105 protein-coding genes and 5 tRNA genes (1 of these 110 running past the window's edge) are annotated in these 115,343 nt (G+C 53.9%); 32 read left to right on the top strand and 78 right to left on the bottom strand.

Translation table 11 applies throughout. The features are described 5' to 3' along the window. The 9 genes from SFC07_RS03580 to gabT all read right to left on the bottom strand — a co-directional run. On the bottom strand, positions 1–3,843 hold the 5' portion of the coding sequence (locus tag SFC07_RS03580) for a DNA-directed RNA polymerase subunit beta' (protein WP_411206862.1). 159 nt of this gene lie to the left of the window's left edge; the window shows 3,843 of its 4,002 coding nt (coding positions 1–3,843); the start codon lies at positions 3,841–3,843; the stop codon falls past the left edge of the window. 85 nt (positions 3,844–3,928) lie between these two features. Then, on the bottom strand, positions 3,929–7,426 hold the full coding sequence (locus SFC07_RS03575) for a DNA-directed RNA polymerase subunit beta (protein WP_411207030.1): 3,498 nt from the start codon (positions 7,424–7,426) through the stop codon (positions 3,929–3,931). A 413-nt stretch (positions 7,427–7,839) separates the two neighbouring features. Next, complete coding sequence (locus SFC07_RS03570; RefSeq protein WP_411206861.1) at positions 7,840–8,841, bottom strand: DUF3068 domain-containing protein; 1,002 nt, start codon at positions 8,839–8,841, stop codon at positions 7,840–7,842. Between the two features lie 80 nt (positions 8,842–8,921). Beyond that, positions 8,922–9,305, bottom strand: a complete 384-nt coding sequence (gene rplL, locus SFC07_RS03565) for a 50S ribosomal protein L7/L12 (protein ID WP_411206860.1) — start codon at positions 9,303–9,305, stop codon at positions 8,922–8,924. A 76-nt stretch (positions 9,306–9,381) separates the two neighbouring features. Then, positions 9,382–9,897 carry a 50S ribosomal protein L10 gene (gene rplJ, locus SFC07_RS03560; RefSeq protein WP_411206859.1) on the bottom strand — a complete coding sequence of 172 codons (516 nt, stop codon included), beginning with the start codon at positions 9,895–9,897 and terminating at the stop codon, positions 9,382–9,384. Between the two features lie 321 nt (positions 9,898–10,218). Next, complete coding sequence (locus tag SFC07_RS03555) at positions 10,219–11,655, bottom strand: phytoene desaturase family protein (protein WP_411206858.1); 1,437 nt, start codon at positions 11,653–11,655, stop codon at positions 10,219–10,221. 51 nt (positions 11,656–11,706) lie between these two features. Further along, the gene (locus tag SFC07_RS03550; protein ID WP_411206857.1) at positions 11,707–12,993 is read right to left on the bottom strand and encodes an aromatic amino acid transport family protein; all 1,287 of its coding nucleotides are present in this window, start codon (positions 12,991–12,993) and stop codon (positions 11,707–11,709) included. 56 nt (positions 12,994–13,049) lie between these two features. Then, positions 13,050–14,423, bottom strand: coding sequence for an NAD-dependent succinate-semialdehyde dehydrogenase (locus SFC07_RS03545; RefSeq protein ID WP_411206856.1), 1,374 nt, complete (start codon positions 14,421–14,423; stop codon positions 13,050–13,052). Between the two features lie 2 nt (positions 14,424–14,425). Continuing rightward, entirely contained in the window at positions 14,426–15,772 is a 1,347-nt protein-coding gene (gene gabT, locus SFC07_RS03540) for a 4-aminobutyrate--2-oxoglutarate transaminase (RefSeq protein WP_411206855.1), read from the bottom strand. Between the two features lie 142 nt (positions 15,773–15,914). Between gabT and SFC07_RS03535 the strand changes: the two genes are divergently transcribed. The 5 genes from SFC07_RS03535 to SFC07_RS03515 all read left to right on the top strand — a co-directional run bounded on the left by SFC07_RS03535 (position 15,915) and on the right by SFC07_RS03515 (position 19,325). Then, positions 15,915–17,423, top strand: coding sequence for a PucR family transcriptional regulator (locus SFC07_RS03535; protein WP_411206854.1), 1,509 nt, complete (start codon positions 15,915–15,917; stop codon positions 17,421–17,423). A 289-nt stretch (positions 17,424–17,712) separates the two neighbouring features. Further along, positions 17,713–17,916: a hypothetical protein gene (locus SFC07_RS03530; protein WP_411206853.1), complete on the top strand. Its 204-nt coding sequence runs from the start codon at positions 17,713–17,715 to the stop codon at positions 17,914–17,916. After that, positions 17,913–18,737 (top strand): DUF418 domain-containing protein, encoded by an 825-nt coding sequence (locus SFC07_RS03525; protein ID WP_411206852.1) that lies wholly within the window; start codon positions 17,913–17,915, stop codon positions 18,735–18,737. Before SFC07_RS03530 ends, SFC07_RS03525 begins: the two co-directional genes overlap by 4 nt. Continuing rightward, positions 18,724–19,041 carry a trypsin-like serine protease gene (locus tag SFC07_RS03520; RefSeq protein ID WP_411206851.1) on the top strand — a complete coding sequence of 106 codons (318 nt, stop codon included), beginning with the start codon at positions 18,724–18,726 and terminating at the stop codon, positions 19,039–19,041. The genes SFC07_RS03525 and SFC07_RS03520 overlap by 14 nt, the downstream gene beginning before the upstream one ends. Further along, a complete protein-coding gene (locus tag SFC07_RS03515) occupies positions 19,005–19,325 on the top strand; it encodes a trypsin-like serine protease (RefSeq protein ID WP_411206850.1) in 321 nt (106 codons plus the stop codon). Before SFC07_RS03520 ends, SFC07_RS03515 begins: the two co-directional genes overlap by 37 nt. Before the next feature lie 381 nt (positions 19,326–19,706). Here SFC07_RS03515 and rplA read toward each other — a convergent pair whose 3' ends face one another. The 10 genes from rplA to SFC07_RS03465 form a co-directional block, all read right to left on the bottom strand. Continuing rightward, positions 19,707–20,417, bottom strand: coding sequence for a 50S ribosomal protein L1 (gene rplA / locus SFC07_RS03510; RefSeq protein WP_411206849.1), 711 nt, complete (start codon positions 20,415–20,417; stop codon positions 19,707–19,709). Between the two features lie 87 nt (positions 20,418–20,504). After that, positions 20,505–20,942, bottom strand: a complete 438-nt coding sequence (gene rplK / locus SFC07_RS03505) for a 50S ribosomal protein L11 (protein ID WP_411206848.1) — start codon at positions 20,940–20,942, stop codon at positions 20,505–20,507. A gap of 271 nt (positions 20,943–21,213) precedes the next feature. Continuing rightward, entirely contained in the window at positions 21,214–22,083 is an 870-nt protein-coding gene (nusG, locus tag SFC07_RS03500) for a transcription termination/antitermination protein NusG (protein WP_411206847.1), read from the bottom strand. Positions 22,084–22,307: 224 nt separating this feature from the next. Next, positions 22,308–22,646 (bottom strand): preprotein translocase subunit SecE, encoded by a 339-nt coding sequence (secE, locus tag SFC07_RS03495; protein WP_411206846.1) that lies wholly within the window; start codon positions 22,644–22,646, stop codon positions 22,308–22,310. 203 nt (positions 22,647–22,849) lie between these two features. Further along, positions 22,850–22,922 (bottom strand) — tRNA-Trp (locus tag SFC07_RS03490). 114 nt (positions 22,923–23,036) lie between these two features. Beyond that, positions 23,037–23,108 (bottom strand) — tRNA-Met (locus SFC07_RS03485). Positions 23,109–23,145: 37 nt separating this feature from the next. Beyond that, positions 23,146–23,218: transfer RNA gene (locus SFC07_RS03480), tRNA-Thr, on the bottom strand. Positions 23,219–23,468: 250 nt separating this feature from the next. Then, a tRNA-Thr gene (locus SFC07_RS03475) sits at positions 23,469–23,541 on the bottom strand. A 248-nt stretch (positions 23,542–23,789) separates the two neighbouring features. Next, positions 23,790–23,872, bottom strand: a tRNA-Tyr gene (locus SFC07_RS03470). An 86-nt stretch (positions 23,873–23,958) separates the two neighbouring features. Then, positions 23,959–25,011: a polyprenyl synthetase family protein gene (locus SFC07_RS03465; RefSeq protein WP_411206845.1), complete on the bottom strand. Its 1,053-nt coding sequence runs from the start codon at positions 25,009–25,011 to the stop codon at positions 23,959–23,961. Between the two features lie 171 nt (positions 25,012–25,182). Between SFC07_RS03465 and SFC07_RS03460 the strand changes: the two genes are divergently transcribed. Next, complete coding sequence (locus tag SFC07_RS03460) at positions 25,183–26,475, top strand: geranylgeranyl reductase family protein (RefSeq protein ID WP_411206844.1); 1,293 nt, start codon at positions 25,183–25,185, stop codon at positions 26,473–26,475. Positions 26,476–26,514: 39 nt separating this feature from the next. On the opposite strand, the gene SFC07_RS03455 is transcribed toward SFC07_RS03460, so the two are convergent. From SFC07_RS03455 to SFC07_RS03425, 7 genes are all read right to left on the bottom strand, one after another. Next, complete coding sequence (locus tag SFC07_RS03455) at positions 26,515–27,207, bottom strand: demethylmenaquinone methyltransferase (protein WP_411206843.1); 693 nt, start codon at positions 27,205–27,207, stop codon at positions 26,515–26,517. A gap of 20 nt (positions 27,208–27,227) precedes the next feature. Beyond that, on the bottom strand, positions 27,228–28,604 hold the full coding sequence (locus SFC07_RS03450) for an amino acid permease (protein ID WP_411207029.1): 1,377 nt from the start codon (positions 28,602–28,604) through the stop codon (positions 27,228–27,230). 182 nt (positions 28,605–28,786) lie between these two features. Next, positions 28,787–30,010: a glycosyltransferase family 4 protein gene (locus SFC07_RS03445; protein WP_411206842.1), complete on the bottom strand. Its 1,224-nt coding sequence runs from the start codon at positions 30,008–30,010 to the stop codon at positions 28,787–28,789. A gap of 108 nt (positions 30,011–30,118) precedes the next feature. Next, positions 30,119–30,562, bottom strand: a complete 444-nt coding sequence (locus SFC07_RS03440) for a DUF3592 domain-containing protein (RefSeq protein WP_411206841.1) — start codon at positions 30,560–30,562, stop codon at positions 30,119–30,121. Then, positions 30,563–32,191, bottom strand: coding sequence for a 2-succinyl-5-enolpyruvyl-6-hydroxy-3-cyclohexene-1-carboxylic-acid synthase (gene menD, locus SFC07_RS03435; RefSeq protein ID WP_411206840.1), 1,629 nt, complete (start codon positions 32,189–32,191; stop codon positions 30,563–30,565). 10 nt (positions 32,192–32,201) lie between these two features. Then, positions 32,202–33,218, bottom strand: coding sequence for an o-succinylbenzoate synthase (locus SFC07_RS03430; RefSeq protein WP_411206839.1), 1,017 nt, complete (start codon positions 33,216–33,218; stop codon positions 32,202–32,204). A 39-nt stretch (positions 33,219–33,257) separates the two neighbouring features. Beyond that, positions 33,258–33,863, bottom strand: a complete 606-nt coding sequence (locus tag SFC07_RS03425; protein ID WP_411206838.1) for a Type 1 glutamine amidotransferase-like domain-containing protein — start codon at positions 33,861–33,863, stop codon at positions 33,258–33,260. A 31-nt stretch (positions 33,864–33,894) separates the two neighbouring features. On the opposite strand from SFC07_RS03425, the gene SFC07_RS03420 reads away from it, so the two are divergent. From SFC07_RS03420 to menE, 7 genes are all read left to right on the top strand, one after another. Continuing rightward, positions 33,895–34,203, top strand: a complete 309-nt coding sequence (locus SFC07_RS03420) for a 4a-hydroxytetrahydrobiopterin dehydratase (RefSeq protein WP_411206837.1) — start codon at positions 33,895–33,897, stop codon at positions 34,201–34,203. An 11-nt stretch (positions 34,204–34,214) separates the two neighbouring features. Then, positions 34,215–35,174 carry a 1,4-dihydroxy-2-naphthoyl-CoA synthase gene (locus tag SFC07_RS03415; protein WP_411206836.1) on the top strand — a complete coding sequence of 320 codons (960 nt, stop codon included), beginning with the start codon at positions 34,215–34,217 and terminating at the stop codon, positions 35,172–35,174. Between the two features lie 329 nt (positions 35,175–35,503). Then, positions 35,504–36,790, top strand: a complete 1,287-nt coding sequence (locus SFC07_RS03410; RefSeq protein WP_411206835.1) for an anion permease — start codon at positions 35,504–35,506, stop codon at positions 36,788–36,790. Beyond that, positions 36,790–37,074 (top strand): hypothetical protein, encoded by a 285-nt coding sequence (locus SFC07_RS03405; RefSeq protein ID WP_411206834.1) that lies wholly within the window; start codon positions 36,790–36,792, stop codon positions 37,072–37,074. The genes SFC07_RS03410 and SFC07_RS03405 overlap by 1 nt, the downstream gene beginning before the upstream one ends. Positions 37,075–37,185: 111 nt before the next feature. Then, positions 37,186–37,503 carry a DUF3349 domain-containing protein gene (locus tag SFC07_RS03400; protein WP_411206833.1) on the top strand — a complete coding sequence of 106 codons (318 nt, stop codon included), beginning with the start codon at positions 37,186–37,188 and terminating at the stop codon, positions 37,501–37,503. A 133-nt stretch (positions 37,504–37,636) separates the two neighbouring features. Beyond that, positions 37,637–38,044 (top strand): DoxX family protein, encoded by a 408-nt coding sequence (locus SFC07_RS03395; protein ID WP_411206832.1) that lies wholly within the window; start codon positions 37,637–37,639, stop codon positions 38,042–38,044. A gap of 88 nt (positions 38,045–38,132) precedes the next feature. After that, positions 38,133–39,263 carry an o-succinylbenzoate--CoA ligase gene (menE, locus tag SFC07_RS03390; RefSeq protein ID WP_411206831.1) on the top strand — a complete coding sequence of 377 codons (1,131 nt, stop codon included), beginning with the start codon at positions 38,133–38,135 and terminating at the stop codon, positions 39,261–39,263. Here the strand turns inward: menE and SFC07_RS03385 are convergent. Then, positions 39,260–40,126 (bottom strand): glycosyltransferase, encoded by an 867-nt coding sequence (locus SFC07_RS03385; RefSeq protein WP_411206830.1) that lies wholly within the window; start codon positions 40,124–40,126, stop codon positions 39,260–39,262. The two genes, menE and SFC07_RS03385, sit on opposite strands and share 4 nt — an antisense overlap. Before the next feature lie 196 nt (positions 40,127–40,322). Between SFC07_RS03385 and SFC07_RS03380 the strand changes: the two genes are divergently transcribed. Next, on the top strand, positions 40,323–41,219 hold the full coding sequence (locus SFC07_RS03380) for a 1,4-dihydroxy-2-naphthoate polyprenyltransferase (protein ID WP_411206829.1): 897 nt from the start codon (positions 40,323–40,325) through the stop codon (positions 41,217–41,219). A gap of 15 nt (positions 41,220–41,234) precedes the next feature. Here SFC07_RS03380 and SFC07_RS03375 read toward each other — a convergent pair whose 3' ends face one another. Next, the gene (locus SFC07_RS03375) at positions 41,235–41,555 is read right to left on the bottom strand and encodes a DUF4229 domain-containing protein (protein WP_411206828.1); all 321 of its coding nucleotides are present in this window, start codon (positions 41,553–41,555) and stop codon (positions 41,235–41,237) included. A 100-nt stretch (positions 41,556–41,655) separates the two neighbouring features. Between SFC07_RS03375 and SFC07_RS03370 the strand changes: the two genes are divergently transcribed. Further along, on the top strand, positions 41,656–41,994 hold the full coding sequence (locus SFC07_RS03370; protein ID WP_411206827.1) for a hypothetical protein: 339 nt from the start codon (positions 41,656–41,658) through the stop codon (positions 41,992–41,994). Positions 41,995–42,155: 161 nt separating this feature from the next. Further along, positions 42,156–42,467, top strand: a complete 312-nt coding sequence (locus SFC07_RS03365) for an ArsR/SmtB family transcription factor (protein ID WP_411206826.1) — start codon at positions 42,156–42,158, stop codon at positions 42,465–42,467. Between the two features lie 93 nt (positions 42,468–42,560). On the opposite strand, the gene ccsB is transcribed toward SFC07_RS03365, so the two are convergent. The 14 genes from ccsB to SFC07_RS03295 form a co-directional block, all read right to left on the bottom strand. Beyond that, the gene (ccsB, locus tag SFC07_RS03360) at positions 42,561–43,571 is read right to left on the bottom strand and encodes a c-type cytochrome biogenesis protein CcsB (RefSeq protein WP_411207028.1); all 1,011 of its coding nucleotides are present in this window, start codon (positions 43,569–43,571) and stop codon (positions 42,561–42,563) included. 134 nt (positions 43,572–43,705) lie between these two features. Next, complete coding sequence (locus SFC07_RS03355) at positions 43,706–45,331, bottom strand: cytochrome c biogenesis protein ResB (protein WP_411206825.1); 1,626 nt, start codon at positions 45,329–45,331, stop codon at positions 43,706–43,708. Between the two features lie 55 nt (positions 45,332–45,386). Further along, positions 45,387–46,193: a cytochrome c biogenesis CcdA family protein gene (locus tag SFC07_RS03350; RefSeq protein ID WP_411206824.1), complete on the bottom strand. Its 807-nt coding sequence runs from the start codon at positions 46,191–46,193 to the stop codon at positions 45,387–45,389. After that, positions 46,194–46,817: a TlpA family protein disulfide reductase gene (locus SFC07_RS03345; RefSeq protein WP_411206823.1), complete on the bottom strand. Its 624-nt coding sequence runs from the start codon at positions 46,815–46,817 to the stop codon at positions 46,194–46,196. A 6-nt stretch (positions 46,818–46,823) separates the two neighbouring features. Then, complete coding sequence (locus SFC07_RS03340; RefSeq protein WP_411206822.1) at positions 46,824–47,432, bottom strand: histidine phosphatase family protein; 609 nt, start codon at positions 47,430–47,432, stop codon at positions 46,824–46,826. Between the two features lie 12 nt (positions 47,433–47,444). Beyond that, positions 47,445–48,776: a glutamate-1-semialdehyde 2,1-aminomutase gene (hemL, locus tag SFC07_RS03335; protein ID WP_411206821.1), complete on the bottom strand. Its 1,332-nt coding sequence runs from the start codon at positions 48,774–48,776 to the stop codon at positions 47,445–47,447. A gap of 165 nt (positions 48,777–48,941) precedes the next feature. Next, a complete protein-coding gene (locus tag SFC07_RS03330) occupies positions 48,942–50,297 on the bottom strand; it encodes a protoporphyrinogen oxidase (RefSeq protein ID WP_411206820.1) in 1,356 nt (451 codons plus the stop codon). Positions 50,298–50,325: 28 nt separating this feature from the next. Next, positions 50,326–51,402: a uroporphyrinogen decarboxylase gene (gene hemE / locus SFC07_RS03325; RefSeq protein WP_411206819.1), complete on the bottom strand. Its 1,077-nt coding sequence runs from the start codon at positions 51,400–51,402 to the stop codon at positions 50,326–50,328. A 151-nt stretch (positions 51,403–51,553) separates the two neighbouring features. Then, the gene (locus SFC07_RS03320; protein ID WP_411206818.1) at positions 51,554–54,187 is read right to left on the bottom strand and encodes a heavy metal translocating P-type ATPase; all 2,634 of its coding nucleotides are present in this window, start codon (positions 54,185–54,187) and stop codon (positions 51,554–51,556) included. Between the two features lie 71 nt (positions 54,188–54,258). Continuing rightward, positions 54,259–54,771: a hypothetical protein gene (locus SFC07_RS03315; protein ID WP_411206817.1), complete on the bottom strand. Its 513-nt coding sequence runs from the start codon at positions 54,769–54,771 to the stop codon at positions 54,259–54,261. A 27-nt stretch (positions 54,772–54,798) separates the two neighbouring features. Then, entirely contained in the window at positions 54,799–55,386 is a 588-nt protein-coding gene (locus SFC07_RS03310; protein ID WP_411206816.1) for a hypothetical protein, read from the bottom strand. A 40-nt stretch (positions 55,387–55,426) separates the two neighbouring features. Continuing rightward, positions 55,427–56,440: a porphobilinogen synthase gene (gene hemB, locus SFC07_RS03305; protein WP_411206815.1), complete on the bottom strand. Its 1,014-nt coding sequence runs from the start codon at positions 56,438–56,440 to the stop codon at positions 55,427–55,429. An 81-nt stretch (positions 56,441–56,521) separates the two neighbouring features. Then, the gene (locus SFC07_RS03300; protein WP_411206814.1) at positions 56,522–56,947 is read right to left on the bottom strand and encodes a DUF3806 domain-containing protein; all 426 of its coding nucleotides are present in this window, start codon (positions 56,945–56,947) and stop codon (positions 56,522–56,524) included. A 27-nt stretch (positions 56,948–56,974) separates the two neighbouring features. Beyond that, positions 56,975–58,759 carry a uroporphyrinogen-III synthase gene (locus SFC07_RS03295; RefSeq protein ID WP_411206813.1) on the bottom strand — a complete coding sequence of 595 codons (1,785 nt, stop codon included), beginning with the start codon at positions 58,757–58,759 and terminating at the stop codon, positions 56,975–56,977. A 483-nt stretch (positions 58,760–59,242) separates the two neighbouring features. Between SFC07_RS03295 and SFC07_RS03290 the strand changes: the two genes are divergently transcribed. Then, positions 59,243–59,545, top strand: a complete 303-nt coding sequence (locus SFC07_RS03290) for a hypothetical protein (protein WP_411206812.1) — start codon at positions 59,243–59,245, stop codon at positions 59,543–59,545. On the opposite strand, the gene SFC07_RS03285 is transcribed toward SFC07_RS03290, so the two are convergent. The 4 genes from SFC07_RS03285 to SFC07_RS03270 are packed head-to-tail and all read right to left on the bottom strand — an operon-like array spanning position 59,542 to position 64,146. After that, positions 59,542–60,396 (bottom strand): quinate/shikimate dehydrogenase (NAD+), encoded by an 855-nt coding sequence (locus tag SFC07_RS03285; protein ID WP_411206811.1) that lies wholly within the window; start codon positions 60,394–60,396, stop codon positions 59,542–59,544. The two genes, SFC07_RS03290 and SFC07_RS03285, sit on opposite strands and share 4 nt — an antisense overlap. Before the next feature lie 19 nt (positions 60,397–60,415). Beyond that, positions 60,416–60,853, bottom strand: coding sequence for a type II 3-dehydroquinate dehydratase (gene aroQ / locus SFC07_RS03280; RefSeq protein WP_411206810.1), 438 nt, complete (start codon positions 60,851–60,853; stop codon positions 60,416–60,418). 54 nt (positions 60,854–60,907) lie between these two features. Then, positions 60,908–62,770: a bifunctional sugar phosphate isomerase/epimerase/4-hydroxyphenylpyruvate dioxygenase family protein gene (locus SFC07_RS03275; RefSeq protein WP_411206809.1), complete on the bottom strand. Its 1,863-nt coding sequence runs from the start codon at positions 62,768–62,770 to the stop codon at positions 60,908–60,910. Then, on the bottom strand, positions 62,770–64,146 hold the full coding sequence (locus tag SFC07_RS03270) for an MFS transporter (RefSeq protein ID WP_411206808.1): 1,377 nt from the start codon (positions 64,144–64,146) through the stop codon (positions 62,770–62,772). Before SFC07_RS03270 ends, SFC07_RS03275 begins: the two co-directional genes overlap by 1 nt. Positions 64,147–64,302: 156 nt before the next feature. On the opposite strand from SFC07_RS03270, the gene SFC07_RS03265 reads away from it, so the two are divergent. Beyond that, positions 64,303–65,202 (top strand): LysR family transcriptional regulator, encoded by a 900-nt coding sequence (locus tag SFC07_RS03265; RefSeq protein WP_411206807.1) that lies wholly within the window; start codon positions 64,303–64,305, stop codon positions 65,200–65,202. Here SFC07_RS03265 and SFC07_RS03260 read toward each other — a convergent pair. The 5 genes from SFC07_RS03260 to SFC07_RS03240 all read right to left on the bottom strand — a co-directional run bounded on the left by SFC07_RS03260 (position 65,199) and on the right by SFC07_RS03240 (position 69,450). Further along, positions 65,199–65,732 carry a DJ-1/PfpI/YhbO family deglycase/protease gene (locus tag SFC07_RS03260; RefSeq protein WP_411206806.1) on the bottom strand — a complete coding sequence of 178 codons (534 nt, stop codon included), beginning with the start codon at positions 65,730–65,732 and terminating at the stop codon, positions 65,199–65,201. The genes SFC07_RS03265 and SFC07_RS03260 overlap by 4 nt on opposite strands. A gap of 110 nt (positions 65,733–65,842) precedes the next feature. Then, positions 65,843–66,220 (bottom strand): hypothetical protein, encoded by a 378-nt coding sequence (locus SFC07_RS03255; protein WP_411206805.1) that lies wholly within the window; start codon positions 66,218–66,220, stop codon positions 65,843–65,845. Between the two features lie 599 nt (positions 66,221–66,819). Next, positions 66,820–67,716, bottom strand: a complete 897-nt coding sequence (gene hemC, locus SFC07_RS03250) for a hydroxymethylbilane synthase (protein ID WP_411206804.1) — start codon at positions 67,714–67,716, stop codon at positions 66,820–66,822. Positions 67,717–67,724: 8 nt separating this feature from the next. Further along, a complete protein-coding gene (locus tag SFC07_RS03245; RefSeq protein WP_411206803.1) occupies positions 67,725–69,113 on the bottom strand; it encodes a glutamyl-tRNA reductase in 1,389 nt (462 codons plus the stop codon). A gap of 85 nt (positions 69,114–69,198) precedes the next feature. Then, positions 69,199–69,450 carry a glutaredoxin family protein gene (locus SFC07_RS03240; RefSeq protein ID WP_411206802.1) on the bottom strand — a complete coding sequence of 84 codons (252 nt, stop codon included), beginning with the start codon at positions 69,448–69,450 and terminating at the stop codon, positions 69,199–69,201. Between the two features lie 196 nt (positions 69,451–69,646). On the opposite strand from SFC07_RS03240, the gene SFC07_RS03235 reads away from it, so the two are divergent. Next, on the top strand, positions 69,647–70,708 hold the full coding sequence (locus tag SFC07_RS03235; RefSeq protein ID WP_411206801.1) for an HAD-IB family hydrolase: 1,062 nt from the start codon (positions 69,647–69,649) through the stop codon (positions 70,706–70,708). Between the two features lie 53 nt (positions 70,709–70,761). Here the strand turns inward: SFC07_RS03235 and SFC07_RS03230 are convergent, their stop codons facing one another. From SFC07_RS03230 to SFC07_RS03210, 5 genes are all read right to left on the bottom strand, one after another. After that, positions 70,762–70,863, bottom strand: a complete 102-nt coding sequence (locus SFC07_RS03230; RefSeq protein ID WP_003855542.1) for a 30S ribosomal protein bS22 — start codon at positions 70,861–70,863, stop codon at positions 70,762–70,764. 272 nt (positions 70,864–71,135) lie between these two features. Then, a complete protein-coding gene (locus tag SFC07_RS03225) occupies positions 71,136–71,327 on the bottom strand; it encodes a helix-turn-helix domain-containing protein (RefSeq protein ID WP_003855509.1) in 192 nt (63 codons plus the stop codon). A 245-nt stretch (positions 71,328–71,572) separates the two neighbouring features. Continuing rightward, positions 71,573–72,385: a pyrroline-5-carboxylate reductase gene (gene proC, locus SFC07_RS03220; RefSeq protein ID WP_411206800.1), complete on the bottom strand. Its 813-nt coding sequence runs from the start codon at positions 72,383–72,385 to the stop codon at positions 71,573–71,575. Positions 72,386–72,436: 51 nt separating this feature from the next. Further along, positions 72,437–73,264, bottom strand: coding sequence for a hypothetical protein (locus SFC07_RS03215; protein WP_411206799.1), 828 nt, complete (start codon positions 73,262–73,264; stop codon positions 72,437–72,439). A 25-nt stretch (positions 73,265–73,289) separates the two neighbouring features. Then, positions 73,290–74,219: a hypothetical protein gene (locus tag SFC07_RS03210; RefSeq protein ID WP_411206798.1), complete on the bottom strand. Its 930-nt coding sequence runs from the start codon at positions 74,217–74,219 to the stop codon at positions 73,290–73,292. A gap of 33 nt (positions 74,220–74,252) precedes the next feature. Between SFC07_RS03210 and SFC07_RS03205 the strand changes: the two genes are divergently transcribed. Both SFC07_RS03205 and SFC07_RS03200 read left to right on the top strand, forming a co-directional pair. Then, positions 74,253–75,161: a hypothetical protein gene (locus SFC07_RS03205; protein WP_411206797.1), complete on the top strand. Its 909-nt coding sequence runs from the start codon at positions 74,253–74,255 to the stop codon at positions 75,159–75,161. A gap of 183 nt (positions 75,162–75,344) precedes the next feature. After that, positions 75,345–77,915, top strand: coding sequence for an ABC transporter permease (locus tag SFC07_RS03200; RefSeq protein WP_411206796.1), 2,571 nt, complete (start codon positions 75,345–75,347; stop codon positions 77,913–77,915). Here the strand turns inward: SFC07_RS03200 and SFC07_RS03195 are convergent. The 5 genes from SFC07_RS03195 to mshA form a co-directional block, all read right to left on the bottom strand. Next, the gene (locus SFC07_RS03195) at positions 77,912–78,826 is read right to left on the bottom strand and encodes a hypothetical protein (protein WP_411206795.1); all 915 of its coding nucleotides are present in this window, start codon (positions 78,824–78,826) and stop codon (positions 77,912–77,914) included. The two genes, SFC07_RS03200 and SFC07_RS03195, sit on opposite strands and share 4 nt — an antisense overlap. Positions 78,827–79,101: 275 nt before the next feature. Continuing rightward, positions 79,102–79,800: a winged helix-turn-helix domain-containing protein gene (locus tag SFC07_RS03190; protein ID WP_411206794.1), complete on the bottom strand. Its 699-nt coding sequence runs from the start codon at positions 79,798–79,800 to the stop codon at positions 79,102–79,104. Beyond that, positions 79,797–81,038, bottom strand: coding sequence for a sensor histidine kinase (locus SFC07_RS03185; RefSeq protein ID WP_411206793.1), 1,242 nt, complete (start codon positions 81,036–81,038; stop codon positions 79,797–79,799). Before SFC07_RS03185 ends, SFC07_RS03190 begins: the two co-directional genes overlap by 4 nt. A gap of 10 nt (positions 81,039–81,048) precedes the next feature. Next, positions 81,049–81,795 (bottom strand): phosphoglyceromutase, encoded by a 747-nt coding sequence (locus tag SFC07_RS03180; RefSeq protein ID WP_411206792.1) that lies wholly within the window; start codon positions 81,793–81,795, stop codon positions 81,049–81,051. A 60-nt stretch (positions 81,796–81,855) separates the two neighbouring features. Then, the gene (gene mshA / locus SFC07_RS03175; RefSeq protein WP_411206791.1) at positions 81,856–83,127 is read right to left on the bottom strand and encodes a D-inositol-3-phosphate glycosyltransferase; all 1,272 of its coding nucleotides are present in this window, start codon (positions 83,125–83,127) and stop codon (positions 81,856–81,858) included. A gap of 97 nt (positions 83,128–83,224) precedes the next feature. On the opposite strand from mshA, the gene SFC07_RS03170 reads away from it, so the two are divergent. Continuing rightward, positions 83,225–84,931, top strand: a complete 1,707-nt coding sequence (locus tag SFC07_RS03170) for a long-chain-fatty-acid--CoA ligase (protein ID WP_411206790.1) — start codon at positions 83,225–83,227, stop codon at positions 84,929–84,931. A 42-nt stretch (positions 84,932–84,973) separates the two neighbouring features. Here SFC07_RS03170 and SFC07_RS03165 read toward each other — a convergent pair whose 3' ends face one another. After that, positions 84,974–85,603 (bottom strand): DUF1801 domain-containing protein, encoded by a 630-nt coding sequence (locus SFC07_RS03165; protein ID WP_411206789.1) that lies wholly within the window; start codon positions 85,601–85,603, stop codon positions 84,974–84,976. Beyond that, positions 85,596–86,699 carry a UDP-N-acetylmuramate dehydrogenase gene (locus SFC07_RS03160; protein ID WP_411206788.1) on the bottom strand — a complete coding sequence of 368 codons (1,104 nt, stop codon included), beginning with the start codon at positions 86,697–86,699 and terminating at the stop codon, positions 85,596–85,598. Before SFC07_RS03160 ends, SFC07_RS03165 begins: the two co-directional genes overlap by 8 nt. A gap of 24 nt (positions 86,700–86,723) precedes the next feature. On the opposite strand from SFC07_RS03160, the gene SFC07_RS03155 reads away from it, so the two are divergent. The 5 genes from SFC07_RS03155 to SFC07_RS03135 all read left to right on the top strand — a co-directional run bounded on the left by SFC07_RS03155 (position 86,724) and on the right by SFC07_RS03135 (position 92,005). Further along, positions 86,724–87,227, top strand: coding sequence for a DUF2505 domain-containing protein (locus SFC07_RS03155; protein ID WP_411206787.1), 504 nt, complete (start codon positions 86,724–86,726; stop codon positions 87,225–87,227). A gap of 12 nt (positions 87,228–87,239) precedes the next feature. After that, positions 87,240–88,058 carry a class I SAM-dependent methyltransferase gene (locus SFC07_RS03150; RefSeq protein WP_411206786.1) on the top strand — a complete coding sequence of 273 codons (819 nt, stop codon included), beginning with the start codon at positions 87,240–87,242 and terminating at the stop codon, positions 88,056–88,058. Positions 88,059–88,495: 437 nt separating this feature from the next. After that, on the top strand, positions 88,496–89,311 hold the full coding sequence (locus tag SFC07_RS03145; RefSeq protein ID WP_411206785.1) for a DUF2993 domain-containing protein: 816 nt from the start codon (positions 88,496–88,498) through the stop codon (positions 89,309–89,311). Positions 89,312–89,441: 130 nt separating this feature from the next. Then, positions 89,442–91,694: a heavy metal translocating P-type ATPase gene (locus SFC07_RS03140; RefSeq protein ID WP_411206784.1), complete on the top strand. Its 2,253-nt coding sequence runs from the start codon at positions 89,442–89,444 to the stop codon at positions 91,692–91,694. Continuing rightward, complete coding sequence (locus tag SFC07_RS03135) at positions 91,691–92,005, top strand: metal-sensitive transcriptional regulator (protein WP_411206783.1); 315 nt, start codon at positions 91,691–91,693, stop codon at positions 92,003–92,005. The genes SFC07_RS03140 and SFC07_RS03135 overlap by 4 nt, the downstream gene beginning before the upstream one ends. Here the strand turns inward: SFC07_RS03135 and SFC07_RS03130 are convergent. Beyond that, positions 92,002–92,916, bottom strand: coding sequence for an endonuclease domain-containing protein (locus SFC07_RS03130; RefSeq protein WP_411206782.1), 915 nt, complete (start codon positions 92,914–92,916; stop codon positions 92,002–92,004). The two genes, SFC07_RS03135 and SFC07_RS03130, sit on opposite strands and share 4 nt — an antisense overlap. A gap of 178 nt (positions 92,917–93,094) precedes the next feature. Continuing rightward, entirely contained in the window at positions 93,095–93,754 is a 660-nt protein-coding gene (gene deoC, locus SFC07_RS03125) for a deoxyribose-phosphate aldolase (protein WP_411206781.1), read from the bottom strand. A gap of 50 nt (positions 93,755–93,804) precedes the next feature. On the opposite strand from deoC, the gene purU reads away from it, so the two are divergent. Next, entirely contained in the window at positions 93,805–94,719 is a 915-nt protein-coding gene (gene purU / locus SFC07_RS03120) for a formyltetrahydrofolate deformylase (protein WP_411206780.1), read from the top strand. Between the two features lie 49 nt (positions 94,720–94,768). On the opposite strand, the gene SFC07_RS03115 is transcribed toward purU, so the two are convergent. The 6 genes from SFC07_RS03115 to SFC07_RS03090 form a co-directional block, all read right to left on the bottom strand. Next, the gene (locus tag SFC07_RS03115) at positions 94,769–96,415 is read right to left on the bottom strand and encodes an MDR family MFS transporter (protein ID WP_411206779.1); all 1,647 of its coding nucleotides are present in this window, start codon (positions 96,413–96,415) and stop codon (positions 94,769–94,771) included. Further along, positions 96,415–98,058, bottom strand: a complete 1,644-nt coding sequence (locus tag SFC07_RS03110; protein WP_411207027.1) for a DHA2 family efflux MFS transporter permease subunit — start codon at positions 98,056–98,058, stop codon at positions 96,415–96,417. The genes SFC07_RS03115 and SFC07_RS03110 overlap by 1 nt, the downstream gene beginning before the upstream one ends. 14 nt (positions 98,059–98,072) lie before the next feature. Continuing rightward, entirely contained in the window at positions 98,073–98,714 is a 642-nt protein-coding gene (locus SFC07_RS03105) for a TetR family transcriptional regulator (protein ID WP_411206778.1), read from the bottom strand. 141 nt (positions 98,715–98,855) lie between these two features. Next, the gene (locus SFC07_RS03100) at positions 98,856–99,161 is read right to left on the bottom strand and encodes a DUF2516 family protein (protein ID WP_411206777.1); all 306 of its coding nucleotides are present in this window, start codon (positions 99,159–99,161) and stop codon (positions 98,856–98,858) included. 18 nt (positions 99,162–99,179) lie between these two features. Next, the gene (locus SFC07_RS03095; protein ID WP_411206776.1) at positions 99,180–99,578 is read right to left on the bottom strand and encodes a CGLAU_01105 family protein; all 399 of its coding nucleotides are present in this window, start codon (positions 99,576–99,578) and stop codon (positions 99,180–99,182) included. 12 nt (positions 99,579–99,590) lie between these two features. Further along, complete coding sequence (locus SFC07_RS03090) at positions 99,591–100,898, bottom strand: DUF445 domain-containing protein (protein ID WP_411206775.1); 1,308 nt, start codon at positions 100,896–100,898, stop codon at positions 99,591–99,593. 71 nt (positions 100,899–100,969) lie between these two features. Between SFC07_RS03090 and SFC07_RS03085 the strand changes: the two genes are divergently transcribed. Continuing rightward, on the top strand, positions 100,970–101,956 hold the full coding sequence (locus SFC07_RS03085; RefSeq protein WP_411206774.1) for a winged helix DNA-binding domain-containing protein: 987 nt from the start codon (positions 100,970–100,972) through the stop codon (positions 101,954–101,956). 432 nt (positions 101,957–102,388) lie between these two features. Here SFC07_RS03085 and SFC07_RS03080 read toward each other — a convergent pair whose 3' ends face one another. The 4 genes from SFC07_RS03080 to SFC07_RS03065 form a co-directional block, all read right to left on the bottom strand. Beyond that, the gene (locus tag SFC07_RS03080; protein WP_411207026.1) at positions 102,389–102,718 is read right to left on the bottom strand and encodes a hypothetical protein; all 330 of its coding nucleotides are present in this window, start codon (positions 102,716–102,718) and stop codon (positions 102,389–102,391) included. Between the two features lie 86 nt (positions 102,719–102,804). Beyond that, positions 102,805–103,554: a succinate dehydrogenase/fumarate reductase iron-sulfur subunit gene (locus tag SFC07_RS03075; protein ID WP_411206773.1), complete on the bottom strand. Its 750-nt coding sequence runs from the start codon at positions 103,552–103,554 to the stop codon at positions 102,805–102,807. Then, positions 103,554–105,566, bottom strand: coding sequence for a fumarate reductase/succinate dehydrogenase flavoprotein subunit (locus SFC07_RS03070; RefSeq protein ID WP_411206772.1), 2,013 nt, complete (start codon positions 105,564–105,566; stop codon positions 103,554–103,556). The genes SFC07_RS03075 and SFC07_RS03070 overlap by 1 nt, the downstream gene beginning before the upstream one ends. A gap of 19 nt (positions 105,567–105,585) precedes the next feature. Further along, on the bottom strand, positions 105,586–106,359 hold the full coding sequence (locus tag SFC07_RS03065; RefSeq protein WP_411206771.1) for a succinate dehydrogenase cytochrome b subunit: 774 nt from the start codon (positions 106,357–106,359) through the stop codon (positions 105,586–105,588). A gap of 423 nt (positions 106,360–106,782) precedes the next feature. Between SFC07_RS03065 and ramB the strand changes: the two genes are divergently transcribed. Further along, positions 106,783–108,207 carry an acetate metabolism transcriptional regulator RamB gene (gene ramB, locus SFC07_RS03060; RefSeq protein ID WP_411206770.1) on the top strand — a complete coding sequence of 475 codons (1,425 nt, stop codon included), beginning with the start codon at positions 106,783–106,785 and terminating at the stop codon, positions 108,205–108,207. Positions 108,208–108,238: 31 nt separating this feature from the next. Here the strand turns inward: ramB and ybaK are convergent, their stop codons facing one another. The 3 genes from ybaK to lpdA form a co-directional block, all read right to left on the bottom strand. Then, positions 108,239–108,736 (bottom strand): Cys-tRNA(Pro) deacylase, encoded by a 498-nt coding sequence (ybaK, locus tag SFC07_RS03055; protein ID WP_411206769.1) that lies wholly within the window; start codon positions 108,734–108,736, stop codon positions 108,239–108,241. A 60-nt stretch (positions 108,737–108,796) separates the two neighbouring features. Then, positions 108,797–109,723, bottom strand: coding sequence for a UTP--glucose-1-phosphate uridylyltransferase (locus SFC07_RS03050; RefSeq protein WP_411206768.1), 927 nt, complete (start codon positions 109,721–109,723; stop codon positions 108,797–108,799). A 136-nt stretch (positions 109,724–109,859) separates the two neighbouring features. Further along, positions 109,860–111,269: a dihydrolipoyl dehydrogenase gene (gene lpdA / locus SFC07_RS03045; RefSeq protein WP_411206767.1), complete on the bottom strand. Its 1,410-nt coding sequence runs from the start codon at positions 111,267–111,269 to the stop codon at positions 109,860–109,862. 604 nt (positions 111,270–111,873) lie between these two features. Here lpdA and SFC07_RS03040 point away from each other — a divergent pair. Next, positions 111,874–113,040, top strand: a complete 1,167-nt coding sequence (locus SFC07_RS03040) for a nucleotide sugar dehydrogenase (RefSeq protein WP_411206766.1) — start codon at positions 111,874–111,876, stop codon at positions 113,038–113,040. A 346-nt stretch (positions 113,041–113,386) separates the two neighbouring features. Next, complete coding sequence (locus tag SFC07_RS03035) at positions 113,387–114,502, top strand: glycosyltransferase (RefSeq protein WP_411206765.1); 1,116 nt, start codon at positions 113,387–113,389, stop codon at positions 114,500–114,502. Positions 114,503–115,343: the final 841 nt, after the last annotated feature.

The raw sequence follows: 115,343 nt of genomic DNA, 5'->3' as shown, positions 1-115,343 counted from the left end.
AGCTGGGATCAGCTTACCGATAATCACGTTCTCCTTGAGGCCAATGAGCTTATCGGAACGCTTGTTGATAGCAGCGTCGGTAAGCACACGGGTGGTCTCCTGGAAGGAAGCCGCAGACAACCAAGACTCGGTTGCCAGGGAGGCCTTGGTGATACCCATGATCTCGGAGCGCAACTCTGCTGGCTGACCGCCAGCATTGATGGCCTCAGAGTTAGCCAGCTTTGCCTCGGAAAGGTCAACCAAAGAACCTGGGAGGAACTCGGTAGAACCGGACTCGATGACAGTTCCGCGACGCAGCATCTGACGAACGATAATTTCGATGTGCTTGTCGTGGATGGCCACACCCTGTGCACGGTACACAGCCTGGACCTCGTCGATGAGGTGCTGTTCCACACCACGGCGACCCTGGATTTCCAGAACGTCGTGAGGATCAGCAGCACCACGGAGCAGACGCTGACCAACGACAACACGGTCGCCTTCGGTCAAGGTGCGCTCGATGAAAGCACCAGCGTTGGATTCCATTGCCACGCGAGTGGACGCAAGACCCTGACGCTTGGAGAGCTTCTCATAGACAACATTGTCCGAACCATCATCAGGAATGATGGTCAAGGTGTAGAAGTTGCCTTCATCCTCGAGGTGAATGGTTCCTTCAACGGAAGCAATTGGAGCACAGTTCTTAGGAACACGTGCTTCGAAAAGCTCCTGCACACGAGGCAGACCGCCGGTGATGTCGCCACCGACACCACCCTGGTGGAAGGTACGCATGGTCAGCTGGGTACCAGGCTCACCGATGGACTGTGCAGCAACGATGCCAACAGCCTCTCCGATGTCGACCTGGTGGCCGGAAGCCATGGACTTGCCGTAACACTTTGCGCAGACACCGGTTGGGGTCTGGCAGGTAAGTACGGAGCGAACCTTAACTTCCTCAATGCCCTTTTCAACCAAGAGGTCGATGTTGAGCTCAGTCAGGTCGGTACCTGCAGGAAGCACAACTTCGCCGTTCTTGTCAGTAGCGTCGCCAGCCAAAACACGACCAGAGACCGAGGTCTCGATCAAGTCATGGCGGGTGTAGCCGGTGACTGCACCGGTTGCATCCAAAACCTCAGCTGCAACAGGAACGCGGATGCCCTGACGGGTTCCACAATCCTCAACGCGGACGATGACATCCTGGGCGACGTCAACAAGACGACGGGTCAGGTAGCCAGAGTCAGCGGTACGCAGTGCGGTATCGGCCAGGCCCTTACGGGAACCGTGGGAGTTATTGAAGTACTCAAGCACTGTCAAGCCTTCACGGAAGGAAGTCTTGATAGGACGGGTGATGTAGTCACCCTTTGAGTTCACAACCATTCCCTTCATACCTGCAAGGGTCCAGATCTGACGCATGTTACCGGCAGCACCGGACTTCACGATCATTGGAATTGGGTTGTCATCTGGGTACAGATTCTCAACAGCCTGACCAACCTCGTCGGTTGCGTCCTTCCACAGCTCTACGAGGCGATCATAACGCTCGCGGGAAGTAAGCTTGCCGCGACCGTACTTGATTTCGATCTGACGAGCAGACTCCTCGTAGCGGTCCAGGATTTCTTCCTTGTTTGGAAGAACCAAAACATCAGACATTGCAATGGTAACACCGGAGCGAGTAGCCCAGTAGAAACCAGCGTCCTTCATCTTGTCCATGGTCTGCGCAACAGTGATCATTGGGTACTTAGCTGCGAGGTCATTGACCACGTCGCCAAGCATGATCTTGTCACTACCGCCACCCTTACGGACCATAACGCCCTCAAGGTATGGGTAGTTCCAAGGCAGGATCTCGTTGAAGAGCACACGACCCAAGGTGGTGGAAGCCAACCAGGTTTCGCCCTGGTTCCAACCATCTGGGAACTGCTCTGCTTCAACATCTGCTGGTGGGCGGAGGTGATCCAGGCGGATACGCACTGGTGCCTGCAGGCCTAGAACTCCACGGTCATAAGCCATGATGGCTTCGGCCAAGGAAGAGTAGACACCCTTTTCTGGACCATTCTCATCTGCTGGTGCATAAGCACCCTGACCGCCGAATTCATCAGCGTTCTTGAGCAGAGTCAAGTAGTACAGACCAGTAACCATGTCCAGACGAGGCATTGCCAAAGGCTTGCCTGATGCTGGGGACAAAATGTTGTTGGAAGCAAGCATCAAGATGCGAGCTTCAGCCTGAGCCTCAGCGGACAGGGGCAGGTGAACTGCCATCTGGTCACCGTCGAAGTCAGCGTTGAACGCTTCACAAGCCAGTGGGTGCAGCTGAATAGCCTTACCCTCAACAAGGACAGGCTCGAAAGCCTGAATACCCAAACGGTGCAGGGTTGGTGCACGGTTCAGCATCACTGGGTGCTCAGAGATGGCCTCTTCAAGAACGTCCCACACCTCAGGGCGCTGACGCTCAACCATGCGCTTTGCAGACTTGATGTTCTGTGCGTACTCGTTCTCCACCAGGCGCTTCATAACGAAAGGCTTGAAGAGCTCGAGAGCCATCAGCTTAGGCAGACCACACTCGTGTAGACGCAGCTGAGGACCAACGATAATTACGGAACGACCAGAGTAGTCAACACGCTTACCCAGCAGGTTCTGACGGAAACGTCCCTGCTTGCCCTTCAGCAAATCAGACAGTGACTTCAGTGGACGGTTGCCCGGTCCAGTCACTGGACGACCACGACGACCATTGTCGAAGAGGGCGTCTACAGATTCCTGCAGCATGCGCTTCTCATTGTTCACGATGATCTCGGGAGCACCGAGTTCGATCATGCGCTTGAGGCGGTTGTTGCGGTTGATAACACGACGATAGAGGTCGTTAAGGTCGGAGGTCGCAAAGCGGCCACCGTCCAGCTGCACCATTGGGCGAAGCTCTGGTGGGATCACTGGGATCGCATTCAGAACCATGCCGGCAGGATCGTTGCCGGAACGCTGGAAGGCTGCAACAACCTTCAGGCGCTTCAGCGCACGCATCTTTTTCTGGCCCTTGCCATTGTTGATGATGTCGCGCAGCTCTTCGGCCTCAGCATCGAGGTCGAAGTTCTTGATGAGAGCCTCAATGGACTCTGCACCCATACCACCGGTGAAGTAATCCTCGTAGCGGTCGATGAGCTCGTCGTAGAGCTTCTCGTCGCGGATCATCTGCTTTGGAGCAAGCTTGATGAAGGTCTGCCAGACCTCATCGAGGCGATCGATCTCGCGCTGTGCACGCTCGCGGATGTGCTGCATTTCCTTATCGGCTGCAGCCTGCACCTTGCGACGTGCGTCAGCCTTTGCGCCAGCTGCTTCGAGCTCAGCAAGATCCTCTTCGAGCTTTTCTGCACGCTCTGCGATATCGGATTCTGCATCTGCCTCAACGTCCTTCTTCTCCAGCAGCATTTCTGCTTCTAGAGTGGACTGGTCGCTGTGACGAGCCTCTTCATCAACGCTGGTGATGATGTTTGCACCGAAGTAGATGATGAGGTCGAGGTCCTTTGGAGCCAGGTCCAAGAGGTAACCAAGGCGTGAAGGAACACCCTTGAAGTACCAGATGTGGGTTACTGGAGCAGCGAGCTCAATGTGGCCCATGCGCTCACGGCGAACCTTGGACTTGGTGACTTCAACACCACAGCGCTCACAGATGATGCCCTTGTATCGGACGCGCTTGTACTTGCCGCAGGCGCACTCCCAGTCGCGGGTAGGACCGAAGATACGCTCGCAGAACAGACCGTCCTTCTCAGGCTTGAGGGTTCGGTAGTTGATGGTCTCCGGCTTCTTAACCTCGCCCTTAGACCAACGACGGATGTCGTCGGCAGTGGCCAGGCCGATGCGGAGCTCATCGAAGACGTTTACGTCGAGCACGTAAAACTCCCTTTCCCCCCAGGACCCTGTCGGGTGACCGGGGGATGTATGGCTTGATTTCTAGCTTATGGGTTTTTCTGATCTGCTATGCGGTATCAGCGTCGGAACGCTCGTCACGAGACAAGTTAATGCCCAAAGAGGCACCTGCCTGATCGAAGTCGTCATCGTCGCCCGCGAGTTCCATTGGCGTGCCGTCTGCGGAGAGAACCTCCACGTTGAGGCACAGCGACTGGAGCTCCTTGAGGAGAACCTTGAATGATTCCGGAATACCGGGATCAGGGATGTTCTCGCCCTTAACAATTGCCTCGTAGACCTTGACACGTCCGACCACGTCGTCAGACTTGATGGTCAACAGCTCCTGGAGGGTGTAAGCAGCGCCGTATGCCTGCATTGCCCACACCTCCATTTCGCCGAAGCGCTGTCCACCGAACTGTGCCTTACCACCAAGCGGCTGCTGGGTGATCATGGAGTATGGACCGGTGGAACGAGCGTGGATCTTCTCGTCAACAAGGTGGTGCAGCTTCAGCATGTACATATAACCGATGGAGACCGGGTATGGGTACGGTTCGCCGGAACGGCCGTCGAACAAGGTTGCCTTACCGTCGGAGTTAACCATGACGTCGCCGTCGCGGTTTGGACGGGAATTAGCCAGCAGACCTGCGAGTTCTTCATTGGAAGCACCGTCGAACACTGGGGTTGCAGTCAAGGAGCCTGCTGGAACCTCATAGAGGTCCTTAGGCAGAGTCTTGATGAGCTCAGCATTCTTTGGATCTTCAGGATCCACAGACCAACCAGCAGATGCCAGCCAGCCCAAGTGGGTCTCAAGAACCTGACCGATGTTCATACGACGAGGCACACCGTGGGTGTTCAAGATGACGTCGACAGGAGTTCCGTCAGGAAGGAACGGCATATCTTCCTGAGGCAGAATCTTGCCCACAACACCCTTGTTGCCGTGGCGGCCAGCGAGCTTATCGCCGTCCTGGATCTTGCGCTTCTGGGCAACGTAGATACGGATCATCTCGTTGACACCTGGGGCTAGATCGTCGTCGTCCTCGCGGGAGAAGTGACGCACGCCGATGACCTTGCCGGTCTCGCCGTGAGGCACCTTCATGGAGGTGTCGCGGACTTCGCGAGCCTTTTCGCCGAAGATGGCGCGCAGCAAACGCTCTTCTGGGGTGAGCTCGGTTTCACCCTTAGGGGTGACCTTGCCGACCAGAATGTCGCCATCGCGAACATCTGCACCAATGCGCACAATACCGCGCTCGTCGAGGTCCTTGAGGACATCTTCAGAGACGTTAGGGATGTCACGGGTGATTTCCTCGGCACCAAGCTTGGTGTCGCGGGCATCAATTTCGTGCTCCTCGATGTGAACAGAGGTCAGGATGTCCTGCTCCACAATGTTCTGGTTGAGGATGATTGCATCCTCGTAGTTGTGGCCTTCCCAAGGCATGAAGGCAACCAGGAGGTTGCGGCCGAGGGACATTTCACCGTTGTAGGTACCAGGACCATCGGCGATAACCTGTCCAGCTTCAACGCGGTCACCGAGGTTAACCAGAGGCTTCTGGTTGTAGCTGGTGCCCTGATTGGTGCGCTGGAACTTACGCAGCATGTAGGTTTCGCGCTTGCCGTCATCAGCCATGATGGTGATGATGTCAGCGGAAACGTTCTCGACAACACCGGCGACTGGGGTAATAACCAAGTCACCTGCGTCATAAGCAGCGCGCTGTTCCATACCGGTGCCCACGAATGGAGCTTCGGCGCGGACTAGAGGCACAGCCTGCTTCTGCATGTTCGCACCCATGAGGGCACGGTTAGCATCGTCGTGCTCGAGGAATGGAATCATCGCGGTACCGACAGAGACCATCTGACGTGGGGACACGTCCATGTAGTCAACCTCATTGCGGTTAACCATGGCGATGTCACCATCCTTTAGACGGACAGTGACGGTCTCATCGGTGATGTTGCCATCTTCGTCATAAGTGGTGTTTGCCTGTGCAACCACAAAGCGATCTTCCTCATCAGCTGTGAGGTAGTCGATTTGGTCAGTGAGCTTGCCGTCAACAATGCGACGGTAAGGGGTCTCAATGAAACCAAATGGGTTCACGCGAGCGTAGGACGCCAAAGAACCGATCAGACCAATGTTTGGACCTTCGGGGGTTTCAATGGGGCACATACGGCCGTAGTGAGAAGGGTGCACGTCTCGAACTTCGATGCCGGCACGCTCACGGGACAGACCACCCGGGCCGAGGGCCGACAGACGACGCTTGTGGGTCAGACCCGACAAGGAGTTGTTCTGGTCCATGAACTGGGACAGCTGGGAAGTTCCGAAGAACTCACGGATTGCTGCAGAAACAGGACGCACGTTGATCAGGGAGGTAGGAGTGATGGACTCCGCATCCTGAGTAGTCATGCGCTCGCGAACAACACGCTCCATACGAGAGAGACCAACGCGAACCTGGTTCTGGATCAATTCGCCCACGGTGCGCAGACGACGGTTACCGAAGTGATCGATATCGTCGGTCTCGACTGGGATTTCTTCGCCACGAGGGGAAGTCATCACGCGCTCACCCGCGTGCAGACGCACGAGGTATTCAATGGTGGTTGCGATGTCCTCTTCGGTAAGAGTCATCAAACCATCATGGTCGCCACCGAGGCCGAGCTTGCGGTTGATCTTGTAACGGCCAACGCGGGCCAGATCATAACGCTTTGCACGGAAGAAGCTGTTGTCCAGGAGGGACTGTGCAAGGTCGCGGGTAGGCTGCTCGCCTGGACGCTGCTTGCGGTAGATCTCCAGCAGAGCCTCGTCGGTGTTTGCAACACCATCGGACTCCAGGGTGGACATCATAATCTCAGAGAAGCCGAAGCGCTCAGTGATCTGTTCGGTGGTCCAGCCCAGTGCCTTCAAGAGCACGGTGACAGGCTGGCGACGCTTACGGTCGATGCGGACACCGACGGAGTCGCGCTTGTCCACGTCGAATTCCAACCACGCACCGCGGGAAGGAATAACCTTCACGGCATGCAGTGGACGCTCGGTGGATTTGTCAATGGTCTGGTCGAAGTAGACGCCCGGGGAGCGGACGAGCTGGCTCACGACAACACGCTCGGTTCCGTTGATGATGAACGTTCCCTTGTCCGTCATCATTGGGAAATCGCCGATGAAGACAGTCTGAGACTTGATTTCACCGGTGGTGTTATTGACAAATTCTGCGGTCACATACAGTGGGGCCGCATAGTTGATGTCTTTTTCTTTTGCCTCGTCAATGGTGTTTTTGACGTCTTCGAAGCGTGGCTCCGAAAGGCTAAGAGACATGTTTCCAGAGTAATCCTGGATTGGGGAGAGTTCCTCGAGAATGTTCTCAAGGCCGCTTGTTACGCGGGCTCCCTCGCCGAACTCTTCTTTTTGACGAGCGCGCCATTCAGGCGTGCCGATCAACCAAGAGTAAGAATCGAGTTGTAGATCTAGTAGTCCGGGCACCTCAATGGGCGCAGACACCTTCGCGAATGAATAACGCTGCGGTGCGCCGGGAATATCGACGACTGACTTGGTCTGGCGGGAGACTGCCAAGATGGGTCCTTCCAGCACCTCACGCGGGTGAGTGACACGGGGCTGGTCAAGGCCCGTGCGCAAACAGCACCGCTGGTATTTTGAGCAATTGGTCTGCTGAGGAATCCACGCCACCAATTCGCCCTCAGATAGCACTGAATGACCTTGTCAAATCGGTTTTTCCAAACCACCTTGAGCAAGGTCTTGAGACTATCGGAACGAAAAAGAGACACAAATTCCAACGCAACGACTCAGCTTATACCACAAGAGCGCAGAAGTAAAGGGGAGATTTTATAAACCGGATACCCACATGATAACGGGGTCTTCCACGGTTCCAGCCACTCCGCATTTGGCCTTCACAAGGGCACCCTAGCAAATAACAACCCAGTTTTCGCAATTCAGCGCGTCCCCGCGCGCTGCCAAAAATCTAGAAGGTGCCCCCTACCTGGGATTTAAGCTTTTCGACGCTTTTTGCTCATGAATCCAAAACTGCCCAACAGTCCCAGCAAAATGAGAACTACGCCAACACCAATTCCAACCTTGTTGAGGGTCTCAATTAGCTCGGCATCGGGCACTTCGGCCGCCTGTTCCACCAGCGCAGCCACGGCAGCATCGTCGAGGGAGGCGTCGAAAAGCAGTTTTTGCTCGTATTTTTGACCGGTGCGGTCCCCATAAAAATCGTCGATACTTTCAGAAAGATCTACCAATAAACCAGTCTTTTGATCGACCCAGAAATCGCGGGTGACATTGTGAAAAAGATAACCCGTAGTGGTGCTGCCATCTTCCTTGGTCAAGGTGGTGGTGTTATTGGAATCGGCGAAGGATTCCGCCACGTTGGCATTATCAATGACCTGGCGGTAGTGCATGACCTGGCGGCCATTAATCTCAGTGGACTCCACAAAATCGGCCGGCCGCGCCTGGCGCAACGTGGGATCAATCACGTTATAGGTGGTCGCTTGGGCATCGGTAGGAAATTTCAGCCAGATGCCATCCACGGAATAGTTCACTGTGGGGCTGGCTAGCTGGTTGGTGAGGGAAATATCGGAGAGTACCTCACCGGTGAGGCGATCGATACGCAGGCTGGCCACAGTGGCCGAGAGTAGGCGTTCCTGTTCGAAGCCTTGGGTGGCGGCAGCGCCTCGCATAAAGGTATCTCCAATACGGATGGTGGCGGCATCGGCACTAGCGGGGTCCATTACTTCAAAATGCAGCTGACGGGTCACAGGAGTGGTCACCACGCCCGCTAAGGGGTCTGAGTTAATGGTGGTCTGTGCCTCGGCGTCATGGAGCACATAGGTGGTGGCTTCAAGGTCAAGCGGCAAACGACCATCGGCATGCACAAAGCGGGGAGCTACAAGCCCCCACACCACTAGTGCCACACCAATTCCGAGCAGCAGCGCTGAGATGATCCTGGATTTAGGCAGCATGTCGTCGATGTTACCGGAGGTCAGCATTGCTCTATATATTGCATGGGAAAACCCCACCTGCCCCGGTATAAATCCGGTTCAGATGGGGTTTAAGAGTAAGAAAGTTCTTACTTAAGGGTGACCTTTGCGCCAGCCTCTTCGAGCTTAGCCTTAGCAGCCTCAGCGTCGTCCTTGTTTGCGCCCTCGATGATAGCCTTAGGTGCGCCCTCAACGAGCTCCTTAGCTTCCTTCAGGCCAAGACCGGAGACGAGCTCACGGACAACCTTGATGACGCCGATCTTCTTTGCGCCTGCATCTTCAAGAACGACGTCGAACTCGTCCTTCTCTTCTGCAGCAGCAGCAGCTTCGCCGCCGGCAACAGCAGCAACAGCAACTGGAGCAGCTGCGGTAACTTCGAAGACCTCTTCGAATTCCTTAACGAACTCAGAGAGCTCGATGAGGGTCATTTCCTTGAAAGCCTCAATGAGCTCGTCCTTGGTGAGCTTAGCCATGGTGGCATCCTTCCTGTTGGTGGGTGTTTACACACCCGAAAAATGTGGGGTAAAACTAGGTGCGCCGGATGGCGACTTAAGCTTCCTTCTTCTCCTGGAGCGCAACGGCGAGGCGTGCGACCTGGGAAGCAGGAGCGTTGAACAGGCCTGCGGCCTTTGCCAAGTTGCCCTTCATGGCGCCGGCAAGCTTTGCGAGAGTGGTCTCGCGGTTGTCCAGCTCGGCAATTGCGTTAACCTGTGCAGCGTTAAGCGCGTTGCCATCCATGTAGCCACCCTTGACTACGAATGCCTTGTTCTCTTCGCCGAATTTCTTCAGCACCTTAGCGGTGTCAACTGCTTCGCCCTTGATGAAGGCAACAGCGGTTGGACCGGTCAGGAGATCATCAAGGCCCTCGATGCCAGCTTCTTTAGCGGCAATCTTAACAAGGGTGTTCTTGGCGACGGAGTACTGGACATCGAATCCCAGTGCCTTACGCAGTTCAGTGGTCTGAGCTACGGTCAAGCCACGGTACTCGGTGAGTACGACGGTGTCGGTCTCAGCGAAACGTGCCTTGAGCTCTGCCAGGGCTGCTTCATTCTTTGGGTTTGCCATTACTTCGCCTCCTTTCCTCTTATGTGTAATCTACTGATCCGCGAGGCTTAGTCATAAGTAAAAACTCATGAAAAAAGCCCCGTGCAAGAGCACAGGGCGCAATATATTCCATAATAGGAACCTAAGGCGATCAAGTGTCTCCTGCGTGGGCCGTTCCTGGAGAGGAAACCTTCGTTTCGCATTAACTGCGAATGACCTACGGTCTTCGGTGAACCTTGAGCTCGATCAAGCTAAATGCCGATCGTTCAAACTTCGAGGTCTTACTTTAAGGGAGCTGGCGCTAATAAACAAATCCGCACGTAGTGCGCGTCGAAAAGCGTTTTAAGCGTGGTCAGCCAGCACGGCGCGCGCGGCCCACGCGCCCGGCATGCCATGCACTCCCCCACCCGGCGCGTTGGAGCCCGAAGCCATATAGGTTTTAGGCCCCAGCTTGGACGGCATGCGCACAATTGCCTGCAATTTATCGGTGGCACCAGCGGCGACATCACCGCCGACCAAATTGGGATTCCAATCCTCCAGCTGCGTCGCATCAGTAGTCACCGCATGAATAATGCGGTCCTGAAAACCCGGTGCGAAGCGTTCAATCTGGTTGGCAATTAAGACCCCAGCACGCTTGTCGACGAAACCCTGCGGTACATGTGCGTAGGCCCACACCACGTGCTTGCCCTCCCGGGCGCGCGTAGGATCTGCAGCCTGTTGCTGACACACCAGGACAAAAGGTCGCTCCGGGATGCGCCCAGCGGCAGCTTCAGCCTCGGCCAATCGAATCTCATCTGCAGAACCACACACATGCACTGTGGTGGCGTTGGCTACCTCGGGATTTTTCCAGGGAATGGGCCCATCAAGCAGAAAATCAATCTTGTAGGAGGCTGCTCCATAACGCCACTTTTTCATCTTGTGCTTCATGGATTCTGAGACATCCACCCCTTTAAGACGCAACACCTGGGCTGGGGTGAGATTCAAGATAATGGCATCAGCCTTGCCAAAGCGACCAAGATCCTCAATTGGTTCGCCTAGATGAATGGTGCCACCATGTTCCTCCACCACTGCTGCCAGCGCATTTGCAATGCTTTGAGTTCCGCCCACTGCCACCGGCCACCCGCGTGACATTCCCAAGGCATTAAAGAGCAATCCAAAGGCTGCGGTGAGTGGCCTATCTGGCGGGGTGATGGCATGGACTGCGGAGCCATTAAAGAGAGCGCGGGCTGCTTCAGTTTCAAAAGCGCCATTGGCCAGGGTTCGTGCAGGCCACATCGCCGCAGCCCCAAATTGCAGCATGCGCATGGGATGCGGAGGCATACGCAGCACCGGTCCCAGAATATTTTCCAGGTGCTTATCAATATTCTTGGTCACCGAACCATGAACCCGTTTCCAGTGGCGGCTATCATCGCCAAGCGCGGCGGCGGTTTCCTCCAACCCATGATGGAGGAAGGCGGCGGTGCCATCATCAAAAGGATGCGCCATAGGATATTTTGAGTGTGCCCATTTTAGGCCATGTTCCTCGAGCCCCAGTTTGGAGAACACCGGGGAGGCAATGCCAAAGGGATGCGCTGCAGCACCGAGATCACTAATTGTGCCCTCACCCAATAACGCCTGAGAGCGAGCCGCACCACCGAGGTGGGGGCTCGCTTCATAAATATCTACCTGCCAGCCTGCTTGGGCAAGCAAAGCGCCAGCAGTAAGACCATTCGGGCCAGAACCCACAATGACTGCTTGTTTGGAGTTTTGTGGATTTTCTGAGGTGCCTTTAACTGTCACAGCATCAACGCTACCGCGAAGTTAAAGCAATCACCTTATCCCAGCCTAATTTTATGCCCAACCTGCAGGAACAAGGCCAAAGATTGCAAGCAAAGAGTAAGCAAAGGCCAGCGCATATACTGCTATGAGCAGCACCTGCAAAACTGGGTGAGCCTGCCAGGTGGCCTTCCATACTGGCTGCTTATCACCATTTTTACGAGCGGCGTGGAGCAAGAGAACTGGGATAACGGACATAATCGCACCCGCAAATCCGCCAGCATAACTAAGAGCTGCCACAAAGCCACCAAGGCCGGCCATGGAGATCAACAGTGGCGGAATGACAGTCAGGCCTACAGCTGCGGCACGCTGCCAACCAGTTTCAGGCCAGTGGCGGATATCCAGCACATTGCGCATCGCGGTAAAGCCGATGGCAATAAAGGAAGTAAACATTGCCAGCAGGGCAAAAGCATTGGCTAGGTAATAAGCAATCGGTCCCAGTGCGTCACCCCAGGAGAGGGTGACAACTTCACTCACTGAGGTACCCAGCAAACCAAGGGCTGCAAAAGGAACGGCAGCCAGGGTAACACCGGTGGCAACCATACCAATGACGATGGAACGTGGCACTGCCTTAGGAGATGCAGGATCCACACCGCGAGCGATTTCTGGCACGACATACTGCGCCAAGAAGGTAAAGACGGCCAGGTTCATGATGGGCACGATGAAGAAAGGATGGAAGACGATGAGGTTCTCTGCAGAGATTCCTGGTCCCAGAATTGTCCAGGCACATAACGTGACAATGATCATCGCCATGCCGATGGTAATAAGGGCTTCTACAAATCCAGCAGCGTGCAGGCCCTTCCACATCACGAAGGTTCCCAAGGCAAAGAAGACCAAGGTGCCAACGATGGGAGGCAAACCGGTGAGATTGGAAATGAGTGATCCCGATCCGGCAGCATAGGCAATCAAAGCGCCGATACTGTTAATAACGATGGCCACAAAGATGAGCCAGCGGCCCCACTGTCCGAGGTACTTTTCGGCCAGGCCAGAAAGCTGCAGTGGCTTCTTGGTGCGGAGGGAAACCTCCGCGATGTAGAGCATGGACACGGTAGTCAAGGTGCCAGCAATGAGTAGGGCTACTACCAGTGCAAGGAAGCCACCATTGCGGGCAGCATAGGGCAGGCTGAGAATACCGGCGCCAATATTGGTGCCATAAATTAGCGCTACCCCCTGGGCCACACTGAGGTATTTACGGCCATGGGAGGTCTCAGGCGAGGTGACAGCTGGATTTGCAGCTGGGGTGCCTGTTGCTGCGCCGGCGCCGGGAGGCGCGGTGGAGGCGGAGAGAGATTCGGTGCTCATGGTTTTTCCTTTGGTTGAAGTACAGCAGACATCAATCGGGCAAATTAAGCAAGGTTTTAGGACAGGGCGATATAACGAATAGAGAGGTATTCTTCAATTCCTTCGGTGCCGCCTTCACGGCCGAAGCCGGATTGGCCGATGCCACCAAAGGGAGCTGCCGGATCTGAAATGGCACCGCGATTAATGCCCACCATGCCGGCTTGGAGGTGTTCCGCCAGGTACTGAGCATTGCGGATATTCTCACTGAAGCCATAGGCTGCCAGTCCAAATTCGGTGGCATTGGCCAGGGCCACGCCTTCTTCCAAGGTGTTAAAGGTGTTGACGGTGGCAACAGGGCCAAAAATTTCTTCCTGCAAAATGCGGGATTGCGTTGGAACATCGCGCAGTACGGTTGCTGGGTAGAAGTAGCCTGCACCTACTGGCACTTCTCCCCCGATGACCAGCTTCGCGCCATCGGCAACAGCTGCATCTACTAGCTCGGCAATGCGGCTTCTTTGGACCTCAGTAATAACTGGTCCGATGGTGGCTGCTTCCATTGCGGTGGCGAGTTTGGAAATAAACTCCTCTGCAATGGACTCATGCACCAAGAAGCGGTTGGCAGCAATGCAGACCTGGCCGGTGTTACGCAGTTTTGCCTGCAGCGCACCTTCCACAGCGGCGTCCAGATTGGCAGCCTCATCGATCACAAAGGCTGCGTTTCCGCCCAGCTCCATGGAGCTACGCAGTAGGTTTTCGGCGGATTGGCGTACCAAAATCTTGCCCACGCGGGTAGAGCCGGTGAAAGTCACCTTTGCTAGGCGTGGATCTGCCATCAGCTGTGCGGAGAGTTCGGAATCGCGGATAGTGGGCAAAATTGCCACCACACCTTGATCCACCTGATGCTGCGCAAAAACATCTGCAATAATCTCCCCCACTTTGATCATGGTCAAAGGAGTTTCCGAGGCTGGTTTGACCAAGATGGGGCAACCAGCTGCAAGCGCGGGAGCAATCTTGCGGGCAGCCATGGCAATGGGGAAATTCCACGGGGTGATGGCCAAGACCACACCAACAGGTGCACGGCTGACAATAATATGGCCATTGCCGCTTGGTGCTTGGTTAAAACGACCGGGCAGGCGTACTGCTTCCTCGGCAAACCAGCGGAAGTATTCAGCACCATAGGCCACTTCACCATTTGCTTCAGCAAGGGACTTGCCGGTTTCAAGGTGAATAATCTCAGCAATCTCTGCGCTCTGAGCCATAAGCTGCTCGAAGATTTGGTAGAGAATTTCCGAGCGCTTGCGTGGTGCTAGCTGTGCAAAGACATCCTTGGCACGATCAGCCTCGTCCAGGGCAGCAAGCCACTGCTCAGGGCCGGTGTTGGGGAGTTCACTAATAACCTCGCCGGTGGCGGGGTTGATGACCTCAAAGGTATCAATGTCAACGGTTGTCATTTTTAGCCAACTTTCTGGGTGGCGGTCTCGTGCTCGATGGCTGCAACAAGGACCTGCAGGCCATCACGCAGGGTGTCCTCGGAAATAACCAGGGCGGGAAGCAGGCGGATCACGTTGCCATCGGTGCCACAGGTTAGGGTCAAAACTCCCTCGGCCTTGGCACGTTGTGCCACCGCTGCGGTCAGTGCTGGGTTGGGGCGCCCCGCGGCGTCGATAAGCTCAAGGGCCATCATGGCTCCGCGACCGCGCAGTTCAGCGACCTCCGGGAGGTTGAGCAGAGGTGCAAATTCCGCGCGGATAATGGCTTCAATTTCGCGGGCTCGACCTTTAAGATCATGGGTTTCCATCTGCTCGATGGCTGCGAGTGCGGCGGCGCAAGCAACGGGGTTGCCGCCGTAGGTGCCTCCTAGTGCGCCTGGCATTGCGGCGTCCATGATTTCCGCGCGGCCGGTGACAGCAGATAGTGGCATGCCGCCGGCGATGCCCTTTGCGGTGGTGACCAGGTCTGGAACCACGCCCTCGTGATCGCTGGCGAACCACTCGCCGGTGCGCTGGAAACCGGACTGGATTTCATCGGCAACAAAAACCACGTCATTTTCGCGGCACCATTGCGCCAGTGCCGGCAGGAAGCCGGTGGCTGGGACGATAAATCCGCCTTCACCCTGGATGGGTTCGATGACTACGCAGGCTAGGTTCTCGGCGCCGACCTGGGTTTCAATAGCGGAGATTGCGCGCGCTGCTGCTTCTGCGCCGCTAAGGCCATCGCGGAGTGGGTAGGAGGTGGGGACGCGGTAGATTTCTGCAGCTAATGGGCCAAATCCGGACTTGTAGGGGCGGTTTTTGGCGGTCATGGCCATGGTGAGGTTGGTGCGGCCGTGGTAGGCGTTATCAAAAACCACTACTGCGCCCTTGCCGGTGTAGGCACGGGAAACCTTGATGGCGTTTTCTACGGCTTCAGCGCCGGAGTTAAAGAGCGCGGTCTTCTTGTCGTGGTCACCCGGGGTGAGCTCGTTAAGCTTTTCCGCCACAGCCACGTAGGACTCATAGGGGGAAACCATGAAGCAGGTGTGGGTGAAGTGGGCGGCGGATTCAGCGACGGCCTGCACCACCGCGGCGTTGGAGGCGCCGACGCTGGTGACGGCGATACCGGAGGCAAGGTCGATATAACGGTTGCCGTCGGCGTCAGCCAAGATGCCGCCGTCGGCGTCAATCACGTAGCCGGGCAGGCCGGGGGTGAGTGCGCGGGGCACTGCTGCTTGTCGACGTCGATCCAATGCTTCCGAATTGGTCCGAGTTCCTTCTTCGTTGAGGTGGCGGGTCTGAGGGATGCGATAGGTGAAATCTTGCACGGCTACTCCTGTGATCTACGAGACATCTTCTTGGTCTTGTTGAATGAGTATTCCCCGTGTCGATCGATAGATAATATATACATTTTGGCGAAATTCTGGAAAGATTTTCGCCAACATGAATTATTGACAGGAGTGCTGGCCCATGAATCTCGCCCCCGATCACCTCGATGTGGACTGGCTTTATCGCCAGAAGCAGCTAAAACTCCGCGAAATCCACCCCACCCGCGCCAGTTTTAAAGAAATTCAAATCAGCGAACTTTCAGACCCCTCCGAGTTCATCCAGCCGAATACAGTTGTGCTTTCAGTCGGCATCGCCTTTGCCAACCACCCCCAAGAATTCAAAAATTGGGCCCAAAAACTGGCCGCCGCCGGAGTCCAGGCAATCGGGTTCGGCTCCGGCCTCACCTTCCCAGAGGTTCCTCAAGAGCTTGTCGACGCCGCCCTGGAATGTCAGTTGGGACTTTTTGAGGTTCCCCGCGAGATCCCCTTTATCTCCATCACCTCAGCAGTACAAAAAGAACAATCCAGGCGCGCTGGCCGGCGACAACAAGAACTGCTTATTGAACAAGAAAAACTCAATTCCATTGCCATCACCGGTGGCTTAGCTGCGTTATGCCAATACACCGCCAACACCATCGGCGCAGCCATCGCCATTGTGGATAGTGATGGCCGCATTGCCTGCTCCATCCCCTTTGCAGGCCTTGATGCAGTCCCCCAAGCTCAAGCTCATCTTGAAGGTGGCAGCCAAGCCATCAACAATGCAGAGCAGGTGGGAATTCTGCAGCGTATGACCCGCTTTGGTGACCGCCACCATATGTTCTCCGTACTGATGAACTCCCGCCCCAGCGATCAACACCGCGCACTAATCCGCCACTGTGCTGGCCTTTCCGATATTTTGCTGCAGCGCCCCCACGCCATGCGCACCCGCGAAACCGAGCTCAAAACCTTAGCCATGTCTTTGCTTTTAAGACACACCGATCATGCCCCCAATGTGCGTGAAATTTTCCACGACGTCACCGATGCTTCGGGTCAAGTGCGACCGGTGATTATCAGCGGCACCAGAGCCCAGGCGGTAAACAAAGCCCTCAACCATGCCGCTGCCCAATTGGAAGTTCATGACCGCGCGCTCGCCCACCTCATTTTGCATGACACCCCAGAACCTGCCGTTTTAGTCTTTTTGCGGGGCAGTAGAACCGTAAAGACCACCATTGAGCTCTTCGGAAAATACCTCCGCGAAGTGCGCATTTGCATTGGCCTGCCCACCAAAATTGAAAAAATCACCCCATCTTTGATTCAAGAGTTGGTAGCCCAGGCTGTGCTTTTGGAATTGGGAAGATTTTCCGAGCCACGCGAATCGAGCCAAATGTGGCTGCGCAATCCCGCAATTCAACAAGCCCTCGATGCGCGTGCCCAACAGACCTATGATCGCCTCATTGATAACGACGAGGTCTACGGTACTGAACTTGCCGCTACCTTGGTGTGTTTTGCCCAATGTGGCGGGCAGGTGGGTGAAACCGCAACCCGACTTGGCATTCACCGTCACACTGTGCGCACCCGCTTGGAACGTATTGCCGAGATTTGTGAATTAGATCTTTCCGATCCACTTACCAGAGCTGAGTTGCTCTTGATTGTGGCAACTCGCGGTCACTAATGAGCATGATTACCAGTAAGATTCCAGACTTGCGGTTTTCTTGATGGTTAACTGAAAAGATTTTCATTAAAATCATAAGGTGGAGAATTTTTCTCAGGGGGCAGAGTATAGCTTCCACCATTTTAAAATAAATAGGGAATAAATTAATCGCGTTCACCTAAAACGCTGCAACCTTGCCTGATAGGAGAAGTCTCTTTCTACCATAAGGCACTTTCACCCTGCTAATGAAAACTTATTTCGGTATTGCTCAGGGTGAGGTTGCACATTAGCCTTTTGGAAATGGATTAATATGCCACCATCGACGTCCGCCCGCATAGTTGGCCTAGACCTTGCTCGCGCGCTCGCAATCATGGGCATGATTGTGCTTCATCTCGCTTTTGTCCCCGGGATCCCCAAAACCATCCTCGCTGGAATCCCCGCTGCCCTCTTTGCCGTCATCGCCGGATTCTCCATGATGCTCATTGCTCTGGCCCTGCTCTCACCTCATTTTTGAAATTGCTCTGTCGTGGCCTCTTATTGGGACTGTTGGGAGTAGCGCTGATCCCCTTCGCCGCCGACATCCAAGTGGTTTTGATTGTGATGGGTGTATCCATGGCCTTGTTAGCTTGGATACCCAAAATCTGCTGGAATCTCCAGCTCATCATTTTCCTACTGCTGTTTATTGCTGCTGGTGTGCAATTTCAGTTCTCCCCCTCCTATTCGCCTTATCCTATGCTCATTTGGATGGCCTATATAGTGCTGGGCATGCTCTCCTACCAGGTGATTATCCGCCGTGCACTAAAGAAGATTGCTGGAGTGAATGTCTACATTTTCCTCAGCATCTGCGCTGCTGTAGTCGCCATTGTTGGCTTTGCCTTGCGCTTTAGTGAATCTTTGCCACAATGGGCCAACTTCAATGGCTACACCGGAACTGCCGCTGAAGTACTACTTTCAAGTGCTGCCTGCTGGGTGCTGCTGGCGCTATGTCTGCTGGGTACACCTTTCCTTCCCCGCTGGCTTGCCACCCCCTTTGCGCACTTTGGTTCCATGCCTTTGACCATGTACTGCCTCCATGTCCTCAGTGCCACCTATATCCAACGCTATGTGATTCATGAATCCACGCTGGCTGCAGTGATCAGCATTGTGGCGGGAATTGTGCTGGCCATGTTGTGGAAGAAATTTTTCACCAAGGGACCCCTGGAATGGCTCATGGCTTGGTGCACCAATCTCATCGTGGTCTCGCCTCAACCACCCGCGCAGCTGCGACCACAGCTCCAGAACTCAGCCACACCTCCGCCTAAAAGGAAGAAAAGATACCCCCATGCGATTTTTTAGATCACGCCTTATTGCTGCCGCCAGCATTGTTATTTTCGCCGGACTTGGAACTCCAGCCCACGCCTTGGAATATGCCGAAGCAGCACCCGATATCAAAGAAACCAATCCTGTTGCCTCCATCAAAGTGGGTAAAACTGGAAGCTTTGGAGACTACACCGGAACCCTCGTCGAAAAGCAATGGGTTTTAACTGCCCGGCATTGTTTTGAATTTGCTGAGGCCGGAGCGCAGGTTCGTTTTGGGCAGCAAGATTCACCCAAACCTATGATGTGGCTGGTTGGACGTTCCCGGATTCCGGTGACCTAGCGCTGGTTCGTCCAAGCAAGCCGGTGGAAAATATCACGCCGGCGCCGCTGGCTACCACCCTGCCCACCGCAGGCGATGAAGATGAAAGCTATGGTTGGAGCGCCAATGGTTCTTTAGCGAGGTATTCCAAAATTTTGCCCAGTGCCCAAGTCAAAGTTGTAGAGGTAGCTGAAGGTGGTGTTGCCGGTGGAGAAACCTCCGTCCATGTCAGCACCGGCACTAAAGCTGGATTCCAAGGTGGCGATTCTGGCGGCCTGCTTTTTGTCAACAAACAATTGGTCTGAGTGCTAACCGGAACACTCTCCACGGTAAATATGTATCGTCCCAGCCCAGATGCTCTCTATTCGCCTTTAATGGAGCAAAGGAAATGGATTGATAACACTGTGGCTGCCGGTGCGAGTGCAAAGCTTATAACCTCAAGTTCAGATCCCAGCGCTAAACCCTGATGGCCCGATGATGGAATCGATTCCCACCCAACAGGCTGCGATTTATAGCAAGCCCTTGGTTTTCATCACCGTGCAGCTGCTTTTGATATTGGCAATTTTTAGCCGGATCTTAAAGCGCCGCGCGCAGGCCTAACGTCCAAAAGGTAAAAAGATACCCACCGCAGTGTGCACTGTGGTGGGTATCTTCAGTTACTCAGTTAAGAGTTTAAACAAGAAGCTTTATGCCTCTCCGGCGTAGTTCTTGGTGACGTGGGTATCGATTTCAACACCTGGGCCGGTCGTGGAAGAAAGGGTTACGCGCTTGACGTAGATGCCCTTAGAAGAAGATGGCTTGATACGGATGAGCTCGTCAAGAAGAGCGCCGTAGTTTTCAGCCAAAGCCTTCGCATCGAAGGATGCCTTGCCGATGGATGCGTGCAGGTTGGAAGCCTTGTCAACGCGGAAGGAGATCTTGCCGCCCTTAACCTCTTCAATTGCCTTAGCAACATCGTTGGTTACGGTGCCGGTCTTAGGGTTAGGCATCAAGCCACGAGGTCCCAAGACACGAGCGATACGGCCGATCTTAGCCATCTGATCTGGGGTTGCGATTGCAACGTCGAAGTCGGTCCAGCCACCCTGGATCTTCTCGACGAGCTCGTCGGTGCCAACAAAGTCAGCGCCTGCAGCCTCAGCCTCGGTAGCCTTCTCGCCCTGTGCGAAAACAGCAACGCGAACGGTCTTGCCGGTGCCGTTAGGCAGGGAGACGGTGCCACGAACAAGCTGATCAGCCTTACGTGGGTCAACGCCCAGGCGGATAGCTACGTCGACGGAAGCGTCGTAGTTCTTGGAGGAGGTCTCCTTGACCAGGTTTGCAGCCTCGATTGGGGAGTAGATGCGACCAGCGTCGATCTTCTCTGCGGCTTCGCGGTAAGCCTTTGACTTCTTGCTCATTATGAATTCCCTTTCATGGAATTTTGTGGTTAAGCGGGCCGGAGCGGGCCCTGCCACAGTAAAAATTTCTTAGCGGAAGGCTAAAAATTAGCCTTCGACGACGATGCCCATGGAGCGAGCGGTGCCGGCGATGATCTTTGCAGCAGCGTCGATGTCGCGTGCGTTGAGATCTTCCTTCTTGGTTTCAGCGATCTCGCGAACCTGAGCCATGGTGACCTTACCAACCTTGTTGGTGTGAGGAACGCCAGAGCCCTTTTGCAGGCCAGCAGCCTTGAGCAGCAGCTTAGCTGCTGGTGGGGTCTTCAGCTTGAAGTCGAATGAACGATCTTCGTAGACGGTGATCTCAACTGGGATCACGTTGCCGCGCTGGCTTTCGGTTGCAGCGTTGTAAGCCTTGCAGAATTCCATGATGTTAACACCATGAGCACCAAGTGCAGGACCCACTGGAGGAGCTGGGTTAGCCTGACCTGCTTGGATCTGCAGCTTGATGAGGCCGGAGACCTTCTTCTTCTTCTTAGGAGCCATCGTTTGACCTGCTTCCTTGTTACCGGCTGTCAGTGGGACGATGAAACCCCACCTGCGCCGTCCGGATGCTCGGTCCCGCTACCACCTATTAATTTAAGAAGTGGGTCTTAGCGTAACCGGGCCACCGGGGATGAATGTATGAGTGCGTATTAAAAACACGCGAGTCTCCACTTTACACGCAAAACCCCGTAGAACCAAAGCCTAAAAATGGCGGTGATTCTACGGGGTGTTTCTTCAATTCCCGGCGGGGATCCGGCGGGGTCAAAGCTGTTTAGTTAACCTTTTCCACCTGATCGAAGGCCAGGTCAACTGGGGTTTCACGGCCGAAGATAGATACCAGTGCTTCCAGCTTCTGGTTGTCGGCATCGATGGAGGAGATTGTTGCGGAAACAGAAGCAAAGGCACCGGTAAGGATGGTGACTGCTTCGCCAACCTGGAAGTCCACGGAAACCTTCTGGGACTTGGCGTCGGTAGGCATTGCCACAACCTGCTCACCCTCGGCGCTGGAGGCTGCTGCCTCGCCGGTAAGGACGGCTGCTTCCTGAGGCATCAGGAACTTTGCGACGTCGCGGTGCTTGACCGGAGTTGCGTTGCCTTCATTTCCCACGAAGCTGGTTACGCCTGGGGTATCGCGAACCACGGACCACACGCGGTCATTCATGTCCATGCGAACCAGCACGTAGCCTGGGAGCAGCTTGCGCTTGACGAGCTTGCGCTTGCCATCGCGGATTTCGGTGACCTGCTCGATAGGAACAACAACCTCGTAGATGTCATCTTCAACTTCCAGAGTCTGCGCACGCATATCGAGGTTGGCCTTAACCTTGTTCTCGTATCCGGAGTAGCACTGGATGATGTACCAGGCGCCTGGCTGCTTCTTCAGCTGAGTGGTGAACTTGCGCAGACGAGCCTTGTAGTCAGCATCGGCGTCAACTTCTCCAGTATCACCCAAAGCAGCTGCGGCCTGTGCGAGGTCAACGTCTGTGGCATCACCGTCAGCATCTGCGTCTTGAGCTTCGGTATCTACCTCAGCGCTATCCTGTGCAGCAGCAAAATCCTCATCAAAGCCGGCGGCGATATCTAGATCGGCTTCCTGGATAGTTTGTTCTTCAACTGCGAACTCGTTGTTGTTCTCATCGCTCATTGTGCGTGTTCTCCAAACCTCTGTGTAAAAAAGACCCTCGGACCCAGCTCACTACTTAGTGGCGCGGGAATGTTTTTCTTCTGCCGTAGCTTTTTGTTCCATGCTACTGCGCGGAACCAGCAATTACATCCAACGCCCCAAGACGATCATCCAGGACAATAAATTATCCCGCCGTTTCCTTCAGCGGAAACAGCGGGACTTTAAAAAAGATATTTCTATCTTAGCTATGGAGTAAGGATCTTCTCAACTCCGAGGCCAGCCAAGAAATCAACGCCGGAAACCAAGGCGGTGAGCAGGATGAGAAAGACCAAAACCACGACGGTGTAGATAACCATTTGCTTGGCGGTTGGCCAAATTACTTTTCGTACCTCGGAAACAACCTCCGGAATGAAGGAAGCTACTCCCCCACCAAATTTGGTTTCACCAGTTCCGGTGGTTTTAGCTGGTGCGGAGACCTGCTTTGCCTCGGTGCTGGAGGCGGTGGTGGTTGAGGTACCTGACAGCTGACGCTTTCCGGTTGGACGCGATGCTCCACCTACGCCAGTGTTCTGCTCGTCGCTCACGACTCTCCTCAAAGTTACTTACGGCCAGGTGTGAAGTCTGTACTGCTGGGGACTTTTCCCAGCTTTTTCACGGCCCTGTGTTCAGCCCTCGAGGATACCCCACTTACTTAGGGGCTCGCAATAAATAAGCACACTCGCAGCAAGGTGGGAAATAAAAAATGAGGCACCCAGTCTCTAAAGACTGGGTGCCTCATAAAAATTTGCAGGGGCGACAGGAATTGAACCTGCAACCTACGGTTTTGGAGACCGTTGCTCTGCCAATTGAGCTACGCCCCTCTGCAACACAAACAACCATACCAGCTGTCTGAATTTTTGCGAAAAACGCCACTTCCAACCGCAAACAAGTTTGTAGTTAAAAGCGACGCCATCTCCCCGAAGGGATTTCCGCGGTAGCGATGGCGAGAATTGAACTCGCGACACAGCGATTATGAGTCGCTTGCTCTACCACTGAGCTACACCGCCACATTGCTTAACTTCTTAAAAAGAAGGAAAACAACAGAGCCCCCTAACAGAATCGAACTGTTGACCTTTTCCTTACCATGGAAACGCTCTACCGACTGAGCTAAGGGGGCATCTACTTCGACATTATGAGCGGGTTTTTTACTTCCCTCGCTGCGTTGAAGCCTTAAGAACTTTAACCCGAATCCTTCCATCAACACAAATCTGCAGCATGTTAATGGTTTTTTCGGATTTCTTGCACAATATTTTTGCGCTACTACGCACTAACCCCTAAACCCCACAGCAAGCGTGGCGTCGAGATAACTTTTCACATTTAGGTATGGCATTATTCAGCACGGCCAAAACACCCAGAAATGCAAAAAGAGCCCCCTAACAGAATCGAACTGTTGACCTTTTCCTTACCATGGAAACGCTCTGCCGACTGAGCTAAGGGGGCATCAACCTCAGTAGAAAACCGCTGGAATTTCTTGCGCGCTCTTCATTGAAGTCCTATGTAGATTAGCGTGAAGTTGTTAAAACACAAAATTGCAGCTTAAGGGCTATTTTTTGGCACCTTTAAACCTTAAAGTGCGCGCCGACAATCAGCGCTACGGTAGCGGGCCGCGTCGGCAAGCAAAACCCGAAAGCCAAACCTGCAATGCAAAAACCCGCTGAACTTTCCGAAGAAAATTCAGCGGGCGTTTGTGCCAGATGTAGGATTCGAACCTACGTAGGCGCAAGCCGACGGATTTACAGTCCGCTCCCATTGGCCGCTCGGGCAATCTGGCGAGCACCTTGCTTGGTGCGCTCTATACTTTACTATGACACCCCGACCAATGTGCAAATCGGCTGTTCAGGGCTAAAAAATGAGGTTTTAACCGACTCTTTTAACGGTGAACATTGCCAATTCACGCAAGGCATCCTTGACGGAATTATCGGGCAAACGATCCAACTCTGAGTTGGCGATGTCCATGTAGCGATAAACCTCGTCCAGAGCAGCCTGACGGCCACCGGATTGGGAAAGCAAGGCCAAGGCTCGCTCAACAGTCTCATCGTCTTCTAGCGGGCCGGTGAGGATCTCACGCAGTTGAGCGCCAACCTCGGTCTCCTCGCGCAGGGCGTAGAGCACGGGCAGCGTAAACACACCTTCGCGGAGATCAGTGCCCGGAGTTTTACCGGATTCATGGGTCTCGGAGAAGATGTCGATAATGTCATCGACAATCTGAAAGATCATGCCGATAGCAGCGCCGAACTTCTTCAGGGCATCAATATGCTCTGGAGAGGCCTCTGCGTGCAGCGAACCGAGGAAACCAGCGGAGGCAATAAGCACACCGGTTTTCTCGCGGATAACGTCCATATAGTGCTCAATGGGGTCGGTATCGCGGGCTCCGATGGTCTCGCGCATTTGGCCGGTCACCAATTCCCCGAAGGTCTCAGCAAAGTGGGCCACAGTTTCCATGCCCAGCTGGCTCATCAGGCGGGAGGCATGGGCCAGCAAAATATCGCCGGCCAAAATTGCCACGGAATTATCCCAACGCGCATTGGCGCTAGGCACACCGCGGCGCATGGTCGCCTCATCCATCACATCATCGTGATAGAGGGTGGCCAGATGTGTAATCTCCACAACAACTGCTGCTTTAATGACATTTTCTGATAGTGGCTTGGCGCCAAATTCAGAGGCCAAGAGCGCAAACATAGGGCGGAATCGCTTTCCGCCGGCCTTGGTGAGGTGCATGACCTTATCCACCAGGAAATCTTGTCCGGAGGATAGTTCCGTGCGCAGAAGTTCTTCTACCTGCACCATTGCGTGGTTGATCCTGGCCGTAAGCTCGGGATCACCAAACTCGACCTGAGATGCTCCGCTTCCGGTGGCACCTTCTTTTCCGAGCCCGTGGGAACGGGTTGGAACGGTTCGGCCGCTACTCATTCATCGCTACCTTTGGTGATCGAGTGTGGATTCTTAGCTGCCCTTGGGTAACCCAGGCAAGTGAATCCAAAGAAATGGACATAATGCTTTTCATTTAACCGTAGTCCACAGCAGCCCTTTCAAGCACCTTGGGTTAGTCTTCCCGCGCCAATTACTGCGACAATGGAAGGCGTGTCTTCAACTTCTGATGTTTCTCCCATCCCACCACAGGGTGCCAGCTTTGACCTTTTAATCATCGGAGCTGGCCCCTCGGGCGCTGCAACCGCCGTCCACGCCGCGCGCGCTGGGCTTAAAACTTTGCTTGTCGACGCCGCCTCTTTCCCGCGTGATAAAACCTGCGGTGATGGGCTTACTCCCCGCGCAATGAACCAATTGGAAAACTTAGGCGTGGCCGATCAACTCTTGGAGCATTACTCAAATAAGGGCCTGAAACTCCATGGTTTTGGCGGTTCCGTCACTGCCCCTTGGCCTGCTTCCTACCCCACTGCCGTGGGTTCTGCGATGGCTCGTCATAGCTTTGATGAACTTCTTTTCCGCCTCGCACAATCCCATGACGAAGTAACAACCTGGGAAAATGCCACTGCGGAAGAACCCATCTTTAAAGGCTCCCGCTTAGCGGCGGTGCGTTTCCAGCACGCTGGCAACTCCTATGAGGTAGCAGCCAAGCACGTTATTGTGGCCGATGGTGTGCGTTCCACCTTTGGTAAAAAGCTTGGCCGCATCTGGCACCGCGATGAGGTCTATGGCATCGCCGCACGTTCCTATTGCACCTCGCCTAAATCTGATGAGCCCTGGATGCACTCCCATGTGGAATTACGCGATGAACAGGGCGTAGTACAACCAGGTTATGGCTGGATTTTCCCGCTAGGGGATGGCACCGTCAATCTAGGTTGTGGCGCACTTTCCACCGATAAGCGGCCAGCGCGCATCAACACCAAAAAACTGCTCAGCTTTTATGCCTCCCAACAGCGTGAAGACTGGGGCCTGGGGCCTGAACAAGAGGTCACCTCTGCCCTGCTGCCTATGGGTGGAGCAGTTTCAAATGTGGCTGGCGCCAATTGGATGCTCATTGGTGATTCCGCAGCCTGCGTGAACCCGCTCAACGGTGAAGGCATTGATTATGGCCTGGAAACCGCGGCGTTGGCCGTCGAAACGCTAACTGCCTATCCCCGGCGCGACTTCACCCTTTTATGGCCGCATGTGCTTCGGGAAAATTATGGTGAAACCTTCCTGCTGGCGCGCACTGCTGCCCGTTTGTTGACCTACCCGCAGTTTTTGCCGCTGGCCGGGCCTCTGGCTTTCCGCGGACCTTTGCAAAAAGCGATTATGCCGGCGGCTGCACGTCTGATGGGCAATTTGATTACCCCGGAGGATAAAGATCTTTTGGCGCGAGGCTGGCGTTTAGCGGGGTCCAGTATGCAGCGCGCGCTTAAGGGTGCGCCTTTGTGGTCCTCAACGGTATAAAAAAATTGCTCTCCGCAGAATTTGAGGAGAGCAATTTTTTTAAGCTTCTGGCTTAACAGCCGAGTGCAATGCCACGATGCCGAAGGTGAGGTTTTGCCAACCACAATCAGACCAGCCATTGGCGTTAATTTCCTTGGCTAGTTCGGCTTGGCTAGGCCAGGCGCGAATGGAGTCCGCCAAGTAGATATAAGCCTCAGGGTTGGAGGAGACCGCGCGTGCGACCTGTGGGAGGTATCGCATGAGGTATTCCTTGTACACAGTGCCAAATACGGGGATCACTGGGGTGGAAAACTCCGCCACGGTGAGGCGTCCGCCGGGCTTAGTCACACGTGCCATTTCACGCAAGCCTGCGCGGAAATCGTGAATATTGCGCAGACCATAGGAGATGGTGACCGCGTCAAAGGAGTTGTCTGCAAAAGGCAATTTCATGCCATCGCCCACGACCTTAGGCACGTCACGATCCTTGCCTGCCGCCAACATGCCCTGGGAGAAATCACAGGCCACGCACCAGGCGCCGGACTTAGCTAATTCCACCGTGGAGACGGCGGTTCCTGCTGCCAAGTCCAACACTTTTTCACCCGGTTTGAGGTTGAGACGCTCACGGGTGCGCTTACGCCATACCCGGTCCTGACCAAAGGACAGCACGGTATTGGTGATGTCATAATTTTTTCCGACGTCATCAAACATTGATGCTACGTCGGAGGGGTCCTTGTCCAAAGATGCCTTAGCCACAAGCTTCAGTCTAACCAGGCTTAGTTGCTGATGCTTTCGCGGGGTTTAATCTCGCTGCGCTTGGCAGCTCCCTTAGAACCGCCCGCTGCAAACCAACCAATGGCCAAAAGGATAAACCACACGGGTGTCGCGAGCAACGCTGTACGGGTATCTGCCTCCAAGGACAGCACGCCCAGCACGGCAACAAAGAAGGCCAGTACGACATAAGCCATGGCTACACCACCAGGCATTTTGAATACCGATTTTTCGTGGAGTTCTGGGGTGCGGCGACGGTACACAATATAGGCCACCAGGATGTAAGACCACACCACCATAAAGAGCACTGAGGATACCGTGGTGATCAGGGTAAAGGCCTCAATCACCGTGCCCCCGGCATAGAGCATACCCAAAGCTGGAATCAGGCAGATCACGGAGAAGATCAATCCGCGTGCAGGCACCTGGCTGGCTGATAGTTTGCTCCAGCGCTTCGGCGCTGCACCTTCCAATGACAGTCCATACAGCATGCGGGAGGTGGAGAAAATACCACTATTGGCAGAGGAAGCTGCCGAGGTAATCACCACAAAGTTAATAATGCCCGCTGCTGCTGGAATGCCGGCAAGGGCAAACATCTGCACAAAGGGGCTGGTCTCTGGGCTGACTTCATTCCAAGGGGTGACCATCATGATGATGAGCAGTGCCAGGACGTAGAAAATCACAATGCGCACAGGGATGGAGTTAATGGCGCGGGGCAGAGTTTTTTCTGGATCCACGGTTTCTGCAGCGGCAGTACCTGCTAGCTCAATGCCCACAAAGGCGAAGATGGCGATTTGGAAACCAGCCAAGAAGCCAGTGATGCCATTGGGGAAAAATCCACCATTCTCGATGAGGTTGGAGAACTGTGCGCTGGTGCCATTGGGTTCTTGGAAGCCGGTGAACACCATAAAAAGACCCACAATAATCAGGGCAACAATGGCAACAATTTTGATGATGGCAAACCAAAATTCCATTTCACCAAAGAGGCGAACGGCAGCCAGATTAAGCACAAAAAGCAGGGCAATGCTCAAGACACCTGGAAGCCACAGCGGGATTTCAGGCCACCAATATTGGGTATAGCCGGTGATGGCAACAATGTCTGCCATGCCGGTGGCAATCCAGCAGAACCAATAGGTCCAGCCGGTGACAAATCCGGCAGCTGGTCCGAGAATATCGGAGACAGCATCGCGCAGCGATTTGTAATTGAGGTTGGCTAGGAGCAGCTCTCCCATGGCACGCATAACAAAAAAGAGCATAAAGCCGATGATGGCGTAGACCAGGATGACCGAAGGGCCTGCTGCGGAGATGGTTTTTCCAGAACCCATAAACAGGCCGGTGCCAATTGCACCGCCGATGGCAATGAGCTGGAGGTGTCGGTTGCTCAAGCCACGTTTGAGGTGAGCTTCTTCACCGTGGGGCCTGGCGTTTTCTGGGGTATTTATCTGTGGTGAGGACACTCACGCGCTTCCTGTTAGAGGTTGTGCAATTGATGGGCGCTAATCCTACACTCTCCCCCGCCCACAAAAACGCCCGCCTCACTGTCGGAGGCGAGCGAATCTAAAAAACTTTAGGCGTCGATGCTGGTGCGCACTCGCACACCCAGTGCTCGGGCCATCCAGGTGGGAAGCTTTGCGGCTTCTGCACTCGGGCCAAAGAAGGTCAGTGGAACGCGGTGGGAAAGCTCGATGACGTCGGTGTAGTGCTGGAATAGCTGGGCACAAAGAGCATCCCAGGTCTTGTTCTTTACACCGTTGCGGGCTGCCTTGCGCATTTTCTCGTGGCGGGAAGAATCCAAAATCCACTCTGCTGCTGCGGGCAGGTTTTCTTTAAATCCAACAACGTCAAGGAGCAGGCCGTTCACGCCTTCTTCAATGAGGTCAATGGGGCCACCAGCGCGTGGGCCAATGGTGGGAACTCCAGAGGCTTGAGCTTCTTGGATAGCCTGGCAGAAGGTTTCAAACTCACCTGGGTGGACAAAAAGATCCAGGGAAGCATAGGTGCGGGCTAGTTCTTCTCCGCCCAAAGCTCCAGTGAAGATAGCATCCGGCATCATGTCTTGGAGGTCTTTAGCCTCGGGGCCGTCACCAACAATGACCAATTGGATATCTTCGCGGCCGGACAAGCTGGACAGACGCTCCACGCCCTTCTCGGAAGCAAGGCGGCCCACAAAGCCCACGATCTTCTTCTTGCCGGTGCGATCCCAGCTGCGACGCAATTGCTCAGAGCGCTTAGCTGGATCAAAGCGGTGGGAATCTACGCCACGAGCCCAGTGGAAAATATCATTAACGCCGTGTTCACGTAGTTCATCAATGCTCATAGAAGAGGGAGCAAGGGTGCGCTGGCAGGTGTTGTGAACGGTTTTAATCCATTCCCAGCTGGCGGTAGCAAGTGGAGCCAGGTGATAACGCTGGGAGAAGCCAGCCACGTCGGTTTGATAAATAGCAATGGCGGGGATGCGCAATTGGCGGGCGGCAAAAGCACCTGCACTGCCCAGTACAAAAGGCGAAGCTAGGTGGATAATATCGGGGTTGTAATCCCGCAATACGGTGGTCACAGAAGGAAGTGGCACGCCGATGGGGAGGGAATCAATAAGCGGTACCCGCACGGTGGGCACGCGGACGATCTCAAAACCGAGGTAATCAGGGATTTCTTCTTCAAAATCCCGCGCCCCCGGAGCAATTACCAAGGCCTCATGGCCATGTGCTTTGAGATAATCCAAAACCCGGAGCACCGAGTTGGTGACACCGTTTACGTTCGGAAGAAAAGACTCTGCAACAATTGCTACCCGCATGGGTTCTATTATCTCCATATCATGCCAACCACACGATGAACCGTACGTGGCTTTATCGAGAACTTTTTGGAAGCTTTTAATAATTCAGGGTTACATTCTAATGAATCATTAAGGAGTGCTACTCAAAGTGCGCTCAAATCGCGCGCCAATCCGCGCAACTCCTAGCCATAATAGTCCGGCAACCGCGGTGGCAACAGCTCCCACGCTCAGTGCAGGAATGATAGCCAAAGTCCAGGTTCGCCCCTCAACTTTTACAAGCTCTGGATCAGACTTGGCATAGTTCACCCACACGCGCTGTCCTTCGCCCAGACCAGTGGGATAAATTAGGCCCGTTTCTGGGGAGTGGAAAATACCGTTTCCATCTTGATAATCCACAGTGGTGCGAAAAGAACCGACATTAGTGACCTGCGCCAAAGCACGGCCGGGGTTGTCAGCAATGGTGCGGTCATTAAGAAAAGGACCAATCACCATTGCCACCACACCCAACATCACTGCAATATAGACAGCGATCAACAATTGTTGCAGCCGACGCCGCAGCCTCACCCACTCCATTTAGACAACCTTTGCTTTGAGCGCCTCATGCTGCGCCCGGCGGGTATCGCGCACCGTGTGTGCCTCAATCACCCTAAAACCAGAGACCTCGGTGGCATCAACCAGCGCCACAATGAGATCTTGTAGGTTATCAACCTCCTGGTGTTCCACCCCATAACCTGCGCAGATCTCAGCCAAAGAGGCATCATGTGGGGTGCCAAAAGCGCGTTCAAATTTCTCCCGCAATTCAGGTGCACCGGTTTCCAGCGTTTCAAAAATGCCACCACCATTGTCATTAGCAACCACAATGGTGAGGTTTTCCGGGCGAGGTTCATAAGGGCCAATCAGCAGGCCGCCGACATCGTGCAGGAAGGCAAGATCACCCAGCAGCGCAATGCTGCGTGGTGCGCGAATCTCATCTGGATGTTGTGCCTGCACGGCAAGTGCCGTTCCGATGGACTGGGATACAGAACCATCAATTCCTGCAGTACCCCGAGGTGAATAGGTATCAACTCCATCAAAAGGCAATCCCACGAGGGAAAGATCACGAATGGGATTGGAAGCACTGGCAAAAAGGACGTCACCGGTGCCCAAGGTATCGGCCACAGCGGCTGCCACATGCAGGCCAGTAAAACCAAAGTCCTTATTTTCCAACACTTCGCGCACGCCTGCAGCTGCCACTTCAGAGGCTGCATCGCAAATTTTTAGCCACTGCTTATCTTGGGTGCCAGAAACCTTCACCCGGCTACCCACTTGATCGGCGTGCCGTCCGGGATCAGTCACAGTATCGGTACGTGAAAGCACAGTGAGTTTGATCGCAGGATCAGACATCAAAGCAATAACTCCACGGTGCAAAGTGGGATGCCCCACCACAATCACGTGTTCAGGGCGAGTATTAACCACATACCCCTCGGCCGAAACCTGCTCTTTAAGCAAAATATTGGCTGCCAGCGGGTGCACCGGGTGGAAAGGATTAGGTGCAGTGGGTTCCGCCACAGTGGGCACATCCTCCAAACCTTCAACCTCCCAGGCCTCATCGCCGGAAATAACCAGAGTGCGCTCGGCAAGATCCACCGTGACCTCGCCACGATCCACCCAGCGCTGGCGCCAGGGTTGCTTCTCCGCACGCTGGCTTGCCGGCAATTCTGCAGCCACCAAAGGTACATCGAGGGCGATATTAAAGTGCCGAGGGCGTTGCGACGCATCCTCGCTCAAGCTTTGTGCCAAGGCGTCAAGGTCCGCGGTGGTGTTGACCGCAACGGTTGGCGCCACGGCGCCAAAAATATTGTCTTGGGTTATGGTCTGGCTGGCACCCGTGCCCACCAAATGTGCCGGACGATCTGCCGACAACACAATGAGTGGGATATGGGCATGAGCTGCCTCAGTCATAGCTGGCAAGCAATTGGAAACAGCGGTGCCCGAGGTCATTACTACTGCCACCGGGCGGCGCTGGACGCGTGCTAGAGACAGTGCCAAAAAGCTCGCGCTGCGCTCGTCGATACGCACATGCACGCGCAAGTCCTCGCGGGCCAGCACCTCAAGGGCTAGGGGTGAGTTCCGGGAACCGGGGCATAACACCACGTCAGTGATGTGGGGGCTGAGTGTTTCAAGGACGGCGCGGGATAAATCTTGGGCTGCAGTGCGAGACATGTTCCATAGTCTAGATTGTCTCCAGGACACGGTAGGATTCCCGGGCACGCTGCAGCCACCACTGACGCCTATCGGCGCTGGCAGCAAGGGTTTCTAGGCGATCACGCGCAGGCTCAATCGGGCGGGTTTCCATAAAACCATCAACAATCTGGTGCGGCATGGCCACGTCTTCTACAAATAACTGCGAGGTCGCGAGCCCTGCAGCCTGCGGTGCCACGTCGAGCAGATCGTCATCATCAAGTTTGGGCAGGGCTGCCACCGCTGCTAGACCGGCGTTTATGCCCACTACAGTATCCAAGGCGCTGGCAACAGTGATATCCATGGTACGTGCGCGCAGGTGCGCAGCCACCTCCAGCACCCGACGCACCCCGCCCAATGGAGCCACCTTCACCACGGCCACATCGGCGGCTTTAAGCTCCGCCACGCGGTAGGGATCATCTGATTTCCTAATGGATTCATCGGCAGCAACACGGGCAAAAATGCCACTACGCTGCAAGGTTGCGCGCAAAAGCTCCAATTCTTCCACGGTTTTACAGGGCTGTTCCAAATAGTCCAACGGCCCCAAAGACTGCGCAGCTTTTAGTGCTTCCTCAACTGTCCAACCGCAGTTGGCATCCACACGAATGATCGCGCCGGGGCGAGCCTCACGTACGGCTTGAACGCGCGCAATATCATCAGCCAAGGTTTGGCCGCGTTCGGCAACTTTCACTTTGATGGTGCGGCAGCCTGGAAACTTTGCCAACACCTCTGGCACCTGTGCAGCGGGCACGGCCGGGATTGTGGCATTAACTTCTACCCTTTCACGCAGGGCTGTTGGAAAACCCTGCCAAGCTGCTTCAATGCCTGAGGCCAGCCAGGCACTTGATTCCTTGGCGTCATATTCCAAGAAGGGGGCAAATTCACCCCAGCCAGCGGGGCCTTCAAAAATCATGGCCTCGCGAGTGGTAACCCCGCGAAATTTCACATTCATTGGCAGCGACACCACATGGGCGCGCTCAAGGATCTCATCAAGTGCAGGCGGGTTCATAGTTATTAAGCATATGCCCTGCTCTATCTGAGCCAGCTGCTAAATAAGGTGAGTCCCGGCATCATCAACCAAGAGCGCTTGGCCATCACGCAGGAGCAGCAGCGGAAATTCCTGACCATAAAGGCGCACAGTCTCGGCAAAAACCTCAATGGGAAACTGCGGAATAGTGCCTGCTGTATGAGGAATAATTACGTGCTCACATAGGCCAAGGCCGCTCAAATCTGTCAGCTCAGGCGCAAGATCAGGGCTATCAAGCAAGCTCACCGGCCCAATATTGGGCCCCGCAATTACGGCCCCGGCGCTAGTGCCAATATAGGGCAGCCCGGCGCGCACCTTTGCTGCCAGGAGCTCAGCAGCACCAGTAGAACGCAGCACCCACATCAGATCAAAGGTTTCGCCGCCTGCAACATAGACGCCGTCCACTTCCCCCAAAATTTTTTCAATCTCTGCCAGAGGTGTGGTGGCGATGGGAAGTTCTCGAAGCTGCAGGCCATGGCTGCGCAGCATTTCCCTTTCCATATTGATAAAGGGAGCAGCCTCAGGGCTGGCAGCAAAAGTTCGGGTGGCATCAGAAATATACGCCACGGTTCCCTGCAGGAAAGTCCCTATATGCTCGTGTCCAAAAGAGGTCAGCAGCAGTCTCATACCCGCCCAGCATACAAATTAAGGAAGCGCCATGACCAACCCCCGCGAAGTACTTCAACCCCAGAGCATTATCGACGAAAAACTGGGATGGGATATCGCCTCGGACTATATTCAAGCGACTTTTGCCACCGGTGATTTTATGACTGGGGTGCGTTTTATCAACCTCATTGCTGAATCCGCTGAGGCTGCTAACCATCACCCCGACATTTCCTTGCACTATGGCGCAGTGGTGGTTGAGCTATCCAGCCATGATGTGGGTGGCATTACCATCCGCGATATTAGTTTGGCGCAGCAGATTAATAACCATGCCTCTGCCCTCGGATTGGCTTTTGAGGCTTAAGCTTAAAGACCATGAGTACCTATAGCACTGAGAATCCTTTTGATCCCACGCAGTGGACCACCGTTCCCGGTTTTGAAAACCTCACCGATATCACCTACCACCGCCATGTAGGCACCTCGCGTGCCGAGGGCATTGTGCGCATCGCCTTTGATCGCCCTGAGGTCCGTAATGCTTTCCGCCCCCACACCGTTGATGAGCTTTATCAGGCCCTTGACCATGCGCGCCGTACCCCAGATGTGGGCACCATTTTGCTCACTGGCAATGGCCCCAGCAAAAAAGATGGCGGCTGGGCCTTTTGTTCCGGCGGTGACCAGCGCATTCGTGGACGTTCCGGCTACCAGTACGCCACCGAGCATGATCATGATGATGTGCATGCCGATGCTTCCACCGTTGATGCAGCTCGCGCCAAAGTAGAGGGCGGACGTTTGCACATTCTGGAGGTCCAGCGCCTTATCCGCACCATGCCCAAGGTGGTTATTGCAGTGGTTAATGGTTGGGCTGCCGGTGGCGGACACTCCCTACATGTGGTCTGTGACCTCACCATTGCCTCCCGCCAAGAAGCCCGTTTTAAGCAGACCGATGCTGATGTGGGATCCTTTGATGCAGGTTATGGCTCTGCTTATTTGGCCAAGATGGTCGGCCAGAAATATGCCCGCGAAATCTTCTTCCTGGGCCGCACCTACGATGCTGAGCGAATGCAGCAGATGGGTGCCGTCAATGTCGTGGCTGACCACGCTGAGTTGGAAAATGAAGCAATTCAAATGGCCAAGGAGATTAACTCCAAGTCCCCCACTGCGCAGCGCATGCTGAAGTTTGCTTTTAACCTCACCGATGATGGGCTCATGGGTCAGCAGGTGTTTGCTGGCGAAGCTACTCGCTTGGCTTATATGACCGATGAAGCAGTGGAAGGTAAGGAATCTTTCTTGGAAAAGCGGGACCCGGATTGGAGTTCCTTCCCCTATTACTACTAAAGATTTCCCCCGTCTAGCGCAGCGGGTTTGCGTCGAAAAGCAGCTTTTTAATGTTTGGTAGCACCTTTTTTAATAAATTAACCTAAAGTTCATCTGGTTGGTTCCAAAAATTAAAGTGTGTAGTTTTTGGAACTTTTCGGCGCATAATTGCGTTTCGTCTTTATAAAAGTGCATGAACCTAGTGGGTTTTGACCAATTATTTACCAGTGTTTAGTACACATAAACCCCCCAAAACAGGGCTAATATTTTCTCATTTACTGAGATTTGGGCCCTGAAAGCCGAAAAAGTAATACTTGGTTTTCGGGTTAGTTCAGGCATACTTCTGGTTTGTGACCGAGCTGATTATTCTTCTAATTGTTATCGCAACGGCGCTTGCCTTCGATTTCACCAATGGCTTTCATGACACCGGTAACGCAATGGCTACCTCGATTGCCACCGGTGCTCTTCGCCCCAAAGTTGCCGTGGCACTGTCCGCGAGCCTCAACCTGATTGGTGCTTTCCTTTCTGTGGAAGTTGCCACCACTGTTGCCAAAGGCATCGTCGATCTCGACCGCTTTGACCTGAACAACGCCGTGGATGGCCACCAATTGCTGCTTGTGGTTTTTGCAGGCTTGATCGGCGCAATCGTCTGGAACCTGCTGACCTGGCTGCTGGGCATTCCTTCCAGCTCCTCCCACGCACTCTTTGGCGGCCTTATCGGCTCAGCCATTGCTTCCATGGGATTTGGTGGCGTGCTCTGGGAAGGCGTGCTAGCCAAGATGGTTTTGCCAGCCCTCGCTGCTCCTGTTGTTGCAGGTCTGGTTGCTGCAATTGGCACCTTCGCCGTCTACAGCATCACCAAGGCTGTTGCCGATAAAGAAAAGAACCGCTACTTCCGCTGGGGCCAGATCGGCTCGGCTTCCCTGGTTTCCCTGGCGCACGGCACCAACGATGCCCAGAAGACCATGGGCGTTATCTTCCTCTCCCTCGTTGCCACCGGCCACCTCGGCGCCGATGCTGACATTCCTTTCTGGGTTAAGGCTTCCTGTGCAATTGCTATCGCAGTTGGTACCTACACCGGTGGCTGGCGCGTTATCCGCACCCTAGGCAAGGGCTTGGTAGAAATTGATTCCCCACAGGGCATGGCTGCAGAGACCTCTTCCGCAGCAATCATTTTGACCTCCTCCCACTTCGGTATGGCACTGTCCACCACCCACGTGGCAACCGGTTCCATTATGGGCACCGGCATCGGACGCACCGGCTCCTCTGTGCGCTGGTCTGTTGCTGGTCGCATGGCCCTGGCTTGGATCATCACCCTGCCAGCTTCTGCCATTGTTGGTGCATTCTGCTGGGGCGTGGCACATGTTATTGGACTTGCCACCTCCGATTTGCTGGGTGTGCTTGTTGCCTTCGCCATCCTGCTCGGCCTTTCCGGCTACATGTTCGCCCACTCCCGCAAGGCCCCAGTTGACCCCAACAATGTCAACGCTGAATGGGATGAGGATTCCAATAGCGTGATTCCAGCTGCTTCCGCCGACGCAGCCGCTACCGCTTCCGCTCCTGCTCAGACCACCAACGCAGCCTCTGGCACCACTGCCGCGACCGCCGTCCAGACTGAAAATGAGGTATCCAAATAATGAACCTTGCAACACTTTTTGGCAGCCTTGTTAATGTCACCCTGGTGGGCATTCTGCTGGGCGCTGGCCTGCCTGCACTCTTTGCCCTCGGCGTCCGCTTTGCACATGCTCCCGTAGCTGCTGATGGAACCACAACCGGCTCTGCAAGCGCCTTCGGCAAGATTGCCGCCAGCATCTGTTTTGCCATTATTATCATCGCCATTATCGCCGGCATCTTGTGGGTTACTAAAGCCACGATTTACCAGTACATGGGATTTGATATCTTCGGCACCGAAGCTGACTAAAACTTAAAGCACCTAAAAATCCTTTTCAGAAAAATTCTTCACAGAACTTTTCTGAAAAGGATTTTTGTTATTTCCCCACCTTTATTTCTAGCGCTCTTTAGACTTAAAACTATGAGCAACCATGAGCACCCCTCCCTTGCCCACAAAGTGTTGCATTGGCTCCGCCAAGGCTATCCCGCTGGCGTTCCGCGCAATGACACCTTTGCCCTCTTTTATGTGCTCGAGCGTGAACTTAATGAGGCAGATCTTGATGAGTTGGCACAGCTCCTCATTGAGCAGGGTTCTGAAAACGGCCTGCATCCAAAGCCGGTAACACGGGAGAAGATAGCCAAACTCATCTCCCATGTGCACAATCAGCCACCAGAGGCAGCGGACATTGAGCGCATTCAGCAGAAACTAAAAGGAGAGGGCTTTCCTACCCAAGACTGACCCAAAACTTACAGGTCAGAAGGGCTGGCCGGGTAGAAAGAACACCAGCACAAACACCACAGTAAGGCCTGCAGAAAACCCCACCCCATGCTTTAGTTGACACGGAAACATTTTTGCCATAGGTTTATTTTCCATGTCAACCATTAAAGAAGTTGCTTTTGTCCTTGCCCGTATCCTCCTCGGCATCATCCTGATCGCCCACGGCTGGGATAAGTTTGCCATCACCGGCCTTGAAGGTATCTCCGGATACTTCGCATCCCTCGGCATTCCTGCCGCAGGCTTCGCTGCAGTTGTCGCAGCCCTCGTTGAGATCATCGGCGGCATCCTGATCCTCGTCGGTGCCTTCACCCGCATCGCTGCTGCAGTTGTCTTCGTCGACATGCTGCTCGCAGGTCTGCTGGCACACGTTTCCAGTGGCATCTTTGTCATGAACAACGGTTGGGAGCTTGTTGGCGCAATCGGCGCTGGCGCTCTCCTGCTCGTCGCTGCTGGCGCAGGCGCTTGGAGCGTCGACGCAGTACTCAACAAGAACAAGGCATAAACCTTCACAGCATCAAGGAAGCACCGAGTTGGATTTTCCAGCTCGGTGCTTTTCTATATCCCCACCCAAGGGCACTAGAATTTCACCTATGAACACCCGCGTCCTCGAAGCATTGCCTGTAGATCTTGCCAATCCAACCGCGATTCTAGGGGATCTCGAAGACGCGATTTCCGGACATCGAACTTTCCTCCCCATTCCGGCCCAAGACAAAACCCGCGCCCGGCTCCTCCGCGATTCTCAACACGTCGGTCAGCCCATCGATGATTCCATCGCACTGGTCATGGCCACCTCCGGTTCCACCGGCACCCCCAAAGGCGCACAACTTAGCCCACTGAACCTGGTCTCTTCCGCAGACGCCACCCACCAATTCCTCGGTGGCCCCGGCCAATGGCTCCTAGCCATGCCCGCGCATCATATCGCCGGCATGCAGGTGCTCATCCGTGCGCTCATCGCCGGCGTTGATCCGCTTGCCATCGACCTCAGCAACGGCTTCAACATCGCCGACTTCGCCCGCGCCGCCGCCGAGCTCAAAGACACCGGCGACCGCACCTACACCTCTCTCACCCCAATGCAGCTGCTCAAGGCCATGGACACCCTCCAAGGAATAGAAGCTTTAGCGCTTTTCGACGGCATACTGGTGGGCGGCGCTGCCCTTTCCAGGCAGGCCCGGGAGTCTGCCACCAAACTTGGCATCTCAGTGATCACCACTTATGGGTCCTCAGAGACCTCCGGAGGCTGTGTTTATGACGGCAAGCCTATTCCCGGCGCGCAGGTGCGTATCCGCGAGGGGCGCATTGAACTTGGTGGCCCCATGATTGCGCAGGGTTATCGCAATAGTCCCCAGCACGAAGATTTCGCAGAGCCCGGCTGGTTCAAAACCTCCGATGTTGGCGAATTCCACGAGTCCACCTTGGTGGTAAAAGGCCGCATCGATGCCGTTATTGACTCTGGTGGCTTAAAACTCCACCCCGAGGTGCTGGAACGTGCCATTGCCGATATTGACGGCGTCACTGGAGTCTGCGTAGTGGGTATTCCCGATCCACGCCTAGGCCAAGCAATTGTGGCAGCCTATGAGGGATCCATTTCACCCTCGCAGGTTATTGAAGGCCTAGATTCCCTCCCCCGCTGGCAGCTGCCCAAGCAACTTAAGCACCTTCCCACCTTGCCCACAATTGGCCCGGGAAAAGTAGACCGCAAAGCGATTAAAGCGCTGTTCTAATCCTCGCGCTCGCTAATAGCAACCAGCTTTGCCACATCTTCTGCGGTATATACCTTGGCGATCTGCTCGTCATTGCCGCCCATGAGTGTATTTCCGACCACCAGTGCTCCGACCTGGGTGGTGGGAACTACGGCAAAATGCCGGGGCTGGGCATAGACCTGACGAATTGGATGTCCAGAACGCAGCGCCATGACATGCAGCCATACGTCATCGGCACGCTTACAGCTTTCAAGGAAAACATCTCCTTGGGCGACCACATAATCAATAAAAGTCTGTGGATACAGCACACCAGAAACGCCGGTTGCGAAGTGCAAAAATGACGCTTCCGAGGTGTCAGCAGCGGTCCATTTAATGTATGGCAGCATTTTGCCGTCGCGAAGCTCAATTCTGTGCGCCCGGTAGGCGACTACCGCGTCGTTACGTAGGTCGCCGATAAACAGCAAACGTTGTAGGAACCACTCAGGGTAAATCATGTCATCATCAACGGTGGCCACGCGCACATCGGTGCCCTGCACCAGCCGGAATTGATTCCAATATTTGGTATGCGGGCCGTAGAAGCCGTCGCTGCACTTGACCTGCAGTCCGCGCTCGACCAAACGCTTAAGGGTGGCTGGCCATTCGCTTTCATAATCAGGTTTATCCAGCCACAATACGATGGGCACTCGGTGATAACCACGAGCAATGGATTCAATGGTGAAATGCACCTGGTTTATGCGTTTGCCATGGGTGGTGAGGGAAATAATCACCGGACCCTCTTGGGGAATTTTCCCGCGGGAGAATTTATTGCGCAGGGCAAGTGGAAGCATGCGCAGCAAAGTGAGGAAAAAGCTGGCAATTTGTCGAACCGCATAACCAATCCACATAAACTTCTGCGACTCCTCCTCGTGCGTTTTCCAATTTAAGACCTCTTCACACAATAGCCGGAAGTGGCTATTGTGCCCCGGTTCCCGCTCCTCTACACCGCTGCGGTTTTGATCACCTTCACTGCCTATGACCTATTTTTTCACCACAACCACGATATTTTTTACCACCGAGCAACTTTGAGGGAAGATAGAAGTTATGTCACACACAGTTCCCCAAAAATCCTCAGCAACCGCCTCTGATTGGTTCCAAGGTGCACGCCCACATACCTGGGCCAATGCTTTTGCACCGGTTATCGCAGGTTCGGGTGCAGCGGCCTTCCACGATGGTTTTGTGTGGTGGAAAGCGCTGCTCGCACTAGTGGTTGCATGGGCGCTCATTATTGGTGTGAACTATGCCAATGATTATTCCGATGGCATCCGTGGCACTGATGAGGATCGCACCGGCCCTTTGCGCCTCACCGGTTCTGGACTAGCCAAACCCCAGCAGGTTAAACGCGCTGCCTTTATCGCTTTTGGCGTGGCAGGCGTAGCTGGTACAGCGCTGAGCCTCACTAGCGCCTGGTGGCTCATTTTGATTGGCGTGCTCTGTGTTTTGGGAGCATGGTTTTATACCGGTGGCAAAAACCCCTATGGCTACCGCGGTTTAGGTGAAATCGCAGTTTTTATCTTCTTTGGTTTGGTCGCCGTCATGGGTACTGAATTCACCCAAACTGGAGCTATTAGCTGGATTGGGCTGGCAGCAGCAGTTGGTGTGGGCTCCATGTCCGCCGGTGTAAATCTGGCCAACAACATCCGCGATATTCCTACCGATGCTGAAGGTGGAAAAATCACCCTGGCAGTGCGTCTGGGCGATTCGGGAGCGCGCAAACTTTTTGTACTGCTAGTAGCAATGCCTTTTATTATGTCGCTACTTTTGGCCGTCGTTGCATGGCCAGTGCTTATCGCATGGGGCGCGCTGCCATTAGCACTACGCGCAGGGAAGCCGATCTTGAATAAGGCAACTGGCAAGGCCCTAATTCCAGTGATTGGTGCAACTGGCCGTGCCATGGCTATTTGGGCTGTATTAACTGGCCTAGCGCTTGCTTTTTCCTAAGGCTTAGTGGCCTGCTTAGCGGTCCGCCAATTCATCGCGGACCCACTGCTTATGAGCCTTACGCTGAGCATCCCACTGCGCCACTGCCTGGGTGGCGTTGACGCGCAGCTTGTTAAAGACCAGCATAGATAGCGGGAATGCCACGATCAGCGCCAGCAGCGCAGACATCACCAGTGGAACTGGAGCGCTGATTAGCAAGGCGAGGCCGTGAATAACAACGGTTAGGACCACAAATAGTCCCAGTCGAGCTAGGCCATAGATTAGGACGTTTTTACGTGCGGCAGCCCGTACCTGAGGGTTTAGCTCCGGGGGGTGCTGGGAATTCGACTCACTCACCCTTTCAACCCTACTCAATCGCCATCTTTATTAAACAATGCGCGACAATGCGCGCACTTTCCGTAAGGTATTGACAGAGGATAAAAAGAGGAGGAAGACAATGGGTAGACTCTTGCTACTTATTTTGGTTATCGCAGTTATCGTGCTCTTGTGGATGGCTTTTAAACCTTCCACTTGGAAGAGCCGTGCCGGAAAAAATGCTGCCACTCAGGCACCTCGTCAGGTAAAAGGTCCCGACGATGATGAAGACTTCTTGTGGACTATCGAAAAGAAGCGCTTTAAGCAGCGTCGTGCCGAGGAGCAAGCACTTAAGGAAGAGGAAGAACGCCTTAAGCGCGCCCGTGAACGTTATGCCACTCCGGAGAAGCCTGCTGAGTCTGAATCAGAAAAGCCAGAGGATAAGAAGCCACAGGATAAACCTGAAGATCCAGCGTCCTAAAAATCTCTCCCCCTTTTGTCCCATCTCTTCTAATTTTTAGGAAGAGATGGGATTTTTGTATCAAACTCCCCATTCGGGTTCACTTAGGCTTGCCAAACCTATATATTAAAAGAATGACATCTGCTTCTTCTTTTTCTGCAACCACTTCTACCCTTCCCCCGTTGGAAGTTGAATTGGAAGCTATTCCAGAAGAAGTCTTAGATATTGCAGCAACAGCGGCCAAGTTTTATAAAGCCCTGGGGGATAGCACTCGCCTAGAAATCCTTTATATTATTGCCAACTCCCCCCACTCCAAGGTCAGCGCTAATCATTTGGCCAATGCTTTGGAAATTTCTGCGCCTACCGTGACTCACCATATGAAAAAGCTCATGGCAGCTAAGCTGGTCACCCGCCAACAATGTGGAAAATGGGCATATTTTAGTATCCATGCCGAGAATGCTTGCTTAGTGTCACAAATCTTTGAGAGAGCCTAAGAAACTCCTGACATTAGAAAAGGACTCCATCTACTCGCAAAACGAGTAAATGGAGTCCTAAATTTCTAGCAGACGCAAGCGCCAAACTGACGGTTAGTTCAGTCCTGCGTAGGAGTGCAGGCCGGAGACGACCATGTTGATAAAGAAGAGATTGAAGATCATGGTGCCCAGGGCCAGGATGTTAATCCACGCTGCCTTGGTGTCACGCCAGCCAGCGGTGGCACGAGCATGCAAATAGCCAGCATAAAGAATCCAGGTGATGAAGGAAACGGTTTCTTTAGGGTCCCAGCCCCAGAAACGTCCCCATGCAGATTCTGCCCAAATTGCACCGAGGATAACGCCGAGGCCGAAGATTGGCACGGTCCAAATAGCAGACTTATAAGCCAGGTTGTCCAGGGTCTTAGCCGATGGCAGGGGCTTGGCTACGGCTCCAAAAAAGCCCTTTTCCTTGCCCTTTGGCTGCCACATGCGCAGCAGGTACAGCAAAGAAGCGATACCGGAGACAATACCGATGGATGCACCGATCGACACGGAAGAAACGTGGATGGGGAACCAGAAGGACCGTAGTGCCGGAACAACTGGTGCGGAGTCTGCATAAAGCTCAGTGCCACCGTAGAAAAGCAGGGCCAGCATTGGGGTAATAACCCAAGGCCACATGATACGGAACTGTGGACGCTGCAACACGATAGTGGCGGCAGTCATGGCGAAGAGGGTGACCATGAGGATGTACTCATAGAGATTGCCAAAGGGGAAACGGTTTGCGGAAAGCGCACGCATCACCACGGAGGAGAGGTGGACCAAAACGCCCAGCCACATGAGGGACTGAGTCATATTCGCCAATTTACGAGCAGACTCTTCCCGCGCAGCGAGGGTCTCTTCGTCGATAAGCGTGGTCGCGGTATCGGAGTCCGCATCGTCAGTGGAATCGCTGACACCTCCAGCGTTCACCAGCTCGCGCTGACGCGCGGCGTCGCGACGGGCGTCGATAATGCCCTGCTGTTTGACGTAGTAGACAAGCGACAGGATTAGTGCCAGTGCATAGATGATAAAAGCCGAAGCAAACGCGGTATCGGAAAACTCCGCATAGGTTTGATTGACGGGCATCATGGATTCATCCACCCTTGTTCTTTTGAGAATTATTTGGATTGTGTGTCACCCTACCCGCTGTGAATTAAAGAAACTAATGTACAGCGAGTCTGGTGTGCTACTTCATAGGGACGCTAAAGGTCTAAAGAGTTTTAAGAATCCCGGTCGTCGTCGACAAAGTAATCTTCATCTTCGTCTTCTTCTTCCAGCCCCAGCAATTGGCGGTGGAATTTCTCATATTCGCCACCCCAACCAGCACGGTCGGTACGCGCAATGCCACCGGTTTCTACGCGGGTGGTGCCATCATCCTGTGGGTACAGGCGCACCCAGATGCGGCGACGGCGCACAACCAGGGAACCAACCAAAGACACCAGCGCGATGACTACCGTAACCAGCACCCAGTTCTGGGATGGATCGTGGCTGATCTGGTAGTTGGCAAACTCCGAGGCGCCATCAAAGGAAATGGTGGTGCCATCATCCAGGGTGACGGTATCGCCAACCTGTAGGTTCACGCGCTCGATCTTTTGCAGCACACCGCTGTGCATCAGGGAAGAATCCAGGCTGAATAGGGACTGTCCGATACCGGTATCCAGGCCGTTGTCACCGCGATAAATATCAATCGCAACTGCCGGGTCGGTCATAGCTGGATAGGAGGAGGTGAGCAACTCATTATTGTCGCCTTCCCACTGCGCGGTAGGCGCAAAAAGACCCTGAATTGCCAACTGGTTTTGGCGGCGTTCGTAGAGGTCAGGGTACATTCCAGCAGGAGGATCAAAACGCATCACACCAGAGGAAAGGAAAAAGGTGGGATCATCTGGGCGCCACTGCACAGTCTGGGTACGGGTCTCACCATTAGGCCAGGTCACCGTGAAGGTTGGGGCAAATCCGTGGCCCTGCAGGTAGACGCGGTCGCCAGCCACACGCAGTGGATGGTTCACACGAAGTTCATAATCTTCCCAGGTCTCTGGGTCATTTTGAATGTCATCGCCCACGGCATAGGAAATATTTGAGCGGAACATCTCAGCCTGGCCATTGGCCAAATAATCAGCTGAGAAATCATGAGCCTCAAAACAAAAAGTGTTCAAGCCCGTGCCATCAAAGTTGGCGCCTGCACGGAAAGAGTCATAGTTGGCGGTTGCCGTATTACAGAAGGTGGAGTTTTGCTGACCATCGGTAACCACAATGATCTGGCCCTCATAGTAAAACAGCCGACCTAGACCAGCCGAAAGAATCACACCAACAATGCCGAGGTGGAAAACCAGGTTGAAAAACTCGCGGATATAACCCTTCTCCGCTGCAACTGAGGTCGCACCAGCGCGGTCCTCAGCGGGCGAATATTCTGTAATTTTCCAGCCCTTGAGCAGCTTCAATGCATCTGCTTTAACCTCGTCCGCTGGCTTGTCGACGACCCCCTCGCCGTGGTGGTTAAGGCGAGCCAGGTTGCGCGGCGCCCGCACCACGGGAGCGCGCATTGCCTTGTAATGATCCCAGCTACGGGGCAGAATACAGCCCACCAAAGAGATCAGAAGCAGCACATAAATAGCGGTAAACCACGATGAGGAGAAGACATCAAAAAGCTGCAGCTTATCGTAGATTTCGGCGAGCTTGCCATTATTGGCCAGGTACTCGGTGACATTTGATTCATTTAGCGAACGCTGCGGCAGCAAAGCTCCCGGAATTGCTGCGATCGCCAAAAGAAACAGCAACGCCAGTGCGGTGCGCATACTGGTGAGCCAGTGCCACGCCTTTTTTGCGTAAACCTTGACTGTTTTTAGCATTGTTGTGCTGCTTCGCTTCCTAGGTTGAAAAAATAGTGAAAACTGCGGGTCGTTCTTAGATCAGAGTGGCGCCATATTCGACGGTCCACTGACGAACCCAGTTAATAAAAATTGCCCAAGAACCGGACAACAATGCCACGCCGACCAAAATCAGTAGAACACCACCAATAATTTGAATAGTGCGGGAGTGCTTACGCAGCCAGCTCACGCCGGTGAGTGCCTTGGTGGAACCCAGCGCAATCAACAAAAATGGCAAGCCCAAACCGAGGCAATAACCCACGATAAGAATGACACCACGTACCGCAGTCATTCCTTCAGTGCCCGCAGATACCGAAATAATTGCCGCCAGTGTTGGTCCTAAACAAGGAGTCCAGCCCAGTGCAAAGACACCACCCAAAAGTGGTGCGCCCAACCATGTGGTCCAGCGTTTTGGAGCCATGCGGGTATCGCGCTGCAGGCTGGGGATAAAGCCCATAAACACAATGCCCATGATGATGGTGATTACGCCACCAACGCGCATAAGGGTTTCTGCGTTCAAAGTCAGTGCACTAATGGCACCAAAAACAGTGGCCGTGGCCAGTACAAAGACCACCGTGAAGCCCAGGATGAACAGAAGTGCAGCACCGCCGACGGCGAGCCGCTTCTTTTTCACCTTGGTGCCATCAGAGGTGTACTCCACTTCCCCACCAACCACACCGGCCAAATAGGAAATATATCCGGGGACCAGTGGCACTACGCAGGGGCTGGCAAAAGAGACCAGGCCAGCGAGGGCGGCGGCCAAAATTCCTAGGACGAGTGGCCCAGAGGTGGCGACATCAGCAAATTGTTGGCCAATACCTTGGGCCACAATTAGTTCAGACATCTAAGCCTCATCCAGTAGTGGCAAGGCTACGTCGAGGACATCCTGAGAGGTTACCTCACGCAAAAAGACTGCTGCAGGTCGATGCTGCTTATCCAGCACAATAGTGGTGGGGATAACAGAGGCTGGCACACCACCAAGCTGAGCTGCCGTCATAAACGGTGGGTCATAAATGCTGGGGTAGGTAATGCCATTATCGGTAACAAAGTCTTGGGCAATATCGCGGGAATAGTCGCGCACATTAATTCCCAGTACGGTACCACCGGGGGTGTCACCATTTCCGGCTGCTTGGAGCTCTTCATGGATCGTCTGGAGATCATCAGACTCTGAACGGCATGGTGCACACCACTGGCCCCATGCATTAAGCACTACAACCTGGCCTTCAAAATCTGCGAGGTTGATGTTCTTGGTTTCATCCATCAAGGATTCGCCACTGATATCAGCCAGGTTGTCACGCTCGGCTTCATCATAAAAAATTTCGGTTTGGCCACCTGGTGAGTGGAATTGGAAGGTTCCACCGACTGCGACGGCATCAGTACCTGCAGTGCTGTCATCACTGCAGGCCACCAGCGTCACCGAACCGAGGGCTACCATGGCCAGTGTCGCTGCACACTTAGCTATACGCACGATTGATCAGATCTCCTGTGCTGGTTCGTTGTAATGGACTTCAACAATTTGACCTCCCTGGTAGACCAAAGAGGTCACCGAGGCAAGATCGCATTGACGGGCTGCAGGGTTGTGCCTAAGTTGCTTGCCGCGCGCAAATCGCTGGACGCACACAATGGGCAGTTGGTGGCTGACCAAAATAGCCTCATGGCCTTCGGCTGCCACTCGAGCGCGCTCGACGGCTGCCATCATGCGCTCGAGAATATCCTCATAATGCTCGCCCCAGCTGGGCAAAGCGGGGTTGCGCATCAAAGGCCAGCGCACGGGATTCCACAATTGGGAACGCAGTCCCTTGGTGCGCAGACCTTCAAAGCGATTTCCTGCTTCCAGGAGATCATCATCAGTTTGGACTTCCAGGCCAGTGATGGCAGCAAAAGGTTGCGAGGTTTCCTGCACACGCTGCAAGGGAGATGCAGCGAGGTAGGTGACGTCGTGTCCTTTGAAGGAGGCGGCGGTGGCAGCTGCTTGGCTGCGTCCCCGGGCAGAGAGACGGTAGCCGGGCATGCGGCCGTAGAGAATCTTTTCCGGGTTGTGTACCTCGCCGTGTCGGACGAGGTGGACAATCGTTGAGCTCATGATGCCTTCGGGTCAGTTTGGGGTGGCTGCAGCAGCTGCGCGGGCAGCGGGCACAAGTGCGTTTTCAATCTTCTGGAAATCATCGTCCGTTAGGGCCGAAGAAACAAACCAGGTTTCGAAAACGCTTGGTGGAGCGTATACGCCGTGATCCAAAAGTGTGTGGAAGAAAGGTGCAAAGCGGAATGTATCCGCAGCCTTCATATCGTTGAAGTTATGACCTTCGCCCTCGGCAAAACGAATGGAGAGCATATTGGAGGCGCGCTGAATGTGGTGGGCAACACCTTCACGGGTCAGGGCTTGAGAAATCAAGCTATCGAGGCGATCTGCGTTAGCGTTGACCGTGGCGTAGAGGGACTCGTCGGCAAGCTTCAAAGAAGCCCGACCAGCTGCAACCGCAACGGGGTTACCGGAGAGGGTTCCTGCCTGGTAGACCGGCCCCTGTGGGGCAAGCATGTTCATGATTTCAGCCTTGCCGCCAAAGGCGGCGGCGGGTAGACCACCGGAGACAACCTTGCCGAAGGTGACGAGGTCAGCGGTGACCTTGTCAATGCCAAACCAACCGCGGTAGGAGGTGCGGAAACCGGTCATGACCTCGTCCAAGATAAGCAGTGCGCCATCGGCGTGGGCAATGGCCAGCAGCTTGTCATTGAAGTTATTTTGCGGCGCAACGGTGCCCATATTACCGCCTGCTGCCTCTGCAATAATGCAGGCAATTTGGCCTGGGTACTGCGCAAATGCATTGCGGACTGCTTCAATATCGTTATAAGGAACCACGATGGTATCAGAGGTCTGAGCGCCGGTAATGCCTGGGGAATCTGGAAGCGCAAAGGTAGCTACGCCAGAGCCAGCAGATGCCAAAAGTGCATCCACGTGGCCGTGGTAGCAGCCCTCGAACTTCAAGATCTTGGAACGGCGGGTGTAGCCGCGAGCCAGGCGTACAGCTGACATGGTGGCCTCGGTGCCGGAGTTAACCAAGCGAACCTCTTCTACGGAGGTGCGCTTGACGATGTCTTGGGCAAGCTCAACTTCACCGATGGTGGGAGCGCCGAAGGACAGGCCATCGACAACAGCCTTTTGTACTGCCTCTACTACTGCGGGGTGGGCGTGGCCCATAAGCATAGGTCCCCAGGAGCAAACGAGGTCCACATATTCATTGCCATCGACGTCAATAAGGGTGGAGCCATGTGCCTTTTCAATAAAGCGAGCCTGACCTCCAACGGAACCAAAGGCCCTTACCGGGGAATTCACACCTCCCGGGGTCAACTTTTGTGCTTGTTCAAACCAGTGCGCTGAGCGGGCAGTATTGGCGGAAGTACCCTTAAAGGATGAAGTCATATCAGTCATTGTATTGATTGAAGCTGTGAATCCAATCCAGCGGTTTGACAGGCTTGCCCTAAAACTATTTCCCCCACCTAAATAACTGCCCTAAAAGGGGGAAATTTATGTGGGGGAAGTAAAGGTTTTTAAGGCTTGGCTTTTGGTTTGGGGCTGCTACCGGAAGTGGCTTTCCTATGCTGGTAGCTGCAAAATTCGCTGCACCGCTGCGCGAGCATCGGCAATGACAGCAGGCACTCCCACTCCCCCAGCCCACGCACCAATGGCCTCAAGTCCAGGCACATTTGCGATTTCTGCGCGTGCAGCAGCCACAGTTTGAATGTGGTCAACGCCATAGGCAGGAAGTCCGCCGAACCAACGCTGAACATAAATTTCGCTCAGGCCTGCAGCCCGGCCGTCAAAGCCGGTGATGGTCTGGAGATCATCAAGGGCAGCATCAACCAGCGCATCCTCATCCATGCGGGAAGTTTTTTCATCGCCGAGGCGACCAAAGGATGCACGTACCAAGGCGCCACCATGCTCTGCTAGGTGAGGCCACTTCTTGGAGGAGAAGGTAAAGGCCTTTGCAGTGATGCCAGGTTCACCCACGGCAATCAGCACGCCGGAGTTATCTGGCAAGCCTTCAGCGGAATCAAAGTGCATACCCACCACCGCAGAAGAAGCCAGCTTGATTGCCTTCAAATGTGGTCCTGCCGTTGGAACCAGATCGCGGAGCAACACGGCAGCCGTTGGTGCTGGTACTGCCAAAATTACGCGGTCATAGATACCTTCACCGCCGCCCTTGATGGAAAAGCCCGCACCAGCTTGAGTGATGGCGGAAACAAAGGAATCCAGGTGAATATCTGCACCGCATTTATCGGCCAAGGCCTCATAAAGCTCGGCGTAGCCATCTTTAAAAGTCTGGAAAACCGGGCGGGTTTCAGAGGTCTTTTTAGCCTCGGCACGCTGAGCTTCCACAGCCTTAACCGCAGCGCTTAAGGTAACCGGCTGGCCCGCCTCTGCCAGTTGGTCAAGGGCTGCTGCCAGTGCGGGCACCGTTGCGCGCACACCCAGATCATCGGCAGTGGAGGAATAAACTCCGCCCAACAACGAGGACACCACGCTATCGACGATTCCATCGCCGTATTGCTGGCGAACCAGTGCACCCACGGAAATATCTGCACCTGGGGTCCACTCAAAGGGGGCGTCCGCTCCACCTGCTGGCGCTGATGCGGGGATGCCCATGACGCCACCGGCGGGGAATTCTTGTAATTTTCCACCAGCGTAGAACTGAGATTTTGCCCCAGAAGGAGTGACCAGGGAATCGCCCAGCCCAAGTTCTTGGAAGAAGTCAACGGCGTCAGAGCGCGCTGCTAAGAAAGCTTCTGCACCAATATCGGTCGGGCCAGAGGCAAAAGGAACTGTGAACAATTTGCCACCAATCCGCTCCCCTGCCTCGAGGACATCAATATGGGCTTCCGGGTCAGCCTTGTGAATTTCATAGGCTGCGGTGAGGCCTGCAAGACCTGCTCCGATTATGGCAAAACGCATGAAACTTCCTTAGATCAGCGAACGTACTTTAGGCGTGGATGATGGAAATGGCTTCCGTAATATCTTCGGCGACAGTATTTGGCAGTACGCCATGTCCCAGATTGAAGATATGGCCGGTGGCATTTCCGGCAGCAATTGCTGCTGCTGCCTCTTCTTTAATGCGGGCAATTTCCCGGGTTAATGGTTGGGTACCTGCAAAAAGCAATGCTGGATCCAGGTTACCCTGCAAAACCTTCGGACCAGAGACAGCTGCAATACGCTGCGCAGCCTTATCCAAAGGCACGCGCCAGTCCACACCCATAACCTCGGAACCAGCTCGGCTCATGGCGCCGAGGATTTCGCCGGTGCCCACCCCAAAGTGAATGCGTGGGATGGCGTACTGCTCAATTTCGCTCAAGATCTGGGTGGAATATGGCAGCACAAATTCGGTGTAGTCACGCTCGGTGAGAAAGCCTGCCCAGGAGTCAAAAAGCTGCATGGCATCGATGCCAGCGTCGATTTGCACCTTCAAAAAGTTCACGATGGTAGGTACCAGGCGCTGCATGAGGGCATGCCAGGTTTCTGGATCCCCGTGCATCATGGCCTTGGTTTTTTCATGGTTTTTGGAAGGTCCACCTTCAACCAGGTAGCTGGCCAGGGTGAAAGGAGCGCCGGCAAAACCGATGAGGGCTTGCTGTGGGTTAAGTTCTTCCAAAATGATGCCAATACCGGCTGCTACCACTGGTACGTCAACGTCCAGGATGGGCAGGTTGGAGACATCTTCGCGGGTGCGAATGGGTGCGTCCAGAACAGGTCCGCGGCCTGCCACAATTTCCACACCCACACCAGCTGCACGCAGTGGAACCACAATGTCAGAGAACAAAATTGCGGCGTCAACATCATGGCGACGCACTGGCTGCATGGTGATTTCAGCCAGGATTTCTGGCATAAAGCAGGAATCTAGCATGCCGATTCCCGCGCGGACTTCCTTATATTCCGGCAGTGAGCGGCCTGCCTGGCGCATAAACCACACTGGGGTGCGGGTGGGGGTTTTGCCATTGATGGCATCTAATAAAGGTGCATTGTGCAAAACTCGGCGGGCAGCCGGAATGGAGTGAGAATACATGGGCTCAATCTTGCCCCATTTAAAGAAATTTGGGAAAGAAGCCACCCCTAATCAACGATATGTTCATCCATAAAAGGGTGGATTTCTACACCCTATTTGTGCATGGCGCCCGGCTACCCCGGGCTTTTAGGCCAGCGAGGTCGAACCGGAATTAGTAGCGGCGGGCGCGCCCAGAGCGCCATTCAATCAGCAGTGACGAGGTGAGCATAATCAGCGTGGCTGCCATGGGGTGCAGCATTCCAGACACGGCCAACAGCATGGCCACTGCGTTATAGCCCCAGGCCAGGGATAGGTTTCCATTTACCAATTTTGCATATCGACGAGCCAAGGTGAAAAGATGCGGCACGGAGGAGACTTCCTCCCGCAGCAACACCACATCAGCTGCGGGATCATCGCAATCATCACGCAGCTCACGCGGATTATCTACCCCCATGAGGATGCCCACATCGGCCACACGCAAACAGTCCATCACGGAACCATCACCAATCATGGCCACTGTTGATCCACGAGTGTGCACAGCTCGCACGGCCTGTGGCTTTTTACCCGGCGCGATTCCTGCAAGCACATGGGAAATACCCAAACTATCGGCGTAACGGCGTGCTACCGGGTAAGTATCTCGAGACAGCATCATGGTTTCAATGCCTTGTTCCTCAATATCGATAATCGCATCGCCAGCATCGGGGCGGACATGATCGTTGAGGGTAATAACGCCACGATCCTTACCCTTCCAGCGCACAATAAGTGGCGCGCCACCAGAGATCGCGGCTGCAGTTAGGCGGGGGCTCAACGTTGCACGCACTTCGGTCATTGAGCGCGGACGCCACAGCATTGCTTCCACTGAACGCATTTTGAGTTCACCAGAGGAATTGGCCATGGGGATTTCAATATTTCCCAAGAAGCTGCCTTCTTCGGTGATTTCCACATTGCCCACTTCAATCCAGTGCGGAATATTTTCACCACCAGCACCAGCATCGCGGGCTTCGCGGGCAGCTTTCACCAAGGCGCGCGATACCGCGTGCGGAGATTCAATGGCGAGAGCACCTGCAACGCGCAATACCAATTCGGGATCTTCCCCCTTATCAGCGGTTACCGTTTCCACCATCATCTGGCCGTCGGTGAGAGTGCCAAGCCTGTTAAAGATAGCGGTGTCGACGTCGTCAAGCACGCGGAACACCTCACCGCTACGTACGAGCATGCCGCCACGGGCTGCGGCCTCAATAATATTTTTGGTGGCCAGCGGGGCCGACAGGGCCAGCGCCACCGGTGCCACGCAGGCGAGTACGGCCAGCGTGGTGGTAAACGCGGCGTAGATGTTGCCAGAAATCAGCGCCCACAGCGCAAAATCAACCACCGCGAGGGTAAAGGTAACAGGAACCAGGGTTCCTGCAGATCTTATCGACGCCCTGTTGTGGCGGTTTTCGCGCATGGTGGACTCTTTGACCCAGCGGTGCACGGCAGCAATTTTGGTGCGGTGTCCGGTGCGATGCACACGAACTTTCAGGGTTGCTTCCTGATTGAGGCTGCCAGCAGTAACCTTGTCATTTACCTTGACCTCGCGGGAATCCTCGCCCATGATGATGCTCGCTGCGATTTTGGAACCGCCACCAATGACCACACCATCGACGGGAATAATCGTATTCGCCGGAACGATGATGTCATCACTAACACGAACTTCTTGGATGGGGATTTGAAGTTCTTCCGCGACTCGGCTCAGGCGGTGTTTACGCACCACAGTGACCATTTGTTGGGGGTCCACCTGCATGCGATCAAGTTCTGCCAACAAGCTGGAGTTACTGGTACGACGGGTTAACAAGCGCCCTGCCAGCAGCAATACTGTCATTCCGCAAGCTACATCAAAATAGATTTCATTTTGAGTCAGGGTTCCATAGTTGAAGGCGAACCACGCCGGGTAGGAACGCCAGCTGGGATCACCTGGGGTTTGGAATAACAGCATGGCAATCGACCACAAATAGGCTGCAATAATCGCCACGGAACTGGTGGCATCCAGTGCAGAAATACCTCTGCGCATGCCTCCGGCAGCTGCTCGGTGGAAAGGCCACGCGCCCCACGTCACCACTGGCAATGCCAAAACCGCGACCACCCATTGCCAATAATCAAATTGCAGGGAGGTATCAAAGGAAAGGATGAGCACCACCAAGGCCAGTGGCAAACAGACCCACAAACGCAAAGGTGTAATGAGCGCACGCGCAGTAAAGAGCACGTCTTCGCTCAAGTGGAGATCTTTTTCATCTTCACTCTTATGCTTGCGCTTAATCCAGCCACTTTCCCGGGCTTTGAGGGAAGCAATAAATTCTTCGCGGTTGTGTCGACGCACGCGCGGACTGATTCGATTAGATTCCAAACGGGAACGATATCGCTCCACCCGCGCTTCGCGCCCAGCTTCTGCACTTAGGCGCTGATGACGGCGCAGCAGTGAAGAATTAGAAAGCTGCGCCTTCACGCCAAAGGATGCAAAGACCTCGATGATGGTTTCCGGTGCTAAACGATCAGTAGCAGTAACCCAGGCGGTAGCTGAAGGATAAATCAGATTGGCGGAAACTCCAGGAATCTCTTCCAAGGCTTTTTCAATTGCCACCAAAGAGGGCGCTCCCTCTAAGCCCTCCAGCTCAAAGCCCATGGAAACCTTGGGGCCAAGATCAATTTCCTCGTCTTCGTCCTCGGGTTTTTGACGCATGCCAATACCTGCCTTGAGGGCAGCGTCTTTGGCGTCATGAATGGCGGAATCTACTGCATTTTCCACCTCTTGGTGCTCCGGGGTGCTCACAATCAACTTTCTTGGGTGAGAGAGGGGTAAAAGCGATTAGCTTAATGAGACCACAGTATAGGCAGCAAACTCTATTTTCTTTGATTAACCATTCGAGCCATGTGGTTTCGCTCAATGTGATCACTAATTGCCGGCCTAAAGAGCAAGACCCCAGCTAGAGCCAAAAGCAAGGCAATGACTGCGAGGGCAAATCCACCTGCTCTGGTGGCAAAAGAAAGCAGATCAACCAGCACGACCAATACGATGAGTGCCAACAATACCCGGCGCGGAGTTTTGCCACCGCGAGGCAGTTGCGAGGTCAGAGCCGCAATGACAACTCCGGCAAAACCGTTAATTCCGCCAATGAACTTCTGATTGTTAATGACAGTTTCTTTTGCACTTTCCGCCACATCATCTGGTCCCGTATAGCCGGCGGTATAGAGGATAAGACCGGTCAGGACCATAAAAGCTGCGGTAACTAAGAGCAGTCCAAAAACGATCTTGAGCATTCGGGGCAGACTGCCATCCTCGGCAGAAGGTTTAAGGATGGGCCGGCGGTTAATATCATCGCCACCGGTAGCGGGTGATGGGAACATGCTAGGCATGGAGGGCTCCGTCGAAAAGCGTGGTTTTTAAGGTTTTGGGGAATCGCTAAGCCATTTAAGGGACTCTTCACTGCGGGAGAGTGCATAGGCCAGGCCAGCGCTGACGCCGATGAGGATCTGGATGCAGCCATCGACGGCATAAAGCGCGATGGGGATATCGAGCCCGCCGGGGGATGCGAAGAAGAGGGTGAGGGTACGCAGAATAAAGAAGAAGCTGAAGATGGTGAGCAGCATAAATGCCGTAGGGGTGCGCTTGGTGTGCTTCCTTACGACCTGCACCATCCACAACAAGATTGCGATAACGATGAGGTTAAACAAGCCCATCACCAGAGCTGCAGCGACAACTGTGGCGTCAACCATGGATTCCGAGAGGCCTTCGGCCTGGGCTTGTTCGGCCGCAACTTCTCTCAAGGCTGAGGGGTCCATGAAGGTCATGATCAGATTGAAAATCTGGTGGATGAATTCCAGTCCGATCATCACTGCCCAGACCTTGAAGAGGAGTCGGAGAGTTTCGCCCATTTTGCCTCCATCACCGGGTGCAGTGGGCTGCTGTGCTTCTCCCGCAGGGCTAGGTGGGGAAGACTTTTTGGGTGTGAGGTTGGGAAGAATACTCATAGGTGTCCTAGTTTAGTGGAGTTGTTTCTAAACTCTGGGCTTAGCGCAGTTTGCGAGCTGCCTCGGTAGCAAAATAGGTAAGGATTTGGTTGGCACCAGCGCGCTTAATGGAGATCAAAGATTCCATCATGACAGCCTCGGTGTTGATCCAACCGTTGAGACCAGCCGCTTGAATCATGGCGTATTCGCCAGAGACTTGATAAGCCGCAACAGGCACTGGGGAGGCCTCGGCAACGCGGGTGAGCACATCCAGATATGGCAGTGCGGGCTTAACCATGACAAAGTCTGCGCCCTCAGCAATATCGAGCTCTACTTCCAGCAGGGATTCGCGCAGGTTGGCAGGATCTTGCTGGTAGGTGCGACGATCGCCTTCAAGGGAGGATCCTACTGCCTCGCGGAAAGGACCAAAGAAGGAGGAGGCGTACTTTGCGGAATAAGCCATGATGGCCACGTCTTCAAAACCAGCGGCGTCAAGTGCTCCGCGGATGGCTGCGATTTGGCCGTCCATCATGCCGGAGGGGCTGACAATGTGGGCGCCAGCCTGTGCCTGTGCGACGGCCATCTGTTGGTAAAGAGGCAAGGTTGCGTCATTGTCCACGATGGCGTTGCCGTGGCGATCAATGCTCACAGCTCCGCAGTGTCCGTGATCGGTGAACTCGTCCAGGCAGGTATCTGCCATGATCATGAGGTCATCGCCGAATTCTTCACGCAGTGCAATAAGTCCCTTGTTGAGTATGCCGTCTTCTGCCCAAGCCTGGGAGCCGGTGGCGTCCTTATCTGATTCCACTGGCACGCCAAAGAGGTCTACACACCGTACACCCGCATCAAGTGCTTCATGGGCAGCCTTGAGCAGGGAGTCCTTGGTGTGGTTAAAAACGCCAGGCATGGAGGTAATTTCGCGGGGCTCAGTGATGCCATCTGCAATAAACATGGGCAAGATGAGGTCTGCTGGACGCAGAGAAGTTTCCGCTACCAATTCCCGCATTGCTGGGTTGCTACGCAAACGGCGTGGGCGACGAATAAGGTGCTGAGAGTAATCATTAAATTCGCTCATGATGGATCCTTCTTTCTCATTCTTTTTTAGGTCTTATCCCATCATAGAGACTGGGGTGAACACGGCAGCTTCCACGCATTTTTAACGCGCTTGCAAACGTGCCTTTGAGGCCGCAATAAACTGATTGCAAAAGCTTTCTAGCTGGCCTTTTTCATAGTCAGGTGAGAAGCGTTTACCCACCACCACAATGGGGCAGGAATATACATGTGAGCCATCTTTAGCTTCGGCGATAATTGCCAGATCGGTGCCATAATCATCGGTGATCACAGCCCAGTCCATGCCGATTTCTTGGCGCAGGAACTCCCCCACCACCACGCCAAACATCTGTTGTAGATCAGTGACATCAAGATCCGGTTGCTGCGCGGCCGATTCCTTATACTGCTCCACCGTGGTTTCAAAGTCTTGGTAAATCTGTGGGGCAGCGAGCGTAAATCCAGCCTCCTGCGCAGTGCGCAAGAGGCTGTCTTTCCATGCGTTAGTGTCGGCGTCGAGTTGCTGGATGTCCATGGACAACACCCTACTCAAAAACTTCTTTTAGGAAGCTTTACGGCGCCTGCGCTTCTTCCGCGCTGGTGGAAGCTGATCGATAGCACGCAAATGAGCCACATGCTCTGCGAGTGCATCAATTAGTTCCGGTACCTCGGCAACCTCTGGAATGACATCAACACGCAGACCCAACTCTTCTGCAGTTGCTGCCGTCATTGGTCCAATACATGCAATGATGGTGCGCTGATGTGGCTTTCCAGCAATGCCAACGAGGTTCTTTACCGTCGAGGAAGAGGTAAAAGCCACGGCGTCAAAACCACCGGTTTTGATCATGTCGCGAATTTCAGCGCTGGGAGGAGCAGCACGCACTGTGCGATACGCAACCACATCCTCTACTTCCCAGCCAAGTTCGCTGAGCCCATCAACCAAGACATCGGTGGCAATATCCGCACGTGGCAAGAGCACGCGTCCGACGGGGTCAAGTTCTTCCACATATTCAGGGAAGACGTCGACCAAGCCCTTTGCGTTTTGACGATTCCTCGGTGGCAAAAGCTCAGGAGTGATGCCCAGCGCACGGATCTCCGCAGCGGTCTTTTCACCAACGGCGGCAATGCGCACACCGGCAAAAGAGCGGGAGTCTAGTCCGAACTCGGAGATCTTATCCCACACTGCCTTAACGGCATTTACGCTGGTAAGCACTACCCACTGGTAGCGGCCTTCCACAATTCCCTTAACTGCACGTTCCATCTGTGCCGGGTTGCGTGGAGGCTCCACCGAAATGGTGGGTACTTCCATTGGAATTGCGCCGTGGCTGCTTAGGCGCTCGCTCATCGATGCTGCCTGGTTTTTAGCGCGCGGAACAAGCACACGCCAACCATAAAGTGCGCGGTTTTCCCACCAAGAATACTTGGCTCGATCATCTACACCTTTTCCAAGGGTAATAACCAAAGGTCCGGCGAGTTCACCATCAAGTTTGGCCAGGCCTGCCAAGGTGGTGTCATAGGTGCGCTGCAGGCGAGTGGTGCCATGCGCAGTCACGGACACTGGAGTATCCATTGGCATATTGCGGGTTTTCAGCTCATCAGCAATGCGGCCCAAATCCTGCTCACGAGCCTGCAAAACCAAAGGCTGAGGTGCATTAACTAGTTGATCCCAGTCAATATCCACACCGTTGACATCAGTTTCGGTATAGGTAGAGCCCAACGCAATGCCCGCAAAAGCAGGAACGGTTGCCGGCAAAGACATACCGGGAACTACCTGGAACTCAAATCCTGCTGCAGAAACAGCAGAGATTTCAGCCAAAACTGAATCACTGCTTAAAGGGTTGCCGGTTACTAGGCGAATGACATCTCCGCCATGGGAAAGTGCTTCTTGGACCAGTTTCACGATTTCTGCTGGATTAGATTCCGCAACCTCTACGATTTCCGCAGCGGTGGGAGGCGCAGGACGTGCTGGTTTTCGACGGGCACCGGCTTCTTTGGCAGCAATGCACATGGCTTCATATGCATCTTCTGCTTCCTGAACTTTATCTTCAGGAACTGGGATTTCCGTTGCTACAAAAGCACGCACTCCCTCAAGTACTTGTTCATCAGTAATTGCCCGAACAGTATTTCCAAGTACTTCGCGCGCACGAACCGTCAGCAGATCTGGATTACCGGGTCCTGCTCCAACAAAAATGACCTTGCCTGGAAGCAGCTCTTCGGCTTGTTCATCATGCATCGCAACAGGACGCAATTTTCCTGTTACGGGCGTTTCAACCCCGGAGGTCTCGGAAACCTGGCTGGTTTCGATCCCGCTGGTATCAGCCATTTCGGCCTTTTGGGCGATAGTCATCAATATCTTTTCTAGTTCTTGTCTCGAAAGCGACCAACATGCATCATCAACAAGAAAAAGCCGAATCTGAAGATCCGGTTTGCACAGAAGTTGATGATGCACACTGACCGCATCCGGATGAGGACGTAACTGGTCGGCGCACAATTTCACACTCAACATAAATGCAGCTATCTGTAATGATTTCCGCCGGCATGGTCATAAGTGACCACCCTCAAGTTGAGTGTTTAACGTGTGGTATATACACGATAATTCAGTGAAGCCGTTTTAGGAAAACCGCTGCCAGCGCTGCTAATATCAAACGCCTTTTTCACCCCTTGCATTAGGTCCCCAATTTTTTACATCTCCGCAGGTCCATGGCACTAGCATCCCGTCACTCAGGAGTCATATGCCATTTAGGCCACACTCCCCTCCCACCTTGGAAGGCTAGGCCTCTTTTCACCATATGAGACAAGGAGTTCACAAACCTCTGGTATACAAGGGCTCATGTTCGGAAATAAAGACGTAGAAATCCAGTCCCTCAAACTAAGAATCAGCGCTTTAGAAGAAACGGTTGCCCGTCAGCAGCAACTGCTCGAACAATTGCTTGAAGCAGGTGACCTCAAACCGAGTATTCCGCAGTCCCTCCTGCCACAGCGATCAGCCCTCCACCCAGAAGTCCAGGCGTTATTGAAAGCAGGCAAAGAAATTGCCGCTATCAAGCGACACCGTGAAATAACCGGTGTCGGTTTGAAGGCGGCAAAGGATGCTATCGATCGAGAAAAGCCACTGCACAGTTGGAGCAGCTAGAGCGACAGGAAGGTCTCGCGCATCCGGCTAGCATCTGCTTCCAGGCCAGTGAAAAGACCGAAAGCATCAACAGCTTGGTAGATCGCCATGCGGGTGCCGTCGAGAGTTTGGCAACCAAGAGCCCGTGCCGTAGCCAGAAGCTCGGTTTCAATAGGCATATAAACAACATCGGCAACCCAATGTGCTGGGGTCAGGCATGCGGTATCAAAAGCTGTTCCCGGATGTGCCAACATTCCCATGGGAGTTGCATTGACCACGCCATCTGCCTGGGCAATTGAAGTTTCAATTCCGCGCGCATCCACTCCGCGAACAGCCTCGCGGCCAATTGCCTTATTAATTTCCGCTGCCAGAGCTTCTGCGCGGGTGGAATCAAGATCGGCAACCAGCAGCTCTCTTACGCCATGAGTCACCAAAGCATAGGCCACTGCATTGCCCACTCCACCGGCACCAACCTGAACCACGGTATCCATTTTTGCCTGTGGTAGGCCTTCTTCAAGTCCACGTGCAAAGCCGGTGACATCGGTGTTATGGCCGGTGGTACGGCCCTCTGGAGAAATCACCACAGTATTAACCGCGCCTAGTTGCTGAGCTTGTTCCGAAACTTCATCAAGCAGCGGCACAATGGCTTGTTTAAAAGGATGTGTGATGTTCAGGCCATTAAATCCAAGGGCGAGGGCTGCGTCGAGAAGCGTCTTTAGCTCGCGCCCACTGGCGCGTTTGCCCCGGGTATCAATGCGGCGGTAGACGGTCGCCGCCCCGTGTGCCAGGCCTTCGGCCTCGTGCATTGCGGGGGTGCGGGAGAGATCGAGGCCTTCTCCGATTAGGCCGAGGAGAATGCTGTCGCGGTTCATAAATAGAGTCCTCTAGAGATTATTGAGTGCGCTGGGCCAAAAGATCCACGGCATAGCGGTAGCCCTGGATTCCGGCGCCGGCAAAAACGGCAATGGCTGCCAAAGAAATATAGGAATGGTGGCGGAATTCCTCGCGCGCATGGGGATTACTAATATGCACCTCAACAGTGGGCAGGTCAGAAGCCTTAACTGCATCCAACAAAGCCACTGAAGTGTGGGTAAGACCGCCGGGATTAATTACACAGCCCAGATGAGTTTCGCGTGCTTTGTGCAGGGCATCAATGAGATCGCCTTCGTGATTGCTTTGCAGGGCATCAATTTCAAGGCCATGCTTGGCGGCTTCTGCAGTGGCCAATGCAACAACGTCGTCCAAGGTGTCATGCCCATAAATATCTGGTTCACGCTTGCCCAACATGTTGAGGTTTGGTCCATTAAGCAGCAAAATTTTTCCGGGCATTAATTTTCTTTCCTTAGGTTGTGGGGGTGGGTTTATTTAGGTCCTATTTCGGCCCTATTTAGGTATCCCGCGCTCAGCATCTCTGACTTTACGATACTGCGCAGCCAATCGAACCGGCGCGTTTGTTTCACCCCAACCTGCAAATCCCCCGCGGCGCTCAACCACCTCAAAAAACATGGTGCCCAAGGTCAGCGTATAAAAATGCAGGTATTCGCCCTGGTCATCGCGATCATAAAGGAGGCTATTTTCCCGCAACTGCGCCAAAAATTCCGCATCCAAATCAAAGCGCGCTTGAAGATCCTCGAAGTAATTCTCCGGAACCTCCAAAAACTGCAGGCCACGCTTCCGCGCACGCTGCGCAACCGCCACAATGTCATCGGTGGCAAAGGCGATGTGCTCAGGATAAGCCGCATCCAAAAATGCACCCTGCTCACCATCCTCCGGCGCCGCACTCAACAAGAGCCGCACCGCATCATTCGGCGAGCGCATCACCTCATTGCGCACCAACCCAATCGGGCTCGGAAACTCGTCCTGACCATGGGATTCCAAGGCCATCAAGGAGGTATAAAACAGCACCGCCTCGTCATAATGCTGCCATGGTTGCGCCAAATTTACATGGTCAATGCCCCCGATTAAAGAAGCTTCCAAATCATGCTTATCGACGCCGAACTCGCCCAGCCACGCGGCCGCCCCATCGGGGCTCGGACCCGAAAAATAGATTTCTATGCCATCAGGGGAATAAACACCTTTAAGGTCAGCTTCATCTGCTTGCCTATCCCGCTTAATGGTTTCCGCCTGCAGGAGTTCCGCTCGCGCGTGGGCTGCTTGTGGATCGGACGTTGCAAATCCCATGGCACTAAGTGTGGTGGGCGCACCTGTGGGTCCACGATCACAAATGACAATTTTGACTTCACCCTGGGTCCACAGTTGAAAATCTTGTTTGCTGCGATGATGCCCGCCCAAACGGAATCCCAATTGGTGCAATACCCGAATGGTTTCCCCGAGTCGCCCGGTTTCGATCTCCAAGAAATCAAATCCACTTGGCTCCGCCACCTCAGGGAGAGGCTTCAGCTCAAGATTATTAATTCTTTCTGCTGCCGGAAGCGCCCGCCATGTTTGATCCTCCAGCCAGCGCAAAGAGCGCAGTCCATCAATGGCGGTGCGATGAACATTGGCCTTGCGGAAAGAATCATTAAAGATCTCCAAGGACACCGGCCCTTGATATCCCGTCCGGGTGAGGTGCACCATGAACTTCACCAGGTCAAAATCACCTTCACCAGGGAAAACCCGATGATGGCGCGACCAAGACAAAATATCCATGCTCAGCTTCGCCGCATCAGCCAGCTGCACAAAGAAGATCTTCTCCCCTTTGATCTGCTCCACTGCATCAGTGTCCCAGCCGCGGGAAAGAATATGGAAAGTATCCAAACAAGTACCGACCGCTGGATGATCTACCTTATCCACAATCGCATGGGCATGTTCAAAGTCATTAACAAACTTGCCCCAGGCAAGGGCTTCATAGGCGATTTTCACACCATATTGCTGAGCTAAATCTCCCGCCCGGCGAATCTGCTGCACAAAGAGCTCATCATCATTGATCGTGGCTGTGCCCACATTTGAGCACAGGAGGATGGTGTCAATACCGAGCCTTTGCATGAGCTTAAACTTGGCCTCCAGCCTGTGGAGATTCTGCTCAAACTTTTCCTCCGAAACTCCCTCAAGATCCCGGAAAGGCTGATAAAGATCCAGGCTAAGGCCTAATTCCGCAGCTCTTTGCCTAATCTGCTCAGCCGAATGTGGCGATACCACCAGATCCTGCTCAAAAATTTCTACCCCATCAAAGCCGGCATCTGCCGCTGCTCGCAGCTTCTCTGCCAGGGTTCCTGACAGACATACCGTTGCGATCGACATCCGCATTAGCGCACAAGCTCCTTCTCTTCCCGTGCCAAGTGGAGTTCATCAATTTCATCAAGGGTAAGCGACTTAGTTTCCTTTGCCGTAAAGGCTGCGATAGCCGCGATTACACAAGCAGCTCCCACGAAGACCGAAACGCGAAGCCAATTATCGCCCTCTGCTCCAGCGAGGTAGGAAGCGATAACCGGCACAAAACCGCCGGACACCGCAAAGCCGATCTGAGTTCCCAAAGCCAGGCCAGTCACGCGCACCGCAGTTGGGAACATCTCCGCATAAAATGCTGGCCACACCGCATTAGACATGGAATACAGCAGACCTGACATGAGAATTCCCATGAGGAAAATCATGGTCCAATTTCCGGAATAAATAGCGCCCAAGTAACCGTTCATTGCGAGCCCGGCGCCCAGAGCACCAAGAACAAACACAGTGCGACGTCCAATGCGATCCGCCAAAGCTCCGGATGCTGGAATTGCGAGCAGCGCAATCAAGTTGGCAACCACTGGAACCAGCAGCATTGTCGAGCGATCCATCCCCACAATATTGGTGGCAAAAGACAGCGACCAGACCGTAAAGACCACATTCACCGAATTGATCATCGCAGCCACCGCGACACGTGCCACTGCAGCCTTATGGAAACGCAAGGTCATCGCTAGTGGTGAAGGTCCCTTGACAGCATTTCCAGCAGCTTGTGCCTGCTGTGCTTCGCGGAATGCTGGTGGTTCTTCCAGTCCGCGACGAATCAAGAACGCGACCAAAACCACTGCTGCAGAAAGCCAGAATGGAACGCGCCATCCCCAGCTCATCAAGGCGTCTTCGCTCAGGAAGAGGGTGAAAGGGATAAACACCGCGGTAGCCAACAGAGTTCCAAATTGGGTTCCATGCAGGGTCCAGCTGGCGGTTAATGCGCGCTTGTCTTCCGCAGCGTGTTCCAGTGAAACTGAAATTGCGCTGGACTGTTCACCCGAAGCTGAAAGGCCTTGGATCACTCGGCACAACACCAAAAGTGCTGGTGCTAAGTAACCAACCTGATCAAAGGTGGGCAGACATCCCACTGCAAAGGTGGATCCACCAATAAGAAAGAGGCAGAGCATCAGGACAAATTTGCGACCATAACGGTCACCCAAAGGTCCCATAATCAAAGCTCCCAAGGGGCGCACCACATAGGCGACACCCACGGTTGCCATAGCAGCGAAGATTGCTACTCCGGGAGCAGTGTCTTTAGGGAAGAAGAGCTGGTTAAGCACCAATGCTGCGGCAGTTCCATAAACCGCAAAGTCATAGTATTCAAGTGCGGAGCCAATCCAACTTGATAGAGCTGCTCTTTTAGGGGTTTTGGCGAGTACCGGCGCATGCGCTGCAGTCTGGCTCTGTTGAATCATCAATGATCCTTTTCAAAGTTTGAGATATTCATGTCACATCAAGTTAGGCTTATGACCTCTAAGGAGAAGAATAAGTAGTTGTGACCTATAGTATAAATGCATAAAATGGAAATGTACTATGCATTTTGCACATACCCACAGAGAGTTATGCAGCAAATGAACCTTGACCAGCTGAAATATTTTCTAAGCGTGGCTCGCATTGGCCAAATTAACCGAGCAGCTGAAGAGCTATTAATTTCACAACCTGCACTCAGTCGCCAAATAACCGCTTTGGAAGATGAGGTTGGAGCTCCATTATTTCTGCGCCATTCTCGGGGCGTTTCCCTTACCAAAGCTGGCGAAATCCTCAGAGATGAAGCCAGAGAAATCCTTAACCGCATGCAAACTGTTGTTGATGAAATTCAATCCGGCGAACACCTCATCACCAGCATCAAGATCGGAGTTCCCCCTGGAATCCCCATCTCTTGGCTGCGTCAAAGGCTCGAAACCATCGAAACCACCGCACGGATTTCACTCATCGAATCCCCCACCGATGAACAATTAGAGCTGCTCGCACAACATCGTCTCGATATCGCCCTGTGCCGACACCAAAGTGAAGCCTTTGCCTCACAACTAGTTTTTCAACAAAAACTCGGCATTGTCCTGCGTGCAGGCTCCGCCCTTCAGCGCCGCTTAGCCGATAAACCCACCGCAGCGCTCGATGATCTTGAAGGCCTGCGAGTGATGGCCCATTCTCGAGGCGAAGTGCGCATACAAGAAGAAATCCTCAAAAATGCCATGCTCGCAGCGGGTGTAAACGCAACCTGGATTTTCCGCAAATTTGGTCAATACAGCCCGCTCATTGCCGACCTTGACCATGCCGACGTTGCACTTACAACTCACGCCTCAGCACATATGAACTTCCCCGATTGGGAATGGAAACCTATTGCCGGAGAAGACGCCTCCGGCAATGATCTAGTTGTTCGCACCTGGCTGACCTGGAATACTCAACCCTCCCCCGAGGTCAAAGCCCTAGTGCAGAAAATTATCGACAATCCAATTCTTGGACAAGACTAAGCCTGGTCAATAGCTGCTACAAACTCCTCAAGATCACCAGGATTGCGGGAAGTAATCAACTTCCAATCGCCGGTATTACACACCTTCACTGGCACATCGCTCCAATGAGCACCCGCATTTTCCAGATCAGTCTTGACACTGATATAAGACGTCAGATTCTTCTCGGGAGCGAGGGTTGCGTCGATAAGCACCCAGGGGGCGTGGCAGATAGCCGCAACCGCGCGGCCGCCCGCTGCTTGCGCCTTGAGGATCGCCTGGATATCGCTGTTGATGCGGGCCTGATCGGCGTTGACGGTACCGCCGGGCAGCACCACTACATCAAATTTCTCGGCGCCAACCTCTTGAATCGTGGCATCCGCTGGGAAAACCAGATCCCAGTCCTTATCTCCGACCACTGTTTGCACGGGATTTCCGGTAGGAGTTGCCACCGTAACCGTGTGGCCAAGTGCCTTGAGCTTTTCCACCGGGACTGTCAGCTCATCGCGCTCAGTTCCAAATTCGGTTGAAATAACAAGAATATTCTTAGACATTTTTCTCCTTAATTCTCCTGAAAACTCTTTGAACTTTCTGGTTCGTTACCGAGGCCGAGTGTACCTACTTTTGGATTTTCGGCGAGCAGCCGAGCGAGGTTTGCCAGGTTTTAGCTAACAGTGGCGAGCTCGCGGGCATAACGCTGCGCATTTGGGGTAGAGATAACAATGCGATCAATGCTGACATTTTCCAGCTCAATGACCAAGCCCGGCTCATTTTTGCGGCATACCGAGAACTCATTCTCACAGCAGGTCTCATCAACTTTCTCAGCTGTATAAGCGCGGGTTCCCGCTACAAAAATGCCTGGAATTCGGGTACGGCCAGCCCTCTTTTGCGGAATGTCAACTGCGTCGATGACATTGTCTACCACTTCGACATGCCGAATTGCGCGACGCGGAATAGTCAAATGGCTGCGCCGTGCGCCAATCTTCTCCCACCAGGAGAGATGCACGGTGACATTGTTTTTATTGATTTTTAGTTCAGCCACGACGACTAATTCTCTTTTCTGCCGACATCTCAGGATTTTTGATAAATTCCGCGAAAGTCTCGGCGTCTCTGACTTTTAATCAATTCTGGCACGACTTAGTCCACTGAACCTGGCAGAAACGTAAATATTGCTGAAAAAAATCTTAAATCGTAGGTAATTTACTTATTTCCTGGTGTTTGCAGGGGACGCTCGGACGCTTTCCACAGGGCAGGGACACATATTAGGCACCACAAAGCCGAGCCGATTAAAGGCGTCGATTTTTCGCAAACGAGTTTGGGTATAGCCAAGCGCTTTTCAAGGGCTTAGAATGGCGCACAGCGAGGGTTGTTTTTCATGCCCAAGAGAGTTTTATTCACAAAGTGTGCCAGATTCTACAAAAAGCTCCAAGGTGGTCCCCTTTTTGTAGGGATAGGCACAGATCAAGGCCCCTTTTTGTGCCAGAACCTACAAAATGGAGCACCCCACTCCCGTTTTTGTAGGTTTACGCACACTTTTTCGTTTCCTGGAGCCAACTCGGGCCCAACCCGGGCCCAATCCGGGCCCAATCCGAGCCACAACCCAGCCCGAACCGGAGCCAAGCCCAAACCGCAGCCCCAAAACTAAAGTAGCTCCGCTGCGCCTTCTTCAATGAGGTGCTGGGCCACTAGTTCGCCAAGCTCCTCGGGCTGCGCGCCATCTCCTTCAGCGGTGTAAACGAGCTGCATGGAGCCGTCGAGCGCAAAAACGCCAGCAGTCAAGGTCATGGTGTCACCAGTGTATCCGCCAAGGGTGGCATGCGCGGCTACTGGAGCAGTACAGCCTGCTTCCAACCTATTGAGCACGGTGCGTTCTGCAATCGCGGAGACGTAGGTGTCGGCATGCATGAGCATATTAAGGGCCCGCACAGTCTCGGTATCGTCGACACGGCACTCAATGGCCAGTGCGCCCTGCGCAGGAGCTGGCATGATGACCTCGGGATCAAAAACCTGGGTCGCGCGGTCTTGCATGCCAACGCGACTAAGCCCTGCATAGGCAAGCATTACGGCGTCGAGTTCGCCGGAGGTCACTTTGCCCATGCGGGTATCGATATTTCCGCGCAGTGGCAAAATCTCCAGGTCAGGACGCAATGCTCGGAGTTGAGAAACACGTCGTGGCGCAGAGGTACCCACCATGGCACCTTGTGGCAGCTCAGCAAGGGTAAGGCCATCGCGGGCAATGAGCGCCTCGCGGGCATCTGCACGCTGAGGCACCACGAGGTGGAAACGTGGGTCGGCAGCGGTTGGAAGATCCTTCATGGAGTGCACGGCAATATCGCATTCGCCGCTTTCCAGCACATCGCGCAGCGCTTGGGTAAATACGCCAACGCCGATGCGTTCTACAGGGGACATATTGAGATCGCCAGGGGTGGTGACAATATGTAGTTCCGCGTCGCGACCAAAGTATTTGAGCTGGTCACGCATATGGCCAGCCTGGGTGGTGGCTAGTTTTGATCCTCGAGTACCAATTTTTAAGGTCATGTCACTCCCTATTTTTGTGATGTCGCTGGTGAGTTCACAAAGGCGACGATACCCGCATCAGGCAATTCCGAGGCGTTGACGGAGGTCGTGGATGGCGCGGCGGTGCTGATGACCGCTTCCAAACCAAAGAGTTCCTGCAGCGCAGAATCATAGGAGACGGTGCCAGAGCGGGCTGCCAGTTCCTTTACCCGCACCGTGGGTTCATGTAGAAGCTTGTCGACGACACGACGCACCGTTCGGCTAACCTCGGCCCAATCATCATCAGAAATGCCCGGCGCGCGCTGGCGCAGGCGCTCTAGTTCTTCGGTTCCAACATCGGCAGCTTGTTTGCGCAGTGCAGAAACAGCTGGGACGATATCGCGAATGCGCTGCTCAGAGGTGAAAGCTTCAAGTTCTTCGCGCACAATTGCCAAGGCATCTGCTTCGCGCGGAGAATTTGCGGTGGGATCTTCCCTATTGGACTTGTGCAGTCTTTCAATATTGACCAGGTCAACACCGGGGATCTCGGTGCAGGCATCGTCAATATCGCGCGGCATGGAGAGGTCTACCAGCATCAATGCAGCGTCAACAGGAATATCGCTGGGCTTGATGGTGAAGTCATCGGCTCCGGTGGCGGAAACCACCATGTCCACGCGGTTGAGCACAAAGGCGCGGTCTTCAAAGTCAATAACTTCTGCCGGAACCCCAGCTTCTTCAGAGTGCTCTGCCATGCGTTCTGCACGTTCGCGGGTGCGGTTGGCCAGCACAAGTTTGTCGATACCAGCCTTGCCGAGGTGAGTGGCGGCCAGGGAGCTCATAGCTCCAGCACCAAGCACGACGGCAGTTTTACCAGCTAGTGGCTTATCCTGAGCAGGATCGATGCCCATTTGAGTCAATGCCTGATCAATGGCAAAGGACACCATGGAAGCGCCAGCGTCGTCAATATTGGTTTCGGAGTGCACGCGCTTGCCGGTATGTAGCGCAGTTTGCGCCAAAGAGTGCAGTGCAGGTCCGACGGATCCGGAGGCACTTGCTGCCTGATAGGCGTTGCGCACCTGGCCAATGATCTGCTGTTCACCAACCACCATGGAGTCCAGGCCGGAGGTCACAACCAGCATGTGTTCGGCAGCGGCGTCAGCGTAGCGGACATAGAGGTAGCCGCGGAGGGTTTCGATATCTACACCGCTGACCTCATGCAGGACCTCGACAACATCATTAACACCGGTGTGGAAGCTATTGGTTACGGTGTAGACCTCCAGGCGGTTACACGTGGAGACAATCATTGCCTCCGACAGTGAGGCGCGCCCCAGCAATGCCTGTGTAGTTTCACTACGAACCGAATCGTCCATACTTAGACGCTCGAGGAGCGCCACCGGTGCCGACCTGTGGGACATTCCCACAATGAGCACACTCACCATTCCACCCGACTTTCAACGGAGTTGTTGATCCACCAAAAGAATGAATCTTTGTTATTTAATTCAAAGTAGCGTTCAATCGCGGTCATCACAACAAAGCATTGGCTAAGTCGTCATTATCAACTTCCCAGGCTGAGAACTCTTCATCATCAACCAAAATGACAGGAACGCGATCACCAAATTCGATTTTTAAGGCTGGATCTTGATCTACATTGCGTTCTTGCAGCTCAATCCCAGCAGCTTCCAACACCGGCAGGATCTGAGCTTTTACCCGCGCACAGGAACCGCAGTTATCGCGCACAATAATGTCCACGGTATGTGATCTTGGTTCTAGTGACACTGGAATGCGCTGCCCTTCTTTGAATATTGATGCCCTCTGCAAGCAGAGGAATCCCAAAAGCCTTACCATGGATACGATACTCACTTCGGCCAATAACACCATTCAGAGCCTCTAGTTAAGGCCTCAGCTTGGTGACCTTGGCCACATTCGCTTAGCGTTGTTATCCACGCGGCACAGGGAAGGTTTTAGTCATCTCATGAGCTCCGACAGCACCACTGGCAATTGGGATTTTGAAACGGTCGGCACTCCTGAAGATTTCCTCTCCAGCTGGAGCTCAACCCGCGGAAATTTAAGACGCTTTTTAGAAGACCATGCAATTCCGCCTGTCGACGAAAAGACCCAGCGTCTGGCCGGAGAGGCCGCGGCCGCCCAGGCGGTCGCCTCAATTTATGGCATGGATCTCAATGATTTCCATGCCGGTGTGGATTCTGTCACCGGAGCAATTGAAGCCGCTGGCGCTTTTCACATCAGCTCCCCCGATCCTGATGTCCCCCAAGATATTGGTGCAGCTGCCTTCTTTGATGTGGATAACACTCTAATTCAGGGTTCTTCGCTCATTGTTTTTGCGCAGGGTCTGTTCCGCAAGAAGTTCTTCACCGTGAATGAAATTTTGCCGGTGATCTGGAAGCAGCTGAAGTTTAAGGTCACCGGCTCCGAAAATGCCGAGGACGTTGCCCGTGGCCGTCTACAAGCGTTGGAGTTTATTAAAGGTCGCTCCGTGGCGGAACTGGTGGAGCTCTGCGAGGAGATTGTCGATAACCACATGGCAGAGAAGCTCTGGCCCGGCACCAAGCAGCTTGCTGATATGCATATCGCCGCCGGCCATCAGGTGTGGTTAGTATCTGCCACCCCGGTGCAATTGGCGCAGATTCTGGCCAAGCGCCTGGGCTTCACCGGCGCAATCGGTACTGTCGCCGAGGCCAAGGATGGCGTATTTACCGGCCACCTAGTGGGAGATATCCTGCACGGGCCCGGTAAGCGGCATGCAGTCGCTGCCCTGGCTTCTATTGAGAAACTGGATCTCGCGCGCTGTACGGCCTATTCAGACTCGATTAACGATCTCCCTATGCTCTCTATGGTGGGCACCGCAGTGGCTGTTAATCCGGACAAGAAATTGCGAGCAGAGGCACAAAAACGTGGCTGGGCGGTGCGCGATTTCCGCAGCCTGCGTAAAGCTGCCCGCGCTTATGGCTTGCCAGCGCTTGCAACTGCGGCTTTTAGTGTCACTGGCTGGCGTTTACGTAATCGCTGGAAATAAAAATACCGCCTGCACACTCGGAAAGAGTGTGCAGGCGGTATTGTGCGCAAGATTTACTTGCCCAATTTTCTACGCTGAACGCGAGTACGGCGCAGCATCTTACGGTGCTTCTTCTTGGACATGCGCTTGCGGCGCTTCTTGATGACAGAACCCATTACGGTTTCCCTCGCTTAGATAGATGTTGTACGTACAAACCTGCCAGCACTTGTAGCCGAAGTGCACTTTCGGAGGTACACCCCCGGAGTTTCCGCGATGGTTAATCCAAGGGTGTGCGCTGGCACGATTGTTCTATCTTACATTTAAGGCCTATAAGCACCAAAAATCGGTACTACCTAAAAGAAAAACCTCCCTAGGAAGCTGCCGGAATTTAGTTCCGAAAACTACCTAAAGAGGTCTTCTAGAAAAGGCATTGATGCCGTAGGTGGATTTATCCAGCCTCATAAAAGGAGGAATCCAAGTACTCATTAACAGCCTTTTCGTGAACGCGAAATGAACGTCCCACGCGAACCGCTGGCAACTCACCGGAGTGAACTAGCCGATAAACAGTCATCTTGGATACGCGCATAATCTCCGCGACCTCAGCAACCGTCAAAAAGGTTCCATTATCTTCTCTAGCCATAAATATCATTACCCTTCAGCAAAGTGCGCGCTGCAGGCTTCCCCTCCCGCAGTAGGATCACGCTTTTGCCTGGTTCAGCTTAGCGTGAATTTTGTTATTAGTGCGACAAAAGTGGCTTAAACACGCGGAAGATTCCCCCGGGACACAAAGTGACTGATGTGAAAGTCCAGCTCAGCTGCTTGGGGTAGAAAAATCGTTTTCTGCAAATTCACCCCAAGCAACGGACCAATAACAAGCCAATAACGTTATTGCTTGCCTAATTCCGCAGAGCGCTCAGCACACTTTTGGGCCGCGCGATAGAAGGCTCCACGCAAGCCGCTCTCCTCCAGTTCGCGGATCGCAGCCACGGTGGTACCAGCTGGTGAGGACACTCCAGCACGCAACACAGCGGGCTCTGTGCCGGTTTCTGCCATCATGGTGGCAGCCCCCTCAAAAGCTGCAACCGCAAGCGCCTTGGCGGTTGCACGTGACAATCCCAGGTTGACCCCGGCGTCGATAAGCGCCTCTGTTACCAGGAAGAGGTAGGCGGGTGAAGATCCGGACATTGCGGTGACGGCGTCGAGGTCGGATTCGGAGACTTCCATGACCTGGCCCACGGTGCCGAGCAATTCCTTAACCTGCTCGAGCTGCTCGGCGGAAACGTGGCGGCCGCCGGTGACGGTGCTCATGCCCTTGCCCACCAGCATGGGGGTATTTGGCATCACGCGCACAACAGGCAGGCCGGCAGATGCGGTTTCTTCCATGGCGCCGATGCTGATGCCGGCAGCCATGCTGACTATCACACTTTGTGCGGAGTTGTTGTCAAGGGTTGCGGAGATTTCAGAGATGACGTCCAGAATGCCCTTAGGCTTGACGCAGAGAAAGACCACGTCGGCTTCATCAACTGCCTGGGCGTTATCAGTGAGATTGACGATGCCATAACGCTCATGCAGTTCTTTGCCGCGTTCTTCATTGCGGTTGGTTACTCGAATATTCGATGGGTTGGCGTTTGCTGCGACCAAACCGGAGACCAAAGCCTCGCCAATCTGACCGCCACCAATTACAGCAATATTTGTCATGTCCCCCACACTGCCACTAACCACCCCAGTTGTGCAGCGTTGGGGGTCTAATTACATGACAATTGCCAGCGGGCCGAAGGTCATAACCAGACCAACAACACCGGCAAGCACCATGCTAAAACCATCGCGTGAGGTGCGAAGAGCATGAATCATGCCCACCATGCCCAAGGTCACAGCGATTGCCAGCACAGCTACCAGCCAATTATCCAGACGCTCCCAGAGCATCTCAAAACACATAAATACAACGACGCCCAAAACCACGCCCACAATAGCCATGAGGATGATGGCGAAGATAGACATCTTGCCTTCAGCGCTCTCTTCAGCCTCGTCTACCTCTACTGCCTCATGAGTATCGGTAATGGCAGCCATTTGCGTGGTTTCGGAAGGATCTGCTGGCTCCGGGGCAAAATCGACAGCCGCTGCTTCCTCGGCGTCCGCGCCCGGCGCGGGCTTCACCACAGCTGCTGGCTTCGCAGCCGCAGCCGGTACAACCGGGAAAGCACCGGTGGTCAGGCGGATCGGATCCTTTTCATCAACAATGCTCAAGACCATGGTCTCTTCATTGCTCGGCGCTGGTCGCGCCGGTTGCTCTTTTTGCTTTTCGACGGGCGCTGCCGCCACTTTTTCCTCAGGCGGTGACGCCACGGGGGTTTCGTTGACAAGCTCAGTGTTGGTGGCTGGCGCATCGATTGGCACGGCGGAATGCCTGGACTCCGCGGGCTTTTCCTTAACTGCAGGAATGGAGCCGGTCAGCTCAGCAACTGAAACTCCACCATCTTCAAGACTGCGACGCCTACGACGACGGGGAGCGTCATTGGTGTGCCCTTCTTTGGAGGCACGAGCCATCAGCTCAGCGACTGTGAGTTTTTCTTCGCTCATTTTCGCCAACTCCTTTCCTTAATAATTATTCGAGACCTTTGTCGATCCTGGTGAGAATCGCGCCTTCACGCAGCGCCCATGGACAAATTTCTACCTTTTCAATATCCAACGCACGCATCGCAGCTTCCGCAACTAGAGCGCCCGCCACAATCTGGTGGGAACGATCCGCACTAATGCCTTCCAGCTCAGCGCGGTCGGCAGCAGTCATACGTGAGATGAAGGCAATCAGCTGCCTTAAACCTGGCGCTGTTAGTGTACGGGTGACATGGGGTCCAGCGGAAGACGGCGCCGCACCGGTAAGGCGCGCGAGGGTACGGAAAGTCTTAGAAGTACCCACTGCCACTCGTGCTGGGCCCAAGGTACGCATCTGACGAGCGGGGTCTGCAAGCTCTGCATCAATATAATCGCGCAGCAGGTTGATTTTCTTACGGGCTGGTGGATCGGTATCAAACCAATTGTGGGTCAAACGGCCAGCGCCCAGGTCTAGGGAGAAAGCCATATCGGGGGATTCATCAGTGCCGGAGGAGAGCTCCAGCGAACCGCCACCAATGTCCAGGTTGGTGATTCTGCCTGCTGACCAGCCATACCAGCGGCGTACCGCCAAGAAGGTCAAGCGTGCCTCATCCTCGCCGGAGAGGATGTCCAGGCGCACGCCCGTTTCCTTTTCCACATGATCAAGCACTGCATCACCATTGGTGGCTGAGCGCACGGCGGAGGTAGCAAAAGGCATCAGCTCAGCGCAGCCCAGCGTTTTTGCCAGATCTGCAGCCTCTGCCACCGCAGCGGTCAACTTGGTAACACCTTTTTCTGAAATCGCTCCATCGGCATCGAGGAGCTCAACCAGACGCAAAGGCGTACGCCAATTGCTCATCGGGGTTGGGTGTCCACCGGGACGCGCATCTACTGCAACTAGGTGGACAGTATTGCTGCCCACATCTAATACACCTAATCTCACACTTTAAGGTTAGACGGTCTAGGGTGACAAAGTGTGAATCGGCCAAACTCAACTTCAATTTTTTTAGGATTCCCCGAGTCCTCCCCCGCTGCTGTATCTATTCGCTCCGGGGAGGAGCTCGCCCCTGATTTCCCACGTGAATGGTATGAATTCACTGATCCCACAGATCCCGATCATGTTTTTAGTATCGATTTAACGTGGATTGAATCCCATTGGAATTGCACCTTTGGCACCCCCGATTGTTTAGGCATTGATGCTACAAACCCCAGCGTGGGCTGCTGTGTGCATGGCGCATTTCTCTCCGATGAAACCGACCGCGATCAGCTTTATGACGCCGTCGCCTTAATGCCTGCAAAATATTGGCAGCTGCGCCCAACCTCCACTGATTCCTTTTTGGCCTCCGCTGACGGCGTGGCGCTGGAGCCCTGGCTGGAATGGGATGAACTCGATGACGAGGACGGCAACCCCGAACCTGCGCTTAAAACCATCACTGTGGATGGTGCCTGCATCTTTGCCAATCGCAGTGGCTGGGCAACTGGCGCTGGCTGCGCTTTGCACCAATGGGGTGCCGAAACCGGACAAGATCTCACCGTGGTCAAGCCCGAGGTCTGCTGGCAATTGCCGCTGCGCCGCTTAGAGGACTGGGAAGATCGCCCCGACGGCCACCAAATTCTGCGCACCACCATCACTGAATACAATCGCCGTGGCTGGGGTAATGGTGGCGAGGATTTCGACTGGTACTGTTCCACCTCCCCGCGCTGCCACGCCGGCGGAAAACCCATGTGGCAGACCCAGGAAAAAGAAATGCGGGCACTCATGGGCGATGCTTCTTATGAAGTTCTGCGGGGGTATTTGCAAGCCCGCGCAGCAATTCCGGCGCATTTGCGTGCCCAGCATCCAGCAACGGCGGCAGCTTCAGCTTCAGCTAAGGCACTTGAGTAACATCCATGTCCACCCTCGCGGTTAAACTGGGGAGAACCTAAAAAATTTCCGATAAAACGTCTGGAGGCAGCTATTTCCCACTGCGGTTCCGGCCTACGTACAACCCTGGCCACTGCCAAGGCTTTTCTTAATTCTCCCCTTCGCACCATCACCTGGCGCAGCGTCATTGCAAATAAACTTCGCATGTTATTGACGGTACTGTCAGTAGTTTTGGGAACCGCCTTTTTATGTGGATCTTTGCTGCTAACCAACTCCCTTGAACGCACCTTCTCCTCCATTGTGGATGCTGGCGTTGATGGGGTTGACCTCGGCGTTATTGGCCAACAAAATAATCCTGATGGCGTGCCTTTTTCGGTAATCTCCGAAATCTCGCAATACCCTGAGGTCCGCGCCGTCAACATCATCGGCGACGGCCCTGGCACGCCTTCAGGCACCACCATGACCGGCCAATCCGCCCTGATCCTCACCGATTCCACGGGTGCGCCATTGCAAGCAGGCAGCTCCGGCACCCATCCTTTTGCGGTTTATCCCCCCAATGAATGGGTGTCCCCTGAGCCGCAGATTGTCGAAGGCCATGCGCCCACCGCCGATAATGAAATCATTGTCAACACCTCTGCCGCCGAGCGCGGCGATTTGCAGGTGGGCGACCGCGTCACCGTTGTCACCCCGACAGAGCGTATCGACGCAACCCTCTCAGGCACTTTTGACTCTCGTTCCGATGTAGCCGGCTGGATTGGTGTCGGCTTTTCTGAATCTCGTTATATTGAGCTCTTTACCAATGGCACTCACGCCAGCCAGATCACCATCGCCGTCAAAGATGGTGCCGATCCAATGGCTGTACGCAACCGCATTGGCAAAACTCACCGGGATCTAATGCCCCTGCTCCCCGACCAAATCATCGAGCAGACCACTGGTGATACCACCAAGCAACTGGAGTTTATGACCTATATCCTCATTGCTTTCGCGGCCATCGCCCTCATCGTCGGTTCCTTCATCATCGCCAATACCTTCGCCATGATCGTGGCTCAGCGCACCAGTGAATTTGCTCTGCTGCGTTCCATTGGTGTCTCTTCTTTCCAAATTGGCTTTTCCGTAGTCATGGAAGCCGTCTTTATTGGCGCAGCCGGTGGACTCATCGGCATCGCTTTGGGATTCACTGTGGTCAACACCCTGGTGCGATTCCTCAACAAATGGGGCGATGCCCTCTCCTCCATCAGTATTTCCTATAACCCCAGTTCCTTCATTCTGCCACTGATTTTTGCGCTCGTCGCCACCATTCTCAGCGCTATTCCCCCAGCTCACCGCGCCGGAAATCTCCCACCCGTCCAAGCCTTCCAGTCCTCCGATTCCCGCAGCACTTCCTTGGGCATGATTAAAAACATCTTCGGCGCCATTACCCTAACCGCCGGAATTGCCCTGACCATTGCGGGAGCACTTGTTTCCGCAGTTAATGGTGACGAGCTAGGTACCGAGCCAAGAATGGCGCTTATCGGCGGTGGCACCCTATCGGTGTTCGCTTCTATTGCGATTAGTGGCCCCGGCCTTATCCTCATTACTGGGCGTACCGTCGGAGTCCTGGTGATGGCTCCTTTCAGGGCTGTGGGCAAATTGGCGCAACGCAACACCCTAAGAAACCCGCGTCGATCTGCAACTACCGCACTCGCTGTAACTTTAAGCGTGGGCCTTGTTGCCTGCGTCGGTGTAATTGGTGCAACCACCCGCGCCAGTGTGTTTGGATCCCTCGATTCCTCTATTCGTGCCTCTTTTGTGCTCGACACCATCGGCGGCACCATGGTTCCCGGACAACCTGCGGGCGGCTCGCGTTCACTTTCCATGCCCGCAACCGTTGCGGCTAAAGCCGAATCCGTTCCAGGGGTTTCCGAAGTTGGCACTCTCATGACCGCTAGCTTGGCCGCAGACAGTTGGAATAATGAATCCACCACGGTTTTTGATGGCGATATTGCCGAATTTATGGATCTAGCCGTTCGTTCTGGCGAAACTTTTGATGACGAGACTCCCGGCGCGATGATCTCCACCACCTATGCGGATCAATCAGATCTTAAAGTTGGCGATCAGATCTCCCTCACCCCATATGGTTCCGAAGATGGGATTCTTGTCCCAATCTCCGGCATTTACGCCGAAACCAATCTTTTGGGACACCTCGCCGTCAATTACACCGCCGCTGAGCGAGTACTTAACAACTCCGAGTCCTACCACCGTTCCCAAGTATTCATTAGAAGTGACGGCACTGTCCCAGATGATAATCTCCGCGAAGCCCTCACCGCCGCCGTTTCCTCATTCCTCATCGTGCAGGTTAAATCCAAGGCAGAATTCCGTGGCAGCCTCGGTACTCAAATCAACCAGCTGCTCGGTATCGTTTATGGCTTGCTTGCCCTCGCTGTAATTATCGCGGTCTTGGGCATTGTCAACACCTTGATTTTGTCACTGAGTGAACGCACCCGCGAGATCGGAATCCTGCGTGCAACAGGTGTGCAGCGCAGACAAATCCGCCAAATGGTCACCTTAGAATCTGTCATTTTGTCCATCCACGGAGCCTTCCTCGGACTACTCATGGGTACTTTCACCGGCTGGGCAATTGTCAGTTCTTTGCGGGCCAAGGGTATGGCTCCCGTGGAACTACCCTGGACCCAAATCACGATGATGCTTTGTGCCACAGTGGCAGTTGGCGCCATTGCAGCCCTCATTCCGGCGAATCGCGCCTCCAAGATTTCTCCATTGGAAGCAATCCGCTAAGACTCCGGCTCATTTAGCGGCTTGGTAATGGGCAGGCGTTGCTTCCGCTGACGCAGTCGCTTTTGCCGAATATTTCTAATTTGTTGGCAGAGATTCGCAAAGGCTTTTTTGTCATTTAAAACGCCAGAGCTTACTTCCAGCACCTCCCAGCCGGCTTGCTGGAGCAAGTTCTTGCGCGTTGAATCTGCTGCTCTTTGCTGGGCACTATAGTGCCAGCCTCCGTGGTATTCGACGGCTACAAAAGAATGTGGATCCGCCAAATCTAAATAAAGGACTTTACCCTCAATTTCCACCCGAAACTGGGGCACAAAATCTCCCATTCCAGCCTTCTTTAGACGCACCCGCAACACCGATTCAGGCGGAGATTCGGCAAAAATACTTGTATATCCTGCCAGTTCATGGAGCTTTTTGTGTGCTTTGATTCCCTGCCAAATCTCAGGGTTTTGCCTTAGTAAAAAATCCAAAAGGGCGACGTGATCTTCAAAACTTCTCTGTGCATTGCCATAGGTCTCGGGCATGCTCACAATATCCACGATTGCTTGAATATCTGTTACTAAGGTGCGCCCGCTAATTATTTGCACTTCCGCTGGCGTTTTACGGCGCAGAATTACCCCTTTGCCACTTTGTGCGCTGGCAGCCGAAGCAGCAGAAGGTATAGAGATTATTGGGCGCCAGTTTTCCTCCGGCAGGTCATAACCTCGACAGGAAAGCGCCGCAAATCCCCTTAACACCCCATTGGGATATCTTTTAAATAACGCTAATGCCACTTTGTGCGGATCTGCAGCAAGATCTTTCCGCAAATAGACATTCCCGGTTATTTGGCTAAAGTGCCGATAAAAATCCCGCTTGGGAATTTCTTTGGCAACTTCCCTATATCGCACTGCATCCTTGAAAAATAAGTAATCCCCCATACTTATTTGGACTGCGCGCTTCTCAGCTTGGTTCCGTCCAGAATGAACTTTTATATGGGCGCACCCTTTTTAAGCCTTTAAACGGCCACACAGAGCGCCACTTTTAGAACCCATTTTCCAATTTTATTCAAGGGATGTGCCTCAGCCTACAAAAACCTACCCGTCCACTAAGAATTTGTAGATTCTGGCACAAAAATCGACCCTTTTTTGTGCCAGAATCTACAAGAACGTACGTTCCCTTCCCCATTTTGTAGGTTCTGGCACACCCAAGCCCTTTAGAGCTCGAATTTATAGCCCAATCCGCGCACGGTCACAAGATAACGAGGGCGTGAAGGCTCTTCTTCAATCTTGGAGCGCAATCTTTTCACATGCACATCGAGGGTTTTGGTGTCGCCCACATAATCGGCACCCCAAATGCGGTCAATCAGCTGGCCGCGGGTAAGAACTCGACCGGCATTGCGGAGCAAGTACTCCAAAAGATCAAATTCCTTCAAAGGCATGCTCACTGGTTCGCCATCGACGGTGACAGTGTGGCTATCAACATCCATACGGACGCGACCACCTTCGAGGATTTGATCATCATCTTCCACCTCTTCGGCTTCGCTTTCAGTAACACCTTTACGGCGCAACACGGCGCGAATGCGGGCAATGAGCTCGCGGGAAGAATATGGCTTGGTCACGTAGTCGTCAGCGCCGAGTTCCAGGCCCACTACCTTGTCAATCTCGGAGTCGCGGGCGGTTACCATGATGACGGGAACAGAGGAGACGGTGCGCAACTCTTTGCATACATCGGTGCCGGACATTCCGGGGAGCATGAGGTCCAAAAGCACGATATCAACTTCATTGCGGCTAAACTCTACCAGAGCTGTAGGGCCGTCACCTGCGATAATGGTGTCAAAACCTTCTTTGCGGAGAAGGAAGGCCAAAGGATCCGCCAACGATTCCTCATCTTCAACAATCAGGATTGTCGTCATGATTTTTCCTTTCGGCGTCCCGAATTTCTGGACGCAGTCGTGCGAATTGGTGAATCCAAACTTGGACCCTGCTTGGTTTCAGCTGGTTCCTTGGACTCTGGCTGATAGACAGGAAGTTCGAGAGTGAATGTGGAGCCAGTTCCCGGACGGGACCATAAACTAATACTACCGCCGTGATTAGCCATCACATGTTTAACAATAGCCAGGCCAAGGCCAGTTCCGCCGGTTTGTCGGGAACGGGCTTTGTCTACACGGAAGAATCTTTCAAAGACTCGACCCTGATCCTCTGGCGCGATTCCGATGCCACGGTCAGTTACTCGAATCATCACCACGTTATTGCGGATGCTTTGGGATACTGAGACGGGCACTGACTTGGGCGAATAATTAATGGCGTTGCTGATCAAATTAGCCACAGCGGTGACCAGCAGGGAACGATCTGCTTCCACCCACACGCCAGTGCGATCGCCGCGGACGATTTCAATATTGGCATTGTCTGCTGCCAGCTGGGTGCGTTCGATGGCTTCGCTGATAATGTCGTCGACCTTGACCGGCTCCATGTCAGGAAGTCGCTCTGCGCCCTGCAGCTTCGATAGCGAGATGAGCTCATTGATCATATCAGCCATGCGGTGAGCTTCGCGGTGGAGTCGAGAACCGAAATAAACCACTTGCTCGGGGTCATCGGAGGATTCCATAAGCGCTTCAGCCAACAAGGCCATGCCACCAACTGGGGTTTTGAGCTCATGGGAAACGTTCGCCACGAAGTCACGGCGGGCGGATTCCATACGCACATTTTCAGATTCGTCGGTGGCGTAGATGATCACAAAACGGTCGTCGATAAGCGTTAGTGGTTTAACAACGGCCTGCACTGCGGTGATTCGGTTACCCGGGCGGTGCGGGCTTTTGTTCGGATACACATCCAAAGAATGGGTTTCCTGGTCCTGGAAAGCTTCTTGGGCCACGCGCCACACATCATTATCCACGGTGCGTTCGTGGACAATGCCCAGCTCATGGGCACTTCCATTGGACAAGATGACATCACCGGTACGATCCACAACGGTAATGCCGGTAGGTGACCCCTGAATGGCTAGGTGCAGGACCTGGCCCACCGTGGTCACCTGATTTTGAGAGAGGGTGATAGCCGATTTATGGCGGCGCAAGCGATCCTTGATTCGGGAATACGCAGGTAGGGTGAGGCCCATAAGGACCGCGCCCAAAACGAAAGCAAGAAAAGTGCCCACCTACAATTAGCTACTTATTACCCTGGTTTGCCACTGCTGCTGCGCCAGCTGCTGCTGCTTCGGGATCGAGGTAGGTACCACCTGGGTTGACAACGCTGCCATCAGCTGCGATCTCATAAACCAGTGGGATACCGGTTGGGATATTCAGCTCGGCGATGTCTGCATCGGAGATGCCGTCGAGGTGCTTAACCAAGGCGCGCAGGGAGTTGCCGTGAGCTGCGATGAGGACGTTTTCGCCCTTCTTTGCGCGAGGCAGAATCTCTTCTTCGAAATAAGGAACCAGGCGAATCACAACGTCCTTGAGGCACTCGGTGCGAGGCACGGTGTCAAGGTTTGCGTAGCGAGGATCATTTGCCTGTGAGTACTCAGCGTCGTCGGCAAGCTCTGGTGGTGGGGTGTCGTAGGAACGGCGCCACTGCATGAAGAGGTCGTCGCCGTACTTGTCCTTGGTTTCTGCCTTGTTCAGGCCCTGCAGTGCACCATAGTGGCGTTCGTTGAGGCGCCAGTCACGAACAACGGGAATCCAGTGACGATCTGCGCTGTTCAGCGCGATGTTTGCGGTGCGGATCGCACGACGCAGCAAAGAGGTGTAAAGAACGTCAGGCAGGACGCCAGCTTCCACAAGAAGCTCGCCGCCGCGCTTGGCCTCGGCCTCGCCCTGCTCGGTCAGATTGACGTCAACCCAGCCAGTGAACTGGTTAGATGCATTCCATTCGCTCTGACCGTGACGCAGAAGAATCAGTTTTCCGTTAGTCATGGATACTAGTTTGCCACTTTATGGGTTCTTTTGCGCGTTGAATTCAAGATGTGCGTGTGATCACACTCCACCAGCTGCTCCAAAGCGCGTTTGACCATCCACATTTTCCATGGCAATCGCCTCGTTATAGAGCGAAGACAATTGGGTGGCCGTCGCGGACCAGGAAAAAGCTTGAGCGTGCTCCACTGCATCCTCTCCCATTCTGATGCGAGTCTCGTCGTCGTCAAGCAGCGTTGCCAAGGTGTCGGCCCACAGGGCCGGATCGTGACCGTCCACCAGCAACCCGGTTTCACCCTCTGCAACCGCGATGGGCAACCCGCCCACGCGCGCGGCAATAACGGGCGTGCCACTGGCCTGCGCCTCCATGGCGACCAGCCCAAAAGACTCATTAAAGCTCGGCACCGCCACAATGTCGGCGGCGCGATAGACCGAAACCAGCTCGGCCGGCGGGCGCGGGTCAAGGAAACGAATACGCTTTTCGACGCCCAACTGCACTGCCAGGTTGCGATAGGTATCGGGGGAAGCATTCGCCCCGCTGGGCCCGCCACAAATAATGACCCGCAAATTGCGATTAGGATCGCGGCGGAACAGCTCTGCGACCGCCTGAATAAGAATCTGTGGCCCTTTAAAAGGCTGCAGGCGGCCCACAAAGGCAACCACCTTGGAATGCAAAGGAATGCCCAGCTCACGGCGGGAACGTTCAGTCGCGCGATCATTGCCCGGGTTGTAGAGCGCAACGTCTGCACCAGGTGAAACCACCGCAATATGGTCTGGATTGGCATCATAATGGTGCACCAAATCCCGCAGCTCTTCCTGGGTATTTACCGCCAGCACATCGGCATTATCCACCAGCTGCTGCTCACAAATGCGACGCGCCTCAGATTCTGGAGTGTCCGAATCATCGCGATAGGAGTTTTTCACCGCCGCCAACGTGTGTGCAGTATGCACCAAGGGAATGCGCCACAGATCGCGCATCAGCCAACCCACTTGGCCCGACAGCCAATAATGGGAATGAATAAGGTCATACTCAATGTGCTCGCGGCGGGTAAAAACCAGCATGCCACCGGCAAAAGCTGCGAGCTGTGTGGGCAGCTCCTCTTTGGCCAAGCCCTCATAGGGACCCGCCACAATATTAATAACCCGCAGGTTGGGGGCCACATTAACGATCTCCCCCTGGGAGGTACGAGTAGCTCGGGTATAAATATCTACTTCAACTCCCTGCTTTGCTAATTCTTTAGCAGTGGAGAGGACATAAACATTCATTCCTCCAGAATCACCAGTTCCGGGCTGCTGCAACGGAGAGGTGTGCATGGAGATCATTGCAATGCGCATGGGTTCATTCTAGAGGCTGCCTACACTGGAGGAAGCTTAAGCACACTTCCTCTCTATATACTTAAGGGGACAAATCAATCGCTATTGAAGGGACAGCATGTCAGCATACGAAACCAAGGCCTGGCTCCAGCACTATCCCGAGTGGACTCCGCACTCTCTTGAATATGGCGAGACCACGCTGCTGGACGTTTATGACAACAACCTGGCCATCAATGCCGAAAAGTCAGCCACCTACTTCTTTGGTCGCACCCAAACCTACGCTGAGCTGGACAAAGAAGTCCGCCGCGTGGCAGCAGGCTTGCGCGCTTTGGGAGTCCGCCCCGGCGACCGCGTAGCCATCGTCTTGCCAAACTGCCCTCAGCACATCGCAGCCTTTTATGCGGTGCTCAAGCTGGGCGCTACCGTCATCGAGCACAATCCCCTTTACACCGCCCATGAGCTGCTAGAACCTTTTAGGGATCATGGCGCACGCGTGGCAATCGTATGGGATAAGGCAGCTCCTACCGTGGAGAAACTGCGTTCTGAGACCTCCCTGGAAACCATCGTTTCCGTCAACATGATCAACGCTATGCCAACCATTCAGCGTTTGGCACTAAAGCTGCCTTTGCCAGCACTGCGCAAAACCCGCGATTCCCTGAGCGGCGATGCCCCCAACACCGTGCCTTTTGAAGTGCTTAAGAGCGCTGCCATGGGTGGCGAAGGCGAGGATGTAGTTTCCGAGCCTTCAGTGAATAAGGAAACCATTGCGCTGATCCTTTACACCTCCGGCACCACCGGTCGCCCTAAGGGTGCGCAGTTGTCCCATGGCAATCTTTTTGCCAATATGTTGCAGGGCAAGAGCTGGGTTCCAGGCCTGGGTGACAAGCCAGAGCGTATGCTCGCAGCCCTGCCAATGTTCCATGCCTATGGCCTGACCATGGTGGGCACTCTCTCTGTATTCATCGGCGGTGAAATGCTGCTGCTGCCTACCCCGCGCATTGACCTCATCATGAACCTGATGAAGAAGCACACCCCCACCTGGCTGCCGGGCGTTCCTACCCTTTATGAAAAGATCGTGGACGCCTCCGACGAGCAGAACATTCCTATTAAGGGCGTGCGCAACTCTTTCTCTGGAGCTTCTACCCTGCCGGTTCGGACCGTTGAGCGGTGGGAAAACCACACTGGTGGTCTGCTTGTGGAAGGTTATGGCCTCACTGAGACTTCCCCCATCATTGTTGGCAACCCAATGAATAAGAGCCGTCGCCCAGGCTATGTGGGAATTCCTTTCCCCGATACCATCGTGCGCATCGCCAACCCGGAGAACCTGGATGAAACCCAGCCAGATGGCACCGAAGGCGAAGTGCTGGTCAAGGGCCCACAGGTATTCAAGGGCTATCTCAACCAGCCCGAGGCAACTGCTGCTAGCTTCCATGGCGAGTGGTACCGCACCGGCGATGTCGGAGTGATGGAAGAAGACGGCTTTGTGCGCCTTGTTGCCCGCATCAAGGAAGTTATTATCACCGGCGGATTCAATGTTTATCCCGTTGAGGTGGAGGAAGTGCTCATGGAGCACCCCGATATTCAGGATGCCGCTGTGGTGGGAATTCCTCGTGAAGATGGTTCCGAGAACGTCGTTGCTGCCATCACCTTGGTCGAGGGCGCTGCGCTGAACCCTGAAGGTCTGAAGGAATTCGCCCGCGAAAACCTCACCCGCTACAAGGTGCCTCGCACCTTCTACCACTTCGAGGAGATGCCTCGCGATCAGATGGGCAAGATCCGTCGCCGCGAAGTCCAGGCAGAACTTCTGAAGAAGCTCGAAAAGTAACTCCCCTTGCGGTGGATCCGGCCCTGGATCCACCGCTTTTTATTAGCCCAATAAGGCCCAGGACTTAGCGATCAACTGCTCCAACACCTCTAAGTCCACATCTTCTGGCTTATTGATGTACACACAGCCCGCGCCCGTGGTGTATTTGCCCAAATGCGGCAGTAGTTCTTCATCTTTAAGTCCATAAAGTGAGATCTTGGACTTCGCCGGGCTAAAACCCAGCTGGAACCAATCGCCTTCGCGGCCAGTGTGGGAAATGTAGTGCACCTCGCCATAACCAATCATGGAAGGCCCCCACATTTTCGGCTCGGCCCCGGTTACGCGATTAAAAATTTCCAAAAGCTGCTTGCCATGCACCACCCGGCGCGGAGTGTCGAGCCCTTCGATATAACTCAGAGGGTCCACATCGGTGATGTGTGTCTTAATATCCGAGGCACTTTTACCGGTGTGACCAGCAGTAACTGTAGCACCTTTGGTTTCTGCACCAAGTGCTAGACCGCGTTCTTCCAATGCCTGCGCGATCCGCGAAAGCCCGGCTTTACCCACACCATGCAAGGCGATAAGCGTCTTATAGGGAACACCGTTAAGTGATTCCAGATCTGGGTAGCCAGCCGCCTTTAACGCATTGTGCAAGGGGGTGGCGGTGCCGGGGACTTCCGCAAAATCAGTCATCAATACTCATTCCAATCCAGACGGGTTCTGGCACCAAAGTTACCCCAAACGCGTCCTGTACGCCCCCGCGAATTTCCCGCGCGAGCTGCACCAAGTCCGCACTGCTGGCCTCTCCCCTATTGGTCAGCGCGAGGGTGTGCTTGGTGCTCAGCGAGGCCTTCGCGCCAGCACCTGGGTGCCCCTTGGCAAAACCGGCGCGCTCAATCAGCCAGGCAGCGGAAAGCTTTTCTTTATCGCCGGCCGGGTAGCGCGGCATGGTGGGCTCGCCAACCTTGTCAAAAATCGCCTGGGCCACCGCGGGTTCCACAATCGGATTGGTGAAAAAAGACCCCGCTGACCAGGTGTCGTGGTCGCCTGCGTCGACCACCATACCCTTGCCGCGCCGCAGCTCCAGCACCATATCCCGGACCAGTCGCACGGGGCGACGTGCCTGCCGCTCAGACTCCGAAACTGCTAATCGACGAGCCAACTCACCGTATCGCAACGGAGCGGACAAACCATCGGAGTGCAATTGCATCGTGATGGCCAGCACCACGGCGCGATTAGTAAACTTCAGGTTGGAGTATCGATAACTCAGCTCCAGTTCCGAGGCTGGCACCCAGGAAACTTCGCCACTGTGGCGATCATAAAGCTGCACCTGGGTAAGCACATCAGAAACTTCCGTGCCATAGGCGCCCACATTTTGTACCGGTGTGGCACCTGCAGAACCTGGGATTCCCGAAAGACATTCAATGCCGCCGAGTCCCGCATCAACGGCGAAAGAGACCACATCATCCCACTGCGCGCCAGCCTCCGCAGTGATGGTCGATTCCGCAAAATTGATGCTTACTTCATCTGCTTCCAGGATGACCGCGACAAGATCTAAATCGCCATCGGCGACAACAAGGTTGGAGCCCCCGCCCACAATGAGCAGCGGGAGGGAGGCGTCGTCAAGCAATTTAACAACGGCGACCACTGCCGCGGTGGAGCGACAACGCACAGCTAGGCGCGGTTTTCCTCCTAAATGGAGGGTGGTGAGATCGGCAAAAGTGACGTCCGAATCTAGTTCTACACCGTCGATTGCGGCAATTTCTTGGGCTAGCGATGAATCAAACACCCCACTAACGGTAGTCTTAACTACATGGCAACGCGTAGCGAAAACACAATTACGATCAACCAGCCCATCGAGAAGGTCCACCAGGCGCTGACTACTCAGGCGTACTGGGCCTACATCGCCGAGAACCTCTCCCCAGAACCAGGCGAGGTTAATGAGTTCGCCGAAGCTGACGGCGGCGCAAACGTCACCCTCTTCGAGGTGCTTCCACTGGAGGTACTTCCTGAGGCAGTGCGCGCGATGATCAGCCAGGCACTCAAGGTCAAGCGAGTCGTCAACGTTCCTGCATTCAACAACAATGCTGGCACCATCGACTACACCGCTGACGTCAAGGGCACCCCTGTTGATTTCAAGGGCACCATCGCTGTTAATGGCGATGACACCGCCACCACCTTTGTATATAGCAATGAAGTTTCCGTCAACATCCCATTCATGGGACCAGCCATCGAACCAAAGGTCGCCGACGCACTGGGCGAGCTCTTTGGCAACGAAGGCGCGCTGACCGAAAAATGGATTTCCGAGAACCTCTAAACAACCCTCTTCATGGCCGATCACGCTCATAATCTCCGCGCTTCATTTAAAATCCCCCCAGCTGGGAAAAAAATTAAGCCAATCGGCGTGATCACCCGCGGCACCACCGGTGTGAATCGTCTCCGACGTTTCGACCGGTGGTGCTTTCATCATCCCCAGGTCCGTGCGCTTGCTTCCGCTCCGGCCTTAGCACTTGATGTGGGTTACGGCGCGAGCCACACCACCACCGTGGAATGGGGTCGCTGGCTACATCGCCTTTCTCCTCATTTGCGGGTAGTGGGTTTGGAGATTAATCCTGAACGAGTTTTGCCTGCTCAAGACGGGGTTTCCTTTGAGCTCGGCGGTTTTGAACTAGCTGGTTACCAGCCGCAACTGGTGCGTGCCTTTAATGTGCTGCGCCAATACGATGTGGAGCAGGTCGCTGACGCTTGGGAGACCGTTACTTCTCGACTGGCCCCGGGTGGACTCTTTTTTGAAGGCACTTGCGATGAAATCGGCAGGCGCTGCAGCTGGATCACCCTGGATTCTTCTGGGCCCGTGGCGTTAACTCTTGCGTGGCACCCTTGGGGTGTCGAAAAACCCTCTGACGTGGCAGAACGCCTGCCCAAGGTACTTATCCACCGCAATGTCCCTGGCGAAAAGATCCACGCACTTTTGGAAGCTGCAGACGCGGCCTGGGATTATGCAGCCGGTTGGGAACCATATGGCCCCAGGGTACGCTGGGAAAAGGCGCGTCTAATGCTGGTCGAGCAGGGTTGGCCCATTGAAATCCCCCGGCGCCGCGTTGGCGATTGCCTTCTCACCGTGCCTTGGGAAGTTGTCGCGCCCTAAATTTCCGCACCTGCGCTAGGCGCCAATTTAAGGCTTTAATATCTCTAAATGAACAATAGGGTGCTGGGCTGCGTTTTAAGCCCGCAAATTGGCTTGTAGCGGGTGCATATTTTTGCAGGTAGGGTGCAATATTCTAGCCTTTTGAGCGTGGGTGTGCGAGAACCTACAAACTCGGGGGCGAGGGGCACAAAATTGTAGAATCTGGCACAAAAAAGCACCCATTATTGTGCGAGATTCTACAAAACGAAGCTCCCCCGGGACCTTTTTGTAGGTTCTGGCACACTTCGGCGCGCCCCGGCTCCGCCCGGCACATCCATGGCGCGCCCCGGCCAAAGTCAGCCCCAATTTCAGCCGCCTGGCACCACTCCCAGCAATCTTTTATGAGATTATGCCGCGCAATACTTTAAAAGACCTGCACAATAAGGGACACTGGGAACGTGGCTAAAACAAAAAGATCTGTATTTCCTAAAGTTCTGCTTACTATTGTTGTCGTTTTGCTGATTTTGGTGCTTATCGCTGAGTTTGGCCTGCGTTTTATCATCGGCAAGCAGCTCAAGGAGGAGTTCCAAAACCAAGCTGCGCAACAGGGCATTACCGTCGAGGAGGAGCCGTCGATTAGCTTTGGTGCTTCCCCGCTGCTGTTGGGCCTTGCCAAGGGAAGCCTCAATGAGGTGACGGTGGATACCCCGGACACGGTGCAGATTACCTATCCTGGCGGCGCCTCTTCTGCCCCAGAGATCACTGGCACCCCACAGGCCACAATTGAGCTAAGTGGCCTGGGAATTCGCGATCAGCAAAATCCGGTGGCGCAGAATCTCACGCTGACCACCTTCGCCTCTGATGAGTTTGTGCTCGCCACGATGCAGAAGCAGATGGCGGAGTCTGCAGGCGGGACCGATGAAAATGCGGGTCTAGCTGCGATGTTGGTACAGGAACTGGTGAAGGTTACCGATATCACCTCCGATCCAGCCTCCGAAACTGTCGAGGTGGAGTTCACTGACGGCGCCGCACGTGCTTCTTTGCGACCCCTCGTCCTCAATGGTCAGCTGGCCTTCGAGATCGTGAATTCGGAACTTTTGGGATTCACCCTGCCCGAAGAGGTATCCACCATGCTCACCGAGGGCGTGCAGTCTTCGATCCAGAATGTCGCCGGCGGCCTGCAAATCGCCGACATTCAGGTTGCCGACGGTGGCATCAATATCACCCTGACCGGCCAAAACATCAATGTTCGTACCCTGGAGAGCGCCGACTAAGCTTCTCGAAGAATCCTGACTCACCGCCCCAACTAAGGGGCGGTGATTTTTTGTACCCAACCTTGCCAGATACCCCATAGGGGTATACGCTCAGGAATAGAATACTTGTCATTTCAAAGGACTGATCCTGATGCCTACCTCCCCAAACTTGGTCACAGTTGACCTTGGCGTAACCGGTATGACCTGCACTTCCTGCTCCGCTCGTGTGGAAAGAAAACTCAACAAACTGGAAGGCGTCACGGCATCAGTTAACTACGCCACCGAATCCGCGCAGGTCAGCTACGATCCTGCCCTCGTGGCCCCGGATGAGTTGATCAAAACTGTCGAAGGCGCAGGTTATGGCGCGTTCAGCATGAACTCCGCCGCCCCTTCCTCAGAAGAAACCGCCGAAGGGGCCGCCACCTCCGGCCAAGACCGCATTGATAGCGCCCGCGATGAGGAAGCAGCCGACCTCAAGCACCGCCTTATCATTTCCGCGGCCTTAACGGTGCCGATTGTGCTGCTCAGCATGGTTCCGGCGCTGCAATTTAATAACTGGCAATGGGCTGTTCTGACAATGGTTACCCCCGTGTTCTTCTGGGGCGGCGCGCCTTTCCACAAGGCCACCTGGACCAATTTGAAGCACGGCTCTTTCACCATGGACACCTTGGTTTCCCTGGGTACTGCCGCTGCATATTTGTGGTCTTTGTGGGCGCTGTTTATTGGCAACGCTGGCCACCCTGGCATGAAGATGGAATTCCACCTCTTTGCTGGCGAATCCACCATGGATGAAATTTACCTGGAGACGGTCGCCGTGGTTATTTCCTTCCTGCTGCTCGGACGCTGGTTTGAGGTCAAAGCCAAGGGGCAATCTTCTGCAGCGCTGCGCGCTCTTCTGGATATGGGTGCCAAGGACGCTGCCGTTATCCGCAACAATGCCGAGGTCTGCATCCCCATCAGCAAGCTGCAGGTTGGCGATGTTTTTATCACTCGCCCCGGTGAAAAAATCGCAGCTGATGGCGTGGTGGTAGAAGGCGCCTCGGCAGTGGATCAATCCATGCTCACCGGCGAATCCCTGCCTGTGGAAGTAACCACGGGAGATAAGGTCACCGGCGCCACGCTTAATACCTCCGGACGCCTCCTAGTGAAGGTCACTCGCATCGGCGCAGATAGCACCCTCGCACAGATGGCCAAGCTGGTTAACGATGCCCAATCCCAAAAAGCACCGGTGCAAAGGCTGGTAGACCAAATCTCCCAGATCTTTGTGCCCGCCGTGATTGTGATTTCCCTGCTTACCCTCGGCGCCCATTTGATCTTCACCGACGATGGCCTGGCCGCTGCATTTACCGCTGCCGTCGCCGTGCTCATCATCGCCTGCCCCTGTGCTCTCGGTCTTGCCACTCCTACTGCTCTCCTAGTCGGAACTGGCCGTGGCGCACAATTGGGACTGCTGATCAAGGGACCTGAGGTGCTGGAATCCACCAAGCAGGTTGATACCATCGTCCTCGATAAGACCGGCACCGTGACCAGCGGAAATATGGAGGTCACTGAGGTAACAGCGTTGGGATACGCCAAAGATGAGCTGCTAAATCTAGCTGCATCCGTCGAAAATGCCTCTGAGCACCCCATTGCGCGGGCGGTTGCCCGTGCCGGATTGCCTGCCCCCGTAGAAGGTTTTGAGAATGTCGCCGGCCGCGGCGTCTCCGGCATGGTTGCAGGCCATGAGGTCACAGTGGGACGGCCCAATAAGCCGCTGCAGGGTGAGTTATTGCAGGCTTTTGAGCGCTCCCAGGAAATTGGCGGCACCCCGGTGGTGGTCACCATTGATGGTGTGGACAGTGGCGTAATTTCCGTGCGCGATAGTGTCAAGGAGACCTCGGCGGAGGCTATTGAACAGCTCAAGGGCCTGGGGCTGACCCCCATTTTGCTCACCGGCGATAATTTTGGAGCAGCACGCGCAGTTGCCGCCGAGGTGGGAATCGAGCAGGTCATCGCCGAGGTTCTCCCCGAGGACAAAGTCGCGGAAATCAAGAAGCTGCAGGCAGCGGGCAAAAATGTGGCAATGGTTGGCGATGGTGTTAATGACGCCGCAGCACTCGCTCAAGCTGATCTCGGCCTTGCCATGGGTGCCGGCACCGATGTTGCCATCGAAGCCTCCGACATCACGCTCATGAACAACGATCTCCGCTGCGCCGTCGACGCCATCCGCCTCTCCCGCAAAACCTTGGGCACCATCAAAGGCAACCTCTTCTGGGCTTTCGCCTACAATGTGGCGCTAATACCGATTGCTGCGCTTGGCTTGCTCAATCCCATGCTCGCCGGCATTGCGATGGCCTTTAGTTCAGTTTTTGTAGTGTCCAATTCTCTGCGCCTGCGCGGCTTCACCTCAAGGAATTCACAATGACCGACAACTCCTGCCACGCCGAGGGCCACTCCCACGGCTACATCGAAGAAAAATCCCGCTACCTCGCCCGACTCAAGCGCATCGAGGGCCAAACCCGCGGCATCCACCGCATGATCGACGAGGAACAGTACTGCATTGACATCCTCACCCAGATCGCCGCGGTAAACTCCGCCCTCAAAAACGTCGCCTTTGCGCTTCTCGACGACCACCTCGCTCACTGCGTCAAGGATGCAGCGGGGCTCGGCGGGGAGGAACTCGACGCGAAACTCAAGGAGGTTTCTGACGCCATCGCTCGATTCTCCAAGACCTAGGCACTTCTAAGTTGAGCTAGTGGCGCCGGTGGTGGAAGTCGCTGCTGTCGCGCCACCTGCTTAGCTGTTATTTGCTGCTTTATCCGCTGGACGAGGAGGTCCCATCGCTGGGGTTTCCACAGGTCAGAACTGGTTACCTCAATAATCACCCAGCCCCCTGCCCTTAAATCATTTTGCCGATGCGAGTCCGCCGACCTTTCCTCCGCACTCGCAAAGTGGCCTGCACCTTGGTACTCCAAACCTACTCTGAGCAGCGGATTTCCCAGATCCACATAATAAGTTTTGCGCATTCCCTGCACCGGCACCTGCGTCATGAACCCCGTTATCCCCTCTTGGCGCAGCCGTACCCGCAGAATTGACTCCGGACGTGAATCCGCCATCGCATCAATCCATTCGCAATACCTTCTGAGCTGCTCATCCTCTGCGATCTGCTGAAATAGAAGATGATTTTGCCTAACTAGATGATCCAGCAGCGCAACTTTTTCCGCGAAGTCGTTGCCCCGCTGCCGCTCCCAGGTGTCCGGCATATCAAAAATATCGACAATCGCCTGCACATCACTCACAGTCTTTTTGTCACCGATATAAAATTCTTTAGGCTGCTTATTGCGCAGGACCTTGCCGAATTGGGGTGGAACATAGGGAGTGTCCCGCGAAATCGAGAGCACCGGCACCCAATTTTTATCCAAAAGGCTATAGCCCCGGTATGCGAGGGCCGCAAAACCTCTTAGCATTGCCCCTGGATAACGCATCAACAGCGCCTCCGCGATACAAAGTGGATCTTCCAGTTGATCGTCGCGCAAGTAGATACAGCCGATAATTTTGGTGTAATTGCGCTCAAAGCTGCCGCGCTTAATTTCTTTGAGCAGGGTGTCGCGTTTCGCAGGCCCGGGTGGCAGATTATTTATGTCCATACTCTGTTGGACTGCCCAACTCCCCTATTTGGTTCCGCCAGATTCTGCACAAATCGCCCCTTTTAGGATATCTGCGCAGAATCCTGCCATTTTCCGGCCCCAAAAATAGCAGAATCCTACACAAATCCCCCTTAAAAGCGCAAATGTGTGCGATTCTGCAGACCATCTCGGCGCCTCACTAGCCCCGCAAAATCGCCCCGGCCTGAGAAGTGCCAATCCGAGTAGCGCCAGCTTCAACAAAAGCAACGGCATCGCCCCAAGTCCGGATCCCGCCAGAAGCTTTGATGCCGATTTTGCCCTCGCCAGCTGCTGCCATGGTACGCACTGCTTCGATAGAAACTCCGCCAGCAGGATGGAATCCGGTGGAAGTCTTTACAAAGTCAGCACCAGCAGCTCGCGCAGCACGCACAGCAACAGCAATTGCTTCTGGTGAGAGCACTGCGGTTTCTAAAATGAGCTTCAGTACAACTGGAGATGGCACGGCCTCGCGGATCGCAACGATTTCAGAGAGCAGCAAATTGGAATCAGCGGCCTTAACGTTGGCAATGTCCAAAACTACGTCGATTTCAGAGGCTCCGGATTGCACTGCTAGGCGCGCCTCGGCACCTTTTACCAGCGCAGGAGTTTTGCCATGGGGAAAGCCTGCAACTGTCGCAACTCTAATGCCTGCTTCCTGGGCTTTCTTTGTCAGATGCACCATATTATTGGGCACGCAGATGGCACCGACGCCCAGCTCGATCGCCTCTTCTATAAACACAGCAAGTTCGGCTTTAGTAACTTCAGGTCCGAGCAGGGTGTAATCGAGGAGAGCTGCCATCTGGGCGCGGGAAATAGTCATATCTCATACCCTACTTAGCTCGCAAAGAAATCCAAGGTAGAATCCGATAAATGAGTCCGAGTTCTTCTGAGATCCGTAATCGCCCCAGCACCGCTCCGGAGGAGCGACAGTTTGTTCTTACTTTTGGCTGCCCAGACTCCACAGGCATCGTCGCAAAGCTAAGTTCTTTCCTCGCGGAGCGAGGGGGATGGATTACTGAGGCTGGTTATTTCACCGATCCCGACTCCAATTGGTTTTTTACGCGCCAGGCAGTGCGCGCGGAGTCCATTGATATGTCTATTGAGCAGCTCCGAGAGGAGTTTGCACCGCTTGCGGAGGAGTTTGGTCCTCGTGCAAAGTGGAAGTTCACCGATACCGCGCAGGTAAAGAAGGCTGTGCTGTTGGTGTCCAAGGAGGGCCACTGCCTGCATGATCTGCTGGGACGTGTGGCGGAAAATGATTATCCAATGGAAGTTGTGGCGGTTGTCGGCAATCACGATAATTTGCGTTATATCGCAGAGAACCACAATGTGCCATTCTTCCACGTGCCTTTTCCAAAGGATGCCGTCGGAAAGCGCAAGGCTTTTGACCAGGTAGCGGAGATCGTTAATGGCTATGAGCCGGATGCGATTGTGCTGGCGCGTTTTATGCAGATTCTGCCCCCGGACCTGTGCGAGATGTGGTCGGGCCGCGTGCTCAACATTCACCACAGCTTCCTGCCGTCCTTTATGGGCGCGCGTCCCTATCACCAGGCGTATAGCCGCGGCGTGAAGTTGATTGGTGCGACCTGCCACTATGCCACCCCAGATCTGGATGACGGCCCCATCATTGAGCAGGACGTTATCCGCGTAACTCACAAGGACACCCCCACTGAGATGCAGCGCCTCGGCCGCGATGCGGAGAAGCAGGTGCTGGCTCGCGGTTTGCGATTCCACCTTGAGGACCGCGTGCTGGTCTACGGCAATCGCACCGTTATTTTCGACTAAATACAAAAAGCCCCGCGGAACCTTGCAGGTTTCCACGGGGCACTACTATTTATTGCTTTGCGACGGGCTCTTGGATCAAATCGCTAGTGGATTCATCACTGGTGGTTTCCCGCAACTTCTCATGTTTAATGAACAGCAGCAGCACAAATGCAATGGCAATCAGCGGCATCATGGTGAAGAACACTGGGGTCAGTGCATCGTTATAGGCGCCGGCAAAAGCATCATGCAGCGGAGCAGGCAGTTGGTTAACCATAGCTGGGGTGAGGTCATTGGAATCAATGCCACCCTGGGCAGCCATTGCAGCTTGTTCCTCAGGGGAAAGCTCTGCCATTGCTGCTGGCATGCGTTCTGCCATGAGATCGCTCAAGTTACCCACGAACATACCGCCGACCAGTGCGGATCCCAAAGAGGAACCGATCTGACGGAAGAAGTTGTTTACAGCGGTTGCAGAGCCAACAACGGCGATTGGCAAGGTGTTTTGCACAACCAACACGAGTACCTGCATTGCCAAGCCGAGACCAACCCCGAGCACCAGCAGGTAAATGCCGATCTGCCAGAGGCTGGTTTCCACGGACAAGGTTCCAAAGAGAACCAAGGAAACAAAGGTGATTGCCATACCCACTGGTGGGAAAAGCTTGTACTTACCAGTCTTGGTGATGCGCAAACCAGTCCAGATGGACATACCCATGAGGCCAACCATCATTGGGATGAGCATGTAACCTGCTTCAGTTGCATTGATGCTGTGCACCATCTGCATATAGGTAGGCAGGTAGCCGATTACGCCGAACATTGCTACGCCCAGGATCAGGCCAGCGATGGTGGTGATGGCAAAGTTGCGGTTCTTGAAGAACTGCATTGGAACCAATGGATCCTTAGCGCGCAACTCAACGACAACCAGCAAAATAGCAGCAACAATAGTAGCGATAATCAAGCCGATGATGATCGGATCGCTCCACTCATACTGGGAACCGCCCCAGGTAGTGAAGAGGATCAAGCTGGTGGTGGCGATGATCATAAAGACGGTGCCCAGGTAATCCCACTGGAACTTCACCTTGCGCTTTGGAATATCCAAGAAGTAGATGGCAACACCAATGGCGATGATTCCTAAAGGAATATTCATCCAGAATGCCCAGCGCCAGCCGGGGCCTTCGGTGAACCAGCCACCGAGCAAAGGTCCAAGAACTGCGGAGAGGCCAAAGACGCCACCCATAACACCCATGTAGCGGCCACGCTCACGAGCAGGAACCACATCGGCAATAATTGCTTGGGCCAGAATCATCAAGCCACCGCCACCGATGCCTTGCACAGCACGGCCAACAATCAACCAGGTCATATTGCCGGCGAGGCCACCAATAATGGAGCCCAATAAGAAGATCGACAATGCGCCGATGAATAGGCTCTTACGTCCCACAAGGTCGCCGAGCTTGCCATAGATTGGCAGCATAATGGTTTCTGCCAGCAGGTATGCGGTGATAACCCACATCATGTGGTCCACGCCGCCAAGTTCACCAACGATAGTTGGCAGTGCGGTACCGAAGATCATCTGATCGAGGGAAGCCATCATCATGGCGACCATCAATGCAGCGAGAATCCACCAGACTTTTTTCTGTTCTTCGGGGGTCATGGAAGAAGGTACTTTTTCCTTCTTCACTTTCCTGCCCCGCACCTTTGCGGGGCTTGTAGAGGTTTCAGACATTATTCGTTCGTTTCCTTGAGGTGATCTGCACGGATGAATACCAGCAGAATGGCAGCGAGCACGGCGATCGGAGCCAGCGCCAAGAAGATTGGCGTAAGAGCGTCATTATAGGAAAGTTGGATGGCTTCACGCAGAACCTGAGGCAGGGTATCCACGAGATGCGGGGTCAAGTTGGAGGCGCCGGAGAAGTTGCTCATTGCATCTGCATATGGAGCACCTTCGGCACCCATAGAAGTGATGGCAGCGGGAACATTTTCCACAAAGCGGTCAGACAGATTGCCAATGAACAGGCCACCGATCAGTGCGGAGCCAATGGCGCCACCAATTTGACGGAAGAAGTTATTGGAACCTGTTGCGGTGCCAACCATAGTGACTGGGAAGGAGTTCTGCACGATAAGAACCAAAATCTGCATAGCGCAGCCGAGGCCAAAACCGAATACAAAGAAGTAAATGCCAACCAACCACAGTGGATCCTTAGGCTCCAGGGTGGAGAGCAGGTATAGGGCGACGACGATAACAACCATGCCGACAACTGGGAACCACTTGTACTTACCGGTGCGGGAGACAATATTGCCAACGGTAATAGAAGTACCGATCAGGCCAATCATCATTGGGATCAGCATCAGACCGGCTTCAGTTGGGTTGAGGCCGTGCACCATCTGCAGGTAGGTAGGCATATATGCGATTGTGCCCATCATGAACATACCAACGCCGATACCGGCGATTGCAGTGAGCACGAAGTTGCGGTTTGCAAAAAGGCCCATGGGGACCAGTGGGTCAACCGCGCGCTTTTCGACGAAAACAAACACGATGGTCGCCACCACAGCGGTAACAATCAACCCGAGGATCATTGAAGAGCCCCACTCGTATTCGTTGCCACCCCAGGTAACAGTAAGCACGATGGCAGTGGTTGCAATCGCCATAAAAATGCTGCCCAGCCAGTCAACGGTAACCTTGCCGCGTTCACGAGGAGGAAGCTTTAGCAAGACTGCAATTGCGACAAGAGCAATAATGCCGATTGGTACGTTAAGCCACAGACCCCAGCGCCAGCCTGGTCCATCGGTAAACCAGCCACCGAGCAAAGGTCCCAGGATTGAGGAAAGTCCGAAGACGGAACCCATAACACCCATGTACTTTGCGCGTTCACGAGGAGTGGTGACATCTGCAGTAATTGCCTGGGAGAGGATCATCAAGCCACCGCCGGCGATACCCTGCAGTGCACGAGCCACAATCAGCACCGTCATAGAGTTAGCCAAGGCACCGATAATGGAGCCCACTACAAAGAGTGCAATGGCGAACATAAAGAGGTACTTGCGGCCAAACTGGTCACCCAACTTGCCAAAGATTGGCAAGGAGATGGTCTGACCCAAGAGGAATGCAGTAATAACCCAGGTCATGTGGTTAACTCCACCGAGTTCACCAACGATGGTTGGCAGGGCGGAACCGAAAATGGTTTGGCCCAGTGAGCTCAGCAGCATGGCAAGCATTAGTGCGCCGATAATAAGGCCAACGTGACCAGTGGATTTATCAGCAACAGCGATTTCGCTTGCGGCTTCACCATAAGGAGCGGAAACGTGCGCCGAGGGCGCGCCGCTCTTTGAGATGGTGGTAACGGGACGTTCTTGGTCCACGTCGTTATTCATTGTCATTTTGTTGTTCACCTTTTAAGAAGAAAAATATTATTTAATGCCTTTTGGCAGCAGAGGCGGAAATCTTTTTGGGTGGCTTCAGGTAGTGAATGCCACTTCCTGGAACCTTGAAAAACTGCGGTGACCAAGATGCCAACCATCGTGATAGCTTCAGTTTCTGGGCTTTCCTTCAGGCGTTGCGCCTCGGGCCACTTGATGAAGTAATCACGGAGCAGATCTTCCAAAACCGCGCGACCTTCGTGGAATCTGACAAAGTGTTGCATTGCCAGGTCGGGATGGTTAAATCGGATCTCTTTGCGCCGCTTCATGATAGTTCCGGAGAGCCCTCCGGTGGAGTGATCATGGCTCCCGATCAAGTTGATGACCAGTTCAAAAGCTTTGTCAAAAACATCATCATGCTCTACTGCGAGAAATTCCTCGCGCTCTTCTTCAGAGGGAACTCTAAAGCTGGAGCCGATGACGGCGGCCTCTTTAGATTCCACATAGTTGAAGAAAGTTCTCTTAGAGATCCCAGCTTCAGCACAAATATCTTCGACGGTGACATTGTCGAACCCACGCTCCAAGACCAGTCTGGTTGCGTTATCTTCGATCGCTTCCAAGGTCTTTTTACGTTTGATTTCCCTCAACGAGGGTTGCTCTTCAATATCCACTCAAGTAAACCTAGTGAACTTTTACACCGAGTGCAATATTGCACCGGGTGAAGTTGTTAACGCATTCCACATCAAGTGAAATAAATCACAAAAAATCCCCTCATCTCCGCAGTGGAGATGAGGGGAAAATTACGTTAAGTACTACCAGCCGCCGGCACCTTCGAGAATGCCCTTAATCTGCGGGCGCACATCAAACCAGTAGAGACCAATGATTATGATGCCCACCCAAGGCAGGATCGGTACGGAGGTACCCAGCACGATGAGGACAAATCCGGAGGCGATAAGCATGGCTACCCAAATCAGTTTCTTTTGGCGGTCGGCAACTTCAAAGGCGTCTTCGCGGGTGGTGGCTGCAAGGAAAGCTCCGATAAAACCAAAGATTCCAATCAGGGTGAAAATGCCCCAGATGAACCAACTGGTGCCGGAGTAAAGGGTTTGCATATCCATGATTTGTGTGGAACTTCCTTAGCTTTGCGGAGGAATTACTTCTCCGTCGATAATATCTTCCCCACCGTCTTCGGCGGAATTGGCTTTTTTAGCTTTACGCTTTTCCAAAGTTTCATCCAGCTTATCGCGTGAGCTTTCCACGACAGAACTAAAAGCTGACTTCACCTTATCAGTATCGGATTCACTCAGCGCGCCGCGGACGGTATCGGCAACATCTTTCAAAATAGCGCCAGCATCGCGGGCGAAATCCTTGCCCGCTGCTAGAACGTCACCAGACTTGGCCTGTTCCAAGGCTTCTGCAGCCTCGGTTTTGAGCTTGTTGAGGGTTTCTTTCTCGGACAATTCAGAACGAACTTGCTTTCCAACTTTGCCTGCAACATCGCCAAGCTCAGAAGCAGCATCTCCAAAAGTAGACATTTCGAACTCCTTTTAAGCACCGAAGAATATATAAGACATAGTGTAAATAAGAAGTCCCGCCAGCGCACCCACAATAGTGCCGTTGAGGCGAATATATTGCAGATCTTTACCAACCATGAGCTCGATCTTCTCGGAAGCCTCTTCCGCGTCCCAACGCTCAATGGTCTCGGAGATAATGCTGGTGACTTCTGGCGCGTAGTTATCGGCCAAGAAGGCGGCAGCTTTTGTGATGCGATCGTCTAGGGAGCTGCGCAGGTTTTCGTCGTCAAGCACTCTTTGACCCCAGGTCACTGAGGCCTCGGCTATTTTGCGGCGGAGGAGGGATGACTCGTCGGTTGCGGCCTCAATGAGGGAGGCGGAGGCCGACTCCCAAATTGTGGGCGCGGCCTGCGCGATCGCGGCCGAGCCCATGACGTCCTGTTTGATTTGCTCGACGCGGGTGATCATCGCGGCGTCATATTGTAGGTCTTGGGCCAGGTTGTTGAGGAAGCGGCGCAGGGAGATGCGCGCTTCGTGCTTGGGGTCCTCGGCGACGGCGGCGGTGAACTTGATTACCTCCTCATACACCTTGCCGCTGACCAGCTGCGCGGTGAACTTCGGCGCCCAAATGGGGCGGCGCTCGTTGAGCAGGCGGTCAATAAGTTCCTCGGAGCCCAGCGCCTTTTTGTGCAGCCACTGCGCAAGTTCCTGGACCACCGGCTCGGTTTTACCCTCGGCAATCAGCTGTTCCAGCAGGCGGCCAGCGGGAGGAGCCCAGGCAGGCTCGCCCAGTTTGTCAATTACCGCGGCGTTAATAACGGCCTCGGCGTCCTTGGGGTCAATGGCGCGCACGATATTAGCGGTCAGTTTGCCCACCTCACGGGAAACTTTTTCGCCATTTTCCGGCTGCGCCAGCCAGGTACCCAGGCGCTCAGGGATCTCAGCCTGCGAGACCTTCTCTGTAATTAGCTGCGCGTTGAGGAAGTTATCGCCCACAAAGCCGCTCAGAGCCTCGCCCAACTGGTCTTTTTTACGCGGAATAATTGCGGTATGCGGAATCGGCAGCTTCAGCGGATGGCGGAACAACGCGGTGACGGCGAACCAGTCCGCCAGGCCACCGATCATGCCGGCTTCCGCGGCTGCGCGCACAAAGCCCACCCAGGCGCCGCTCTCCCCCGGCCGGGTTTCCACATAACGGCACAGCAAATAGACCAGCGCGGCAAAGATCAGCAGACCAGTGGCAAAGGCCTTGTGACGACGCAATTCCCTACGCCGCATCGCCTCCACTTCCGGGGCCGGCCCGGGCACTGATTGTGTTTGCTGAAGTTCATGATTACCCATAGTGCCCATTATGTACTGTCACCCGTACATGAATGCATAATGCAGCCAAGAATCAGGGTAATTTCGGGGATATGAGTGTCTCACTTTCAACCGATCAGGTGCGCGCGCTGCGCCTTATTGCCCAGCTCCTCGCCCCCTCCTCCGCCCTCACCCGCACGGACGTTATGGATACCGCCGTGGGCGCTGCCAAGCACATGCTGGCCAGCCAGGCGCAGCAGCGTGATTCCGCGCTAATCGCCTTAGATATCCGCTCCCACCACCCCGGCACCGCCGCCACCGCGCTAGAGAACTCCCTGCTCATCCGCAGTTGGACCCAACGCGGCACCCACCAAATCCTAGCCGCCGAAGACGTCCGCTGGATGACACTGCTGTGTTCCCCACGCATCCTGGCCGCCTCCGCCAAGCGCCGTAGCCAACTTGGGCTTGACGACGCCGCCGTCCACCGCGCGCGCGAGGTGCTCACCGAACACGCGGCAGGTGCCCCTGTGCCTAGAAGCCGCGCTTATGAACTATTCCGTTCCGTAGATATCGATCCCGGTGAGTACCGTGGCCAGCACCTTTTGCGTCACTTTGGTGGCGAGGGCGAGATTGTCCAGGGCCCACCAGTTGATGGCGAGGATACCTTTGTACTGCTGGATTCCATTTGCACACTTTCCCTAGGACTTCGTGGCGAAGAAGCACTTATTGAGATGGTCCGCCGCTACTTCTACTCCCGCGGTGCTGCCACACTGAAGGATTTGCAGTGGTGGTCTGGCCTTAACCTCAGCGAATTAAAGCCAGGTATTTCTTTCCTGGCTGATGGCGGGGAAATCCTGCAGGTCACCGGGCCAAATGACGAGGACATGTGGATCCCAGCCTGGGCTGATTCTGTTACTGACGCTGAGGTAAAGGCTGCATTGGAGCCTGAGCTCACCTTGCCCGCATTTGATGAGTACCTGCTCTCCTATACCGACCGCAGCCACCTGATGGATTCAGAGCACTTGTTTAGCATTGGGCCTGGTAAAAATGGAGTGTTTAAGCCATTCAAGGTTGTGCAGGGCGAGGCGCTGCCGGTTTAGGTTTTTGGGACTTGGGTAGAAGTCGGATTCACGAAGTCGGAAGGAGCCCTGAATCCGAAGAATTCGAGTGAATCCGCCTTTTAGAATCCGACCTCTTCCCCTTTACCAGGCCAGACCTCGGATTCACATGCTCGGAAAGAGTGGGTGAATCCGAGGTTTCTTGCATTTTTGGAGGCCTTTCCGAGCTCGTGAATCCGAAACTTCTGTTTGAGCGACCTTTCAGATAAAGTGACCTCAGAAGACAGGTTAAAAACTGTAAACATTGAGATCACCCGCTGCACTTAAGCCAAGTGCAGCGGGCTTCTTTTTGGCTACCCTCGGAATCCGCTCTCCAACAAAGCCAATGAAAACACCCTCTCTCCCTAGAAAATCTAGAGCGAGAGGGTGTTTTCGGAGGTGCTGCTCAATCAGCAGGCCTTATTTACAAGGCATTTACTGGGAGCGACCGGTTTCCTTGAGGTATGCCTTGTAGCCAGCACGGCCCTTCATGATTAGGGCAGTTCCGAGCACAATGCAAACAACTGCAAAGACGACGCCAATGATGGTGTAGGTGTCCCAATTGTCCTGCTGTTGGCCGACGCTGTTAGCGCCGATTCCGAAGAGCACTGCACCAATACCGGCGAGGGAGGCCAAAAGCAGGCCCATTCCCAACCAGGTGGAGGAGCGATCCAGGGAGGAGTGTGGAGCGTTGTAGCTCACTGGTACATATCCCTGGATGTAATGCATACGCTCCGGGGCGGTGTTCTTCTTCGCGGAGGACATGGCGTTCACTCGTCTTTCTTGTTGAACAGTTGTGAACATTCTCAAAGAGAATGTTCAGCCTGTGGAAAACTTACTTAGATTTTAGACTAGTCGTCTTTACCACGGAAAGCTGCACGCGCACGTTCCTTGGTGACAGCTGCCACAGCGGTCAGTGGGATGCCTGCAGGGCAAACATCGGCACACTCGCCGTAAAGGGAGCAGTGACCGAAGTTGGTTTCCATTTCATCAACCATCTTACGGGCACGCAGTCCGCGCTCTTCCTTACCCAGTGGGAGCAGGGAGAGGTGAACCAACTTGGCACCGGTGAAGAGGTGAGCTGCACCGTTAGGACAAGCAGCTACACAAGCGCCACAGCCAATGCAGGCTGCGTGGTCGAGAGCAAGCTCAGCGGTGTGGTGGTTGACGTGGAGGGTATCAGCATCTGGTGCGGTACCAGCGTTGATGGTGACGTAGCCACCCTGCTCCATGACGCGGTCCAGAGCGGAACGGTCAACAACCATGTCCTTGATGATTGGGTACGCTGCGGAACGCAGTGGCTCAATCTTCAGGGTATCGCCATCCTTGTAGCTAACCAGACGCTGTGCACAAGCAGGCTTGTTCTGGTCAGCGCCGTGTGGACGGCCGTTTACGAGGAGACCACAAGTACCGCAAATACCTTCGCGGCAGTCAGAAGCAAAGGCGAATGGCTCTTTGTTTTCTTCGATGAACTTGTTGTTAATGTGGTCAAGCAGTTCCAGGATGGACATCTGTGGAACGGCGTCGTCAACCTGTACGGTCTCGAACTTGCCTTCCGCAGTAGGGCCTGCCTGACGCCAGATCTCAAGTGTTAGTTTCATTACTTGTAGTTCCTTGTCTGCAGTGGGATGGACTCGAAGAACAGTGGTTCTGCGTGTCGCACGAAGGTACCGTTCTCGCCTGGTTCCCAAGCGGAGACGAAGCACCAGTTTTCGTCGTCACGTTCAGCCTCGCCGTCCTCGGAGAGGTGATCGTCGCGGAAGTGTGCACCACAGGACTCGTCGCGGTCGAGGGCGTCGACACACATGAGCTCGCCAAGGTCGATGTAGTCAGCAACGCGTGCTGCGTACTCGAGAACCTGGTTCATCTCATTTGGGCTACCGGTGATGCGCAGGTTCTTCCAGAAATCTTCGCGGAGGGCACGGATCTTGTTGATGCCGTCCTGAAGATCCTTGATGTTACGGGACACACCACAGGAGAAGTACAAGATATCGCCGAGCTGGCGGTGGTAGTAATCAGGTCCGTGTGGGTTGTCGCCATGGATGTTCATGAGGCGATCGATGCGAGCCTGAGCGCGCTCGATTGCTGCAAGAGCTTCCGGTGCATCCTCTGCCAGAACCTCAGTACCCAGCAATGGGCCGAGGTAATTAGGGATGGTGAATGGCAAGGTGAACCAGCCATCAACAGATGCGGAGAGCAGGGAGTTTGCACCCAGACGGTTTGCACCGTGGTAGGTCCAAGATGCTTCGCCGGCGCAGAAAAGACCTGGGATGGAGGTCATTTCATTGAAGTCGGTCCACAGGCCACCCATGGTGAAGTGGCAGGTAGGAGCAATACGCATTGGGGTGGAGTATGGATCCTCACCAATGGCCTCTTCGTACATGGTGAAGAGGTTGGAGTAACGCTCGCGGATGGTGTCCTGGCCAAGGCGCTCGGTGGCGTCGCGGAAGTCCAGGTATGCGGCGTTGTGGAGTGGCCCTACACCAAGGCCGGCGTTGATCTGCTGGGAGATCGCACGAGATGCCACGTCGCGTGGAACCAAGTTGCCGAATGCTGGGTAGCGGCGCTCCAGGAAGTAATCGCGCTCATCCTCAGGGATGGTGTTTGGATCGCGATCGTCGTTTGGAGCCTTAGGGGACCAGATGCGTCCGTCGTTACGCAGGGACTCGGACATCAAGATGGTCTTGGACTGCCAGGTGGAGTTCACAGGCAGGCCGGTTGGGTGGAACTGAATGAAGGATGGGGATGCAAAGTATGCACCAGCCTCATATGCACGCATGATTGCGGATGCATTGGAGTTCTTCGCCAGGGTGGACATGTGGTAGACGTTGCCGTAACCACCGGTTGCCAGCACAACTGCGTGACCGGTGTGAGCGGTGAGCTCGCCGGTGATCAGGTTGCGCATAACCAGGCCTTCGCAGCGCTTCTGTCCATCACGCTCGGTGATGATGACATCAACCATTTCGTTATGGGTGAAGATCTCTACAGAGCCGAGGTGAATCTGGCGCTGCAGTGCGGAAGCGGTGGAAAGCTGTAGCTGCTGTCCGGTTTGTCCACGGGTGTAGTAGGTACGGGAGACCTGCACACCACCGAAGGAACGGGTTGCCAAGGTTCCGCCGTATTCACGAGCAAATGGAGCGCCAATGGCGTTCATGTGGTCGATAACGCGCACGGATTCAACGGCTAGACGCCAGCAGTCAGACTCACGGCAGCGGTAGTCGCCACCCTTAACGGTGTCCTTGACGTGGCGGTATGCACCGTCATTGTCCACCTTCTTGCCGCGGGCAGAGTTAACGCCACCCTGTGCAGCAATGGAGTGCGCACGGCGAGGTGCGTCGTGGTAGGTGAAGGACTTAACGTCGTAGCCGAGCTCGCCAAGGGCTGCAGCTGCAGCGCCACCGGAGAGGCCGGTGCCCACGATAAGAACGCGGAACTTACGGCGGTTAAGTGGGGAGACCAGGTTCATGTGGTCTTTTTGGTACTCCCACATGTCCTTGGTTGGAACACCAGCTGGTTCAGCGGAGTCCAGAACAGTACCTGCGGAAACCTCAGGGAGGATGGATACCGGGTGCTTAAATTCTGGGCGTGGGGTGGTTTCAGAGATAATGCTCATTAAATATTCCTACCTTTACCTAGCTAATCCAGCCGGCTGCGATGACGAATGGGATCGTGATGTTGCCGATCAGAACCAGGGCAGGAACGATGTACGCAACTGCGAGCAGGATTGCCCTCCAGCGGCGGCCAGTGATGCCAAGGTCAGAAACGGCGAGCCAGATGCCGTGAGACAGGTGGACAAAGAGAACTAGGTTGGCAATGATGTACCAGATTGCTACCGGCCAGCGGCTGAAGGAAGCAACCATGTTCGCATAAACTTCGCCATGCTCGAAGGACTGGGATGCTGCAGGTGCAACGCCCATGGTCAGGTCGAGGATGTGGAAGATGATGAAGGCGAGCAGCACAATTCCGGTAACCAGCATGGTGCGGGTTGCGAAGGAATTGAAGCCACCAACCAGGTTGGTACGGCGGAACTTGCCGCGGGACTGGCTTGAGCGGCCGTGCAGGGCGAATGCACAGTAAATGTGCAGAACCAGTGCAACGAGCAGCACAATGCGCAGGATCCACAGAATGGACTCATGCGGGAAGATCGGAGCACCGATCTCGCGCAGGAATTCGCCGTAGACGTCTACTTGTGGTTCACCCGGATGCGCAGAATCGGCTGCGTAGTCCGGCATGAAGATTTTCAGGTTTCCGATCATGTGCACAAGAACGAAGCCACCGAAAATAAGGCCGGTTACGGCCATGGTCAACTTCATTGCCCAGGTCGGATATGCGGGACGCTCACGCAGCGCCTCCGTCGTAATTTTTCCGTGACGGATTGCCTCACGGTCGGGATTTCTAACAGTCATGGCACCTCCAGTGTCGTAGTCACTCTACTTCTGAGCAGGGTTAGTCCACTAGTCATAACGCGCTCCCCCACCTCCCCCAAAGTGCCGTTTATCCACCATTCTCAAGACCTTTTAGGTTAGCCTTACTTCAGTGTCATTTGGCGCCCATATAATTGAGGTGAATCTACCTGCGAAAACAAGAGGTTTTTTCAACAATCACCCAAGTAAGTGAGCTTGCTCACAAGATTCCCGCCGGGGGAGTTTTTTAACCCCGTTTGATATCAACCAAAAGATTAGATCCCAAAATGCTGCTTTTCCACACCCACCTGGGGTGCGTCGAAAAGCGCGGTTTTAGGCGCGCTCAGCGCCGTAGAAATCCACAAGTTTGCAATACCTTAATGCCAAGACTGGTTAAGGTGACGGCCATCACGCTATAGTCAGGTCATGGGAAAGACTTATGTGGGGTCCCGGCTGCGCCAACTGCGCCGGGAAAGAGACCTCAGCCAGGCGTCGCTTGCGGCTACGCTGGGGCTATCGGCCAGCTATGTCAATCAGATTGAACATGATGTGCGTCCGCTGACGGTGCCGGTGCTGCTACGCATCACTGAGGCCTTTGGCGTGGACGCTACCTTCTTTTCCCGCGATGATGATTCCCGGCTGCTCGCCGAGGTCCAGGATGTCATGCTGGACCGTGAGATCAATCCGGCAAATGTGGAACTGCAGGAGCTTTCGGAGATGGTGTACAACCATCCGCAGCTCGCACGCGCAATGGTGGAGATGCACCAGCGCTACCGCAATGTGCGTGACAAGCTTTCCATCGCGGTGGATAACCGCAATAACACGCCTGAGGAGCGTCGCCCCATCGCGGAGGCTGTGAGTATGCCGCATGAGGAGGTGCGCGATTTTATTTATGCGCGCCAGAATTACTTTGATGCCCTTGACCGCCGCGCGGAGGCTATTGCCGCGCAGCTGGGCTGGCAGCCCTATGATGCGCGCGCCATGGAGGATTCCATTTCCCGCCGGCTGCAGCTGGACCACGATGTAAAAATCGTGACCTCCAAGGAGGAGTCCGGCGTGCTGCACCACTTCAATCCGGAGACCCGGCTGCTTACCGTGCACGCGCGTCTAAGCCCGGGACAAAAGGCCTTCCGCATGGCCACTGAGCTGGGCTATTTGGAGGCCAATGACCTCATTGAAGGCATTGTGGATGATGGCATTTGGTCCACACCGGAGGCCCGCACCCTGGCGATCCGTGGCGTGGCTTCCTACTTTGCCGCCGCCGTAATGCTGCCGTATCAGATCTTCCACACCGAAGCCGAGAAATCCGGCTATGACATCGAGTTCTTAGGCCAGCTTTTTGGCGTTGGCTATGAGACCACCGCGCACCGCCTTTCCACCCTGCAGCGCCCCAATCTGCGCGGCATTCCATTTACCTTTGTGCGTGTGGACCGCGCCGGCAATATGTCCAAGCGCCAGTCCGCCACCGGCTTCCACTTCACCCACTACGGCGGAACTTGCCCGCTGTGGAATGTTTTTGAGACCTTCACCAACCCCGGCCAGGTGCTGCGCCAATTTGCGCAGATGCCCGATGGGCGCAACTACCTGTGGATTTCGCGCACTGTGCGACACCACGAGGCGCGTTATGGTGAGGTGGATAAGATGTTCGCCATCGGCCTTGGTTGCGAGGCCCGCCACGCGGATCGAACTGTCTATTCGCGTGGCTTCAACCTGCAGGATCTCTCTACTGCTACCCCCATCGGTTCCGGCTGCCGCGTGTGCACCCGCGAGAACTGCGCCCAGCGCGCATTCCCCTCAGTGCATGGGCGCATCAGCATCGATGCGCATGAGTCGACGATTGCGCCTTACTAAAGGGGTGCTTTTCGACGCTCGCCTCGTCCGCCTAGTGATCGGCAATGTCCGCGTACTGGCCGCCCGTAGCGGCCAGTACGTCATCCGGGGCGATAATGAGCGACCATCCACGCCGCCCTGCACTCACATAGATGCAGTCCTGCAGGATGGCAGATTCATCCAAAAACACCCTATGGGGGTGTTTTTGCCCAATGGGTGAGATCCCTCCAGGTACATAACCGGTGACCACCTGTGCCCTACTACGATCCATCATTGCAGAATGCTTGCCTTTGGCAGCACGAGCCAGCTGCTTGAGGTTCAAGGTGCTACTAGCAGGAACAATGGCAACTACATGCTCCCCATCAACTTCCGCCATGAGAGTTTTAAACACCTGATCTGGGTCCACACCCATGGTTTCTGCAGAGTCCAGGGCAAAACCCTTAGCCGATTTTGGATCCACATCGTGGATATCCAAATCGTAGGAAATCCCCATTTCTGTGAGTTTGATCAGCGCGGGGGTAGCTGAACTATTGTCGACTTTCTTAGCCATAACATATAATTCTAAACGCATGAGAAAAACGCCCTTACCTTTAGGTAAGGGCGATTTCTGCTATTCCGCCTCGAATTCAGAGATGATCTCTTTTGCAGCCCGAAGAATATGCGGGCCATATTCCTCATGGCGCAACCCAAAGTACAACACCGCTGGAATATAGCCTGCAGGATTACCCAGATCATGGCGTTTACCCTCATGAACCACAATGTGAACTGGGTGGCCTTCAGAGATCAGCAGCGCGATAGCATCGGTGAGCTGCAATTCTCCACCTGCCCCCGGGGTAATGCGGCGCAGCGCGTCAAAGATTGCGCGGTCCAAGAGATACCGGCCGGTTGCTGCATAGTGAGAAGGCGCATCTGTCAGTGCCGGTTTTTCCACCATTCCTACAACGCTGCGAATGCCTTCACTTTCAGATTCTGCATCAATCTCACCGAGTTCGAAGATGCCGTAGTTTGAAACCTCATCATCGTCTACCTCAATGGCCGCCAGGACTGAGCCGCCAAACTTTGCGCGAACCTCAGCCATCCTCTCCGTTACGCCAAAAGGAAGCACCAGATCGTCGGGAAGCATGACAGCAACAACATCTTCATCATGATCCAGTACTGCTTCTGCCAGGCCGACAGCGTGCCCAAGCCCCAAAGGCTGGTCTTGTTCTACGGGAACAGTCTGAATTAGGTTGGCGGCTGCACGAACCTTTGCCAGCTGTTCAGTCTTGCCACGAGCTTCTAGGGTTGCTTCCAGCTCTGGGAAGCTATCAAAGTGTTTGAGAATGCCCTGCTTATTTGGAGCGGTAATAATAACCAGGCGGGTTGCACCTAGATCCGATGCCTCTTTTGCGATTAGTTCAATGCCTGGAGTATCCACAACGGGAAGAAGTTCTTTAGGAACGGTCTTGGTCGCAGGCAAAAATCGAGTGCCCATTCCAGCAGCTGGAACGATAACCGTTTTTACGGCATTGCTGTGCTCACTAATCGGTAAATTCATTTCCATTACGATACCGAAGATTCTGAGAATTTCTCTTCAAAGATTCAGGAGGAGCTGTGAAGATAACCACTTTAACACGGTTAAATTGAGAAAGCCTGATTATCCGAAGATAATCAGGCTTTCCAATGTGTGTGAATTAGAGGTTAATCATGTGACCAGCAATGCCGTGAGCTGCTTCCTTAACAGCCTCAGACAAAGTTGGGTGGATGTGAACGCTGCGTGCGATCTCGTTGGTGGTGAGATCCCAGTTCTGAGCCAAAACAAGCTCGTTCAACAGCTCGGATGCATTGGCTCCTACAAGGTGTGCACCAAGTAGTTCCCCAAATTCAGCGTCGGCGACGATCTTAGCAAAACCATCGGTTTCCGCCAGTCCAACAGCCTTACCATTTGCAGAGAATGGGAAGGAAGCAACCTTGATCTCACGATCTGGCCACTTTTCCTTAACCTGCTCTTCGGTGTAACCGAAGGAAGCGACCTGCGGGTTACAGAAGGTTGCGCGAGGCATCATCATGTAATCGCCCAGGGCCTGGGTCTCTGCACCGGCAATGGTCTCAGCAGCAACAATACCCTGAGCTTCAGCAACGTGCGCAAGCTGCAGCTTTGCAGTGACATCGCCGATAGCGTAGATACCATCAACGTTGGTGCGCATGAAGTCATCGATATCAATTGCGCCACGCTCGGTGAGCTTAACGCCGGTGTTCTCCAAGCCAAAGCCCTCAACGCGAGGACGGAAACCAACGGAGACCATGACGCGATCAACAGTAATCGTCTCAGTCTTGTCTGAGCCCTTCTTCTGGTAATCAACTTCAACAGAATCGCCATTGTCACGCACTGCGGTGGTAGCGTGGCCTGGAAGCAAGGTAACGCCGAACTTCTTATAAGCCTTAGCGATAACCTTGGAGACCTCAGGATCTTCGTTTGGAAGGACGCGGTCCATGAATTCAATAACAGTTACGTCAACGCCGTAATTACCAAGAACATAAGCGAATTCCATGCCGATAGCGCCGGCACCGACGATAACCATCTTCTTTGGAACAACAGGATTCAGGATCTGCTCTTCGTAGGACACGACGTTCTCGGAGAACTCAACACCACGAAGGGTGTTTACTACAGAGCCGGTTGCGATGATGCAGTCGTCGAAGGTAACAACCTTGCCGGCATCTGCCCCCTCGGTGATTTCAATGGTCTTTGCATCCTTGAAGGATCCGAGACCGTTGATTTCGGTGATCTTGTTCTTCTTCATTAGATAGTGAACGCCACCGACGATTTTGTCGGAGACACCACGGGAACGCTTATGCGCGTCCTCATAGTTGAAAGTCACTTCACCGTTAATGCCGAAGGTCTTCTTCTCATGAGTAAAGGTATGGGCAACCTCAGCGTTCTTGATAAGAGACTTGGAAGGGATGCAGCCAACATTTAGGCAAACACCGCCCCAGTACTGCTTCTCAATTACGGCAACTTTCTTGCCTAGCTGGGCTGCGCGGATGGCGGCAACGTAGCCACCGGGGCCAGCGCCGAGTACAACAACGTCATAATGTTCAGTCACGTATTCAAGAATACGTGTTTAGCTTCGTATTGTCGTGCACGTGGGTGACTAGATGGAAAGAACCACACTAGATAAGGGGCAATACTGGTAGAAATCCCCGTATGGACATCATTTTCCATGATGTCCATACGGGGATTTCTACCAACAATCGGAAAGCTTAGAACAACCCGATAGTGTGAGAAAGGTTGCTGGTGACAGAGGAACCAGCATGAAGTCCATAACCGAGAATAGTGTTAATGAAGAAGATAATAGGTTCTAGAAATTCCACAGTTTTCCTCCAGAGGTTTATTTAATATTAACTTGACCATAAATGCAGGGTTTTCCAAACGTGTATAGCCACACGCTCAAGATCACTATCTAACTAAACGTTATTCTATCCAAAAACGTTAACTTTAAAGTCTAATTCCCAGAAATTCAGCACTAACCCTCCTTTATTACCATGTCACTCTCACCCTTTCAGCAGCGATTGAGTAATCATCTCCAAGAAAACTCATTTCCCTGCGACAGTAACCAAAAGGACGGGTATGATAAATATGCTTTGCCAGATAAATAGAACAGATTATCTAAATTTACCTTAAAATTTATTATTCGGAGGTAGTATCTCGTGAAAATTGCAGTAGCCGGTCTAGGATATGTCGGACTTTCAAATGCAGCATTGCTATCCAAGAACCACAACGTAGTAGCCCTCGACATTAACGAAGTCCGCGTTGACCTAGTAAATAACTTTAAATCCCCAATTGTTGACAAAGAACTAGAGGAGTACCTTTCAACAAAGCCCGCCAATTTAGCCGCAACCACTGACCCTGAGGTGGCGTACGCTGATGCGGATTTCGCGATTGTTGCTACCCCCACCAATTATGATCCAGACAATAACTTCTTTGATACAAGCAGCGTAGAAAGCGCAATTGAAGCAATTTTGTCAGTTAATCCAGCTGCGCGGATCGTCATTAAATCTACAATTCCAGTTGGTTACACTGAAGGGTTAAACGGAACATATCCGGAAGCAAAGATCATCTTCTCCCCTGAATTCCTACGAGAAGGGCACGCTTTTTACGATAACCTCTATCCATCCCGAATTGTCGTCGGAGACAACTCAGTAGATGGAGAAACCTTCGCCAACCTCCTTAAAGAAGGCGCGGAAATAGACGAAGTTCCAATCCTACTTACGGGTTCCACTGAATCGGAAGCTATCAAGCTTTTTGCAAATACCTACCTCGCCCTTCGGGTAGCATTCTTTAATGAATTAGACACCTATACCGCCATGCGCGGATTAAACACCAAACAAATCATTCAAGGCATCGGACTAGACCCAAGAATTGGCTCCCACTACAACAACCCTTCTTTCGGATATGGTGGATACTGTCTACCAAAGGATACAAAGCAGCTTTTGGCAAATTACAACAATGTTCCACAGAATCTTATTTCTGCCGTTGTTGACGCAAATCGGACCCGTAAAGACTTTATTGCAGACGACATTCTTCGCCGAGAACCCGAGACTGTAGGCATTTACCGGCTGGTAATGAAGTCTGGTTCAGACAACTTCCGTTCCTCTTCCATTCAAGGCATAATGAAACGAATTAAAGCCAAAGGTGTTGAAGTAGTTATTTACGAACCAAACTTAGAGGTAGACGAATTTTATCACTCGAAGGTTTTTAAGAACCTAGAGGAATTTAAAGCGAAAAGCGATATTATCGTCGCAAATCGTCCTACCTCGGAAATTTCAGATGTCTCCGAAAAAGTGTACACCCGTGATCTCTTTAATCGAGATTAAGCCCCGTTAGCTCATCGACGCAAGGTTACAGTTACGCTCAAGAGCGTACGCTCCCTTTTCTACCTTGAGCAATATTTGGACAGCTCATACCCCCCATTTTCGTCACCTTGTACAGGGAAAAAAATTCTCCATCAACCACCCAACCGGAGTAGATAATGCGAATTTTACTCTCCGAGACGATGAGGGGAAAGAAAATCATGGTCGGAGATAAAAGAATAGCGACGCTTCATTAATACCGGCCGACAATATTGTCGCAACCATTTTTCGATAAATTAGTAACTTCAACAACCCATCATTTCGAGACGGGCATACAGCTTAAAACTGCCCCTTAATACTAGGAGGAATCTTGAAGGAGTCTTCACCCATTTCAGTACTTCACGTCGTTGGAGGTATGAACATCGGAGGTATCCAATCATTTCTGATGGAAGTTCTTCGAAATACCGACTCTAGCCAAGTTGAATTCATTTTCTTGTGTCATGGCAACCGAAAATGGGATCACGCAGAAGAAGTAAATAGGCTCGGAGGAAAAATTATCAATATTCCCAGTATTACGGAAGTGGGGGTTTATAGTTACGTTAAATCAATTCGCAAAATCATCCGCACCTATGACATTGAAATAGTACATACTCATCTTTATCTTGCTTCCAGCATTGTACTTTTAGCTGCAGCGCTCGAAAAGGTTCCAGTCAGAATCATTCATTCCCATAGTACCCGAAATGAGTTGGGGGCGAGTTTATCAAGAAAAGCGTATGTCTGTTTAACTCGAGCAATGATCTCAAACTTTTGCACTCTTCGCATGTCTTGCGGTACTGAAGCAGGGAAAACGTTCTTCCGTGGCAAAGACTTTCAACTAATAAATAATGGAATTAATATTTCCAAATTTAAGTTCAATGACTCACTAAGAATTTCCATGCGTGAATCCTTAGAAATTAAAATCGATTCCCCAATTCTATTGCACGTAGGAAGGTTTATTGAAGTTAAGAACCACAAATTTCTAATTGAGATCTTCGCAAAGTTCTTAGAGCTACAACCTAACTCAATTCTCCTCTTAATTGGAGACGGACCAACTCGAGAAGATACTGAAAAACTAGTTGAAAAACTAGGTATTGAAGAAAACGTTAGGATCCTCGGCCAAAGGGAAGATGTCACGAACTTTTATAATGTCGCCGACATTCTACTTTTGCCATCAATTTCAGAAGGCCTTCCCCTGACTTTATTAGAATCACAAGCTAATGGGTTATCTGCCTTGGTAAGCGCTGGAGTTCCACTTGAGTCTTGTGTGGTTAAGGATCTAGTAAATTTCAAAGATTTGGAGGATCCTATAGAAGAATGGGCTGCCAAGATGAATGAAATCGCATTTCACAGAAACGAAAAGGGGGCTCAGATACTAAGGGACGCTGGCTATGATTCTCGTGATTCAGCGACTCGCCTCTCAAACATTTACAAGAGTAAAATTCACTAATTCAACATAACTTTCTTCGTTTGTGTGAGTCATACATAAAAGTCAGATTCCATAGAACAGTTCCTTTTTAGTTGCTTATTAAATAGCCTGCTTATTAACTAGCCTGCTTGTGAACAAACGATCTGTGGCAGGAAGATGGCAAATGTAAATAAGTAGATCTGTGGAACTCGATTGGATGTTAAAGTTAAGATCTATATCCACTATTAACGCAAATAGCGAGGTTCGACTTCCGTCGCCTCCTTGTTAACCATCGCATACTCAACGACCACATTGCAACACGAACCAGCTGACTAGACTTTGGCGTATGGCCAACTAACCCCAGAACGCAGTTGAACCGGATACTTAAACCCCAGAGGCTCCGAACCTGTCTTCGAAGTTGAGTTAGACCGATTAGTTACAACTTGAGGCTCAAGGGTCTAACTCTGATATTGCAGCGAAGTCAGATCCTTTATTCGTTGTTTGATGCGTATATTTTTTAGCACTTATACATCATCTACCTCACAAAAGGGCATCCAATGACGAAATATTCACCATAACACCTTTCTACTTTGAGGATCATCGAAGAAGTTCTCTATCACTGCATTATCATAATGGTTGGCCCTCCCCGACGTCGACTGCGTACCCACATGCTCACTGATCAAAGTCCGCCATGTGGAGTGCTGATACCGAAATACCTCCCTCATACGCACCCTCTAAGTAAAAATGTACGGGTTCACTGCGTCGGATTTGGATACAGCGGTAGCCAAAATTGCTTGTACTCGCGTAAAGCCTCCTCGGTGACCGCTTTGAGGTCAATAAAAGCTAACCCCCGTTTGGTAGACACTCTGAAACCAGCATGGGT

The organism is Corynebacterium callunae, assembly GCF_046592015.1.
Taxonomy (GTDB): Bacteria; Actinomycetota; Actinomycetes; order Mycobacteriales; family Mycobacteriaceae; genus Corynebacterium; species Corynebacterium callunae_A.
The sequence above is the reverse complement of the archived record's forward strand: the minus strand, read 5'-3'. Positions and strand labels throughout refer to the sequence as shown.

Bases quoted from the DNA above. Each gene is read 5' to 3' on its own strand.
- menE (WP_411206831.1), top strand. From the start codon at position 38,133: ATGAACACCCGCGTCCTCGAAGCATTGCCTGTAGATCTTGCCAATCCA.
- SFC07_RS03445 (WP_411206842.1), bottom strand. From the start codon at position 30,010: ATGCGGGTAGCAATTGTTGCAGAGTCTTTTCTTCCGAACGTAAACGGT.
- SFC07_RS03200 (WP_411206796.1), top strand. From the start codon at position 75,345: ATGTTATTGACGGTACTGTCAGTAGTTTTGGGAACCGCCTTTTTATGT.
- SFC07_RS03330 (WP_411206820.1), bottom strand. From the start codon at position 50,297: ATGCGTTTTGCCATAATCGGAGCAGGTCTTGCAGGCCTCACCGCAGCC.
- SFC07_RS03115 (WP_411206779.1), bottom strand. From the start codon at position 96,415: ATGTCTGAAACCTCTACAAGCCCCGCAAAGGTGCGGGGCAGGAAAGTG.
- SFC07_RS03095 (WP_411206776.1), bottom strand. From the start codon at position 99,578: ATGTCTACTTTTGGAGATGCTGCTTCTGAGCTTGGCGATGTTGCAGGC.
- SFC07_RS03310 (WP_411206816.1), bottom strand. From the start codon at position 55,386: ATGAGTATTCTTCCCAACCTCACACCCAAAAAGTCTTCCCCACCTAGC.
- hemE (WP_411206819.1), bottom strand. From the start codon at position 51,402: ATGTATTCTCACTCCATTCCGGCTGCCCGCCGAGTTTTGCACAATGCA.
- SFC07_RS03155 (WP_411206787.1), top strand. From the start codon at position 86,724: ATGGCAACGCGTAGCGAAAACACAATTACGATCAACCAGCCCATCGAG.
- menD (WP_411206840.1), bottom strand. From the start codon at position 32,191: ATGTCTCGCACTGCAGCCCAAGATTTATCCCGCGCCGTCCTTGAAACA.
- SFC07_RS03465 (WP_411206845.1), bottom strand. From the start codon at position 25,011: ATGAGTAGCGGCCGAACCGTTCCAACCCGTTCCCACGGGCTCGGAAAA.
- SFC07_RS03090 (WP_411206775.1), bottom strand. From the start codon at position 100,898: ATGGGTAATCATGAACTTCAGCAAACACAATCAGTGCCCGGGCCGGCC.
- aroQ (WP_411206810.1), bottom strand. From the start codon at position 60,853: ATGCCCGGAAAAATTTTGCTGCTTAATGGACCAAACCTCAACATGTTG.
- SFC07_RS03150 (WP_411206786.1), top strand. From the start codon at position 87,240: ATGGCCGATCACGCTCATAATCTCCGCGCTTCATTTAAAATCCCCCCA.
- rplK (WP_411206848.1), bottom strand. From the start codon at position 20,942: ATGGCTCCTAAGAAGAAGAAGAAGGTCTCCGGCCTCATCAAGCTGCAG.
- SFC07_RS03440 (WP_411206841.1), bottom strand. From the start codon at position 30,562: ATGGAGTGGGTGAGGCTGCGGCGTCGGCTGCAACAATTGTTGATCGCT.
- SFC07_RS03420 (WP_411206837.1), top strand. From the start codon at position 33,895: ATGACCAACCCCCGCGAAGTACTTCAACCCCAGAGCATTATCGACGAA.
- rplJ (WP_411206859.1), bottom strand. From the start codon at position 9,897: ATGGCAAACCCAAAGAATGAAGCAGCCCTGGCAGAGCTCAAGGCACGT.
- SFC07_RS03530 (WP_411206853.1), top strand. From the start codon at position 17,713: ATGCCACCATCGACGTCCGCCCGCATAGTTGGCCTAGACCTTGCTCGC.
- SFC07_RS03520 (WP_411206851.1), top strand. From the start codon at position 18,724: ATGCGATTTTTTAGATCACGCCTTATTGCTGCCGCCAGCATTGTTATT.
- SFC07_RS03295 (WP_411206813.1), bottom strand. From the start codon at position 58,759: ATGACTATCGCCCAAAAGGCCGAAATGGCTGATACCAGCGGGATCGAA.
- ybaK (WP_411206769.1), bottom strand. From the start codon at position 108,736: ATGGCTAAGAAAGTCGACAATAGTTCAGCTACCCCCGCGCTGATCAAA.
- SFC07_RS03230 (WP_003855542.1), bottom strand. From the start codon at position 70,863: ATGGGTTCTGTCATCAAGAAGCGCCGCAAGCGCATGTCCAAGAAGAAG.
- SFC07_RS03195 (WP_411206795.1), bottom strand. From the start codon at position 78,826: ATGGGGGATTACTTATTTTTCAAGGATGCAGTGCGATATAGGGAAGTT.
- ccsB (WP_411207028.1), bottom strand. From the start codon at position 43,571: ATGCCCGTCAATCAAACCTATGCGGAGTTTTCCGATACCGCGTTTGCT.
- SFC07_RS03535 (WP_411206854.1), top strand. From the start codon at position 15,915: ATGAATCTCGCCCCCGATCACCTCGATGTGGACTGGCTTTATCGCCAG.
- SFC07_RS03140 (WP_411206784.1), top strand. From the start codon at position 89,442: ATGCCTACCTCCCCAAACTTGGTCACAGTTGACCTTGGCGTAACCGGT.
- SFC07_RS03215 (WP_411206799.1), bottom strand. From the start codon at position 73,264: ATGAGCGAAGAAAAACTCACAGTCGCTGAGCTGATGGCTCGTGCCTCC.
- SFC07_RS03340 (WP_411206822.1), bottom strand. From the start codon at position 47,432: ATGAGCTCAACGATTGTCCACCTCGTCCGACACGGCGAGGTACACAAC.
- SFC07_RS03355 (WP_411206825.1), bottom strand. From the start codon at position 45,331: ATGCTAAAAACAGTCAAGGTTTACGCAAAAAAGGCGTGGCACTGGCTC.
- SFC07_RS03380 (WP_411206829.1), top strand. From the start codon at position 40,323: ATGTCACACACAGTTCCCCAAAAATCCTCAGCAACCGCCTCTGATTGG.
- SFC07_RS03270 (WP_411206808.1), bottom strand. From the start codon at position 64,146: ATGATTCAACAGAGCCAGACTGCAGCGCATGCGCCGGTACTCGCCAAA.
- SFC07_RS03260 (WP_411206806.1), bottom strand. From the start codon at position 65,732: ATGTCTAAGAATATTCTTGTTATTTCAACCGAATTTGGAACTGAGCGC.
- rplA (WP_411206849.1), bottom strand. From the start codon at position 20,417: ATGAGCAAGAAGTCAAAGGCTTACCGCGAAGCCGCAGAGAAGATCGAC.
- deoC (WP_411206781.1), bottom strand. From the start codon at position 93,754: ATGACTATTTCCCGCGCCCAGATGGCAGCTCTCCTCGATTACACCCTG.
- SFC07_RS03050 (WP_411206768.1), bottom strand. From the start codon at position 109,723: ATGAATTTACCGATTAGTGAGCACAGCAATGCCGTAAAAACGGTTATC.
- SFC07_RS03415 (WP_411206836.1), top strand. From the start codon at position 34,215: ATGAGTACCTATAGCACTGAGAATCCTTTTGATCCCACGCAGTGGACC.
- SFC07_RS03545 (WP_411206856.1), bottom strand. From the start codon at position 14,423: ATGACAACCGTTGACATTGATACCTTTGAGGTCATCAACCCCGCCACC.
- hemL (WP_411206821.1), bottom strand. From the start codon at position 48,776: ATGACTGATATGACTTCATCCTTTAAGGGTACTTCCGCCAATACTGCC.
- rplL (WP_411206860.1), bottom strand. From the start codon at position 9,305: ATGGCTAAGCTCACCAAGGACGAGCTCATTGAGGCTTTCAAGGAAATG.
- SFC07_RS03315 (WP_411206817.1), bottom strand. From the start codon at position 54,771: ATGCCTAGCATGTTCCCATCACCCGCTACCGGTGGCGATGATATTAAC.
- SFC07_RS03550 (WP_411206857.1), bottom strand. From the start codon at position 12,993: ATGAGCACCGAATCTCTCTCCGCCTCCACCGCGCCTCCCGGCGCCGGC.
- SFC07_RS03425 (WP_411206838.1), bottom strand. From the start codon at position 33,863: ATGAGACTGCTGCTGACCTCTTTTGGACACGAGCATATAGGGACTTTC.
- SFC07_RS03130 (WP_411206782.1), bottom strand. From the start codon at position 92,916: ATGGACATAAATAATCTGCCACCCGGGCCTGCGAAACGCGACACCCTG.
- SFC07_RS03385 (WP_411206830.1), bottom strand. From the start codon at position 40,126: ATGTGGATTGGTTATGCGGTTCGACAAATTGCCAGCTTTTTCCTCACT.
- SFC07_RS03085 (WP_411206774.1), top strand. From the start codon at position 100,970: ATGAGTGTCTCACTTTCAACCGATCAGGTGCGCGCGCTGCGCCTTATT.
- SFC07_RS03350 (WP_411206824.1), bottom strand. From the start codon at position 46,193: ATGTCTGAACTAATTGTGGCCCAAGGTATTGGCCAACAATTTGCTGAT.
- proC (WP_411206800.1), bottom strand. From the start codon at position 72,385: ATGACAAATATTGCTGTAATTGGTGGCGGTCAGATTGGCGAGGCTTTG.
- SFC07_RS03430 (WP_411206839.1), bottom strand. From the start codon at position 33,218: ATGAACCCGCCTGCACTTGATGAGATCCTTGAGCGCGCCCATGTGGTG.
- SFC07_RS03225 (WP_003855509.1), bottom strand. From the start codon at position 71,327: ATGGCTAGAGAAGATAATGGAACCTTTTTGACGGTTGCTGAGGTCGCG.
- SFC07_RS03110 (WP_411207027.1), bottom strand. From the start codon at position 98,058: ATGAATAACGACGTGGACCAAGAACGTCCCGTTACCACCATCTCAAAG.
- mshA (WP_411206791.1), bottom strand. From the start codon at position 83,127: ATGCGCATTGCAATGATCTCCATGCACACCTCTCCGTTGCAGCAGCCC.
- SFC07_RS03080 (WP_411207026.1), bottom strand. From the start codon at position 102,718: ATGTCCTCCGCGAAGAAGAACACCGCCCCGGAGCGTATGCATTACATC.
- SFC07_RS03135 (WP_411206783.1), top strand. From the start codon at position 91,691: ATGACCGACAACTCCTGCCACGCCGAGGGCCACTCCCACGGCTACATC.
- SFC07_RS03165 (WP_411206789.1), bottom strand. From the start codon at position 85,603: ATGACTGATTTTGCGGAAGTCCCCGGCACCGCCACCCCCTTGCACAAT.
- SFC07_RS03235 (WP_411206801.1), top strand. From the start codon at position 69,647: ATGAGCTCCGACAGCACCACTGGCAATTGGGATTTTGAAACGGTCGGC.
- SFC07_RS03570 (WP_411206861.1), bottom strand. From the start codon at position 8,841: ATGCTGACCTCCGGTAACATCGACGACATGCTGCCTAAATCCAGGATC.
- SFC07_RS03170 (WP_411206790.1), top strand. From the start codon at position 83,225: ATGTCAGCATACGAAACCAAGGCCTGGCTCCAGCACTATCCCGAGTGG.
- SFC07_RS03075 (WP_411206773.1), bottom strand. From the start codon at position 103,554: ATGAAACTAACACTTGAGATCTGGCGTCAGGCAGGCCCTACTGCGGAA.
- SFC07_RS03070 (WP_411206772.1), bottom strand. From the start codon at position 105,566: ATGAGCATTATCTCTGAAACCACCCCACGCCCAGAATTTAAGCACCCG.
- SFC07_RS03275 (WP_411206809.1), bottom strand. From the start codon at position 62,770: ATGCGGATGTCGATCGCAACGGTATGTCTGTCAGGAACCCTGGCAGAG.
- SFC07_RS03395 (WP_411206832.1), top strand. From the start codon at position 37,637: ATGTCAACCATTAAAGAAGTTGCTTTTGTCCTTGCCCGTATCCTCCTC.
- SFC07_RS03300 (WP_411206814.1), bottom strand. From the start codon at position 56,947: ATGGACATCCAGCAACTCGACGCCGACACTAACGCATGGAAAGACAGC.
- SFC07_RS03285 (WP_411206811.1), bottom strand. From the start codon at position 60,396: ATGAACCGCGACAGCATTCTCCTCGGCCTAATCGGAGAAGGCCTCGAT.
- hemC (WP_411206804.1), bottom strand. From the start codon at position 67,716: ATGACCTTAAAAATTGGTACTCGAGGATCAAAACTAGCCACCACCCAG.
- purU (WP_411206780.1), top strand. From the start codon at position 93,805: ATGAGTCCGAGTTCTTCTGAGATCCGTAATCGCCCCAGCACCGCTCCG.
- SFC07_RS03290 (WP_411206812.1), top strand. From the start codon at position 59,243: ATGTTCGGAAATAAAGACGTAGAAATCCAGTCCCTCAAACTAAGAATC.
- SFC07_RS03100 (WP_411206777.1), bottom strand. From the start codon at position 99,161: ATGGATATGCAAACCCTTTACTCCGGCACCAGTTGGTTCATCTGGGGC.
- SFC07_RS03065 (WP_411206771.1), bottom strand. From the start codon at position 106,359: ATGACTGTTAGAAATCCCGACCGTGAGGCAATCCGTCACGGAAAAATT.
- SFC07_RS03180 (WP_411206792.1), bottom strand. From the start codon at position 81,795: ATGACTAACGGAAAACTGATTCTTCTGCGTCACGGTCAGAGCGAATGG.
- SFC07_RS03400 (WP_411206833.1), top strand. From the start codon at position 37,186: ATGAGCAACCATGAGCACCCCTCCCTTGCCCACAAAGTGTTGCATTGG.
- SFC07_RS03190 (WP_411206794.1), bottom strand. From the start codon at position 79,800: ATGACGACAATCCTGATTGTTGAAGATGAGGAATCGTTGGCGGATCCT.
- SFC07_RS03405 (WP_411206834.1), top strand. From the start codon at position 36,790: ATGAACCTTGCAACACTTTTTGGCAGCCTTGTTAATGTCACCCTGGTG.
- nusG (WP_411206847.1), bottom strand. From the start codon at position 22,083: ATGAGCGATGAGAACAACAACGAGTTCGCAGTTGAAGAACAAACTATC.
- SFC07_RS03370 (WP_411206827.1), top strand. From the start codon at position 41,656: ATGGGTAGACTCTTGCTACTTATTTTGGTTATCGCAGTTATCGTGCTC.
- SFC07_RS03265 (WP_411206807.1), top strand. From the start codon at position 64,303: ATGAACCTTGACCAGCTGAAATATTTTCTAAGCGTGGCTCGCATTGGC.
- SFC07_RS03245 (WP_411206803.1), bottom strand. From the start codon at position 69,113: ATGGTGAGTGTGCTCATTGTGGGAATGTCCCACAGGTCGGCACCGGTG.
- hemB (WP_411206815.1), bottom strand. From the start codon at position 56,440: ATGAGCGAATTTAATGATTACTCTCAGCACCTTATTCGTCGCCCACGC.
- ramB (WP_411206770.1), top strand. From the start codon at position 106,783: ATGGGAAAGACTTATGTGGGGTCCCGGCTGCGCCAACTGCGCCGGGAA.